Source organism: Citrobacter sp. Cy070 (assembly GCF_030332245.1).
GTDB lineage: Bacteria > Pseudomonadota > Gammaproteobacteria > Enterobacterales > Enterobacteriaceae > Citrobacter > Citrobacter youngae.
This window is the reverse complement of record NZ_JAOWIG010000069.1, coordinates 1-115,343: the sequence shown is the minus strand read 5'-3', so window position 1 is coordinate 115,343 and position 115,343 is coordinate 1. Positions and strand designations below refer to the sequence as shown.

Below are 115,343 nucleotides of genomic sequence, written 5' to 3'. Positions count from 1 at the left end.
CATTTTTATTATCCGCATGATGTACAAATGACAGCTGTAATTATAACGAATAGTCTACAGGAACATTTATCATGGATATTAATGCCATTGAGCGACAGAGTAGTACCCCCGGACTGATTAGCGGAACCATGTTGGTTATCGCAACCGTAGTGGGTGGCGGGATGTTCTCCCTGCCGATTGCGATGGCCGGCGTATGGTTTCCCGGTGCGTCTGTTATTCTTCTCTTTATCGCCATCATGATGTTATTAACCGGTCTGATGCTGGTTGAAGTCAATCTGCATTATGGCGCCGGTGCCAGTTTTAATACCTTTACTCAGGATTTATTAGGCCGGAAGTGGAATATCGTGGTGGGTATCGCTTTCGGCTTTGTGCTGTATATTCTGACCTATGCCTATATCTCCGGTTCGTCGGCGGTGATGGCACAAACTGTGTTCAAATACAGCGGCGTGCGCTTTCCGGCGAATATCTCGGTGGTGATCGTCAGTATGCTGGTAGGGGCGATTGCCTGGTATAGCTCCCTACTGGTTGGACGCATCACTACCGTGCTGATTATCGGTAAGTTTGTGGCGTTCTTTGCCACGTTCTCCGGGCTGATTGGCCATATCGAAGTGGCAAAACTCATCGACAGCGTGGCGGTTGCGCTGCCCAATTCGCAGTATCTGCCGTATATCCTGATGACGCTGCCGTTCTGCATCATCTCGTTTGGTTTTCACGGTAACGTGCCGAGCCTGGTCAAACTGTATGGCACAAGCGGAGTCTCGAATATTACGCGTTCGATTATCATCGGTACGCTGTTTGCTCTGCTGCTGTATATTTTCTGGCTGGGCGTGACGATGGGTAACATCAGCCGTTCCTCATTCCCGCCGATTATCGCCAAAGGCGGCAATATCGATGTGTTTGTCGAGGCCATCAGCGGGCTGTTCACCAGCCGTTATATGGATCTGATCCTCACCTTTTTCGGCAACTTCGCGGTAGCCAGTTCCCTGCTGGCGGCGACGCTTGGTCTGTTCGATTACATCGCCGACCTGTTTCACTTCCCGGACGACGGCATGGGCCGCCTGAAAACCGCGCTGGTGACCTACTTCCCGCCAGCCGCCGTGTGCTTCTTCTTCCCGAACGGTTTTGTGCACGCGATTGGTTACGCCGGTCTGGCCTTTACCATCTGGAGTGTGATCCTGCCGCCGTTCCTGGTGAAAGCCGCGCGCAAGCGTTTTCCAACCAGCAGCTATACCGCGCCCTGTAATAACACCGTGCTTAACCTGGTGATTATCTGCGGAGCGGTTGTCTATCTGACGGTTGTTCTGGATGTATTTGGTCTGCTGCCAACGTTTCGTTAGCGCGGGGGAGTTATGTTTCTCACATTGCTACGATTTCAGCATCCGCTGATCTACCGTTTTGCGTGGCTTCGTTTGTGGGTCAGGGTGTTAAGGGCGTGCAGGCTGCGTAAGTGAAAGGAGACGTGCTTTACTCTGCGGTCGCTGCCGGATGCGGCGCTTGCGCCTTATCCGGCCTACAAAAGAGCGTTAAACGTAGGCCTGATAAGCGAAGCGCCATCTGGCGTTACACGCGGAAGTAGCGTGGTGGGATCAACGCGGAAAAGGCGTCGAACTTCTTCACCATCTTTTTCCAGAACAACATAACAACAACCCTCGATTTGAAACATCGGCGCTATTGTAGTCAGCGCCGACAAATCGTAAAGCCAGTGACGTCGTTCCGATTCCGGGTCGGTGTAAACCTTTTAGTTCACCATTGCGTCAAATACGATTGCCGCGAATTTGACGGGGTTGACAATGGCTTACGCCATAAACCAGTAATAAAAGAGACCGACTTTCAGGCCGAGGATCACTATGTAGGCACAGCAGTATTTCATGGTGCCAGACATAATCTGGTTGGCCTGACCGTCCATTTTTGTGGCTGAAACCGCAATGGCGATACTCTGCGGCGAAATCATTTTCCCTCCCGTTGCGCCAGAGGTGTTGGCCGCCGCCAGCCAGTTGGGGTCGATATGCAGTTTGCTGGCGGCAATAGTTTGCAGTTTGCCGAACAGAATATTCGAGTTGGTATCGCTGCCGGTAACAAACGTGCCCAGTGCGCCAATCACCGGGGCGAGGAAGACGTATGAGCTGCCGGTCAGATCGACAATCGACTGGGCCAGTGTGGAGATAATCCCGCTGAGATCCATCACCGTGGCCAGTGCGACGATCGCCATAATCGCCACAATGGAATTTTTAAGCTGGAAAATGGTTTTGATAAACACTTCCAGCATCCCGCGCGCGGACGCCCCCTGAATAAAGCCGCCGATAATAGTCGCAAAGATGATCAGCATCCCCGGCGTGGTCACCCATTCAACCTTCAGCGCCAGCGTTTTGCCGTCGGCAAGCGTGAAATGCAGCACCGAGGCCAGTTGTGAGGCTGCGCCTTTTATCGTCGGGAACAGCGGCGAACACAGCAGGATAAAGACAAAAATAAACAGATAGATAGAACCCACGCGGAACAACACTTTTGCCGAACGCGGAGTGGTTTCGCGGTTATGGCTGACTTCAATTCGCCATTCAGGATCGGTTTGCCCTTTGCGCAGGCGGCTAACCATCGCCACGGCAAACAGGCTGACCAGGCTACCGGCAAAGGCGGGTAATTCAGCGCCGAGATGAATAGCGACAAAATACTGCGGAACCAGCGTGGTAATACCGCAAATCAGCGTGATTAAAAATACGCCGCGAATGGCTCTCAGACCGCCGCCAATAATGCAGATAATCACAAATGGCAGCAGGATATTAAACAGCGCAAGCTGCAGAATAATGGTTCCGCCCAGAGTATAAACCGGCAGGTTAACCTGTTCTGCCAGAATAGAAACCGGGATCCCGACCGCGCCGAATGCAGTGGGAACGGTATTTGCCACCAGAGAGGCGATTGCCGCCTTCAGCGGGTTGAAACCCAGTGCGATAAGAATACCGATCGGAATGGCGACTGCTGTACCATAACCCGCCGCGGCTTCAAGAAATCCACCAAAGCACCATGAAATCAGCAGCACCTGAATACGCTTATCTTCGCTAATGCTGGCGAGAATATCGCGCAGAATATCCAGCGCTTTGGTCGCCTGCATAACGTTATAACTGAAGATGGCGCCGAGGATCACAATCACAATCGGCCATAATCCCTTCAGTGCGCCATAGCCTATCGCGGCTTTTAGATTCTGTACGGGCATCTCCCAGAACACAGCCGACAGCGCCGCGGTGAATACTAAAGAGATCAGCACGGAATAATGGATAGGCATTTTCAATTTCAATATTAAAAATACCATAAGTAGTAACGGAGAGAGTGCCAGGGCAAACATAAAGTATTCGTTCATTGCTATTCCTGATTGGTTTATTAAACCTGATTTATATTTATGGCGGGAAGGCTATATTGCCGCGTAAATAAAAGATGCAAACTGAATCGCTTCAGTGAATAAAGTAATTATGATTAATGGTTTTGTAACTATTGTAATCTTTTAATTAAAATTCAATGCCAGGTAAATATACTTAAGAGCAGGCTAAGTACCTATAAATAGTTATTTAATAACCTTTTTATTAATGGTAGTGACAGGAATAGTCAGCACCTGAAACTATTTTTAAGCTGTTCATAACGCGGTGGTTTTCAATATAAAAATGTGAGCGAGGCCGAAAGAAATAAACCAGGGTATTGCATGTACGAGTTGATTGGAGGATTATTTGATTTTGTCATACAAATGAAAATACAGTCATTTAGGATGGTCCTGATATAAGAAGCGGAAATCGACCATCTCAGGAGCATGATCCAACAAACACCATGAACCCAGACATCGGCAAAACCAGCAAACAGAAGACTGGGCGTGATATAGCGATATCAAGCGCAATAAACAGAAATGAAGCAATGGAGCAATTATTGTGAATGTAAATTTCTTTGTTACCTGTATTGGTGACGCCCTGAAATCACGGATGGCACGAGACTCCGTATTGCTGCTGGAAAAACTGGGCTGTCACGTTAATTTCCCCGAGAAGCAAGGGTGTTGCGGTCAGCCAGCCATCAACAGCGGTTACATCAAAGAGGCGATCCCCGGGATGAAAAACCTGATCGCCGCCCTGGAAGACAACGACGATCCAATTATCTCCCCGGCAGGCTCCTGCACCTACGCGGTAAAAAGCTACCCGACGTATCTGGCGGATGAGCCTGAATGGGCGCTGCGCGCCGAGAAGGTTGCCGGACGTATGCAGGATCTCACCTCTTTTATCGTCAACAAACTGGGTGTGGTGGATGTCGGCGCCAGCCTGCAGGGCCGCGCGGTATATCATCCTTCCTGCAGCCTGACCCGCAAGCTGGGAGTGAAGGAAGAGCCGTTGACGCTGCTGAAAAATGTGCGCGGGCTGGAGCTGATGACGTTTGCCGATCAGGATACCTGCTGCGGCTTTGGCGGGACGTTCTCGGTCAAGATGGCCGAGATATCCGGTGAGATGGTGAAAGAAAAAGTCTTACATCTGATGGATGCGAAGCCGGAGTTTTTGATTGGCGCTGACGTCAGCTGCCTGCTGAATATTGGCGGCCGACTGCAACGTGAAGGCCAGCCGGTCAAAGTGATGCATATTGCTGAAGTGCTGATGAGCCGCTGAGGGGAAAGAGATGTCGATAAAAACCAGCGATGTAGAATTTAAACTGCGCATTCGTCAGCAGATCGAAGATCCGATCATGCGCAAAGCCGTGGCCAACGCGCAGGAGCGTATTGGTGCGAATCGGCAGAAAATGGTTGATGAGCTAGGCCACTGGGAAGACTGGCGCGATCGTGCCAGTCAGATCCGCGATCACGTTCTGAGCAACCTCGACGCTTACTTGTATCAACTCTCCGAGAAAGTGACACAAAACGGCGGCCACGTTTATTTCGCAAAGACTAAAGAAGACGCTACCCGCTACATTTTGCAGGTCGCACAAAGTAAAAATGCGAAGAAGGTGGTGAAGTCCAAGTCGATGGTGACCGAAGAGATCGGCGTCAACCATGTGCTGCAGGATGCCGGAATTCAGGTGATCGAAACCGATCTCGGCGAATATATCCTGCAGTTGGATCAGGATCCGCCTTCGCACGTTGTGGTCCCGGCTATTCATAAAGATCGCTATCAGATCCGCCGCGTGCTGCATGAGCGTCTGGGGTATGACGGCCCGGAAACGCCAGAGGCGATGACCTTATTCATTCGCCAGAATATCCGCGAGGATTTCCTCAGTGCCGAAATCGGTATTACCGGCTGTAACTTTGCCGTGGCGGAAACCGGCTCTGTATGCCTGGTGACCAACGAAGGCAACGCGCGGATGTGTACTACGCTGCCGAAAACGCACATTGCGGTGATGGGCATGGAGCGTATCGCACCGACCTTTGCCGATGTGGATGTGCTGATCACCATGCTGGCGCGCAGCGCCGTGGGCGCGCGTCTGACGGGCTACAACACCTGGCTGACCGGCCCACGTGAGGCGGATAACGTCGACGGCCCGGAAGAGTTCCACCTGGTGATTGTCGATAATGGGCGCTCGCAGGTGCTGGGTTCAGAGTTTCGCGATGTGCTGCGCTGCATCCGCTGCGGGGCTTGTATGAACACCTGCCCGGCGTACCGCCACATTGGCGGACACGGTTATGGTTCTATCTATCCCGGCCCTATCGGCGCGGTGATCTCTCCGCTGCTCGGTGGCTATAAAGATTTTAAAGATCTGCCATACGCCTGTTCATTATGCACGGCCTGTGACAGCGTTTGTCCGGTTAAAATTCCGCTGTCAAAACTGATCCTGCGTCATCGCCGGGTGATGGCCGAGGAGGGCATTACGCCGAAAGCCGAGCGACGGGCGATCAAAATGTTCGCCTACGCCAATAGTCATCCTGGGCTGTGGAAAGTCGGGATGATGGCGGGCGCACATGCGGCGAGCTGGTTTATCAATGGCGGCAAAACGCCGCTCAAGGTTGGCGCGATTGGTGACTGGATGGAGGCGCGCGATCTGCCTGATGCCGACGGCGAGAGCTTCCGTAGCTGGTTTAAGAAACATCAGGCGCAGGAGAAAAAGAATGGATAACCGTACCGCGTTTTTAAATACCATCGCCCAGGCGCTGGGTCGCCCGCTGCGTTTTGAGCCGCAAACGGATGCCGCGCCGGTGAACAACTATGCCAATGAACGCCTGACCGAACTTAGCCCGCAGCAGCGCTGCGATGCGTTTGTCCAGTTTGCCAGCGAGGTGATGCTGGCTCGCTGTGAGCTGACTCGCGAAGACCAGGCCGCAGAAGCCGCGCAACGCCTGTGCGAAGAGTTGGGTCAGCCGGTGGTCATCAGCGGCGACAGCCGGCTGGCGGCGCTGGGCATTACCGAACGCTTGCAACAGGAATGTAACGCTGTGGTCTGGGATCCGGCGCGTGGCAGCGAAAATATTACTCAGGCCGAGCAGGCGAAAGTGGGCGTGGTGTATGCCGAGTATGGCCTGACCGAGTCCGGCGGCGTGGTGCTGTTTTCCGCACCGGAGCGTGGGCGTTCAATTAGCCTGCTGCCGGAGTCCTCAATTTTCGTGCTACGCAAAAGCGCTATCCTGCCGCGCGTGGCGCAACTGGCAGAAAAACTGCATCAGAAGGCGCAGGCCGGCGAGCGTATGCCATCGTGCATTAACATCATCAGTGGACCCAGTTCGACGGCGGATATTGAGCTTATCAAGGTGGTTGGGGTGCATGGCCCGGTGAAGGCGGTGTATCTGATTATTGAGGATTGTTGAGGCAGGATGGAAAACCGCTCTGGCGCTGCGGGCCAGAGCGGTATCGACGTTATGCAATCATGCTGATGATCAATACGATAATCAGGCCAACCACGGAGTTCACCAGCTCCAGCAGACCCCAGGTTTTCAGCGTATCCTTCACCGACAGGTCAAAGTAGCCTTTGAACAGCCAGAACGAGGCATCGTTGATATGGGTCAGGGTGTTGGAGCCTGCTGCCGTTGCCAGCACCAGTAACGCCGGGTCAACGCCAACCAGTTGACCGGTTGCCGGGTCGAGGATGGCGGCGCTGATAATCCCTGCCGCCGTCATGGCGGAGACCACGCCTTGTCCGGTTGCCAGACGAATAAGCACGGTTATCAACCACGCCATGATGTACGGAGAGATATTGCCGTGCGACATCAGCATGCCGATGGTATCGCCAATGCCGGTATCAATAATGGTCTGCTTCAGTACACCGCCAGCGCCGATGATCAGGATCACCATGGCGATGCTTTTCACCGCATTTTCAAAGGCGTTCATCACCCACTGCATGTCGTGACCACGCGCGGTACCAAACAGCACGAAGGCGACAACCATGGCGATAAACATCGCAATCGGCGATGAGCCTAAGAAGTTGACCACTTCCCACGCCTGCGTCCCTTTCACCAGCCAGATGTTGGCGATGGTGGTGGAGATCATGATGATTGCCGGGATCAGCGGTACCAGAATAGAAACACCGAAGGATGGCAGATTGTTCTGGTCAACCGGTACGTCGGCCTTCATAAATGACGGCGTTGGGCGATCGAGGTTGCCGAGGAACTTCGGCAGGATAAGCCCGGCGCAGATCACGCTCGGAATGGTCACCAGAATACCGTAGATGTAGACCATGCCCATGTCCGCGCCGTAGGCGTTAACCAGCGCAACCGGGCCCGGCTGTGGTGGGAACAGCGAGTGAGCGGTGGTGGCGGCGGCAACGGCGGGGATCGCCAGCTTGAGGAACGGGATCTTCGCCTCTGCGGCAATGACGATCACCAGCGGCGCCAGCATAATAAATGCCACTTCATAGAACATCGCTAGGCCGAAGATCAGACCAATAATGATCACCGACAGCTGCACGTAGCGCAGGCCGAGGCGCGCCAGCAGCGTATGGGCAATCTGATGCGCCGCCCCGGAATCAACCATCAGCTTACCGATGACCGCCCCGAATACCACGATAATCGCCAGTTCACCCAGCGTGCTGCCAAAACCGGATTTCATGGTGTGCAGCAGCTCCATTAAATCCATACCCGCCAGCATACCGACCGAGAGCGCCGCCAGCAGCAGGGCGACCATCGAGTTTATTTTGAATCTTAGATTGAGCACCAGCATCAGACCGATGCCGAATACGACCCACAGAATATTGAGAACGTGCATATAACGTCTACCTTTATTGGTTGAACTATTATGATTTTGGTTGAGATGTTACATATATTGGTTAACCATTGATGCGATGAATGTCACATTGCGTTACATGTTTACATTCTTACTGGGCTGCATGGCCGTAAAATGGCGGTATCATCAGCATGAATTGTGATTTGGTTAACCAATTTTGAGCTTCAGGTTGACATGTCATACCAAAAGGAGGAATTTATGTGCCATATCGTCGAGTCCATAACGTAACGAGGAATAAAACATGGAACAGACATGGCGCTGGTATGGTCCTAACGATCCGGTCACCTTAGCGGATGTACGTCAGGCGGGTGCCACAGGTGTTGTCACCGCTTTGCACCATATCCCGAACGGGGAAGTGTGGACAGTTGATGAGATCCTAAAACGCAAAGCCATTATTGAGCAGGCGGGCCTGGTCTGGTCGGTCGTCGAAAGCGTACCGATCCACGAAGACATTAAAACCCGTTCCGGTAACTATCTGCAGTGGATCGCCAACTACCAGCAAAGCCTGCGTAACCTGGCTCAGTGCGGTATTCGTACCGTGTGCTACAACTTCATGCCGGTTCTCGACTGGACCCGTACCGACCTGGAATACGTCCTGCCGGATGGCTCCAAAGCGCTGCGTTTTGACCAGATTGAATTTGCCGCCTTTGAGCTGCATATCCTCCAGCGTCCGGGCGCGGAAGCGGATTACACCGCCGAAGAGATTGCTCAGGCAAATGAACGCTTCGCCACCATGAGCGATGAAGACAAAGCGCGTCTGACCCGCAACATCATCGCCGGTCTGCCGGGTGCGGAAGAAGGCTACACGCTCGACCAGTTCCGCCAACATCTGGCGCGCTATAAAGATATCGATAAAGCCGCGCTGCGTGAGAATTTCGCCGTCTTCCTGAAGGCGATTATTCCAGTGGCGGAAGAAGCTGGCGTACGCATGGCGGTACACCCGGACGATCCGCCGCGCCCGATCCTTGGCCTGCCGCGCATTGTTTCCACCGTGGAAGATATGCAGTGGATGGTCGATACGGTCAACAGCATGGCGAACGGTTTCACCATGTGCACCGGCTCCTACGGCGTTCGGGCAGACAACGATCTGGTCGACATGATCAAACAGTTTGGCCCACGCATTTACTTCACCCATCTGCGCTCCACGCTGCGTGAAGATAACCCGAAAAGCTTCCATGAGGCGGCGCATCTTAATGGCGATGTCGACATGTACGAAGTGGTGAAAGCGATCGTTGAAGAAGAACAACGCCGTAAAGCCGAGGGCAAAGAGGATCTGATCCCCATGCGTCCGGACCATGGCCACCAGATGCTGGACGATCTGAAAAAGAAAACCAACCCAGGCTACTCCGCGATTGGTCGCCTGAAAGGGCTGGCGGAAGTGCGCGGCGTTGAGATGGCTATCCAGCGCGCTTTCTTCAGCCGCTAAAGCGAGTTGCCGGCCACCAGTCTGGCCGGCGTTTTTCTTTTCTCATCCGTTGGCCTTTCAACGGGTTCTGGAGTTCACGATGACAACGACAATTGCCAATAGCGACCTGCCGGTTGCGCGCCCTGCATGGGACCGCTCGCGCCTGCAATCCCGCATTGTTCACCTGGGATGCGGCGCTTTTCACCGCGCGCATCAGGCGCTGTATACCCATCATTTGCTGGAAACCACCGACAGCGACTGGGGGATCTGTGAAGTTAACCTGATGCCGGGTAACGACCGCGTACTGATTGAAAATCTGCGCAAGCAGCAACTGCTGTATACCGTGGCGGAAAAAGGCGCGGACAACACCGTGCTGAAAGTGATCGGCTCAATGAAAGAAGCGCTGCACCCGGATCTTGACGGCTGTGACGGTATTTTACAGGCGATGGCGCGCCCGCAGACGGCAATTGTTTCGCTGACGGTCACCGAAAAAGGCTACTGCACCGATGCGGCCAGCGGTCAGTTAGATCTCAATAACCCGCTGATTAAACACGATCTGGCGAATCCGACCGCGCCGAAATCGGCGATTGGTTACATCGTACAAGCGCTGTACCTGCGCCGTGAGCAGGGGCTGGCGGCCTTTACCGTGATGTCCTGCGATAACGTGCGTGAAAATGGGCATGTGGCGAAAGTCGCGGTACTGGGGCTGGCGCAGGCGCGCGACCCGCAATTGGCGCAGTGGATTGAAGCTAATGCGACTTTCCCGTGCACTATGGTCGACCGCATTGTTCCGGCGGCGACGCCGGAAACGTTGCAGGAGATTGCCGACCAGTTGGGTGTTTACGATCCGTGTGCTATCGCCTGCGAGCCGTTCCGTCAGTGGGTAATTGAAGACAATTTTGTCAACGGTCGTCCTGACTGGGACAAGGTTGGCGCACAGTTCGTAGCCGACGTGGTGCCGTTTGAAATGATGAAACTGCGCATGCTCAACGGCAGCCACTCTTTCCTCGCATATCTGGGTTATCTTGGCGGCTATGAAACCATCGCCGATACTATGACCAATCCGGCGTACCGCAAAGCGGCGTTTGCGCTGATGATGCAGGAGCAAGCGCCGACGCTCTCGATGCCGGAAGGCACCGATCTCAACGCCTACGCCACGCTGCTGATCGAGCGTTTCAGCAACCCGTCTCTGCGCCACCGTACCTGGCAGATTGCGATGGACGGCAGCCAGAAATTACCGCAGCGCCTGCTGGATCCGGTGCGTCTGCACCTGCAAAACGCCAGCGGCTGGCGTCACCTGGCGCTGGGCGTAGCGGGTTGGATGCGCTACACCCACGGTGTGGATGAGCAAGGGCAGGCCATTGATGTTGTCGACCCTATGCTGGCTGAATTCCAGCACATTAACCAACAGTACCAGGGCGCCGAGCGCGTGACGGCGCTGCTGGGGCTGTCTGGCATTTTTGGTCATGACCTGGCGGAAAACGCTGGCTTTGTGGAGACCATTATCGCGACGTATCAACAGCTATGTGAACACGGCGCACGTGAGTGCGTTGCGGCATTAAGCGCTGACGCATAACCTCCGAACTATGACGGGTCAATCAAAATATTGGTTTGGTTGACCCGTTTTCTGTTTTTGGCTTCCCGCAAATGCTATAGTTCGATACCTATTCCCCGTATCTGACTACACGCATCTGACGGACGTAACACGATGAAATCGAACACTTCTCAGCAAAGACCCTACCAGGAAGTGGGTGCCATGATCCGCGATCTGATTGTTCAGACGCCGTACCAGCCCGGTGAGCGCTTGCCGCCAGAGCGTGAAATTGCCGAGATGCTCAATGTCACTCGTACGGTGGTTCGCGAAGCGTTAATCATGCTGGAAATTAAAGGCCTGGTGGACGTGCGCCGCGGGGCCGGGATCTACGTGCTCGACAACGCGGACGCGCAGACTATCGACAGTACGGATGCAAATCATTGCAATGATGCGGGCCCGTTTGAGCTGCTGCAGGCGCGACAACTGCTGGAAAGCAATATCGCCGAATTTGCCGCGCTGCAGGCTACCCGCGAAGATATCGTCAAAATGCGCCAGGCGTTGCAACTGGAAGAGCGGGAGCTGGCGTCCAGTGAGCCGAACGGTTCTGAAAGCGGCGACATGCAGTTCCATCTCGCCATCGCTGAAGCCACGCATAACAGCATGCTGGTGGAGCTGTTTCGCCAGTCATGGCAGTGGCGTGAGAACAACCCGATGTGGATCCAGCTCCATAGCCACCTCGACGATACTCATTACCGAAAAGAGTGGATGGGCGACCACAAGCAGATCCTGGCGGCACTCATTAAAAAAGATGCCCGCGCGGCCAAGCTGGCCATGTGGCAGCATCTGGAAAACGTCAAACAGCGTCTGCTGGAGTTTTCAAATGTTGATGACATTGATTTTGATGGTTATCTGTTTGATTCCTGGCCGCTGGATAAAGTTAACGCCTGATTTTCCTTCCCTTTTACAACGTGGGCCATTCCGGCCCGCGTATCACTTCCCGCTGATTTTCGCTGACTATTTTCCCCGTCTGGACGCGACGTAAAATAATGTTTCCATCAATGCTGATGGCATTTTTTGCAGCGTAATTGCGGAGCGAAAATTGATATATATCAATTAAAAATAACTTATTTTCGCGTGCAAAAAAATGCACCATTTACCTTATTTTTACCTTTTCGTGCTTATTTTTCGACAAAACAGGTCAATGCGAAGTGAGAATCACACTGATTTGCCCAACGGTTAGTGCCGTTAATGTGTACTTAAGGGCGTATAAAAACAGAGGGTTTAGATAAAAGTAGACATTAATCACGCTCTGTAACTTATTGGTCAGAATGATGTTTTGTTTACGCAGGTTGATTACTCGTCCAGCCTCTCCCATTTTAATCAAATGAGTAAGAACAAATATTCGTAAAGTAAAAATTACACATTATTCTACAATCAAGTTATCTTTCATTTGAAATATCGTTCCACTTTTTTTTGGTTTATTAACAGTTTCATTACTATTTTGATTTTTTTTTGCCGTTGACATGTTTTTACACTGACTGCATATTTCATCGCCATAAGCGTGTTATTGCGTTCAGGAGTTAAAAATGCCTTCTCGAGATTATCCCGATATCCGAAAAGCCAGAGGGACCCGATCTAAAGATATGGTTCTTTTAAGTGCCCGTGTTGATACTTCTCTTTGGGAATATGTCCGAACACTGGCATTTGAAACGCGTAAAAGTAAACAAGACATTATTGCGGAAGCATTAATGTTGCATCGCTCAGTTAATGAGAGTGAAAGTCTCGAGTAATTATCGCTGTCCGGTTTTGATTGAAAATCCAAAAATGAATTATGTCTTGCCACTTCATTATTACCTTCATTGGTATTTTTTTTGGTGTGTTATTGGTATTGCCCCTTAATCCATAGCTGCAATGGCATTAGGGGTAACCTCCGTTCATGCAGCGGAAATTTATAATAAAGATGGCAACAAATTGGATCTGTACGGCAAAGTAAAAGCGGTACATTCCTGGACTGATGGTAAAGATGCTGATGGTACTTACGCGCGTCTGGGTTTTCGCGGTGAGACGCAAATCAACGATCAACTGTCCGGTTACGGCCAGTTTGAAAGTCAGTTTGATGCCGCCAAAGCAGAAGGTTCTCAGGATGGCGTTAATACACGTCTGGCGTTTGCTGGCCTGGATTATGGTCATGACGTCAGTTTTGACTACGGTCGTAACTATGGCATCGCTTACGATGTGGGAGCTTATACTGATACTCTTTCAGAGTTCGGCGGTGACTCCTTTGAGGATACTGACCGTTTCCTTACTACACGCACTTCTGGCGTTGCAACACTCCGCACCAAAAATCTGTTTGGTGCCGTTGATGGTCTGAACATCGGCGCGCAATACCAGGGTCAGGATGACACCAATGGAAATCCGGCTAAGCAGCACGGTAACGGCTACGGCTTCTCCCTGGGCTATGACAATATTGCGGATTCCGGTGTTTCTGCCATTGCGACCTACACAAATAGCTCAATTACCGCAGACCAAAAGAAAGGCAATAAAGACGGTAAGTGGGAAGGCAATAACGCTGAGTTCTGGGGCGCTGGCCTGAAATATGACGCGAATGCTATCTACGTTGCGACCCTGTACGGCGAGTCCCATAATCTGACTCAGGGGGTTGATAAAGCACAACATTTTGAAGCGATGGCTGCCTGTGTGTTTGATTTTGGCCTGCGTCCGAACGTGGCATACGTGCATACGCGTGACACCAATAACAACACGGATAAGACCGAATACGTTGCGCTGGGTACTGATTACTACTTCAACAAAAACATGGTGGCTGATGTGGGTTACAAAATTAACCTGCTTGATGGCAAAAACGACGATAACCAGGTTGTTGCTGGTCTGACTTACCAGTTCTAAGTTTTTGTGATGATTGAACAAGGCGTCTTTAGTAAGACGCCTTTTTTACATATGCTTTTGAGACTCACATCGGTTGGTTTTGTTCCGTCTGTAGATCGCTAAATAGCCATTTCCAGATATCCACTTTTACCCATGCAACGGCACAGAGAATGAGGTAAAAAAGAGGATTATGCGTAATGGAAATACGCATGACTTCCATCGGAAACTTTCCAGAAGCCCACTGCCACAAGAAAACGGTTGTTAGCAGAAATATAATCAACAATCCTGCTGCACCAAATAGACCAAAGTTTTTATAATCGCCTACCGTGCTAATTAAACCAGCCAGAATAATCAACCCAAGTATGAGTTTTTTAACCTCGACATGTGCTCTTCCCGCAAGTGCTGTTGCAATTTAAGTAATATGTCCATTTTTACGCATGTGCTATCAGCAAATGTATATACGTAAAAGTAAATCATAAAGTTTTTAGAGCGGTGTTTGACTGTTATTTACAGGTCATTAAATGCTGACATTTAATTGCAGAACAATCTGATGAAAATATATCTATGGCGTTAGCGGAGTGATGGTCTTTACAGACTATAAGCGGTTGTTTATACCCTGGATAATTCGAGTATATATCAGCGTTTCGCGCTAATCAGGCGTGTTCAGGAGGCGGGGAACGCGGCTATACAGCGCCAGTTTCCGTTTTCCTGGCGGTAGATAGATTCGGTATGCCCAGGGATCACCCATTCTTCTTCCATGCCAGTAGCACAGTCGATGTAGATGCAGAGTCCGCAACCACCGCGTAGCTCGCGGGGAATATCCGCCACCCGAAAGCGGACCCCTGCGGCCTGTAGCGCCTTGCGCATTTTGATGACACCGACAGTGGAATGAAACAAGAACAGCGTTTCCTTCACTGACGTTTCCCCTGACGCTGGCCTATCAACGCCGCTCCGATTGCACCGGCAAACTGTGCGTCGGGATGCGTGTGTACGGGAATGCCTACATGACCTTCGAGCATACGGGCAAAGGCGTGACAGTGGCTGACTCCACCGGTAAATAACAGCGGTGCTTGTGCTGAAAGCCGCCCGATGAAGTTAGCGCTGCGTCTGGCCATTGCGTTGATCACGCCAGCCAGAATCGCCTCTGGCGCGATGCCCGCAGAGCGCAGGCTAATGACTTCTGACTCGGCAAATACTGTACACATGCTGGTGATAGCATGCGGTTCGACGCCAGCAGTAATCGTATCCAACTGCTCTACGCTGGCTCCGAGGGTGCGTGAGATAACATCCAGAAACCGTCCGGTTCCGGCAGCGCACTTGTCATTCATTAAGAAATCGCTGAGATTGCCATCGTCATCCAACTGGATGACTTTACTGTCCTGACCACCGATATCAATCACTGTGCGGGTGCCGGGAGCCAGCAATCGCGCACCAAGCCCGTGGCAGGAAATTTCAGTGACCTGTTTGTCGGCATAATCGACGAGCTGCCGTCCGTACCCGGTGAGGGTTAAAAATGGTCGGTTCTCCAGCCCAGCCTGCAACGTTTCCCATGCCTGCGCGATCGCGTCCGCGGGGCGAAAAGGCGTTGGGCAAAGGAAGCGGCGTCTGATGACGCTACCTTCCAGCAAAACGCCTTTCGTCGCCGTGGATCCAGAATCAATCCCAATTGAGTATGTCATCTGCGTTTCTCACAACATCTCAATGAATGCGGCGACGCGGGTACTGAGCTGGCCGATATCTGCGCTGGAATAGTCGGTTTCAATCGCGATATAAGGAATGTTGTGCTGTTGGCGTACGTGACGCTTAATAGCGAGTGATTCAACGGCGTAGGTGTGGCAAGCCTGCAAAATGACATCGACGACGCCGTCAGCCTGGTACTCTTCAACCATTTGACTGAGCATTTTCAGGCGTTGATCGTTAGGAGAAATACAGGAGCAGCCGATGGCGAGGTATTTATCAGTCAGCGCGTCGTAGACATCGCCGGTTTCCGCCACGCATTGTTCGGTGGCCTTTGCGCCGGTGCAGTTTTCATAACCCACGACCCAACCACCGTTTTCTTCAATGGCACGAACGACTTTCTCTGCCGCGCCGCCAATGGGGCAGCCGGTTATCAGGATGCGCGGACGTGACGCCAGACGTTTCCCTGCCTGCCATTCCAGATGTACGCGCTCGGCCATGCTATTAAGCTCGTCGATCAACGCTTCTTTATCAAAACGGAAGGTGGCGCCGTAGACGACTTTCAGAATGTCACTGCCGCTAAGTGCGGGTGGGTTAAGTTGGCCAACGCGGTAGAAATTCGCCAGCGCCCGGCGTTCCTGGTTTTTGAGAATAACGGCTTCACGCAGCGCAGCTTCGGTAATGGCTGTGCCAAAACGGGCTTCGACGACCTGCTGCAGACGCCGGATCTCGGCTTTCCATAGCGCACGGGAAGCCGCATCGCTGGCGCTGTTGGGCAGTTGCATTACATGTACCGCTTTAAATTCGGCCATGTACTCGTACATTTTCTTTTTACCATCGCAGGTGGTTTCGCCCACCACCAGGTCAGAGAAATAGAAGTAGGGGCATTTGTCGGTTTTGCCAAACCCGTAGCTGCTTTTGATTAGCGGACACAGGTTCCGCGGCAGATCTTTTTCGGCCTCTTCAATGGTTTCATCAGAGGTCGAGCACAGGGAAACGACGACCGCGCCCGCCGCCATCGCAATCTCCTGCGGCATAAAGGTGCAATAGGTCCCAACGAGCGGAATACCTTGCTCTTTAAGATCCATTACGGTGAGAAAACCTTTCTGACGGGCGTCGGAGAATTGATTGAAAATAGCGGGTAAATCGGTGATTAGCGACATGATTTTCCTTCCCCGTAACACGGGAGACAGTAAAAAGACGCCGCATTATAACCCTGTAATATGTCAGGTTTTATTGATGTGCAACAATTGCGCGTTTACAGATTACGACTGTAGACCCGTGAGACTTCTCCCCACGGATGATAGCCCGGCCCGTCAAAGTAAAATCCCGCTTTCTCGTATAAACCTTGCAGGTCGGTACACAAATGGAGCTGCATAAACCCCAGCAGTCTGGCCTGCTGTGCAATATGTTCGATCAGGCGAAACGCCAGGCCGTGACCACGATAGCGAGGATCGATATAGAGCGCGCATAGCCACGGCCACAGTTCGCCGCGACTAATAAAATCATTGGTGATCAATCCGGCGCAGCCAACAATGCTGCCACCATCCTGTAGCCAGTACCACTGCGGTAGCGGGTTCTTTGCGCCAATACAACGGCGCAATGCATCCTCGTATACCGCCATGGAGTCTTCTGAGGCCCATTGCTGCTGAAAGTAAGCGGTGATCTCGTGCAGCTTTTCTGGCGTCTCGCGCAGGGAAAAAATGCGGATGCTCATTGTCATTGAATCTTTCTCCTTAAAAATTCGCCAGCGTCAGCAGTGACGGAATTTGCGACAACAGATATAACACCAGCCCGATTGAACCGCCAACCAACGTGCCGTTGACGCGAATAAACTGCAAATCTTTGCCAATGTTTAACTCAATTTGCTGCGACATATCGCGTGCATCCCAACTTTTCACCGTGTCGCTGATATGGCGCGTCAGGAAGCTGGCGAACTCCGGGGCAACTTTGTGCGCGGCCTGCTCCAGATGCCCATTCAGTGAGGCACGCAGGGCGCTGTCGGCTACCAGCGTTTCGCCGAACCACTGCCCGGCGCTGGCGATGCGCTGCTTCACGCGGGAATCATCTGCGTTAATGTCGGTTTTCACCCACTGGCGCAGGTCTGCCCACAGTTCGCCAAGATAATGGTTGAAGGCTTCGTCTTCCTTCAGATAGCTTTTCATGCTTTCGGCCCGCGCGGCCATCTCAGGATCGTGTTTGAGCTTATCGATGAGCTTAAACGTAGCGCGATCGAACGCGTGGCGGATCTGATGCGCCCGATCGTGGCTGATGTCATCCAGCAAGGAGTTAACGGCATCCGACACCAGCTCGGCGCTGTGCTCGCCCAGCCATTCGGTCGGCAGGATCTTTGCTTTCAGCGGATGTTCGGTTTCCAGCCAGTGCACTACCTGTCTGGCGATAAACACCCGTGAACTGTCGCGCTGGAGCAGGGCGATAAGTTGGGCGATCAGCGTATCGAGCAGCACCTGATGGCGATTGTTTTTGGTCATGCTTTCTAGCATCAGCGCGCTGGTTCCGGAGAGATCGACCTTGTCGATGGCCTTGTGCACCGCCCGCTTGATCAGCCGCTGAATGCGGGCGTCGTCGGTCAGTTCGAGAAAACCGCTCATGATCTGCAGCAGATGCTGGCCGATGCGCTGGGCGTTTTCCGGCTGGCTGAACCAGTTGCCGATCAACAGCGCCGGTTCATGGCGGCGGATCAGGGCTATCAGCGACTGGGTATCGAGGAATTTTTCTTGTACAAACTGACCAAGATTTTCGCCGATTCGGTCTTTATTACGCGGGATAATCGCCGTATGGCGCGAGATAAACGGGATCGGCACCCGACGAAAAAGCGCTACCACGGCGAACCAGTCCGCCAGCGCGCCGACCATCGCCGCTTCAGCAATCGCTTTGATCCCGAGTACCCAGAAGTTGGGCGGCAAAAACAGCGTGATGACGAACGTCGCGGCAGCGATCAGCAGCAGAGAGAGCGCCAGGCGCTTGGCACGTTTGAGTTCAGCAATTTTATTCATAGGCTTAAGGATAGAGCCAGACGGGGGGATCGCGCAAAAATTGTGGCGCGTCTCCCATTTTCAGGTGGTAAGCGTTTATCCTGGGATCCAGTTATCCCACGCCGGTAAGGGACCAAGTTCTGCGACCAGAAAATCGATAAACGAACGCACCTTCGGATTGCTGTACTTACTGGGAAAATAGAGCGCATACAGGGCATGAGTTTCACAGGTGATGGTGCCGTCGAGCATCAGCGGTGTTATCTCTTCTTTTTGAATATGATCGCCAATCAGATAAGTGGGCAAATACGCCACCCCCTGATCTTCTAGCACCGACTTCAACAGCACCAGACTGCTGTTGGCCTGGATCGGCATATGCAGTTTCAACTGATGCAGTCGATCCTGTTCATCTGCCACCTTCAGTACCGGCGTGAGGCCCGGGTAAACCAGGCAATCATGATCCACCAGATCGCTGCGACGCTGGGGCATACCTTTTTTGGCAAGGTAGCCGGGTGAGGCACAGTACGCCCAGCGAACAGGCACCAGCTTGCGCATCGCATAGTTTTGCGGCGGCGCGGTGGAAATTCGCAGGGCAATGTCGAAATCCGTTTCGTTCAGATTGACGAAGTTATCGTTGAGATCGATATACAGATTCACATCCGGGAACTGGGAGCGATATTTATCCACCAGGTTCACCAGCCGGGAATAACCAAACGCAATGGAGCAGGTTATGCGTAATTCACCCTGCGGGCTGTGGTAATAACCGGAGGTGGTATTCAGCGTTTCATCGAATTCTTTCAACAGCTTATTAGCGCGGTTGAAGAGATATTGCCCGGCGTCGGTCAGGGTAATACTGCGGGTGGTGCGTTTAATTAATGTCGTGCCTAACGTATCTTCCATCGCTGCCAGGCTTTTGCTGACCGCAGACGGCGAGACGTTGAGCTGCGCCGCGGCTTCTGACAATCCTCCGCAGTCGACGATTTTAGTAAAAAACTCCAGATGCTTGAGTGAAATCGGCGTACTCATAATTTCCTTAAATTCACAAGTGATTTGCAAAAACGGTACGAATAGGCCGTTACATTCGCCTTTTAAACATGCAACTATTGAATCACAGGAAACAACTTGCTGGCAAAATGAAAAAATAACAACTTAGGTGAGTTACGTCACAAAATAAAAGGAGGCGAAACGGAAACTCATCACATTGTGAATTTAATCTCATTAATTATTATTCTAAAGGTACCGATTATGTGGTCACGACTCGAACCCTACAGATCGTCGATTATTTTATTAGTTGCTCTGGTGATTGGCGGCTTATTAGGTATTTATGCCCCATCGTTTGCAGGTAAACTCCAGCCGATAGGTCAGATATTCCTGAACCTGTTATTTATGATTATTGTGCCACTGGTGGGGATCAGCGTCATGTCTTCCATCGCCAGTATGACCGACCTGAAAAGGTTGGGACGTATTATGGCGATTATCTTCATTGTTTCGATCGCAATGGCCTTTATTCCTGCGGCGGGGATCGTCGCGCTGGCGCTATGGTATAACCCGGCACAGGGCGTCACTATCGATCTCTCGCAGTCGGTGCAGGCGGGCAGCGGCAAGATGGATTTTGTCAGCATGATCACCACCAGCGACTTTATCGGACTGTTTTCTAAGTCCAATATTCTGGCGCTGATCGTAATGGCGATCATCGCCGGTGTGGCGATTGGGCAATCGGATCAGGCGGGTAAACGCATTGCGTCGCTGCTGGAAGATGCCAATACCGTGATCATGAAGATCGTCTCGATCATTATGAAGGTGGCACCGGTTGGTCTGGGCTGCTATTTCGCGGCCACCATGGCCAGTCAGGACTCTGCACTACTGTTAACCTTTGCCCGCGCTATCGGCCTGTTTATGGTTGCTACGCTGGTCTACTTCGTTTTTGGCTCGATTCTCTATTCGTATATTGGCGGCGGTATTCCGGCGGTCAAAGCCTTCTGGCGAAACGCGATTGAACCTTCAGCCACCGCGCTGGGGACCTGCTCTTCACTGGGAACGCTACCTGTAACCCTGCGCGCCGGTAAGGCGATGGGGATTAACCCGGAAATCGTTGATGTGTCCATTCCGCTACTGGTTAACCTGAACAAGGGCGGTGTGGCGATGATTGCCGCGCTGAAAATCGTCTTTATCTATTCCGTGCTGGGCATGGAATTCACTACCGAAACCTTCTTCCTGACGATGCTGATTGCGGTGCTCTCCGCCATTATCGTTGGCGGCGTGCCGGGCGGGGCGTTCCTCGGTGAAATCTTTATCGTCACCACGCTGGGCCTGCCAATGGAAGCGATTCCGATGCTGGTGGTGCTGGGCACCATTACCGATGCGCCAGCCACGCTGATTAACGTTATCCATGATTTGAATGCGGCGCAGATTGTTGAACGGTTCGCAGGAAAAAAGCAGACCAACACTGAAATAAACTCTACTGCTGCGGTGGTATAGGTTTCACACGGATTAAGAACAGGAGATGTTATGAAAGACGCAATGAAGCTTGAGACGCAACTGGTTGTTGCTGGTCGTGACAAACGCTACACCCAGGGAGCGGTGAATCCGGTTATCCAACGTGCCTCTTCACTGGTGTTTGATACCGTGAAGGACAAGAAATTTGCCACCGCCAATCGTGCGAACGGCGAGCTGTTTTACGGTCGTCGCGGGACTTACACCCACTTTGCTTTCCAGAAGGCCATGAGCGAACTGGAAGGCGGCGTTGGCTGCGCGCTGTACCCGTGCGGCGCGGCGGCGGTGACTAATGCGATTCTGGCGTTTGTCCAAAGCGGCGATCATATCCTGATGACCGGCGCGGCCTATGAACCAACTCAGGATTTTTGCAATAAGATCCTGAGTAAATTCAATGTGGAAACAACGTATTACGATCCGCTGATTGGTGCAGGTATCGTCGATCTTCTGCGTCCGGAAACGAAGGTTGTATTCCTTGAGTCACCAAGTTCTATCACCATGGAAGTCCAGGACGTGCCGGGGATGGTGAAGGCTATCCGCGCGGTGAATCCGGAGATTGTCATTATGATCGACAACACCTGGGCGGCGGGCGTACTGTTCAAAGCGCTGGATTATGGCGTGGATATTTCTATTCAGGCGGGAACGAAGTACACCATCGGTCATTCGGACGGCATGCTGGGCACGGCGGTGTCTAACGCCCGTTGTTGGGATCGTCTGCGCGAGAACTCCTACCTGATGGGGCAAACGCTGGATGCCGATACCGCCTACAACGGCAGCCGCGGATTGCGCACCCTGGCGGTACGCCTTAAGCAGCATCAGGAGAGCAGTATCCATATTGCCCGCTGGTTGTCGGCAAGACCGGAAGTGGCGCGGGTGAATCATCCGGCATTACCGGAGTGTCCCGGCCATGAGTATTTTCAGCGTGATTTTACCGGAAGCTCAGGCCTGTTCTCATTTGTGCTGAAAAAGAGACTGGCCGACGAACAGATGGCGAATTTCCTCGATAATTTCTCGCTGTTCCATATGGCCTATTCGTGGGGTGGATTTGAGTCGCTCATTCTGGCGAACCAGCCGGAAGAGCTGAACAGCATCCGACCGGCTGGAGAGGTGGATTTCAGCGGCACGCTGGTCAGGGTGCATATTGGCCTGGAGGATATTGGCGACCTGATTGCCGATCTCGAAGCGGGATTTGCACGCATTGCGTAAGGTGATGTGATTAGTGCCGGATATGGCGCAAGCGCCTTCTCCGGCCTACATAGTTGTCGTAGGCCGGATAAGCGGGCAGGTTAGTTTTCAGTGGCTAACGTCGTTGCCTCATGCTGGCGCACCCGTTTGAGCAAGGCTGCCAGCGTGAACACGACAGCGATCCCCGCCACAACCGCCAGCAGATGAAACGAAATCCTGCCGCCGTTAAACCATAGCCAGCGTCCAATTTCTACAGAAACCGCCATCACCGTCAGGATCACCATATTCAGCGACGCGGAAACCGTGCCCTTCGGTAAGTTGTTGGAAAACAGCGTAAAGCGGAACAGCGTCGGGAAGATCATTCCAATGCCAAACGCATACAGGCTCGTTCCCAGCACTGACCACAGCCAGACGTGCGGCCACAGCAAATTACCCGCGATCAGCACCGCTAACCCGCTCAGTTGAACAGGCACGGCGCGCCAGATAAAACTGGGTTGGGTTGGATCCTTCACAAAACGAACCACCACCATATTGGCGACGATCACCGCGCCAAATACCGGCGCCTGCGCCCAGGCAAACTGCGATGTGGTCATGCCGCCCGCATCAATCAGGATCACTGGTGAGACCGCCACCCAGCTCATCATCGGGATATAGCTTAGCGATAGCGTGGCTGCGCCAAACAGGAATACCCGGTTGCGGAAAACGTCGCGGAAATCGCGCAGTACGCCACGCGCGCTAAACGGCACCGTGCCGCGCTGGACGGTTTCTGGCATGGCTAACGCTAACCCAATCAGGGCGATAAACCCCATGACGGCAATAATGGCAAACAGAAACTTCCAGTGGACAAAGTGCATCAGCGCTGCTCCGGAGAGCGGGCCAATAACCGGAGCAACCAGTACAATAGAGGTGATTACCGCCATCAGTTTGATGGCCTTCGTTTGCCCAAACGCCTCCTGCACCGTGACGTAGCCTACGGTTGCGATAAAGCAGATGCTGGTGCCCTGCACAAATCGGGCAACCAGAAATTGCGTCATTGAGGTGGTGAACAGCGTGGCCGCGCAGGCGAGCGTAAAGATGAACGCCCCCGCGATCAGCACCGGCCGGCGGCCAATCCGGTCGGAAAGCGGGCCTAACAACCATTGCAGCGCCATGCCGCCTGCCAGATAAAGGCTCACCGCAGCCGGTGCCAGGCTGACATCGGCGTTGAAATCGCGCACGACATTAATGATGCCGGGCTGGATCAGGTCCGTCGACAGATAGGCGGCGAAGTCATATAAAATCAACGCGATGGGGAAAAATAGCGTCGTGGCGCGTTGGGAGAAAAACGCGAGAATCCGTTGCATAAAACAGCTCCTTGTCGGGAGAAAACCCTCAACGGGAATAGCGAAATTCAATACCGTCTTTGAGACGTCAGGCCGATGACAGAAAAAAGCAGACTGCAAATGTACTGAATTTCATGTAATCAAAAACGCTGCCCGCGCGAGGCGCAAACAGGAGAAACGTTTTCAGACCCGGGTCAGAAAACGTAACGATTACAGGTAACAATCAGCACATCGCACCTCGGGAATAATTGGTTGAATGGATAATAGCCACCCAAAGTGTAATGCGAACTGGATATTAATTAAACGGGTTTATCCGCTTTATTTGCAGAAATTCGTCACGCTTATCAGAAAGTGACGCTCTGCAGAAAACGCAGCGCGATCGCACCGCCGAAGACGATCAGTACGCCCCCGGCGATGCGTTCGATCCACACGATCCCCAAGGTTAACCACCGCTGGATCTGCGGCAAGCCGATGAACATCACAATCAGCAGATCCCATAACAGCACCACGCTGGTCATCCAGATCCCGCTCACTGCTTGTTGCAGCAGCGTTACCGATGGGCCGAGCAGGGCGGTCATCAGCGCCAGATAAAACAGCGCATTTTTTGGGTTAAGCAGTGACGAACCTAGCCCCAGCAGCAGCTGTTTACCAAATCCCGGGCAGGCAGACAGGGCGTCTGCTCCGGTCAGAGCTTGCGGGCGGCTGCGTATCAGCAGGCTGCCTATCCACAATAAATAGAGCGCGCCCAGCAGCTCAATAACCGTAAACAGCAGGGGAAGCTGGCGCAGGATCCCCCAACCGATAATTGCCAGCAGGATATATAGCCCATTGCCGACGGCGATACCCACACACAGCCCGGCGCTGCCGCGCATCCGGTAACGGGCGGCGTAACCGACCAGTAAAAAAAAGTCCGGTCCTGGGCTGAGCAATGCGACAAAATGCGCCAGCACCAGCGCGGGGAAAGCAGAAGGAAAAAGTTCAGTAAGCAACGACATAGCGACCTCAGACAATGAATCTGAGAGAACTGTACGCCTGGCGCAGCGCTAATTATTGTCTGATATTGATCGTCCCAACGCGTACTGGCGCGGCGTGGCTGCGGTGTAGCGGACAAAGGTGCGATGGAAATGGCTCTGGTCGGCAAACCCGCTCTGATAGCCGACATCGGCAATCTCATCCCCGGCACGAAGCCGCTGGCGGGCATAGTCAACCCGCAAGATGTTCAGATAACTTGCCGGTGTGAGTCCGGTGTCCTGCTTAAAGGTACGGATCAGCGTTTCTTTACGCATGCTGCACTCTTGCGCCAAATCGCCCAGCGAGGGCGGAGCCTGCAGGTTGGTCTGCAACCGCTCGCGCAGATACTGGCTGGCGGCGCTTAGGTTTTCCGGTGCTACCGACTGCAATGGCAGCGAGCGCAGCAATGCTTGTGCGGCATCCGTTACCCGCGTCGTTTGCCGTTGCTGCATAAGTGCCACAAGATCCAAATAGCGCTGGAATAATTGCGGATCGCGGATAACGGGATCGCGCGAACAAAGCAGTTGGTTGTTGTTCTGCGCAGGAAGACTAGCAAGACACCACTGGGTATCAAGATAAAGCATGTGATAGCTGCGAAACTGCCCGTTAACGGGGTTGCAGCTGTGGGGTGCCAGTGGCGGGATCACAATCAGATCGCCCACTTTCAGACGGTATTCCTTGCCATTGCACTGGCAGCATGTTTCCCCCTCAAGAATTGCCCCGATTGAGAGCTGAGAGTGGTGATGTCGTTTATAGGCCTGCTGGCTTTGCCAGGTGCTGCGCAGCTCCAGCCACGGGAGCTGTTCATCACGCCAGAACGACTGTGGAATATCCCGGGTGTATGTCATATCGCGTCCTCCCTGAAAGTGATGATTTGTTATAGCACAGGCTGCGCGGTCAAAAAGCGGGAATGCGTATTGAGATAGCGATTCTGCGTGACGGGTTCCAGACAAATGCAGACGTTACATAGGGACGTATTTATCCCGGAAATCGCCTCGCAAAGAGAGATGGCTGGCTCTGCGCAATCGCCAGCCCGGTAGCACCGGGCGGTCTGATTTACTCCATTGCCGCCTTTACTGCTTCCCCGAGCTTTTGCATCACTTCCTGATGCTTCTCGTTGGGCGGCAACGCGCAGTTGATGCGCACACAGTTACGATACTTTCCGGATGCGGAGAACAGCGATCCCGGGGCGACCTTTATTTTCAACCGACAGAGCTGTTTAGCAACGCAGACCATATCGACCTGCTGCGGCAATTCTACCCACAGCATAAAGCCACCTTTTGGTCGGGTGACGCAGATCCCGCAGGGGAAGTACTCCCGTACCCAGCAGGTGTAGATCTCCATATTGCGCTGATAAATCTGGCGCATGCGTCGGATATGACGATGGTAATGCCCCTCGCGCACGAAGGTGGCGGCCGCCAGTTGCGTGGCAGGAACGTTGGTGCCAATGACGGCGTACTTCATGTGCAGCAGTTTGTTGTAATAGCGACCGGGAACCACCCAACCGACGCGCAGACCGGGGGCGACGGATTTTGTAAACGAACTGCAGAGTATTACACGGCCGTCGCTGTCCCAGGAGTGGATAGTGCGCGGGCGCGGATACTCTGTGGCCAGCTCGCCATACACATCGTCTTCAAAAATAACAATATCGTGACGCTGGGCGAGGGCGAGCACCGCCCGCTTACGCGTATCCGGCATAATGAATCCGAGAGGGTTGTTGCAGTTGGGAACCAGCAGCACGCCTTTGATCGGCCACTGATCCAGCGCCAGCTCCAGCGCTTCAATGCTGATCCCGGTGTCAGGATCGGTTGGGATCTCAATCACCTTGATCCCTAAGCCGCGCAGTAGCTGCATCGTGCCGTAGTAGGCCGGTGATTCAACGGCGACAATATCTCCGGGCTGGCAGACCGTCAGCAACGCCAGCGACATTCCGCTCTGACTGCCGCTGGTGATCACAATATCATCTGCATTAACCACCGAACCGCTGTCCAGCATCAGGCGCGCAATCTGACTGCGCAGTTCACGGCACCCGGAGATTTCATCGTAGCCCAAAATCGCTTTCAGATTATGCTGCGCCACGCGGCTTAACTCGCGCCAGAGCGGCTTCAGGCTGGGTTGATTGATATCGGGCACGCCACTGCTGAAAGGCGTGATGGATTTGTCCGCGTTGCCTTTCAGCATATCCAGCACCTGATCCCACTGGGTTATCTCCACTGGACGCTGGACCGGTCGCGACATCAGCGGCACCGGAGGCTGCGCTTTTTGCGGCGCGACAAAGTAGCCGGAACGTGGCTGGGGGGTGATCAACTGACGCTGTTCCAGCGTCTGATACGCCTGCTGAACGGTGCTGATGCTGACCCCGTGCTCCTGGCTCAGGCTGCGTACCGAAGGCAGTTTTTCGCCATGGCGATACAGCCCTTGCTCAATGCGTTCGGCCAGCAGATTGGCCAGATGTTGGTAACGGGTCATGCTGTATCCCTCATGGGTACCATACAGATTAAAAAACCAGTACAGATTGGCGTAGTTAATGCGATGCAGAATCCTTTTTAACCAATCTGTATGTTAAAGAAAAGTACTTTGTGAGTCTGTATTGTGCCTGGCCAAATCCGTGAAGATAAAGCCTCTGGCAAGACGGGGAGGCAAGGTATGGAATTTCACGAAAATAAAGCAAAGCAGCCGTTTATTGGATTTGTGCAGATCTGGCAGGTGATAAAACGCTGGCATTTGCGGGCGCAAACGCGGCGCTTATTGCAGCAGATGAGCGACGAGCGGTTGCGGGATGTCGGGCTGCGACGCGATCAGGTGGAGTGATTTTTCTTCACCAACAAAGGCCGGGGGCTACCACCCGGCCTCTTTTTCATTCATGGTATTTATCAATTCATGCTTCTGATTAGTCTGTTTCTTGATACTTACCCTGATAAGTATTATTTTCTTCTCAGCGATGAGGGGAAGAAAACATGACTGAAGATGAACGGTTTGCCCGCCGCCCGATGGGGATGCGCATGGCAATGGTGGTGCGCCAGTGGCGGGCCATTATTGATGCAGCCATTACCGACACTGGCCTGACGCAGTCAAGCTGGACGGTACTGATGCAGCTGTATCAACTGGGAGACAACGTCTCGGTCAGTGAACTGGCAGAGGTGCAGGGTATTGAACTGCCGCCGCTGATGCGCACCCTCTCACAGCTGGAAAAGCACGGCTATCTGCTGCGTTCCACATCGCCTTATGACAAACGCATTCGCCTGCTCACGCTGACCGCGCAAGGCCGCGCAAGGCTGGAAGAACTCAACCGGGTGATAGAGACATACCAACATCGCGTCACATGTACCATCCCCGAAGCGGAGCTTGCCGCCTTCAGCTCGACCTTAAATCAACTCGCCTGCAATTTGCGGACAATCCGCGAAGAAGACAATCAACACTAAAAAACTATGATGACCCCAGAACAAAAATTTGCCCGTTGGGTAAGGGTGAGTATTGCCGCTTTCCTGGTCATATTCGCCTGGTTTATCGTTGCCGATATCTGGATCCCGCTGACACCGGACTCCACGGTGATGCGTGTGGTAACGCCTGTTTCCTCACGTGTATCCGGCTACGTCTCGCAGGTGCATGTACATAACAATAGCCAGGTGAAAAAGGGCGATTTGCTGTACGAACTGGATCCGACGCCGTTTATCAATAAGGTCGAGGCTGCGCAAATCGCCCTTGAGCAGGCAAAGCTGAGCAACCAACAGCTGGATGCGCAGATCGCCTCTGCGCGTGCAAACCTGCGCACCGCGCAATTCAACGCCCGGAACGACAAGACCACCTTTGACCGCTACCAGCGCCTGAGCGCCATGCAGAACGTGTCGCAAGCCGATCTCGACAAGGTGCGCACCGCCTGGCAAACCAGCGAGCAGTCGGTGTCGGCGCTCAATGCCAGTATTCAGAACCTGCTGATCCAGCGCGGCGAGCGCGATGAAAACCGCAATGTGACGCTGCAAAAATACCGTAATGCGCTGGAAGAGGCGCAACTGAACCTCGGCTGGAGCAAAGTGTATGCACAGACCGACGGTACGGTGAGCAATCTCCAGCTTAGTCCCGGACTTTACGCCACTGCCGCCACGCCATTGCTGGCGTTGGTCAGCCACCAGACCGACATTGTGGCTGACTTTCGCGAGAAAAGCCTGCGCCACACCCGGGTGGATACCGATGCCGCCGTGGTGTTCGACGCCATGCCGGGCAAAGTTTTCTCTGCCCGCGTCACCAGCAGCGATGCCGGTATTCTGGCGGGCCAGGAGCAGGTTAACGGCCAGCTGTCGCAACCGGAACAGTCCACCCGCTGGGTGCGCGATGCCCAGCGTATGCGTATTCACGTCGCGCTGAACGAACCGCTCGACACGCCGTTGCCGACCGGGGCACGCGCCACGGTGCAGTTGTATAACAGCGAAGGGATGTTCGCCCGCACCTTTGCCGGAGCGCAGATCCATCTCGTTAGCTGGCTGCATTATGTCTATTAACACCCTGGCTCACGTCTTTACGCCGCACGGGAATATTGTCTACACCGCCAATGATTTTCGCCAGACTCTGCGTATCTCGGTTGCCGGGACAATCGCGCTGAGTATCTCGACCTTTTATAACGTGCAGTACGGCGTGTTTTTTGTGGTTTATCCGCTGATGCTGTTGTCGCTGGTGCCGGTGTTCAACCGCCATGTGGCCAAACAGTTTGTGTTCAGCGCGGCGGTGAACTGCGTCGAAATGGTACTGATTGTCGGCTATTTCTCACAATGGCCGCTGATTATGACGCTGGTGGTTTTTGGTCTGTACGTGATGCGTTTTCGGTTGATGAGCAAAGGACCGCTGTTTCTGTTCGGCTCAATGGGCGTGGTGTGCCAGAGCACGATGCTCAATTTTATGAGCTATCCCACCACCAACTGGCATACGCTGATGTTCTCCAATATGGAAGCCTGCGTCATGGCGGTGGCGCTGAGTGCGTTGCTGCATTATCTGATCCCGGACGTGGAGCCCCGGCAGCCGCCGCCGCGCATTGAGAAAGATGACGCCCGGGTTCGCCACGAATCGCTGCTTTCCGGTTCGGTGGCGACAATGATTTTTGTGGTCTTTCAGGTTTGTGACCTGAGCGATTCGCTGTCGGCGCTGATGGCGGGCATTTTGATCCTCTTTCCAATGCATTATCGCGGCGCGGTGTTGAGCTCTCTCTGGCGTGTGGTCGGCGTGGTGCTGGCTTGTCTGTACATTCTGCTGGTGCAACTGCTGGTGTATGATTTCAGCAACCATATGCTGCTGATGATGCCGCTGATTGGCCTCGGGCTGGCGTTCAGCGCCCGCCTGCATGTAATGGAAAAAGTCGGTGCGGGCGTGGGTTTTGCCAGTATCACCACCATCGGCATTATGTTCGGCCAGAACCTGCATCCGGACAGCGATCTGGTGTTCAGCGATCTCTACCGCATCACCTCCGTTACCGTTGCGCTGCTGGCCACGCTCACCCTGGTATTTCTGGTGCACCGGATATTGAACTGCTTTGCGGCGACACGATTTGTGGTGGAGTGAAACATTACGTTTTAGGAGAGGGAGCGTCTCTCTCCATATTTTAAATAATACCTAAGCGGAATTAGAGGTAAGTGAGAAAATCAATTATAAATTAAATTCTGTTGGATGGTAATAAATTATCAGGAAAATTGAATTTTTCCATCTGTATATGATTTTCTGGTTTATTTTCTGTAAGAATACATGATGTCGTATCCATTGAGCCAATCGGTGTATCGAAAAAAGGAATCATTCGAGAACGAGTGTATTTTTTAATTTCGCTCATTGTTTCTTGTGAGCAAATAAAAGCATAATCTTTGTTTTGAAATAGTGAATAGCCTTGCAACCATATTTGCCCATTGCTAGTGGTTTTTTTTATCCCTTTGTAATTATCTAACCAACTATCAGGGAAATCACCAGGGTTTATTTTAATCCAATGGTAATTATTATCACGCAAGCCTGCATAACTCATGCTGTAGTCATTGAGCTTTATAAATATACCACTAGCAAACATTGTTGTTGAATATACCAAGACTGAAACGCTAAATAATGCAATCATAACAATTTCTTTTATTTTTATTTTCTTTCCTTTAGTTATATACCAAACGACCGTTCCAATTGGTGTATATACTACTATTAGTCCAATTAGGAGTGTGAATATTCTTTCCGGGCGTTCATATTGCTGTAAAGACATATTATTGTATAATATGCTAAATATGAAAATCATAATGAAATTAATTAACAATGCAGTACAAAAGATAGTGAGGGAATTTTTTTCTGTTGGTATTGTTTTGAGATATATGATATAGCAACAGTAGAGCATTATGCAATAAATCGTCAATGGAATGGCAATGTCTCCAGGGACGCAACTTAACACTGCGAGAATAATGCTTAAAAATAATGAATGAAAAAATAGTCGCTTTACTAAATAATCAATTTTATTGGCTTTTGTAGACCATGTAAATATAATTGAAGGTATGGATAAAAGAATGCCCCATTTGGTTAATATTAAACATATTGAGGCGAATACAGCGAGTAAGGTTGAAGGTGTTGATAGCGCAGAAGTAAGTAAACCAAGTTGGTTTATTCTACTTAAATAAATCCAAATACTAAAGAATCCGATCACCGCAAATAACATGCTTAGTTGCACGAGGTCAGTTATGAAAAATTTAAACTGTGGTCGAATTATTGAATATTTTTTGGTTTTCCTAAATCTGAAATGTATTCTTTCCATTTTACACACCCACAATATAATAAAATGCGGTGTAGAATATTAACACCGCTCTTGAATTCTACTTCTTCAACCCCGCAAACGCCGCTCTGATCTCGTCTTCCGGCAGGTTAATACCGATAAACACCAGTTGGCTGTACGGTTGTTCGTCGCCCCACGGGCGGTCCCAGTCGGCGCTGTACAGGCGCTGGACGCCCTGGAACAGCAGGCGGTTTGGTTCGCCTTCAATCCACAGCATACCTTTGTAGCGCAGCAGTTTCTCGGCAGATTCCAGCAGCAGGTTTTCCATCACCCGGGATACGTCGCTGATGTTCACCGGGTAATCCAGTTCGACGACGATCGAGGAGATATCGTTCTGCTTGTCGGCGATAAAGTGGAAACGCGGTTTGGCGCTGACCACGTTCTCTTCCAGCATGAAACCGTTGGTGTCGAACAGCAGCGAGAGATCGATATCGCCATGCGTGACGGTATACACCGGGGCGCGGGCGTTGATGCGCGCCAGGCGCTCTCGCAGTTTTTCGCTTTCGCCTGCCACGTCGGTTTTGGTCAGCAGGATGCGGTCGGCGTAGCCCACCTGCGACTGAGCGATGGTGAACTGGTTCATCTGTTCGTCGGCATGTACCGCATCAACCAGAGCAATTACGCCGTCCAGCAGGTAGCGTTCGCAAATGACTTCGTGGGAGAAAAAGGTCTGAATAATCGGGCCAGGATCGGCCATGCCAGTGCACTCAATCACCAGACGGTCGAAATTGATCGCGCCTTTGTCGAGGTTGTCGAGCAGATCGAGCAACGCGTCTTCCAGTTCGCTCGAACGGGTGCAGCAGATGCAGCCGTTGGTCAGGGTTTTGATCTGTGTTGCGCGATCGCCAATCAGCTGATCGTCCACCGAGACTTCGCCGAATTCGTTTTCGATAACGGCAATCTTGTAACCGTGCTGCTCGTTAAGAATATGGCGCAGCAGGGTGGTTTTACCCGCGCCAAGAAAACCGGTGAGTAGGGTAACTGCAATCGGGGTCATTCACTTCTCCTTCTAACAGCAACTGCTTCCGCCGCTACCGTAGCGGGCTTCCTGGCGCTCGCGGAAGAATTCTTCGTAGGTCATGTACGGCTTATCGGGATGGTTGGTCTTCATGTGCTCGACGTAGTTGTCGTAGTCCGGAATGCCAATCAGCATCTTTGCCGCCTGACCGAGATACTTTTTTGCCTGACCTAAAGTACCAAACATAAAACGCCCCGGATATATGTTGAGCTCGTAGATGCAGGCTATTTCACTTGCCATTTTGACCGCGGGCAGTGCTCGCAATCCTCACGTACAGCGTGTACGCTCCGGTTGCTGCGCGCTGTCCGCGGCCAAACTGACTGCGCCAATTACGCCTGCGGTACTAAGTGATGTAGGCCGGGAGCGCAGCGCGCCACCCGGCTTCAGGTTAGTGATGTGAAGAGGTTTTCACGCCGCCTTCTGGCACCGGTACATACGGTGTTTCTTTATCAGAGCGACCGTTGATGGTGCGGGCTTTCTGCCAGGTACGGAACCCGTAGAAAATGATGCTGTACACTACCACCAGGAACAGAATACTCAGGCCTGCGTTGGTGTAGTTGTTGATGACAATATGGTTCATATTGGCAATCTGCTGTGCGGTCAGTTCGCCGCCGTTAGCAATCTTCTCTTTGTACTGATTCGCCATAAAGAAGAAGCCTTCCATCTGCGGGTTGGTACTGAACAGTTTCAGACCCAGCGCCCAGGTGGTGCAGATCAGCAGCCATACTGCCGGAACAACGGTAACCCAGATGTATTTGGTGCGCTGCATTTTAACCAGTACCACGGTGCCCAGAACCAGCGCCACGGCAGCCAGCATCTGGTTAGAGATACCGAACAGCGGCCACAGGCTCTTCACGCCGCCCAGCGGGTCAACCACGCCTTGATACAGCAGGTAACCCCACAGACCTACGCAGCCCGCAGTACCCACGACGCCAGCAACCAGGGAGTCGGTTTTCTTCAGGAATGGGACGAAGTTACCCAGTAAATCCTGCAGCATAAAGCGGCCAGAACGGGTACCTGCATCCAGTGCGGTCAGGATGAACAGTGCTTCGAACAGGATACCGAAGTGGTACCAGAAGCCCATGTCAGCCATCGGCAGCACTTTGTGGAACACGTGGGCGATACCTACGGCCAGCGTCGGTGCGCCACCTGCGCGGTTCAGAACGGACGGCTCACCGATGTCTTTCGCGGTTTGCAGGATCTGCTCAGGCGAAATCACGAAGCCCCAGGAACTGACGGTTGCCGCCGCGTGTGCGGTGACGTCTTTCAACTGCGCCATAATCAGCGGCGCGTTCTCGCCACCCATTTCATGCAGGTTCGGCATGGTGATGCCAAGGCCCGCAGGCGGGGTGTTCATTGCGAAGTACAGACCCGGTTCGATGATGGACGCAGCAACCAGCGCCATAATCGCCACGAAGGATTCCATCAGCATCGCGCCGTAACCAATGAAACGCGCGTCGGTTTCACAGGCCAGCAGCTTCGGTGTAGTACCTGAAGCGATCAGCGCGTGGAAGCCAGATACCGCACCACACGCGATGGTGATGAACAGGAACGGGAACAGTGCGCCTTTCCACAGCGGGCCAGTACCATCAACGTACTGGGTCATCGCCGGCATTTTCAGTTCCGGGTTGAGGATAACAATCCCCACCGCCAGACCGACGATAACGCCGATTTTCAGGAAGGTCGCCAGATAGTCGCGCGGGGCGAGGATCAGCCATACCGGCAGCAGCGCAGAGATAAACGCGTAACCGATCAGGGTAAAGGTAATGGTGGTGTCTTTAAAGGTCAGCGCCGGGCCCCAGTACGGGTCGTGCGCAATCACGCCGCCGAAGTAGATGGAGGCAACCAGCAACACAATACCAATCACCGACACTTCGCCCACGCGTCCTGGGCGCAGGAATCGCATGTAGATCCCCATGAACAGCGCGATAGGTACGGTTGAGCAGACGGTGAACACACCCCACGGGCTTTCAGCCAGTGCTTTCACCACGATCAACGCCAGTACTGCGAGGATGATGATCATGATTAAGAAGCAGCCAAACAGCGCAATGGTTCCCGGCACCGGGCCCATCTCTTCTTTGATCATCTCACCCAGAGAGGCGCCGTTACGGCGAGAAGAGATAAACAGCACCATGAAGTCCTGCACCGCACCGGCCAACACTACGCCAGCCAGCAGCCACAGCGTACCGGGCAGGTAGCCCATCTGCGCGGCCAGTACCGGCCCAACCAGCGGACCCGCACCGGCGATAGCGGCAAAGTGGTGACCAAACAATACGTTACGGTTGGTTGGAACGTAGTTCAGACCATCATTGTTGATGACCGCCGGCGTGGCGCGCGTCGGGTCAAGTTTCATCACCTTTTGGGCGATGTAGAGACTGTAGTAACGATAGGCCACCAGATAAACGGAGACAGAGGCGACCACGATCCACAGGGCGCTGATGTGTTCACCCCGACGTAATGCCACTACCGAGAGGCAGAATGCACCGATGATTCCGAGAATGACCCAGGGTATGTGCTTGAATATCTTTTTCGTATCCATAGTAAAACCTAATAATTGGCCGAGGCCGCTGGGGGGTTGATTGTGTGTTTGAGGAGATAAGTTGACTGCTATGTTGGGAGGATCTTGCCAGAGAGTTACGCGCGTAAAGTAAGGTAAATAAGTGAGTGGTTGTATGTCAGCTTAAGCGGTCCCAAGTGTCAGTGAGCGGTTCCTGGTGCCGGTGAGTGGGGATAATTATGTGATTGAGATCACTGATAAACGCCTTTAGATCCTGGGCTGACTGCGGGGATCGACGAATCGTCGATGCTGAGATCGATTCAGTTAGCACGAATTCCATAAAGTTTTCCCTTTCCAGGCCGAAAATTCTGACATCTGTCTAGCGGAAAGAGAAAACATGTTAAAACGAATGAAGATTGTTACCAGCTTACTGCTGGTATTGGCGCTATTTGGCGTTTTACAACTGGCCTCGGGCGGGTTGTTCTTTAACTCACTGAAGAATGACAAAGAGAACTTTACCGTTCTGCAAACCATTCGCCAGCAGCAGTCTGCGCTGAATGCCACCTGGGTTGAACTGCTGCAAACGCGAAACACCCTTAACCGGGCGGGTATTCGCTACATGATGGATCAGAACAATATCGGCAGCGGTGCGACCGTTGCTGAGCTGATGCAGGTAGCGAGCACGGCGCTGAAACTGACGGAAAAAAACTGGGCGGTCTATGAATCTCTCCCGCGTGACCCGCGTCAAAGTGAAGCCGCTTTCCAGGAGATCAACCGCACCTATGACATCTATCATGGTGCGCTGGCGGAGCTGATCCAACTGTTGGGTGAAGGGAAGATCAACGCATTCTTTGATCAACCGACGCAAAGCTATCAGGATGGTTTTGAGAAGCAGTATGTCAATTACATGCAGCAGAATGACCGCCTGTATGACATTGCGGTTGAAGATAACAACAGCTCTTACAGCCAGGCGATGTGGGTACTGGCGTGCGTGCTGATTACCGTGCTGGCGGCGATTGTTGCGGTCTGGTTCGGCATCAAACTTTCTCTTATCTCTCCGATGAACCGTCTGATTGACAGCATTCGCCATATCGCCAGCGGCGATCTGGTAAAGCGCATTGATGTAGAAGGGTCCAACGAGATTGGGCAACTGGCAGAAAGCCTGCGTCATATGCAGGGTGAACTGATGAACACCGTGGGTGATGTGCGTAATGGTGCTAACGCTATCTATAGCGGTGCCAGCGAGATTGCCATGGGTAACAACGATCTCTCTTCACGCACTGAGCAACAGGCGGCTTCTCTGGAAGAAACTGCGGCCAGCATGGAACAGCTGACGGCGACCGTGAAGCAGAACGCCGAAAACGCCCGTCAGGCCAGCCATCTGGCGCTGAGTGCCTCAGAAACGGCGCAGAAAGGCGGCAAAGTGGTGGATAACGTAGTGCAAACTATGCGTGATATCGCTTCCAGTTCGCAGAAAATCGCCGACATTATTAGTGTCATCGACGGCATTGCCTTCCAGACCAACATTCTGGCGCTCAACGCCGCGGTAGAAGCCGCACGTGCGGGCGAGCAGGGCCGTGGATTTGCGGTGGTTGCGGGTGAAGTACGTAACCTGGCCCAGCGTAGTGCGCAGGCCGCGCGCGAGATTAAGAGCCTGATTGAAGACTCGGTCAGCCGCGTGGATGTCGGTTCAACGCTGGTTGAAAGCGCCGGTGAAACCATGGATGAGATCGTCAATGCGGTGACCCGCGTGACCGATATCATGGGTGAAATCGCCTCCGCTTCTGACGAGCAGAGCCGCGGGATCGACCAGGTCGGTCTGGCCGTCGCCGAGATGGATCGCGTGACGCAGCAGAACGCCTCGCTGGTGGAAGAATCCGCAGCAGCAGCAGCAGCGCTGGAAGAACAGGCCAGCCGTTTGACTCAGGCCGTTGCGGTGTTCCGTATTCAGCATGACCAACAGCGCGCGCGTGACGTTGCGGCCGCTAAACCGGTTTCAACGGTCCAGCCGCGTAAAGCCGCGGTAGCGGATGCCGGGGATAACTGGGAAACGTTCTAAGACTGTGATGCCGGATGGCGCTGTCGCTTATCCGGCCTACGGGAAAGTTATGTCGACCCGATAAGGCGTAGCCGCCATCGGGCAATTAGCGCAACATCAGGCGCATGGCGCAGCGTGATTCATACGCCAGCCCATGCGCTGCTTCCTCTTCTCTTTTCTGGCGCAACTTTGCAGGAAGTGTCTCGTCAGCCAGCAGTTCAAAACCCAGTCGCGCGTACAATGGCGCATTCCACGGCACATCGCGGAAGGTGGTCAGCGTAAGCGACGTATAACCTTTTGCACGCGCCTGTTCGGCAACATAGTTAAGCAATCTGCGGCCAATGCCTTTTCCCTGCCACGCCTGATGCAGCGACAGTTCTGCAATAAACAGCGATGAATCCAGCGTTTCGGCGACTAAAAAGCCGACTGGATGCTCATCGGCCTGCGCCAGCCAGCTCAAGCCAGTGGCGGCAAATGCCTGATGCTGAGCAGCCGATATAATCTGGTCATCAGCAATCCACGCCAGTTCCGGGATCTGTAAAAAACGTTGCCCCGCAGATCGTTCGATGGCGGGAAGCGCGGCTGCGTCTGCCAGAGTAGTAGCGCGTAAGGTGATGTTCATACGAGGAGCATAACATGCCCGATAAGCACGGTGTTATCGGGCATCTGGAGGATTAATCTTTACGTGGATCGCTAATGGGCTGGCGCACCAGGAAGATGTAGGCGAGAGCGCCCACCATGGTGACGCAGCCGCAGATGATCAGCGCCAGACGGAAAGAGTTGGTGGTATCAACAATAAATCCGGTGACGATCGGGGCGAATGACGCGCAGATGAAGCTGGCGAAGTTCTGGATGCTTCCCACGGAGGCGGTCATGCGTGAAGCCACCGCAACATGGATCAGACCCCAACAGGACGTTCCGGCGAAGTGGATGCAGAACAGCGCCATGCCGATCAGTAACACCGCGGCCATCGACGTTGTGGCCTGCGGGACCACGAAGGTGAAGGCCGCAGAACAGAACATTCCGGCAATAATACAAATCTTACGGCTCTTAATCGGCGCCATACCGCCTTTCACCAGCCAGTCGGTGACAAAACCGTTGATCAACATGCCGGCTGCGCCAAACAGGAACGGGATCGCTGCCATTAATCCGGTGCTTTTTAAATCCAGGTTATAGGAGGTTTGCAGGTAGCCTGGCAGCCAGGCCAGATATAACCATGCGGTGTAGTTGATGCCGCTAAAGCCCAGCATCATGCCCCACATCGTGCGATTGCGAAACAGGCTGCGCCATTCGGCAAAGCTCAGGGGATCGCGACGGGCATTGACGCTACCGGCGTTCAGGTACGCCTGTTCGGTGGCGCTCAACTCAATTTGCTCGCGGTTGCGATACAGCATGTACCAGCCGATGGCGAGGAAAATGCCCAGCACGCCGATGGTAATAAACATCCAGCGCCAGCCCATTACCAGCATCATGGCAGCCAGAATCGGCGGGCTAATGGCTACACCGATGGTGGAAGCGGCGTTGAATAACCCCATCGGGCGACCGCGCTCTTTGATGTTAAACCAGTCGTTGATGACCTTTACGCCGCACGGGTTCATCGGCGCTTCGCCGATCCCCATCCCGATACGCACCAGCACAAACTGAGTGAAGCTGTGTACCATGCCGGACATCGCCTGAAACAGCGACCAGAAGAACATCCCCAGCCCAAGCATAATGCGCGGACCTTTGCGATCCAGCAGCGGGCCGCAGGGGAGCTGGGCAATACCGTAAGCGAGAGAAAAAACCGACAGCAGCACGCCGATTTGCGTGGCGCTCAGCCCCAGTTCTTCACGAATCGTTAAGTTAGCGACCGACAGAGAACTGCGGTCGAGATAATTAATTACCGCAGCAAGAAATAATAAAATCATTGCCGTGGTCTGAATACGTTTTATTCGGCTACTGCGTTGCACCATGCCTTCAGGCGGAACATTAATATCCGCAGATGACGACGTGCCAAACGAAGAACTCGGGTCGAGGGTAATATTATTTTTTTCCACGCCGGACTCCTGAACCTCAATAATTTATTATTCACACAGCCGGGCTGTGCAGTATTGAAAAAATACCAGTGATGAAACAATTTACTCATCACCGCTCACAAAATTTTTTAATGCAGTCGACTTAGCGTGAGCATAGGCAAGAGGTATTTTTCCGGCGTTTTTATTTTTATAAAATCGTGCTCCCGGTAATAGTTTGCTGTTTTTTATCGGTACTTAATGTGCTGCGCTATGACTTTGGTTGATGGAGCGAATCATCGATTGTTTGGCTGAATTCAAATGGTTACACAGCGCCAGGGTGGCATCCAGGTCGCTGCGGCAAATCAGTGCGCTGAGGATGGTCATATGCTCATCGATGGCAATGATATTGCGCTGCTTAAGGTCGCTTTCGTCCCATTGATAGTGGAAGTGGAAAATCACGGAGATGATTTCAAGTGATTGATTGAAAAATATATTATCGGCAGCAGAGAGCAGTAAAGCATGAAACTCGCGGTCTAACTGCGAGAACATACGAAAGCTGCTGCCGATGCTGTCGCGCAGGATCCGGTGGCGCTCGAGTAGCGTTTTCGCCTGCAGCCAGCGTGGGTCATCGTCGGGCAGATTGAGAAAATGCTGCAGGGAATGGGTTTCCAGCATTTCTCGCAGTTCAAACAGCTGCTCGGCGTAGGCCTGATCGAACTGCTTCATGCTCCACTGACCGCGTTTTTCGTTTTTTATCAGGTTGTAACGTTCGAATTTTAAAAGATATTCCCGTACCACTACCGGGCTTACCCCCGCGGCTCTGGCAAGCTGCAGTTCGGAGAAACTCTCGCCCGCGCGCAGCTGGCGCTGGTTGATCATGGTGAAAAACGCCTGCTCAAAAATCCGGTTTTGCTCGGTCATGGAGGCGGTGGTGCAGGCAAAACCGTCATCATGGTCAGGTTTACGCACGATGACATAGTGGCTACCGACCTGGGTCAGCACCCCGCACTCGCCTAAGTGGCTCAGCATATGGCGCACGGTGGTGCGGCTGATGTTGTACATCTCCGCCAGCGCACTTTGCGAAGGAAGTGGGGAAGGGATATGACCCTGCGCCATATCATCGATTATCTGGTTAATCACATTGTGGCGTAAGTTTTGTGAACGGCTCATGGCTTCTCCTTTTTGGCTATTAAAACCCGATTTAAAACATTTTTATGCGCTGGAATTCACAGATTGTGTTTCTGCTTTCTCCGGCTTTTTTATTTTCGTTGATATCTGAGGCAACAGAAAAAAAGGAGAGCAGAATCATGTCTACGATGAATACGTTGATTTGCCAGGAACCTAAAAAATTAGTCTGGAAAGAGCGCGAAATACCTATTCCGGGTGAGGGTGAAGCACTCATTAAAATTAAGTCGGTAGGAATTTGTGGTACCGATATTCATGCCTGGGGCGGCAATCAACCTTTTTTCAGTTACCCACGAGTGTTAGGTCATGAAATATGTGGGGAAATTGTTGGGCTGGGCAAAAATATACAGAATATGAAAAATGGACAGCAGGTGGCGGTTATTCCTTACGTGGCCTGCCAGCAGTGTCCGGCATGCCTGAGCGGGCGTACCAACTGCTGCGAGAAGATTTCGGTGATTGGCGTCCATCAGGATGGCGGTTTCAGTGAATATCTTTCTGTTCCGGTGACCAATCTGCTGGATGCGCAGGGGATTGACCCGCAGGCGGCGGCGCTGATTGAGCCTTATGCCATCAGCGCGCATGCGGTACGCCGGGCGGCGGTGGCACCAGGTGAGCAGGTGCTGGTGGTTGGTGCTGGCCCGATTGGTCTGGGCGCGGCAGCCATTGCCAAAGCCGATGGCGCACAGGTGGTGGTTGCCGATACCAGTCCCGCGCGCCGGGAGCATGTGGTTTCCCGCCTGGGACTTCCGGTTATCGACCCATCCGCTGACGATTTTGATACGCAGCTGCGAAACCAGTTTGGCGGTTCGCTGGCGCAAAAGGTGATTGATGCCACGGGGAATCAGCATGCGATGAATAACACGGTGAATTTGATTCGCCATGGCGGCAGCATCGTTTTTGTTGGGTTGTTTAAAGGCGATTTGCAGTTCTCTGACCCTGAGTTCCACAAGAAAGAGACCACCATGATGGGCAGTCGCAACGCCACACCGGAAGATTTCGCCAAAGTGGGCCGCCTGATGTCGGAAGGCAAATTGACCGCCGACATGATGCTTACGCACCGTTACGCATTTGCCACACTGGCAGAAATTTACGAGCGGGATGTGATCAACAACCGTGAACTGATTAAAGGCGTGATCACGTTCTGAGAGGGAAAACAGGATGAAGACATTGAATCGATGTGATTTTCCGGGAGCCAGCTACCCAACGCGCGTGATCCAGTTTGGAGAAGGTAACTTTCTGCGGGCGTTTGTCGACTGGCAACTGGATATCCTCAACGAGCATACCAGTCTGAACGCGGGCGTGACCATCGTTCGGCCAATTAATACCGATTTTCCGCCGTCGCTGAATACCCAGGACGGGCTGTATACCACGCTGATTCGCGGGTTAAACGAGCAGGGTGAGGCGGTAAGCGAGGCGCGGCTGATCCGCTCGGTAAATAACGAAATTAATCCATATCAGGACTTCGCGGCGTATCTGGCGCTGGCGCACAATGCGGATATCCGCTTTGTGTTTTCAAATACTACCGAAGCTGGAATTAGCTATCATGCGGCAGACAGTGTGGATGATGCGCCGCCGGTGAGCTTTCCGGCCAAACTGACGCGCCTGCTGCTGGAGCGCTTTAACCACTTTGAGGGCGCGGTGGATAAGGGCTGGGTGATTATCCCGTGCGAGCTTATCGACTATAACGGTGAGGCGCTTAAAACGCTGGTGCTGCAGTATGCGCAGGAATGGCAGCTTCCCCCGGCGTTTGCCGACTGGGTGGAGACGGCAAACACGTTCTGTTCCACGCTGGTCGACCGTATTGTCACCGGCTACCCGCGTGAAGAAGCTGCCGCGCTGGAAGCTACGCTTGGTTATCACGATGCGTTTCTCGATACCGCGGAGCATTTTTATCTGTTTGTTATTCAGGGGCCGCAGTGGCTGGCAGAGGAGCTGAAGCTGGCGCAATGTCCGCTGAATATCCGTGTGGTGAGCGATATCAAACCGTACAAAGAGCGTAAGGTCGCTATTCTCAATGGGGCGCATACGGCGCTGGTGCCGGTGGCGTGGCTGTGCGGACTGGAGACCGTCGGTGAGGCGATGCAGGATGCCGATGTCCGCCGCTTTGTCGAACAGGCGATTAGCGAGGAAATCATACCGGCATTGGATCTCCCGGCGGATGAACTGCATGAATTTGCCGACGCGGTAAGCGGGCGTTTTCAGAACCCTTACATCCGTCACCAGTTGCTTTCCATTGCGCTTAACGGGATGACTAAATTCCGTACCCGAATTTTGCCGCAACTGCTGGTGGGTGAGCAAAATGGGCGCTGGCCCGTGCGGTTAACGTTTGCCCTCGCTGCGCTGCTGGCATTTTATCGTGCAGAGCGCGACGGGGAACGCTATCCAATCCAGGATGATGAACAGTGGGTAAGCCTGTATGCCAGCCTGTGGCCGCGAGTTGGTAATGATTTAACGCTGCGTGAACTGGTGGATACCGTACTCGGCGATACGGCGCACTGGGGTGAAGATTTAACGTTGCGGCCAGGGCTTGCCGGACAGGTGACGGCTAACCTGGAGATGATTCTGGTGCAGGGTATGCGCCAGGCGGTGAACGGTCTGGAATAAGGTTGCCATGCAGCGCCCGGTGTGGTGTTGGGCGCTGTTTTTTTTATCCCTGAGCAGCCACTACTTTGATTTCAACCATCCCGATCCCCAGCTTACGCGGCGAGTGGCCGAGAATGTTGCCCTCGTTAGTGGCAACCGGATCGGGCGGGACAATCACCAGCGTATTGGCGTCCGTCGGATTATCAAAATGCAAGGTGGTCGTGCTGACCTCCTGGCTTAATACCAGCGTTTGTTCCTGGCCACCGACGCGTACGGGAATAGGGCGATTCGCGTTGTCACCAAAAGCTTTCGCGGTGATAACCAGATCGAATTTCTTCGGTAGCGGAGTTTTGTATTCGATTTTGACTTCTTCACTCAACTGGGCGTTAGACCAGCGTCCCCAGGACTCAGGGCGTGAAATTCCGCTAAACTGTTTCACCTCTTCCGGCGCGCCCGCTACGTTGAAAATGAAGCTGTCAGCTTTGTAGCGAATATCGTTATCGACAATTTTTAGCGTATCGACGTTACCTTTATAGCGTTCGATGTCGATCACCGTGTCTTTAAATGTCGTCTTCCCTTTCCAGTTGGCTTTATCGACATGCTGCACGATCTGCTGCCCGCCCAGTTGCCCCTGTGATACGCACCAGTCGGTAGAGAGTGCCAGTTCTGGTGCCCACAGTTGCGCCATTTTGTAACAGCGGTCTATCCAGACGAAGTTATCGCGTGGGGCGAAATCCGCCAGTTGGAAGCGCAGCGGGGCTGAGTACTCACTTTCCGGCAGCGGTTCGACGCGTTGATCCGAGACCCGGAGCAGCAGCGGCAGACGGAAATGGCTCCCTGAGAAAGAGATCATCTCTTTGTCCCGATCGATGGTGAATGCTTTCATCTCTTTCGGGAAATTCCACAAACGGATGATATTGGGCTTCCACGCCAGCATTTTATCTTTGATGTTCAGGAACACTTCCGATACGGATTCGCTAGACAGGCTGCTGCGCCCAAGGCCGATAAAGTTATCGCCGCCGAGAATATCCAGTACGGTAGCACCGTTATCCATGGTGTTACGCTTCACCGCCAGCGTATCCTGCTGTGGCTGGTCGCCGCGCAGCACGAAGAACAGGTTGTTGCGATCCTGCTTGTTCAGGTACTTCCATGCGGTGTTGTTCATCGCCAGATGATCGGAAGATACCACGATCACGGTGTCTTTGAACCACGGTGATGCTTTGATTTTATTGATAAATTCGGCGATATTTTCCTGGCTGCAGCTGACCGCGCTGAACGACTGGTTGGCCTTCCCGTCGATGTCATAACGTTTACGGTTGCAGCTACGTGAGATAAATCCATCCGGATGATGGGTATCCACGGTCAGGGTAAACAGTGAAAAACGCTGGCCCGAGCGCGAAAGCTCTTCGAATTTTTTCCATGCTTCGTCCAGCACGGTATCGTCGTAGAAGCCCCAGTCGTTACGATAGGCCGGGTCCGACACCACGCTTTTTAACTCTTGTGCACCGTACAGATGGTCAAAGCCGTGAGATTTCAGGAACACGTCTTTGCCGGCAAAGCGCAGGTTGGCACCCTGCACAAAGTAGTTCTGATAGCCGGAGTTTTTCAGGATATCGCCCAGACAGATATTGTTAGGGAAGAAACTTGAGACCGACGCCGAGGCGTTGCCTTCAAATGGTGCAAACAGCGGAATACCGCACTGGGAGGCGACCATCCCGGCGATGGTGTAATCGGTACCCGGAAGCTGCATGGTATTGCTGAAATCCAGACCTTCATTTTTTAACGCGCCGAGTTCCGGGGTCAGATCCGGGAATGCGTCGTTGTTAAAATAGGTGCGCTCCAGACTTTCGCCGTAGATATAAACCAGGTTCAGCTTCGGATTGGGGATCGTTTTTGATGGCTCTTTGTAATAGGCCGCAAAATCGGGATCGCCATCGCGTGACTGGGATTTAACCAGTTCAGTTATCTGGTGGAACGCCGGGCTGGCATCAACAGAAGCCAGCGCCAGCAGCAGGGCCAGCAGACTGTAACCCACATGATGCGGATGATGGCGACGGCGACGCAGTATCCAACCCAGCGTGACAAAAACGGTGGTCAGCGCCAGGGCTATCCCAACGCCCGGCAGGATATATTTTCCAATCCCCGCGCCGGTCAGGCTGTTGGTCAGGGTGTACAGGACCGCATCGTTGATGCCGTCACCCGTGAAATAGTCACTGGCATACAGCGTGATGTTTAAGACAATAAAGATCCCCAGCACCGTTAACGTGGCGGCAAACCACCAGGTGTTGCGACCCGCTTTCCAGGCGTAAATCAGCACTGAAGCGAGAAACAAAGTGATGGAGATGAATTCTGACAACGGTCGATCCTCAGTAAACCCGGCACACGCCTGGCAGGCTAATCATTTCTGGACAGTACAATGTAATAGCGTTGTTATATTGCTGCAATTGTAGTGACATTTAATTACGTTGTTATTCAGAATTGGTTTAGATATGCGGGTTTTTGCGGGCAATCACTCCGCATTTGGTAGGTAAATATCTTCGTGGGATTGATTGCTGCCGCGCCGGTGGTGAAATGGCCGGGCGCGGCATTTGTTGCATCAGGAAATGAAGTTCATCCCCTGTTTTAACACCAGATCGCAGGCCTTGGTTTTAACTTTCTGCGCCAGGGAGCTGTTACCGATGGTGTTCAGGTCCAACTGTTGACCATCTTTGGCGTTGAGCAGACCCTGAATACCGTCCATATAGTTGGTATCTTGTTTCTGTTCAGGCGCGCTGAGGCCCAGTTTATCCAGCACCTGGTTTTTGACGTTTTGCGTGTCGGTGACCGAGGCCAGCTTCTGTTTCGCGCAATATTCCAGGATCCCGGCGGCGTTATTCATGCTGCTGGAGGTCAACGACTGATTGCTGCCATTCAGCAGGCTGGTCAGGGAAGAGAGCGATGAGCTGCTTTGTGAGCCGGAGCTTTGTTTGCTCAGCTCACTGGCCGCGCTGGAGAGCGAATCCTGCCAGGAGGCGGCAAAAACGCTGGTGGAGATGAGCGTGCCGGCGGCAAGCGCACAGCACAGCAGACGTTTGGTAGTTTTCATCATTATATGCAACTCGTGTTATGCCTTTTCAGCGCAGTATAGCGCTGGCAGTCTTAGGAGTGGTGCTAATACGTTAATACTCTTTACCGGTGACCCGACTACGGTAGCTTTCCCAGTTAAAAATGACCCACAGGCTGTTGCCAAGGCGCATACGGTCCATCACGCGCTCGCCCAGCAGCTTGTTCATTTCATCCATATTGCTGTTAGTTAACATGCCGGTTGGACGTTTAGACGACGAACGGCGATCGACGATCTGGTTGATGATCACTTTCTCGTAGCGGGATTCTGTCTGCATGCCGATCTCGTCGATCACCAGCAGATCCACATTACTCAGATCGTTGAGCAACTGTTCTTCGCTGGTTTCACGATTGCTGAACGTTTCTTTCATCGCCGACATGATATCGGCGACGGTAATAATCAGTACCGACTTGCCGCGCAGCAGCAGTTCGTTGCAGATGGCGGCGGCCAGATGGTTTTTACCCGTGCCGGGCTTGCCAGAGAAGATAAAACTGGCGATGTTGCCGTCAAACTCTTCAACGTACTGGCGAGCTTTGCTCAGGGCATTCATCTGACCTTCGCACTCCACTCGATAGTTATCGAACGAACAGTTCTGATGCAGCGGACGGATACCGGAACGGTTGAATGTACGCTGCATTTTCATGGCCCGGTTTTCGCGGGCCAGCGCGGCGGCGCGAATTTCACCTTGCTCTTTTTGCCATGCCAGCAGTTCTTCGCCCGTTTTAAAGGCGGGCTCAACATTGGGTGGCATCATTTTTTGCAAACGTTTCATCAGGTCGCCAACGTTTTTCATCGTTATCCTCTAAAACCCGGTGGAATGTGGCAGTCAGGTTCACTGACGCTGTTCACATCGCGCTTTGGCATTCCGCCATTGCTGGCCCGTCCAATCTGGATGCTGCGCGCCAGTTTTTGCTGCCACTGAATATGGTGAAAGACTTTGCCTTCGGCTTGCCAGTAGGCAACAAATGAAGCCAGTTCCTCGGCGGTGACGGGCTCTCTTAACGCCACGCCCCACAAGGCGGCCTGACGCTGGAAGTCAGCATCTGGCTGCCAGTCAGCGTACATCGCAAATTTACCCATTGGTACGGCAACCGGTGCCGCTTGCGGCTCTTCATAAAATTGGGCATCTAATGTTACATCGCTTCCCGGGCGTGACAGCTTCTCTTCAAGTGCCAGCAACTCTGCCAGCCGTGCAGGCGTCACCGCGTAAAACGCTGGCGCGTTGTTGGCGAATACGGCTACGGCACCGCCCGCAGACCTGGCCAGCACAGTTTGGTGATCGTGTAGTAAGGCGTCAATGCTCGTGACGTCCGGCGTCAAAATTTTGCAGGGCATAATGTTTCTCAATACTGAACAACAACCGAGAAGGAACTGCTTTTATAGTAACACAGAGAGAGAGGAGAGCAGCAGATGAGGGAAGGTTCCCCCATCTGCAAAGGGGTAAACAGGTTCATTCGTTATACGCGCGGACGTTTGCGATACAGCCATAATCCTGGCACGGAAAGTCCAATTGAGAGTGCGCCCACAATCGATGAGGCTTTCAGAAAATTGGTCAGCAGGGTGATCATCAGCGCTTCGCTATAACCGAAATGACCGATCTTTACGGCGGATATCATGGCGGTGTAGGCGGAGATCCCCGGAAACATAGGGATCACTGCCGCAACGGTGAAGACTTTCGGATGCGCCAGATACCAGCGCGACCACTGGATCCCAATGCAGCCGACCAGCAGCGAGGCCATAAAGGTGGACCATTCGATATTAAACCCTGCAGTCATCATGACCATTCGTGAGCCGTGACCGAGTGCGCCGAGTAATGCACACCATGGGAGCGCCCGATGGGGGACATTGAATACCATGGCAAAGCCAAGCGCCGGGATCGCCGACAGGATCATGTCCTGCATCAGCGCCAAAATGAAATCGATCACGCCCATCCGCGCAGCCCCCATAAGGTCATCGACACGATCACGCCAATACAGGTCGCCAGCGTAAGCAGACTGGCAATCGCCCAGCGAGCGAGCCCGGTATTAATGTGCCCTTTAAACATATCCGCAACCGAATTGATTAACGGAAAACCGGGGACCAATAACAGTACGCTGGCGGCCATGGCTACGGTAGGCGTGTGATTAAACGTCGGTAGCGTAAGCAGCAGGCCGGATATGGTGGTCGCGACAAAAGCGGTAATACAAAAGTTGATTTGTGGATGCAAATGCCGGGAAGCCAGGATCTGGCGAATGTACATGGCGATCATGCTGGCGAAAAAGGTGATCATCGCGCCATCCCAGCCGCCGTTATTGAGTTTACAAAAGCAGGCGCAGGACAATCCTACCATGAAAGCAACCAGCCATCTGGGATAGCGTAGCGGTTTGATTTGGTTAAACCGTTTCTCTACCCCTTTTTCATCCAACAGATTATGCTCTGCCAAAATAACGATGTGTTGCACTTCCGTCACGACGTGCATGTTGATGCCACGATCCTGATTTTTTCGGGTCGATGTCAGGCATTGTCCGTCTTTGATCGTCGTCAGGACGATGGCATTCGATGATATGGCACTTTCTACACTGTCCATCCCAAGCGCCAGACCCAGGCGGGTGGAGAGTTCATCGACCAACGAGCTTTCTGCGCCATGTTGCAGTAAAAAAAGCCCGCATTGTATACATAACCGTGTAACCGTTCTTTGTGACGACTGCTCTGTTTGCATAGCTCGCTCTGACTAAAAGATGCTCTCTTAATGAAGAATATCTTCTTTTTATCATGAAGCGTGAGTCGGTTGGCTCTGGATAAGATCAATTTTTGTGTTGAAAAAAGAAACAGGTCACTTGGTGGTTGTAGGAAATCGTATCGTGGGACACACTCCTGAACCAGGGCTAAAATTTTCGAGATGAACAGTAATTACGTAAGGAATGCTAATAATTTAATGTAGTTATTTTAATTGTACAATGAATGTACATGTGCGTGATTATGGCATGATAAATTTATAGTGTGATGTTATTGGGAACGTAGCATCGCCATTTTCTATTTAGAATAAGGATAAATAATTCATCCTGTCTATTGTTTAACGCATGTCTATTTATTAATTATTTTATTTGATTGTAGGTGATACTTGCGCGCGCAAGATTGAAGACATGTGAATATGGAGGAGTTATGTTGCCAGGACGCTGCAAGAACGCAATTATTATTAGTAAATTACCTATCATACAAATTGGGCTTAAAGGGGTAATGCAAGCGCATTTCTCTGATTACAAACTGACCTACTGCCGCGCCGTAGAAGAACTAACATTGATGCAACTGCGACGTTCAGATCTGGTTATCGCTGATTTAACCGGAGACTGCAGTCATCCGCGTGCGGTCTGCGAACAATATTATTCTTTGTTACCTCAATATCGTGATATTCACTGGGTCTTTCTCGTTTCTCGAAATTATTATCCTGTGGCCGTTGAGATGCTGATGTGTCCAATCAGTACGCTGTTATCTGATGCCGAACCGATTGATAGTTTAGTAAATGCTATTGATGCAGGGAATGTTTATGCCGACAGAATTAGCCCGGTATTGCTCTCTCCGGTAATAGCACCAGAAAAACAGGATCATAGCGTACACTCAATTATTTTGACGCTATCTGAACGGAAAGTGTTACGGCTTCTGGGAAAGGGCTGGGGGATTAATCAGATTGCCACATTACTTAAAAAAAGTAATAAGACAATCAGCGCCCAGAAAAATAGTGCGATGCGTCGTCTGTCAATACACAGCAATGCGGAGATGTATGCCTGGATAAATAGTTCTCAAGGAGCACGAGAGTTGAATCTACCTTCAGTTTATGGAGAGACCACGGAATGGAAGAAAGAAGTATCAAAAGAAATGTCGCACTGGTAGAAAAGTGTGTAATGAGCAGCGTGGGTATTTATAATTTATTTAATGCCAGACCGAACAATCAATACCAACTTCATCCCTTTTCAGGACAGCCAGCCTTAAGCCAGGCGATGTCACAGACGTCATTTTCCGCGGTTATTTTTTCACTTTCCGCGAAAAGAACCGATCGCCGCACCGGACTGGCTTATCTGACAGAGCTGGCGGTGAAACACCCTCGCATCAAGCGGGTGGTCATTGCCGATGATGATGACGAGGCGCGGCTAATTGGCTCGCTGTCACCGCTACCACTGGATGCCGTGATTAGCAAAGCATCCACGCTGAGTATGTTGCAGGAAGAATTATTTGCAGCGCTGGATTGCGCCAGAGGGGAAACAGAAGACACGAAGAAGCTCTGGTATATCAATCAATGCCGTATGCTTAGCCCAACCGAGCGCGAAATTCTGCGCTATATGTCGAATGGTTATTCGATGCTGCAGATCGCGATTGAGCTTGAGCGAAACATTAAAACGATTCGCGCGCATAAATTTAATGTGATGTCCAAACTGGGCGTTAGTTCGGATGCCGGATTACTGAATGCTGCCGATATCTTGCTGCATGTGCGCTCTGCAGAACCGTCATCTTTTCGTCGTACTGCCCCGTTATGGCGTGCTTGAGAAGATGCGTACCGGCGTAGTCATTGGCATGGAAAGGTAAATCGATCACTGGCACACATCAACCCAGGTTGCCGCAGTCAGTTCTGCTATTCTTTCTGGTGCAATGCGAACCGCGCTGTGAGTGGCTCCTGCTGCAGGGAGCACTTCTGTATAGTGTTTCAACGAGACATCACAGTACACCGATATGGGTGTCTCCAACCCGAAAGGACATACGCCTCCTACGGGATGACCTGTTGCGTTGACTACTTCATCGCTACTCAGCATGCGCGCTTTGGCGCCAAACGTATTTTTCAGTTTTTTATTATCGAGGCGAGCATCTCCTCTGGCGACGACCAGGATAATGTCGTTTTTCACCTTTAGTGACAGCGTTTTTGCTATCTGCCCTGGTTCGACATTATGGGCCTTGGCTGCCAGATCGACGGTGGCGGTGCTTTGATCTAATTCGATGATTTCAATATCTGGCGCATGTTGCGCTAAAAACTGCCGTACTGATTGTAAACTCATTCTTCTCTCCCTCTCGCTTATCCGCAGTCCTGCATAGCAGAAAACCGCCTGGCGTAATTTGTCATAGGGGCAGCGTTACTGTAAATATTTTATTGTAACAATACAGCAACATTGGCAGTTTCTCGATCACCTTCACAATCAAAGAAACCGGTTACAGTAACCGGTTGCGGAATACTGAAATGGCGATTAATACTGAAGCTGTCACTCCCTCTGTATCACATAATAAGAGCCATCTATGAAACTTAACTCAAAAAGCGGTAAGGCTGGTTTTTCTCCCGGCACGGTTGCGAAAAGTAGGAATGGGTTTTACGTGATGGTGTTGATACCAGCACGGTTGCAGGGTTTAGCGCAATGGGAGAACGGCTATGTCTACTAACCATGCTGTATTTAATGTGATTTTCCGCTTTGTTGAAAGCTACGTTAGCCCTGTCGCCGGGCGCATTTCTTCACAACGCCATGTGATGGCAATACGTGATGGTTTCATTTCGGCGATGCCGTTTATGATTGTAGGGTCTTTTCTGCTGGTTTTTGCCTATCCGCCTTTTTCGCCGGATACCACCTGGGGGTTTGCCCGCGCATGGCTGGATCTGGCAAAACAATTTGAAGGCCAGATACTCACGCCGTTTGATATGACGATGGGGATCATGTCGGTCTACATATGTGCGGCTATTGCCTATAACCTGGGCAAGCACTATGTGAAGTCGCATCAGTTAGATCCGTTTATGTGCGCGATGCTGTCGATCATGGCGTTTTTGTTGATTGCCGCACCGAAAACCAAAGGTACGATGCCGGTTGATAGCCTCGGCGGTACGGGAATTTTCACTGCCATCCTGGTGGCAATTTATTGCGTTGAAATGATGCGCTTCCTGAAGGCGCACAACATCGGGATCCGCTTACCCGATCAAGTGCCGCCGATGATCAAAAACTCATTTGATCTCCTGATCCCGGTACTGGTGGTGGTGCTGACGCTGTACCCGCTGAGCCTGGTGATACAGTCGCAGTTTGATATGCTGATCCCGCAGGCCATTATGGCCATCTTTAAACCACTGGTGTCCGCAGCGGATTCTCTGCCGGCGATACTGCTGGCAGTACTGATCGGCCATCTGCTGTGGTTTGCCGGTATTCACGGTGCGGCGATTGTGTCGGGTATGCTGCAAATGTTCTGGTTGACCAACCTCGGCATGAACCAGTCGGCGCTGGCGCAGGGCGTGCCTTTACCGCATATCTTTATGGAAGCGTTCTGGACGTTCTTTATCGTCGTGGGGGGATCGGGGGCGACGATGGGGCTGGTGATTTGCTATCTGCGCAGCCGCTCGGCCCATCTACGATCGATTGGGCGTTTGAGCGTGGTCCCCAGTATTTTCAACATTAACGAGCCGGTGATTTTCGGTACGCCGATTGTCATGAATCCAGTGTTTTTTATTCCCTTCCTGCTGGCCCCAATGGTGAACGCGGTACTGGCCTGGGCGGCGATGAAACTGGATCTAATTGGGCGGGTGATTTCAGTGGTTCCCTGGACCGCACCGGCGCCCGTTGGCGCGGCATGGGCATTAGGCTGGGATTATCGTGCGGCGATCCTGGTGGTCGTGTTGGCGCTGGTTTCTGCCATCATCTACTTCCCATTCTTTAAGGTTTATGAGAGGCAACTGTTGGCGCAGGAAAAAGAAGAAGCACAGCGGATAGAAGAGGAAAATCAGCAGGTTGCATAAAGTGTTGGCGGGGGGCTACGGCTCCTCGCTTATTTTAGCGTGCAGTCGCCGCATTGCTGAACATCGGGCAGGCGATAGCGCTGGCAGCAGGTTCTGCGTACTAACAGCCCCTCGCGTGGAACGACGGTACGCCATAGAGGATTATCCTGACCGCAGGAAAGTTGTTTCTCAAAAAAGCAGGTCTGGCGCAGCGTGTTCAACAGTTCTTCACCTAACAACGGCTTCATTTCCGTTAAGTACCAGTGAATTAAGTATCCCGTATTGCTCCAGACAAGTTTCGCGTTGATCTCACCCGTTGATTCCAGTGCCTGAACGACCGGTGTCAGGGCTGACAAAACCAGCGTTTCCATACGTTGTTGCGGTGAGAGTGCCGTGGTCTGGTGATCCTGATGTACATCTATCCAGAAACATGCGGCACGCCCGGTTTCGTGAAACCCCACGTGCATATGTTCAGGAGAGACGTCGATAGCCTCTTTTTGCGTCAGCAGAGCCACCATAAGCGGGGGCATCATCAGGCCGATATACCATTGCGCCCAAAGGGAGATCAGCGGTTTATTTTCGCGTACTAACGTGGGCTGGTTGCGGTAGATGTGGTCTGAATAAACGGCCAGAAGCGAACTTAACGTTGTCGGTTGCGTCCATTCATGTAATGTCATTGCACCTTGCGGCGGGGTCTCGTCAAGGCGAATGAAATCCAGCAAGTGTTCGCGGGTTTGGGCTATGGTCGCACGCACGGAAGCCGCCAGCGAGGGCATCTCTGAAGGGAGATGGCTGTGCCAGATGACATCTTCAACGATGGGTGCGGAACGGTAAGCCATGGCGATATAAGGATGTTAATCTAAATGATAATGATTTCTAATCCTATAGGTGGGGGTAAACGATGGCAAGATCTTTGTCGCAAGATCGGGCAGTTCCGCACGGAAAACTCAGGAAGAGGTGCAGTTTATCCGCAGCTCATCGCTGACCAGAGTGTTGTTTCGACCCATATTCTTGGCCTCATAAAGCGCTTTGTCTGCTCTGGTAATCGCGGAGTCAATATCCTGTTCCACCAAAGGCGCAATACCGATGCTGACCGTCACATTGGTTGCTACGCTCTCATTAAACATATGTGGAATTTTAAGATCGTACACTTTCTGGCGAATACGTTCGGCGGCAGCCTGGGCCTGTTGGGGATCGACCGCGGTCAGCAAAACCATAAACTCTTCGCCACCAAAACGTGCCACCACGTCCCGGGAGCGTACGGAATCACGAATCGCGGCAGAAACGCGAATCAGCGCCTGATCGCCCATCATGTGTCCGTAATGATCGTTATAGGCCTTGAAATGGTCGATATCCATCAGCAGGACGTAGTGCTTCGAGTTGCTAAGGGCCAACAGCGTATCGAGTCTGTGTTGCAGCCCCCGGCGATTGTACAAACCGGTTAGCGGGTCGAGCATGCTGAGTCCGTTCAGGGTTTCCCGTTCTTCCAGTAGTTTGTACATCAGCTGCTGGGCGAAGCCGTCGTAGCGCTTTTGTATCACATGCTGGATGGCGATCCCGGCCATGGGTAGCGCCATAAAATAGAAAATTCGCAGACCATGCTCGCTGCCGTTAAGCCATAAACAGACGACGACTGAGGGTAACGAATGTAGCGTAAAGGCGATGATATTGTTGGCAAAAGCGATAGAACCAATAAACAGCACGCTGAGAAGTGCGATTAACAGAAAATAATAATCATTATGACCTAGCGCGTTATATTTCAGAAAAATATGTAATGCCCATAGCAAGCCAAAAACGATTGAAATAAAAGGAAGATTAATTTTTTTATTCGCATATTTGCCATGCCATGCCAACAGCAATGTACTGGCGGCCAGGATGAGCAACGCCGGGACAGATACGGCTTTGACGGCAAAAAGTGGGAAAACAAGCGTAAACAGCGCGGAGACTGCATTGAGAAGCAGAAACAGACGTAAAGAAAGTTGATATTTCTTAGTGCGCAGAGTTCGCCAGGATTGTACTGTCATAGGTAAATATTGTTATTTATCTGCAATATACGAAGGTGTGTTTGTAAGGAAAAAATGATGAGCGAAAAATCATTCGTTCAGGTCGTTATTGTTTTTTGATGAAAAGCTAACCGGCGAGCAATTTATCACCTTAAACTATTTATGTCATCAATCGTTAAGTAAAACTCATAGAATTGATAGCCTTTCCTTGCTGACAAATGAGAAAATTTATCATATGATATTGGTTATCATTATCAATGTCATAGGTGAAACCATGTTGCAACGTGCGCTGGGCAGTGGATGGGGGGTTTTGCTGCCGGGGATAGTGATTGCCGGGCTGGCATTTACTGATCTGTCACTCGACGCATGGAAGGCGATGATTGTATTAGGATTACTACTGACTTCACTCATGTTATACCACAAGCGTTTACGGCACTTTGTCTTATTACCTTCATGCGCGGCACTGATCGGCGGCATTGTTTTGGTAATGATGAACTGGAATCAGGGATGAGCAAAACAGGGAAGAAAATCGAAGGAAAGATAAGATAATTGGTGCGAGGGGGGGGACTCGAACCCCCACATCCTAAGGACACTAACACCTGAAGCTAGCGCGTCTACCAATTCCGCCACCTTCGCACAGTCATCTTATTTTTTTGATATCGCCTCGTTGGTGCGAGGGGGGGGACTCGAACCCCCACATCCTAAGGACACTAACACCTGAAGCTAGCGCGTCTACCAATTCCGCCACCTTCGCCCAGTGCGAGCAATATCAACGTGGATTATGGTGCGAGGGGGGGGACTTGAACCCCCACGTCCGAAAGGACACTAACACCTGAAGCTAGCGCGTCTACCAATTCCGCCACCTTCGCATACCATCGACACTCAAAAAGTATCGTTACCACGGAGGCGCATTCTAGTTGTTTTCAACTTTTCGTCAATAGTTAATTGTCCAGGCTGGGCCGATTGATGCAAAAACGGCCACGTGAATGGCCGTTCGCTGCGAGACAATTACGCTTTTTTCGCCTGGCGCGTCATGATGGTGCGATAGACCTTGAAGCGCCCGGTCTGCGCGATAACTTCGTGGAAGCCAAACACTTCATCCAGTACTTTCGGATAAGGCAGGAAGGCGTTGGCAACAATGCGCAGTTCACCGCCGCTGTTCAGGTGACGAACCGCCCCGCGAATCAGCGTTTGCGCGGCATCCAGGCTGGTCTGCATGCCGTCATGGAACGGCGGGTTGGAGATGATCATATCAAAGCGACCCGTCACGTCAGAAAAGACGTTACTGGCGATGACGTCACCTTCAATACCGTTGGCGGCAAGCGTTGCGCGGCTGGCTTCAACAGCGGCTGCACTAACATCGCACAGGGTTAAGCGCACTTTTGGCGAGTGGCTGGCAAGCGCGACGGAGAGGATACCCGCGCCACAGCCGACATCCAGAACTTTGCCTTTGGTGTGCGGCGTCAGCGTGGAGAGCAGCAGTTGGCTGCCAACATCCAGGCCGTCACGGCTGAATACGCCCGGCAGCGTTTTGATGGTCAGATTGTCAGTCTGGTATTCGTCCCAGTATTTTTCAGCATCAAAGACCGGCTGCTTTTCCAGACGACCGTGGTACAGGCCACAGCGACGTGCGCTGTCGACTTTGTTCAGCGGCGCGTATTCGGCCAGCATCTGCTCTGCGCTACGTACGCCGCTGCGGTTTTCGCCAACAACAAAAATATCGGTACCCACCGGTAACAGCGAAAGAAGGTTCATCAACTGGAACTGGGCTTCAGGTTTATTCTTCGGCCAGTAGTAGATCAGCGTATCGCTATCGCCGACGTCATCGGCTTGAGCGATGAGGCTGAAGCGGACGTTGTCGCCCATCTGGCGGTTAAGCACCTGCCAGTGGTGAAGCTGCTGAGTATGCGCACGGCTGGCGGCGCTTTCAAAATGGGCAGGCAGGTCATCCTGCAAATCACCGGCAAACATAATACGGCTTTGTTCGAAATCATCACTGTGGCGCAGCAAGACTTCACTTGCCGGGGTAAAAGCAGACATGGAGTGCTCCTTAAATTGTACAGCGGGGGATTATAGTTGTTTGATGGCACGGATTCGACAAATTTGCTATATTTGCGCCCCTGATTACAGGAGCGTTTCGCTATGACATCCCGACGAGACTGGCAGTTACAGCAACTGGGCATTACGCAGTGGTCGTTGCATCGTCCTGGCGCACTGCAGGGCGAAATCGCGATTTCCATTCCTGCGCATGTCCGTTTGGTGATGGTTGCGGAACAGTTACCCGCGCTAACCGAACCATTGATGAGCGATATTTTACGCTCATTAACCGTCAGCCCGGATCAGGTTTTACAACTGACGCCTGACCGTGTCGCCATGCTGCCGCAAGGTAGTCGCTGTAATAGCTGGCGGCTGGGAACCGAAGAGCCGCTGCTGCTGGAGGGCGCTCAGGTCGCGAGTCCTGCGTTTAATGAATTACGGGAAAACCCCGCGGCACGCGCCGCGTTATGGCAACAAATCTGCGCATATGAACACGATTTCTTCCCTCGAACCGACTGATTTACCCGCAGCATTTCAGATTGAAAAACGCGCCCACGCTTTTCCCTGGAGTGAAAAAACATTTGCCAGCAACCAGGGCGATCGTTACCTCAATTTTCAGTTGAGGGTTGATGACGTGATGGCGGCCTTTGCGATTACGCAGGTCGTGCTGGATGAAGCTACGCTGTTCAATATTGCCGTCGACCCTGACTTTCAGCGCCGTGGGCTGGGGCGTGAGCTGCTGGAGCATCTGATCGATGAGCTGGAAAAGCGTGGCATTTTGACGCTGTGGCTTGAAGTGCGCGCCTCAAACGCCGCCGCTATCGCGCTGTACGAAAGCTTAGGCTTTAACGAGGCGACGATCCGTCGCAATTACTATCCAACGGCCGATGGTCACGAAGACGCCATCATCATGGCGTTGCCAATCAGCATGTAAGACAAGGTGTAATGATGAAGAAGTGGGACTGGATTTTCTTTGATGCCGACGAAACGCTGTTTACATTTGACTCGTTTACCGGCTTACAGCGGATGTTTCTCGACTATAGCATTACCTTTACCGCTGAAGATTTTCAGGACTACCAGGCCGTGAATAAACCGCTGTGGGTGGATTACCAAAACGGCGCGATTACCTCATTACAACTGCAGCATGCCCGTTTTCAGAGCTGGGCCGAACGCCTGAAGGTTGAACCGGGCCAGCTTAATGATGCATTCATCAATGCGATGGCGGAGATCTGCTCGCCGTTGCCGGGGGCGGTTTCTCTGCTCAATGCGATTCGTGATAAAGCGAAAATCGGCATCATTACTAACGGCTTTACCGCGTTGCAGCAAATCCGCCTTGAGCGGACGGGGCTGCGCGACTATTTCGACCTGTTGGTGATTTCTGAACAGGTTGGGGTGGCAAAACCCGATCCCCGTATTTTTGACCATGCGCTGGCGCAGGCGGGCAATCCTGACCGTTCCCGCGTGCTGATGGTGGGCGACACCGCAGAGTCCGATATTCTTGGCGGCATTAACGCCGGGCTCTCCACCTGCTGGCTCAATACGCATCATCGCGAGCAGCCAGAGGGCATTCAGCCGACCTGGACGGTCACGTCATTAAGCGAACTGGAGCAGCTCCTGTGTAAACACTGATTGCCTCCCCCCCGTTGATGGGTAAAATAGCCGCAATTTTTCGTATTCAACTTGCACGGCCCGTTGCCGTGCTTACCTAAGAAGATTTGACTATGACGTTGTCTCCTTATTTGCAAGAGGTGGCCAAACGCCGCACTTTTGCCATTATTTCTCACCCGGATGCCGGTAAAACGACAATTACTGAAAAGGTACTGTTATTCGGACAGGCCATTCAGACCGCCGGTACGGTAAAAGGCCGTGGCTCCAGCCAGCATGCAAAATCTGACTGGATGGAAATGGAAAAGCAACGTGGTATCTCCATTACCACCTCTGTGATGCAGTTTCCGTATCATGACTGTCTGGTGAACCTGCTGGACACCCCAGGGCACGAAGACTTCTCCGAAGATACCTACCGTACTCTGACGGCGGTGGACTGCTGCCTGATGGTTATCGATGCTGCGAAAGGTGTTGAAGATCGCACCCGTAAGCTGATGGAAGTTACCCGTCTGCGCGATACGCCGATCCTGACCTTTATGAACAAACTCGACCGTGACATCCGCGATCCGATGGAGCTGCTGGATGAAGTTGAGAACGAACTGAAAATCGGCTGTGCGCCGATCACCTGGCCGATTGGCTGCGGGAAGTTGTTCAAGGGCGTCTATCACCTTTATAAAGATGAAACGTATCTGTACCAGACCGGTAAAGGCCATACGATTCAGGAAGTGCGTGTTGTTAAAGGTCTCAACAACCCGGAACTTGATGCTGCCGTGGGTGAAGACCTGGCGCAGCAGCTGCGCGACGAGCTGGAGCTGGTGCAGGGCGCGTCCAACGAGTTCGACCATGAGTTGTTCCTTGCGGGCGAAATCACCCCGGTCTTCTTCGGTACCGCGTTGGGTAACTTCGGCGTTGACCATATGCTGGACGGCTTAGTGGAGTGGGCGCCTGCGCCGATGCCGCGTAAAACCGACACCCGCATCGTCGAAGCCTCAGAAGAGAAGTTCACCGGTTTCGTGTTTAAAATTCAGGCCAACATGGACCCGAAACACCGTGACCGTGTGGCGTTCATGCGTGTGGTATCCGGCAAGTATGAGAAAGGCATGAAAATGCGCCAGGTGCGCATTGGTAAAGACGTGGTGATCTCCGATGCTCTCACCTTTATGGCCGGTGACCGTTCTCATGTGGAAGAAGCGTATCCGGGCGATATTCTTGGTCTGCATAACCACGGCACTATCCAGATCGGCGATACCTTTACTCAGGGTGAAATGATGAAGTTCACCGGTATTCCGAACTTCGCGCCGGAGCTGTTCCGTCGTATTCGCCTGAAGGATCCATTGAAGCAGAAACAGCTGCTGAAAGGGCTGGTTCAGCTGTCAGAAGAGGGTGCAGTGCAGGTATTCCGTCCGATCGCCAACAACGATCTGATTGTCGGCGCGGTGGGTGTGCTGCAGTTTGACGTGGTGGTTTCACGTCTGAAGAGCGAGTACAACGTTGAAGCCATTTATGAATCCGTCAACGTGGCGACTGCGCGCTGGGTAGAGTGTTCTGACGTGAAAAAATTCGAAGAATTTAAGCGTAAAAACGAAGTTCAGCTGGCGCTGGATGGCGGTGATAACCTCACCTATATCGCGCCGACCATGGTTAACCTGAATCTCACCCAGGAACGTTACCCGGACGTTCAGTTCCGTAAAACACGCGAACACTAATCTGTCCCCCAGGGCGCGGTACTCACCGCGCCCTGCAACTTTTCCTGTCTTTTAAATCCCTTGCGGAATGTTCTTAAATCCCCTGACTTTTGTTTGTTTTTTAATCAATCCAGGCAGCAACCGCGAAATCGTGAACTATATTTAACAATGTGATGACATAAATATCGGCTTTTAATGCTCTTCATTAAGCATTTCGCAGCCCCTTTAGCTGATATTTATTTCAGTCACGAGATTAGTTGCTGGTTCTGACCGCTAAGCGGCAGAACATCGCTATAAGTACAACAAACAGGAATACATCGATGACAATGACAGGACTTAAGATTTCTAAAACGCTACTGGCCGTGATGCTGACTTCCGCTGTGGCAACGGGTTCTGCTTATGCAGAAAACGCCACAATGGATAAAGCGCAATCCGGGCTCGAAAGTGCGGGGCAGAAAGTCGATAGCTCTATGAACAAAGTCGGTAATTTCATGGATGACAGCACCCTCACCGCCAAAGTAAAAGCCGCGCTGGTGGACCACGAAAGCATTAAGAGCACCGATATCTCCGTCAAAACGGACCAGAAAGTAGTGACGTTAAGCGGGTTTGTTGAAAGCCAGGCGCAGGCCGAAGAGGCCGTTAAAGTCGCGAAAGGCGTTGAGGGCGTGACCTCCGTTAGCGACAAACTGCACGTGCGTGACAGCAAAAACACCTCTGTAAAAGGCTATGCCGGCGATACGGCCATCACCAGCGAAGTGAAAGCTAAGCTGCTGGCCGATGACATTGTCCCTTCTCGTAAAGTGAAAGTAGAGACGACCGATGGTGTGGTCCAGCTTTCAGGAACTGTCGATTCACAAGCTCAAAGCGATCGTGCTGAGAGTATCGCTAAAGCAATTGATGGCGTGAAAAGCGTCAAAAACGACCTCAAAACTCAGTAATTCGACTTAATTCGTCCTCCTGACGTTTGTCGGGAGGCGTATTGTGCATCACACTAAAAATATCGCCGATGAGCTGCCTGAGCGCTCATATCAAGCGGTCGACATTAACTATGGTAAAGGAGAAGCATATGTTTCGATGGGGCATCATATTTCTGGTTATCGCGTTAATTGCCGCCGCTCTGGGATTTGGTGGACTGGCGGGTACCGCAGCAGGTGCTGCAAAAATTGTTTTTGTGGTGGGGATCATCCTGTTTCTGGTCAGCTTGTTTACCGGGCGTAAACGACCCTAGTACGTAAACCGTAAAGATAACTTGCTACTGAGCCAGTCCAGCGGACTGGCTTTTACGGTTTTAGCGCCAGGCAATTTGCGTTACTTTGTTGTCCTATTACAAAAACAACAGGAAGGTAGAGGTGGGGCAGAGAATACCCGTTACGCTCGGTAATATAGCGCCGTTATCGTTACGTCCATTTCAACCAGACAGCATGGCGCTGGTGTGCGAAGGTGGAGGGCAACGGGGGATCTTTACTGCCGGCGTACTGGATGAGTTCATGCGCGCCCAGTTCAATCCTTTTGATCTCTTCTACGGGACATCTGCTGGCGCGCAAAATCTGTCGGCCTATCTCTGTAACCAGCCCGGTTACGGGCGCAAAGTCATTATGCGTTACACTACCCGACGTGAGTTTTTTGACCCGGTGCGCTTTGTGCGCGGGGGAAACTTAATCGACCTCGACTGGCTGGTGGATTCGACCTCGTCCCAAATGCCGCTGGCAATGGATAACGCCGAGCGCCTGTTTGAGGCAGGTAAAGCGTTTTATATGTGCGCCTGCCGGGGAGATGACTACACACCGGGCTATTTTTCGCCGAACCGGCACAATTGGCTGGATCTCATTCGTGCATCCAGCGCGATTCCCGGATTCTACCGCACAGGGGTTGCGCTGGATGGCGTGAACTATCTGGATGGTGGCGTCAGTGACGCCATTCCCGTGCAGGAAGCGGCGAAGCAGGGTGCAAAAACGCTGGTGGTTATCCGCACGGTGCCTTCGCAAATGTACTACACCCCACAATGGTTCAAACGTATGGAGCGCTGGCTGGGGGAGAGCAGTCTGCAGCCGCTGGTGAATCTGGTTCAACATCATGAAGCCAGCTACCGCGCTATTCAGCGCTTTATCGAAAAACCGCCGGGCAAGCTGCGTATCTTTGAGATCTACCCACCAAAGCCACTCCATAGTATGGCACTGGGGAGCCGTATTCCGGCATTGCGTGAAGACTACAAAACCGGACGCCTGTGCGGGCGCTATTTTTTGGCAACGATTGGTAAACTGCTGGCGAAAAACGCGCCGCTGCCTCGTCAGACGCCGAAGATTGTGGTGCCGGGACCGGTGGTGGTTCCACCTGCACCCGTTGCCAACGATGCCCATGCGTCCGTTGCGAGCAGCGCGCCCCAGGCCAACGATACAACGTTTAATAATGAGGATTTGGCGTGAGTTATCGTTTTATCGATACGCACTGTCACTTTGATTTCCCGCCGTTTACCGGCGATGAACCTGCCAGCATTCAGCGCGCGGCGGAGGTTGGTGTACAGAGCATTATCGTTCCGGCCACCCAGGCGGCGAATTTTTCCCGCGTACTGGCGTTAGCGGAAAATTATCCTCCATTATTTGCCGCGCTTGGTCTACATCCCATTGTTATTGAACAACATAGTGATGACTGCCTGGACCAGTTGCAACAGGTGCTGGATAAGCGCCCACAAAAGCTGGTGGCGGTAGGTGAGATTGGATTGGATCTGTATCGCGACGATCCGCAATTCGACAAGCAAGAGCGGGTGCTGGAAGCGCAGCTGAAGCTGGCGAAGCGTTACGAACTGCCAGTGATCCTGCATTCGCGACGCACGCATGACAAGCTGGCGATGCACCTTAAACGCCATGCTTTGCCACGAACAGGCGTGGTGCATGGGTTTTCCGGGAGTTTTCAGCAGGCCGAACGCTTTGTGCAACTGGGCTACAAAATTGGCGTGGGCGGCACCATTACCTATCCGCGCGCCAGCAAAACCCGCGAGGTAATGGCGCGATTGCCGCTGGAGTCACTGCTGCTGGAAACCGATGCGCCGGATATGCCGCTCAACGGATTTCAGGGCCAGCCCAACCGCCCGGAGCAGGTAGTCAGAGTGTTTGACGTCTTATGCGAGCTGCGCCCGGAACCTGCGGACGTGATTGCTGACGCGCTGTATCGGAATACGACGGCGTTGTTTGATTTTTGATTTCCGGATGCGGCGCTTTCGCATCTCATCCGGCATTTCACAGATACAAAGCCGGGAAGATCAAATTATCCACCCCGCGCTCGCGCAATCTTTGCGCCAGGTGCTCCACATCCTCCGGCGTGGCGCTCGGCCAGTCTTTTGCTTCGCCGTATACCCCGTGCGCATGAAAGGCATTCAGCCGCACCGGTACATCACCTGAACGCTTGATAAACGCCGCCAGCGCATCGATATGCTGGAGATAATCCACCTGACCAGGGATAACCAGTAGGCGCAGTTCCGCAAGTTTCCCTTGCCCGGACAGAAAGGTAATACTTTGTTTAATCAGCGTGTTATCGCGCCCTGTCAACTGACGATGACATGCGCTATCCCAGGCTTTTAAATCCAGCATTACGCCGTCGCACACCGGCAACAGCTTTTGCCAGCCGGTTTCGCTCAGCATGCCGTTGCTGTCTACCATGCAGGTCAGGTGTTGCAACTGCGGATCGGTTTTGATCGCGCTAAACAGCGCCACAATAAACGGTAGCTGGGTCGTTGCTTCGCCGCCGCTGACCGTTATTCCTTCAATAAACGGCGAGGCTTTGCGAACATGCTGCAGTACCTCATCAATGCTCATGGTCTGCGCCATCGGCGTAGCCTGCTGGGGGCACATGTGCAGGCAGGTGTCGCATTGCTGGCAAATATCAGATTGCCACCATACTTTTCCCGCGCTCAGACTTAACGCTTCATGTGGGCAATGCAGTACACACTCCCCGCAGTCATTGCAGCGTCCCATCGTCCACGGGTTGTGGCAATTCTTACAGCGCAAATTGCATCCCTGCAGGAACAGGGCCAGGCGACTCCCCGGCCCGTCGACGCAGGAGAAGGGAATCAGCTTACTTACCGAAGCGCATCTGCTGTTCATGGCTAATCACGCGAGGTTGTCGTTCCAGAATGCGCGTATTGCGCGCGGCTTCTTCGCCAAGCCAGGTGGTGTTGGTGCGAGAACCCGCGGCACGATATTTTTCCAGATCCGACAGACGCACCATATAACCGGTGACGCGAACCAGATCGTTGCCGCTCACGTTGGCGGTAAATTCACGCATCCCGGCTTTAAATGCGCCGAGGCACAATTGCACCAGCGCCTGAGGATTACGCTTGATGGTTTCATCCAGCGTGAGAATGTCGCTGATACCGGCGTGATAATACGCGTGATGCGGCGCAACGGTTTGCAGATGGGTGATCGGGTCCGGTTCATCACCGTAGGGCAGGCGAGCGCCCGGCGTGGTGCCGATGTCAGAACTGATCCCTGACTGTGCATGCAGCATCGCACGCTGATTCCAGCCATATTTCACCGGTGTACTTTCTACAAATTCCGCCAGTTGGGCGCTAATGCGATAGCCGAGCTGATTGGCAAACGCATCTTTCCCGTAACGCGCGCATTGCCCTGCTTTTTCACACAGCAGATTTACCGCCTCCGCCAGACCATACATCCCGAACATAGGCACAAAACGTTTGGGATCAATCAACCCTTCCTGCACCAGGAAGCTATTCTCAAAGAAATGTGATTTTTCATAGAGGAATTCACATCGTGCATCAATGATGGCGATTTGCTGCTGGCAGTAGTGCGGTAGGGTGCGCGTAAAGAAGTCATCGACAGAGGTGCTGCGCTCTGCGATGGCTTTCAGATTGAGCCTGACCAGCGTGCTACCACCCCCGGCGAGCGGCAAAGAGTTGTAACAGCTGACGACGCCGTAGTGGCCTTTTGTGAAAATTTTATCATTTTCAGGGCCGTTAGAAATGTGTGGTTTACTGCATTCGCAAATATTTTGCGCCACGTTGAGCAGCAGATCGTCAGGGGTAATTTGCGGATCATAAATAAAGGTAAGATTAGGTGAAACCTGCTTTAACTCTGCATCTGCGCGTAAAATTGCGCGTGTAATCGGCGTGTCGGCGGGGCCAATGTTGGCATGCATAAAGGCATCTGGCAGGGTACGGTCGAGATAACGCCAGAAACGTTTTATTCGAATATTGATCTCATCTTGTGTTAGAATTCTAACATACGGTTGCAACAGGGCATCGAGTTGACCGAGATAGACCGGCATCGACGTCACTGACGGAACGTGATGGTAAAGAATAGTGAGTAAGGATAATGCGTCATCGAGATCCTTTGCCCCCTCCAGCTCCAGCCATGATGAGCCGTTGGCCAGAAAACGCGCGTAGTCGGGTAAAACATAACGCGGTTTGAACGGAGCATGGCCTTTGTACATGTCGCAGATCACCCCGTCATCCAGTGCCTGGCGTGCCTCAGCAGGCAGTTGCGGGTAGGGCAGCGCGTTTTCAGCCTCCAGCGCCAGAAAGTGGCGTTTCTGCTCAGGGCTGAGCACCGGACTGGTCACGATTTGTTGGCAACGCTGTTGCAGCGCGAGTTCGCTTGACGTGGGCATCGTTGATTCCTTTTTATCCCGAAGGTGTAACGCCATTGTAGAAAGCAACGCCGCCACAACCTTTGATCCGGATGCGCCTGATGCCACCGCATCCCTTTAGAAAAGGTAATTTATTTGAAGTAGATCTCATTAGAGTAATGCAAATCTGTATGTGGTTTTCATTAACTGTGATGTATATCGAAGTGTAATAGCGAGCGGATGTTAGAATACTAACAAACTCGCAAGGTGAAATTTTATACGGCGACGCCGTTGGAGAATGTTATGACCGATTTAACAGCAAGCAGCCTGCGTGCACTGAAACTGATGGACCTGACCACCCTGAATGACGACGACACCAATGAAAAAGTGATCGCGCTGTGTCATCAGGCGAAGACCCCGGTTGGCAACACTGCCGCAATCTGTATCTATCCGCGTTTCATCCCTATTGCGCGTAAGACTCTGAAAGAGCAGGGTACGCCGGACATCCGCATTGCAACCGTCACCAACTTCCCGCACGGCAACGACGACATCGAGATTGCGTTGGCGGAAACCCGCGCGGCGATCGCCTACGGTGCCGATGAAGTTGACGTGGTGTTCCCGTACCGTGCGCTGATCGCCGGTAACGAGCAGATTGGTTTTGATCTGGTTAAAGCTTGCAAAGACGCGTGTGCGGCGGCAAACGTTCTGCTGAAAGTGATCATCGAAACCGGTGAGCTGAAAGAAGAAGCACTGATTCGCAAAGCATCTGAAATCTCCATCAAAGCCGGTGCTGATTTCATCAAAACGTCTACCGGTAAAGTGCCGGTCAATGCGACGCCGGAAAGCGCACGCATCATGATGGAAGTGATCCGCGACATGGGTGTTTCTAAAACTGTAGGTTTCAAACCGGCTGGCGGCGTGCGTACTGCAGAAGATGCACAGCAGTTCCTGGCGATTGCCGATGAACTGTTTGGCGCTGACTGGGCTGATTCTCGTCACTACCGTTTTGGCGCATCCAGCCTGCTGGCTAGCTTGCTGAAAGCGCTGGGTCACGGCGACGGCAAGAGCGCAAGCAGCTACTAAGCCCGTAGGCCGGATAAGGCGTAGCCGCCATCCGGCATCATACGACTGCCGGGTGGCGCGTTGCTTACCCGGCTTACAACGGCCTTCTACTCTTTTCCCCTGGGGGTTACCGTGTTTCTCGCACAAGAAATTATTCGTAAAAAACGTGATGGTCATGCGCTGAGCGATGAAGAAATTCGTTTCTTTATCAATGGCATTCGCGACAATACCATCTCTGAAGGGCAAATCGCCGCCCTGGCGATGACCATTTTTTTCCACGATATGACAATGCCTGAGCGTGTTTCGCTGACCATGGCAATGCGTGATTCAGGAACCGTGCTGGACTGGAAAAGCCTGCAGCTGAACGGCCCGATTGTGGATAAACACTCTACCGGCGGCGTAGGTGACGTAACGTCACTGATGTTAGGCCCGATGGTTGCTGCGTGCGGCGGCTATATTCCGATGATCTCCGGACGTGGCCTGGGGCATACCGGCGGTACGCTCGATAAACTTGAAGCGATTCCAGGATTTGACATCTTCCCGGACGACGCCCGTTTCCGTGAAATTATTAAAGACGTGGGTGTGGCGATTATTGGGCAAACCAGCTCGCTCGCACCGGCGGATAAACGTTTTTATGCCACCCGCGATATTACTGCGACGGTGGATTCCATCCCGCTGATTACCGGTTCCATCCTGGCGAAAAAGCTGGCGGAAGGGCTGGATGCGCTGGTGATGGATGTGAAAGTAGGCAGCGGCGCCTTTATGCCGACTTACGAGCTTTCTGAAGCCCTTGCCGAAGCGATTGTCGGCGTGGCGAACGGTGCGGGTGTACGTACCACCGCGCTGTTAACTGATATGAACCAGGTGTTGGCCTCCAGCGCAGGTAACGCGGTAGAAGTTCGCGAGGCTGTGCAGTTCCTGACCGGTGAATACCGCAATCCACGTCTGTTAGACGTCACTATGGCGCTGTGCGTGGAAATGCTGATCTCCGGCAAGCTGGCGAAAGATGACGCCGAAGCCCGTGCGAAATTGCAGGCGGTGCTGGATAACGGCAAAGCAGCAGAGATTTTTGGTCGCATGGTGGCGGCGCAAAAAGGCCCGACCGATTTCGTCGAAAATTATGCGAAGTACCTGCCGACGGCAATGCTCAGCAAAGCGGTATATGCTGATACCGAAGGCTTTGTCAGCGCGATGGATACCCGTGCGCTGGGAATGGCGGTTGTTTCCATGGGCGGCGGTCGTCGTCAGGCATCGGACACCATTGATTACAGCGTTGGCTTTAGCGATATGGCGCGTCTGGGCGATAGCGTAGACGGACAGCGCCCGCTGGCGGTGATCCACGCCAAAGACGAAGCCAGCTGGCAGGAAGCGGCGAAAGCGGTCAAAGCGGCAATTAGCCTTGACGATAAAGCGCCAGAAATTACACCGACAGTCTATCGTCGTATAACCGAATAACTGTATACTGATCTGATCGCTTTTTTGCGGCGCAAGATAGATGCCCTAAATAATTCGAGTTGTAGAAAGGCGACAAACGAGTGAATCCCCGGGAGCGTACATCAGTACGTGACTGGGGTGAATGAGTGAAGTCAACGCATCGACAACTTGAAGTATGACGGGTAATGGAGAACAAGATGAAACGTGCATTTATTATGGTGCTGGACTCCTTTGGTATTGGTGCGACTGAAGATGCGGATCGCTTTGGCGACGTAGGCTCAGACACTATGGGACACATTGCAGAAGCCTGTGCGAAAGGTGAAGCTGACAATGGTCGCAAAGGCCCACTGAATCTGCCTAACCTGACCCGTCTGGGCCTGGTGAAAGCTCACGAAGGTTCTACTGGTAAAATTGCTGCCGGCATGGACGGTAATGCGGAAGTGATTGGTGCTTACGCCTGGGCGCATGAACTCTCTTCCGGGAAAGACACACCGTCTGGCCACTGGGAAATCGCCGGTGTACCGGTTCTGTTTGACTGGGGTTACTTCTCCGATCATGAAAACAGCTTCCCGCAGGAACTGCTGGATAAACTGGTAAAACGTGCCAACCTGCCGGGCTACCTCGGTAACTGCCACTCTTCCGGTACCGTGATTCTGGATCAGTTGGGTGAAGAGCATATGAAAACCGGCAAGCCGATTTTCTATACCTCCGCTGACTCCGTGTTCCAGATTGCCTGTCACGAAGAGACTTTTGGCCTGGATAAACTCTACGAACTGTGCGAAATCGCTCGTGAGGAACTGACCGAAGGTGGTTACAACATCGGTCGTGTTATCGCGCGTCCGTTTATCGGTGATAAAGCCGGTAACTTCCAGCGTACCGGTAACCGTCACGATCTGGCCGTTGAGCCGCCAGCACCGACCGTGCTGCAGAAACTGGTCGACGAGAAAGACGGCCACGTGGTTTCCGTGGGTAAAATCGCGGATATCTATGCGAACTGCGGCATCACCAAAAAAGTGAAAGCCACCGGTCTGGACGCGCTGTTTGACGCCACCATCAAAGAGATGAAAGAAGCCGGTGATAAGACCATCGTCTTCACCAACTTCGTTGATTTCGACTCTTCCTGGGGTCACCGTCGCGATATCGCCGGTTATGCCGCAGGTCTGGAACTGTTCGACCGCCGTCTGCCTGAGCTGATGGAACTGGTGGGGGAAGATGACATTCTGATCCTGACCGCTGACCACGGCTGCGACCCGAGCTGGACCGGGACTGACCACACCCGTGAACACATTCCGGTACTGGTTTACGGCCCGAAAGTGAAACCAGGTTCTTTAGGTCACCGTGAAACCTTCGCGGATATCGGTCAGACGCTGGCGAGCTACTTTGGTACGTCGCCGATGGACTACGGTAAAAACATGCTGTAATACCCGTTGTCTTTCGCGCTGTAGATGCGTTGACTTCATTCGCTCACCCCGGTCACATAGTTAATCTATGCTCCCGGGGATTCACGAATTCGTCGCCTTCCTACAACGCGAAATCCTTAGGGTATTTCACTGTTTTGCATACGTTTTGTAGGCCTGATAGGTGTAGCCGCCATCAGGCAATAACAACGAAATAAGGATAAAAAATGGCAACTCCACATATTAATGCAGAAATGGGTGATTTCGCTGACGTCGTATTGATGCCGGGCGACCCGCTGCGTGCGAAACATATTGCTGAAACTTTCCTCGAAGATGTTCGTGAAGTGAACAACGTTCGCGGCATGTTAGGCTTCACCGGTACCTACAAAGGCCGTAAGATTTCCGTAATGGGCCACGGTATGGGTATCCCGTCCTGCTCCATCTATACCAAAGAGCTGATCACCGATTTCGGCGTGAAGAAAATCATTCGCGTAGGCTCCTGTGGCGCCGTGCGTATGGACGTCAAACTGCGTGACGTGGTTATCGGTATGGGGGCCTGCACCGACTCCAAAGTTAACCGTATCCGCTTTAAAGATCATGATTTCGCTGCTATCGCTGACTTCGACATGGTGCGTAACGCCGTTGATGCAGCAAAAGCCCTGGGCGTAGACGCGCGCGTGGGTAACCTGTTCTCCGCTGATCTGTTCTACTCTCCGGACGGCGAAATGTTCGACGTGATGGAAAAATACGGCGTGCTGGGCGTGGAAATGGAAGCGGCGGGCATCTACGGCGTTGCGGCTGAATTTGGTGCGAAAGCGCTGACCATCTGCACTGTATCCGACCATATTCGTACTCACGAGCAGACCACTGCCGCTGAACGTCAGACGACCTTCAACGACATGATCAAAATCGCACTGGAATCCGTTCTGCTGGGCGATAAAGAGTAAGTTGTTTGTGCCCGGTGGCGCTATGCTTACCGGGCCTACAGCAGTATGTAGGCCGGATAAGGCGCAGCCGCCATCCGGCAATTTCAGGCCAGTGCTTAACGCACCGCTCCGGCAATCCATGCCGACAGCTCGCGTAACTCTTTTTCTTGCTCCGGGAAATCAACCAGAAGCGCCTCGCACTCTTGTTGCAGCATATCCGCACGATACAAGCATCCTTGCAGACGACCCGCCAGCGCTTCCAGCGGCGCGGGATTGAGGCTATCGGTGTAGACCTGGGTGCGGGTAATCACGCCTTTTTCAACGTCGAAATGCAGCTCAACGCCGCCCCAGGTGAAACGCTCATCCAACAGGTGCGAGAAGGCCGGCGCCTGACCAAAGTTCCACTCCCAACTGCTCTGGCGGGCAAAGGTTTCGGCAAAGTTCGGCAGATCCGGCGCTTTGTCCGGGGAGATTACCTCGGCTTCTACGCGTTCGCCGTAGTGGGCGAAAAAGGCTTCCGTGATGGCCTGACAGACCTGTTGATGGGTGATGCCCGGTAACAGCTCGGTCAAATTCGCCACGCGCGAGCGAACCGAAGTGATGCCTTTAGCGGCAAGTTTCTTTTTATCGGGATTGAGATAGTTTGCCAGGCGGCTGAGATCGGCATTCAGCAATAGCGTGCCGTGGTGGAATCCGCGGTCTTTCGTTTCACGATAAGCAGAACCAGAGACTTTACGATCGCCATCCGGCGTTTTCACCACCAGATCGTTACGCCCGGAGGCATCAGCTTCTACGCCCAGCGTATTCAGCGCATTGAGGACTATTGCCGTGGAGATGGTTTTGTCGTATTCCGGTTTACCAGCCATAAAGGTAAAGCAGGTATTACCTAAGTCATGGAACACCGCGCCGCCGCCGCTGCTGCGACGGGCGAGCCGCACGTTGTCTTCCTCCATCCGGCGGGTATTACACTCTTTCCACGGGTTTTGCGCCCGGCCAATCACCACCGTATCGGCGTTACGCCACAAGAACAGGACGCGCTGCGTGGCGGGCATCTGGCGAAAAATGCACTCTTCAACCGCCAGGTTAAACCACGGATCGTAAGAGTCTGAGATAAGCAGGCGTAGTGTGGTCATGGTCGATTTCCTTTCTTTGAATTACTCTTTTTTCTCGTTGTCTTCTTCCTGCACCGGTTTGTTGGCGGTCAGCAGGAAAGGGGATTGCTGCCAGCGGGTACGCTTGCCTTGCAATAATGTACGTGTGAGGACTACACCAATAGCCAGTGACAGAAGCAGCATCAGGCGTAAGATGTTGGTGGTGTTGTCTACCTGCTTCGCTTCGGTGGCAAGCGTGTGGGTGTCGAGTGTCAGGCGCAGATAACCCAGCGGGCCGTTTCTCCCCTGAATGGGCTCAACGATTTGCTGATTAAAATAGCCCCCGGCTTTTTTGCCATCGAGCGCCAGCCGGTCACGGACATCGACACTCTCACCAGTGCGGGTAATCAGATCGCCCTGTTCATCGTACACGCCCGCATCCAGAATACGGCTACTTTCCGTTAACTGCGTGAGTACGGCTTTGATGCGCTTTTCATCCGGTGTTTCGGTGCGCATCAGCGGCGCGATGTTTAAGGTGACCTGGCGGGCCAGTGTACGCGCCAGTTCTTCCAACTGCGGATTACGTTGCTGCTGGTGGCTTTGACTAAACCAGGATGCACCCTGCATCAGGGCGACAAGCAACGCGAGACAGAACAATACAATCACTGCACGATGAAGTCGGAATTTCAGTTTTGCGCGAGCCATATTCCACCTGCTGAAAATTTGAGGCTTAATGTTGCCAGAAGCGCTGGTTACAGGGTAGCCTCATGCGTTATTTTCCGCTGGATGATTCCGACCCGAACGATTTTACAGGAGCTTTAATGCCTAACATTACCTGGTGCGATCTACCTGAAGATGTCTCTCTGTGGCCAGGTCTGCCCCTTTCTTTAAGCGGTGATGAAGTCATGCCGCTGGATTACCACGCGGGCCGCAGTGGCTGGCTGCTGTATGGTCGTGGGCTGGATAAACAACGTTTAACGCAATACCAGAGCAAACTGGGTGCGGCGATGGTGATCGTAGCCGCCTGGTGCGTTGAGGATTATCAGGTGATTCGCCTCGCGGGCTCGTTAACGCCGAGAGCGACAAAACTGGCGCATGACGCCAAACTGGATGTTGCCCCATTAGGTAAAATTCCGCATTTGCGCACGCCGGGTTTGCTGGTGATGGACATGGATTCAACGGCTATCCAGATCGAATGCATTGATGAAATTGCCAAACTGGCCGGGACCGGCGAAATGGTTGCCGAAGTCACCGAACGCGCGATGCGCGGCGAGCTGGATTTTACCGCCAGCCTGCGCAGCCGCGTGGCGACGCTCAAGGGGGCTGATGCCAATATTCTGCACCAGGTGCGCGAAACATTGCCGCTGATGCCTGGCTTGACGCAACTGGTGCTAAAACTGGAAACGCTTGGCTGGAAAGTGGCTATCGCTTCTGGCGGGTTTACTTTCTTTGCCGATTATCTGCGTAACAAGCTGCGTCTGACTGCGGCTGTGGCGAATGAGCTGGAGATCATGGACGGTAAATTCACTGGCAACGTGATCGGCGATATCGTCGATGCGCAGTACAAAGCCAGTACTCTGAGCCGCCTGGCGCAAGAATATGAGATCCCGATGGCGCAGACGGTGGCGATCGGCGACGGCGCCAACGATCTACCGATGATCAAAACAGCCGGGCTGGGCATTGCGTATCATGCGAAACCCAAAGTGAATGAAAAGACGGAGATTACTATCCGTCACGCTGACCTGATGGGCGTGTTCTGCATTCTCTCTGGCAGCATGAACCAGAAATAATGAGGTAAAATGTGGCAAAAGCTCCTAAACGCGCCTTTGTTTGTAATGAATGCGGGGCCGATTACCCGCGCTGGCAGGGGCAATGCAGCGCCTGTCAGGCCTGGAACACCATAACCGAGGTGCGCCTTGCCGCATCGCCAACGGTGGCGCGCAACGAGCGACTCAGCGGCTACGCCGGAAATGCGGGCGTCGCAAAAGTGCAGAAGCTTTCTGACATCAGCCTTGAGGAACTGCCGCGTTTTTCTACCGGATTTAAAGAGTTTGACCGCGTGCTCGGCGGCGGTGTGGTGCCTGGCAGCGCTATTCTGATTGGCGGTAACCCCGGCGCGGGGAAATCAACGCTGCTGCTACAAACGCTGTGCAGGCTCGCCGAGCAGATGAAAACCCTGTACGTCACTGGTGAAGAGTCGCTGCAACAGGTGGCGATGCGCGCGCATCGACTTGGCTTGCCGACGGCGAACCTGAACATGCTGTCGGAAACCAGTATCGAACAAATTTGCCTGATTGCTGAAGAAGAACAGCCGAAACTGATGGTGATCGACTCCATTCAGGTGATGCATATGGCGGACATTCAGTCTTCGCCGGGCAGCGTGGCGCAGGTGCGTGAAACTGCGGCTTACCTGACGCGCTTTGCCAAAACGCGCGGCGTGGCGATTGTGATGGTTGGCCACGTCACCAAAGATGGCTCGCTGGCCGGGCCGAAGGTGCTGGAGCACTGTATTGACTGCTCGGTGTTGCTCGACGGTGACGCTGATTCCCGTTTCCGCACTCTGCGTAGCCACAAAAACCGCTTTGGCGCGGTGAATGAGCTGGGCGTCTTTGCCATGACCGAGCAGGGGCTGCGCGAAGTCAGCAACCCGTCTGCAATCTTCTTAAGCCGTGGCGATGAAGTCACTTCCGGTAGTTCGGTGATGGTGGTTTGGGAAGGCACGCGCCCACTGTTGGTAGAGATTCAGGCGCTGGTCGATCACTCAATGATGGCGAACCCGCGTCGCGTGGCGGTCGGTCTGGAACAAAACCGTTTGGCGATTCTGCTGGCGGTGTTACATCGTCATGGCGGCTTACAGATGGCGGATCAGGACGTGTTCGTCAACGTGGTCGGCGGCGTAAAGGTTACCGAAACCAGCGCCGACCTGGCACTGCTGTTGGCAATGGTTTCCAGCCTGCGCGACAGGCCGTTGCCGCAGGATCTGGTGGTCTTTGGTGAAGTGGGGCTGGCGGGAGAAATCCGCCCTGTGCCGAGCGGTCAGGAGCGTATTTCCGAAGCGGCGAAGCACGGTTTTCGCCGGGCGATTGTTCCTGCCGCTAACGTACCGAAAAAAGTGCCGGAAGGGATGCAGGTCTTTGGCGTTAAGAAGCTTGCAGATGCGTTAAGCGTGTTTGACGACTTATAATCAAATACCCGCCGTCTTTCCGACGGCATTGGGTATTACGTTTATTTTTACAGCAGGAGGCTCTTGTGTCATTTGATTATCTGAAAACCGCCATTAAGCAAAAGGGCTGTACCCTGCAACAGGTGGCGGATGCCAGTGGCATGACCAAGGGATATTTAAGCCAGCTTCTGAATGCCAAAATTAAAAGCCCCAGCGCGCAAAAGCTGGAGGCGTTGCACCGTTTTCTCGGACTGGAGTTTCCGCGTCAGCAGAAAAATATCGGTGTGGTATTCGGTAAGTTTTATCCGCTGCATACTGGCCATATCTATCTTATTCAGCGCGCCTGTAGTCAGGTCGATGAACTGCATATCATTATGGGCTATGACGACACGCGCGATCGTAGTCTGTTTGAAGACAGCGCCATGTCGCAACAGCCCACGGTGCCCGATCGTCTGCGTTGGCTGCTGCAAACCTTTAAGTATCAGAAAAATATTCGTATTCATGCCTTCAATGAAGAGGGCATGGAGCCGTATCCACATGGTTGGGATGTGTGGAGCAACGGAATAAAAACGTTCATGCAGGAGAAAGGGATCCAGCCAAACTGGATCTACACCTCTGAAGAATCAGATGCCCCGCAATACCTCGAACATCTGGGGATCGAAACCGTGCTGGTGGATCCCAAGCGGACGTTTATGAGCATCAGCGGCGGGCAAATCCGTGAGAACCCGTTTCGCTACTGGGAGTATATTCCCACCGAAGTGAAGCCGTTTTTCGTGCGCACCGTGGCGATCCTCGGCGGGGAGTCGAGCGGTAAATCGACGCTGGTGAACAAGCTCGCCAACATCTTTAACACCACCAGTGCGTGGGAATATGGGCGTGATTACGTCTTCTCCCATTTGGGCGGCGACGAGATGGCATTACAGTATTCTGACTACGATAAAATCGCCCTGGGACAAGCGCAATACATTGATTTTGCTGTTAAGTATGCCAATAAAGTGGCGTTCATCGACACTGACTTTGTGACCACTCAGGCGTTCTGCAAAAAGTACGAAGGGCGTGAACACCCGTTTGTGCAGGCGCTGATTGACGAGTATCGCTTTGACCTGGTGATCCTGCTGGAAAACAACACCCCGTGGGTGGCAGATGGTTTGCGCAGCCTTGGCAGCTCGGTTGACAGAAAAGCGTTTCAGACGCTGCTGGTGGAGATGTTACAGGAAAACAACATCGATTTTGTGCACGTTCAGGAGCCGGACTACGATGGTCGCTTCCTGCGCTGCGTGGAGCTGGTAAAAGAGTTGATGGGCGAGCAGAGATAGTTTACATGCCGGATGGCGCTGCGCTTATCCGGCCTACAAGTCGCACTAACCTCGTAGGCCAGATAAGGCGTCACGCCGCCATCCGGCGCTTAACGCTAATTACTTAGCAATACGCTTGTACTTAATACGCTTCGGCTCCAGCGCATCCGCGCCCAGCGTGCGTTTCTTGTACTCTTCGTATTCGGTGAAGTTACCTTCGAAGAATTCCACTTTACCTTCATCCTGGTAGTCCAGAATGTGGGTGGCGATACGGTCAAGGAACCAACGGTCGTGCGAGATAACCATCGCGCAACCCGGGAACTCCAGCAGGGCGTTTTCCAGCGCGCGCAGGGTTTCGATATCCAGGTCGTTGGTTGGTTCATCGAGCAGCAGCATGTTACCGCCAACCTGCAGCAGCTTCGCCAGGTGCAGACGGCCACGCTCACCACCGGACAGCTCGCCGACGCGTTTGCCCTGATCCACCCCTTTGAAGTTAAAGCGGCCTACGTAGGCGCGGCTTGGCATCTCGGTGTTGCCGATCTTCATGATATCCAGCCCGCCGGACACTTCTTCCCACACGGTTTTGCTGTTGTCCATGGCATCACGGAACTGGTCAACAGACGCCAGCTTCACGGTTTCACCCAGCTCAATGGTGCCGCTATCAGGCTGTTCCTGACCGGACATCATGCGGAACAGGGTCGATTTACCCGCGCCGTTCGGACCGATGATGCCGACGATAGCGCCTTTCGGTACTGAGAAGCTCAAATCGTCAATCAGTACGCGATCGCCGTAGGATTTACGCAGATTGGTGACTTCAACGACTTTATCGCCCAGACGAGGTCCTGGTGGAATAAACAGTTCGTTGGTTTCGTTACGTTTCTGGTATTCGGTATTGTTGAGTTCTTCAAAGCGCGCCAGACGGGCTTTGCCCTTAGACTGGCGGCCTTTCGCGCCCTGGCGTACCCACTCCAGCTCTTTCTCAATGGATTTACGGCGAGCCGCTTCCTGAGAGGCCTCCTGGGCCAGACGCTGATCTTTCTGCTCCAGCCAGGAGGAGTAGTTGCCTTCCCACGGAATACCTTCACCGCGGTCAAGCTCCAGAATCCAACCCGCTACGTTGTCGAGGAAGTAACGGTCGTGGGTAATGGCCACCACGGTGCCTTCGAAGTCATGCAGGAAGCGTTCCAGCCACGCCACGGATTCGGCGTCCAGGTGGTTAGTCGGTTCGTCGAGCAGCAGCATGTCTGGTTTTTCCAGCAGCAGGCGGCACAGCGCGACGCGGCGGCGTTCACCACCGGAAAGCTTCTCAATTTTGGCATCCCAGTCCGGCAGACGCAGGGCATCGGCGGCACGTTCGAGCTGTACATTCAGATTATGACCGTCGTGCGCCTGAATAATCTCTTCAAACTTGCCCTGTTGCGCAGCAAGTTTATCGAAGTCGGCGTCTGGCTCTGCGTACTTGGCGTACACTTCATCCAGGCCTTTCAGTGCGTTAACCACTTCGGCAACCGCTTCTTCAACGGATTCGCGAACGGTATGTTCCGGGTTTAGTTTCGGTTCCTGCGGCAGGTAACCGATTTTAATGCCAGGCTGTGGGCGAGCTTCGCCTTCGATATCGGTATCAATGCCGGCCATGATGCGCAGCAGGGTAGATTTACCCGCGCCGTTCAGACCGAGTACACCGATTTTGGCGCCAGGGAAGAAGCTCAGTGAGATGTTTTTAAGAATATGACGTTTCGGCGGAACGACCTTGCCGACACGATGCATGGTATAAACGAATTGGGCCACGTTGGACTCGCCTCTATGTTTATCCCGTCATACTTCAAGCCGCAGATGCGTTGGCTGTGTACATTCACCCCAGTCACGTACTTTTGTACGCTCAGGGGATTCACTCCCTCGCCGCCTTGCTGCAACTTGAATTATTTAGGGCTAATTATTGGTAAATAGTTATCAAAGGCGAAGTGTAGCCTTTTTCATTGCCCAATCCCAGCCAGCAGATCCCACTCGCAACAAAAGTAAAAAAGTGTCCGTGACGTGGCGCATTCTGCAATGTCTGGTTAGCATGAATGAATTAAGCGGCATGATGCTGCACAGACGTAACATGAGAAGAGGAAGAGCTTGTGGACAAAGCCAAACAATTTACCTGGTGCCTGCTGGCTGCCAGCGTATGTCTGCTGACGGTCAGTCAAGTAGCGCGAGCGGATTCCCTGGATGAGCAGCGCAATCGCTATGCGCAAATTAAGCAAGCCTGGGACAACCGACAGATGGATGTCGTAGAGCAGATGATGCCCGGCCTGAAGAACTATCCTCTGTATCCTTATCTGGAATATCGTCAGATCACTGACGATCTGATGAATCAGCCCACCATTACCGTTACCAATTTTGTGCGCGCCAACCCGACGCTGCCCCCGGCGCGTACGCTGCAATCGCGTTTCGTGAACGAACTGGCGCGCCGCGAAGACTGGCGTGGGCTGCTGGCGTTTAGCCCGGAAAAACCGGGCACCACCGAAGCGCAATGTAACTATTACTTCGCGAAATGGAGTACCGGGCAAACCGAAGAGGCCTGGCAGGGGGCGAAAGAACTGTGGTTGACCGGGAAAAGTCAGCCGAACGCTTGTGACAAATTATTTGGCGTATGGCGCGCCTCAGGCACTCAGGATCCGCTGGCGTATCTGGAGCGTATTCGTCTGGCGATGAAAGCCGGGAATACCGGTCTGGTCACGGCGCTGGCCGGACAGATGCCCGCGCAATACCAAACCATTGCCTCTGCGATCATCTCGCTGGCCAACGATCCGAATTCGGTAATGACCTTTGCTCGCACCACCGGCGCCACGGATTTCACCCGACAGATGGCGGCGGTCGCCTTTGCCAGCGTGGCGCGTCAGGATGTGGAAAACGCCCGCCTGATGATCCCTTCCCTGGTGCAGGCGCAACAGCTTAATGATGAGCAAACCCAGGAGCTGCGCGACATTGTCGCCTGGCGTCTGATGGGCAATGACGTTACCGACGAGCAGGCCAAATGGCGTGATGATGCGATTATGCGCTCCAACTCCACCTCGCTTGTGGAGCGCCGGGTGCGCATGGCGCTGGGAACCGGCGATCGTCGTGGCCTGAATACCTGGCTGGCGCGTCTGCCAATGGAAGCCAAAGAAAAAGATGAGTGGCGCTACTGGCAAGCGGATCTGCTGCTGGAGCGCGGACGCGATGCGGAAGCCAAAGAGATCCTGCACCAACTCATGCAGCAGCGCGGTTTCTATCCGATGGTGGCGGCACAGCGCCTGGGTGAAGAGTACGAGCTGAAAGTGGATAAAGCACCAGCGAACGTTGATTCTGCGCTGACTCAGGGCCCGGAAATGGCACGCGTACGCGAGCTAATGTACTGGAACATGGATAATACCGCGCGCAGTGAATGGGCGAATCTGGTCACCAGCCGTACCAAGTCCGAGCAGGCTCAGTTGGCGCGTTACGCGTTCAACAATCACTGGTGGGATCTAAGCGTTCAGGCGACGATCGCCGGAAAGCTGTGGGATCATCTGGAAGAGCGCTTCCCGTTGGCCTATAAAGATCTTTTTACCCGTTACACCAGCGGCAAGGATATTCAGCCAAGCTATGCGATGGCGATAGCGCGTCAGGAAAGCGCCTGGAACCCGAAAGTTAAATCACCGGTAGGCGCCAGTGGGCTGATGCAGATTATGCCGGGTACGGCGACGCATACGGTGAAAATGTTCTCGATTCCGGGTTACAGCAGTCCGAGCCAGCTATTGGATCCTGATACCAACATCAACATCGGAACCAGCTATTTGCAGTACGTGTATCAGCAATTTGGCAATAACCGCATCTTTGCGTCAGCAGCCTATAACGCCGGTCCGGGTCGCGTTCGCACCTGGCTTGGCAATAGCGCTGGCCGCATTGATGCCGTCGCGTTTGTCGAGAGCATTCCATTCTCAGAGACGCGTGGTTATGTGAAGAACGTGCTGGCTTACGATGCGTACTATCGCTATTTCCTCGGCGATAAACCGGAGTTGATGAGCGACGCAGAATGGCAACGTCGTTACTGATCGCGTCGGTTGTGTTATGCTATCGTACTCGTTAAAGAGTACAAAGGGGGAAGCAAGCACGCTTCCCCCCGCAACGATGGCGATAACTTATGACTCAGCAATCACCCTATTCAGCAGAGATGGCAGAACAGCGTCACCAGGAGTGGTTACGTTTTGTCGATCTGCTTAAACACGCCTACGAACAAGATTTACACCTGCCACTGCTCAATTTGATGTTAACGCCGGATGAGCGTGAAGCGTTGGGCACGCGTGTGCGTATCATTGAAGAGCTGCTGCGCGGTGAGATGAGCCAGCGTGAGCTTAAAAACGAGCTTGGGGCGGGGATTGCTACTATTACGCGAGGGTCGAACAGCCTCAAATCCGCGCCGGTGGATCTGCGTCAGTGGCTGGAACAGGTGTTGCTCGGGAAAAATTGATCCGCCGGATGCGGCTTTGCCTTATCCGGCCTACGATTGAACATCCGGCACAATGCTATAAATACACCGCGTTATGAAACGGGCTGAGAGCCAGAATCACCGCCTGGTGGTAAACGCTCGAGCGCGTCAGCTTACCCGCGGTAAAGACGCCGATTGCACCCTCTTTACGGCCAATTTCATCAATACCTGTATAGTCCGACATCACCGGGCCGAGTGCTTCACCTTTGCGGACTCTGTCGAGAATGACAGCAGGCAATGGCAGCGTGGCTGAACGGGCTTCGCCGCGCTGGACGCCGTTATCAATTACCACCCAACAGAAGGTGGCGTCATCGTCAATTCCCGCTTCAATAGCGACCCAGAAATCAGCCTGCGGGTGCTGGCGGCGAGCGTTATCAACGCGATTTCGTGCGCCAGTGCGCGTTTCCTGGTTTCCGAAAGGTTGTTCCGGCACGCCACTCTCGACGGCGACGGGTTCAATATGGCAGGATCCTTCCCCGAAAATCTCTTCAAATGCCCGCAGAATTGCCTGAATTTTGGCAGGATTGGTGGTCGCAGAGATAACCTTGTGCATAATTAAGCTCAGTTTGAAAATTCATCGCATCGCAGTATAACGGAAAAAAAGCATGTTACAGGTATACCTTGTTCGCCATGGCGAAACGCAGTGGAACGCCGAGCGACGTATTCAAGGCCAGTCAGACAGCCCACTGACCGCTAAAGGTGAGCAGCAAGCCATGCAGGTGGGTGAACGCGCCCGCTCGTTTGGTATTACGCATGTCATCAGTAGCGATTTAGGTCGTACACGACGCACCGCAGAAATCATCGCCCAGGCCTGCGGCTGTGATATCACCTATGACTCACGTCTGCGTGAACTGAATATGGGCGTGCTGGAGCAACGTCATATTGATACGCTGACGCCGGAGGAAGAGGGCTGGCGTCGTCAGTTGGTGAACGGTACGGTGGATGGCCGTATTCCTGAAGGGGAATCGATGCAGGAACTGAGCGATCGCGTTAACGCGGCGCTGGCATCCTGTCTGGAACTGCCGCCGGGGAGTCGACCGCTGCTGGTCAGTCATGGTATCGCGCTGGGTTGCCTGGTGAGTACGATTCTGGGATTACCGGCATGGGCTGAACGTCGCCTGCGTCTGCGCAACTGCTCTATTTCTCGTGTCGATTACCAGGAAAGTTTATGGCTGGCACCGGGATGGGTAGTTGAAACGGCAGGGGACATCTCTCATCTGGACGCCCCTGCGTTGGATGAACTGCAGCGCTAGCGGCGAATCGGAATCAGGAATTCGCAGCGCAGGTTAATAGGGCGATCTCCCGCTTTGGCATCTTCTGCCGGGTAGTATCGCTCGATATCCTGCCCTTTACGGCGCGTCAGGTTCAGCATCGGCATGCAGGTGCCGTAAACCGTCAGGATAAACTCCTGCACGCCCGTCCCCAGACCCTCATAGGTAAACATCACATATTCGCCGCCCTGTAACAGGATGGGTTGCGCCGACTGCACGTATCCGTTGGCCTGCTCTGGTGTGAGCGCGGTGGTATAAAACACTTCCTGTTCGTCATCTTTCTCAATGCTGGGGCGCGTTTCATTGAGTCCGTACAGAACCTGCGGGATCGCAGGAGCCTGAGCAAGGAAGTCGCGCCAGAACTGGATCCGCATTTCATGACGGAAATCTGAAATCTGTTCCAGCGAGCAGGAATAGCTTTGCGTAGTGCCAAGCAGTTGCGTATCTTCAAGCGTGACAAACTCATGCGCAGGCATAGCAAATTCACCCAGTCGCATCGGCGGGCGAATACCGAAAGCGCTCCATTCCGGCGAACGACGATACAGCGCAGGCGTCTGAGAAAACTGTTTCTTGAACGCGCGGGTAAAGGTTTGTTGAGAGTCAAAGCGATACTGCAGGGCGATGTCCAGAATCGGACGCGCAGTCAGGCGTAGCGCCACTGCGGACTTCGATAAACGGCGGGCGCGGATATAGGCGCCAATAGCATGGCCCGTCACGTCCTTGAACATTCTCTGCAGATGCCACTTGGAATAGCCTGCTTTTGCCGCCACATTGTCAAGCGACAAAGGCTGATCCAGATGGCCTTCCAGCCAGATTAAGAGGTCGCGAATAATGCCAGCCTGATCCATAAAATATCCTCATCCTTTCAACAACGAGTACCTGACGTCAGGTATGAGGATAATAGCATTTTTTGCTGTTTTAGCATTCAGTGTTTTTTTTGCTCATAAATGCTTTTTTCGGACATACGAAAGCGTGATTATTGTAATCCTGTGATCTATATACGTTTTATCTTAGAATGTCGAATAATTGCACAGAGTAACTTTTAAAAATGGTAACAATATGAAATATAAGAGCTTAGTCATTTCCTCAATTCTGCTGATGATGGCGCAGGTTGCCCATGCGGAGCAGATTGGATCTGTCGATACCGTGTTCAAAATGTTTGGACCGGATCATAAAATTGTGGTCGAGGCATTTGATGATCCTGATGTCACCAATGTGACCTGCTACGTTAGCCGCGCCAAAACTGGTGGAATTAAAGGTGGACTGGGTTTGGCTGAAGATACTTCCGACGCGGCTATCTCCTGTCAGCAGGTGGGGCCGGTGGAGCTGAGCGACAGAATTAAAAACGGCAAAGCCCAGGGCGAGGTGGTCTTTAAGAAACGTACATCGCTGGTGTTTAAATCTTTACAGGTCGTGCGTTTTTATGATGCAAAACGTAATGCGCTGGCCTATCTGGCCTATTCAGATAAGGTGGTTGATGGATCGCCCAAAAATGCTATCAGCGCGGTACCTATCATGCCGTGGCAGCGATAACAGGCAGGCAAAATGCAACAGGCGCTGATCTGGTTGGTTGAGGACGAGCAGGGGATTGCGGATACGCTTATCTATATGCTGCAGCAGGAAGGTTTTAGCGTTGAAGCTTTTGAGCGTGGATTGCCCGTGCTGGAAAAATCACGCCAGAGATGTCCGGATGCGATCATTCTGGATGTCGGACTCCCGGATATCAGTGGTTTTGAACTGTGCCGACGCTTGCTGGAACGCCATCCGGCATTACCGATCCTCTTTCTGACTGCGCGTAGCGATGAAGTCGATCGCCTGCTGGGGCTGGAAATTGGTGCGGATGATTATGTGGCGAAACCCTTCTCTCCGCGTGAAGTGTGCGCCCGCGTGCGTACATTGCTGCGGCGGGTGAGAAAATTCTCCACGCCTTCACCGGCGACGCGCTGTGGGGATTTTGAGCTCAATGAGCTTGCCGCACAGATTACCTGGTTTGGGATGCCGTTAAATCTGACGCGCTATGAATTCTTGTTGCTGAAGACATTACTGTTGTCGCCGGGACGCGTCTACTCACGCCAACAGTTAATGGATTTAGTCTGGGCCGATGCCCAGGATACCTTTGACAGAACGGTCGATACCCACATCAAAACGTTGCGCGCCAAGCTGCGGGCCATCAACCCCGAGCTTTCCCCCATCAATACGCATCGCGGTATGGGATACAGCCTGAGGAGCGTCTGATGCGCATTGGCATGCGTTTGCTGCTCGGCTATTTTCTGATTGTTGCCGTCGCCGCCTGGTTCGTTCTGTCGATCTTTGTGCAGGAAATTAAGCCAGGCGTGCGCCGGGCGACCGAAGGTACTTTAATTGATACCGCCACGCTGCTGGCCGCGCTGGCACGTGATGACTTGCTGTCTGGCTCTCCTTCCCATGGCAGGCTGGCACAGGCCTTTTCGCAACTGCACGATCGTCCTTTTCGCGCCAATATCAGTGGCATTAACAAAGTGCGCAATGAGTATCACGTCTACATGACGGACGCGCAGGGCAAGGTGGTATTTGATTCCGCCAACCAGGCCGTCGGCGAAGATTATTCTCGCTGGAACGACGTATGGTTAACGCTGCGTGGGCAGTATGGCGCACGAAGTACGCCACAGAACACGGCCGATCCGGAAAGTTCGGTGATGTATGTTGCCGCACCGATTGTTGACGGCGGACGTATTATCGGGGTGCTGAGCGTTGGTAAACCGAATGCGGCAATGACGCCAGTGATTAAACGCAGTGAACGGCGGATGCTGTGGGCCAGCGCCGTATTACTGGGGATCGCCTTAGTGATTGGCTTTGGGATGGTATGGTGGATAAACCGGTCTATCGCGCGGCTGGCACGCTATGCTGATTCTGTCACTGAGGATCGCCCCGTTGCGCTTCCTGATCTTGGTAGCAGTGAGCTACGCAAGTTGGCGCAGGCGCTGGAAAGTATGCGTCTGAAGCTGGAGGGCAAGAATTATATTGAGCAGTACGTCTATGCGTTGACGCATGAGTTAAAAAGCCCGTTGGCGGCGATCCGCGGCGCGGCTGAGATTTTGCTCGAAGGGCCGCCGCCGAACGTGGTTGCGCGTTTCACCGATAATATTCTGACGCAGAATGCGCGCATGCAGGCGCTGGTCGAAACTTTGCTACGCCAGGCACGACTGGAGAATCGACAGGACATTACGTTGACGCCGGTGGCGGTAGATGCGCTTTTTACCCAGCTTAAAGAGGCGCGTAGTGTGCAGCTGGCGGCAAAAAATATCACGCTTACCGTTGTACCTTCATCGCTGACGGTTGCCGCCGATGCCGCACTGTTGGAGCAAGCGTTGGGTAATCTGCTGGATAACGCCATCGATTTTACGCTGGAGAACGGGACAATTGTATTGAGCGCGCATTCGCAGGAGGACCGCGTCACAATACAGGTCAGTGATAACGGTAGTGGCATACCTGACTTTGCGTTGCCGCGTATTTTTGAACGCTTCTACTCGCTGCCCCGTGAGAATGGGCATAAGAGTAGTGGGCTGGGGCTGGCGTTTGTCAGTGAGGTTGCGCGATTGCATCGAGGTGACGTGACGTTATGCAACCGACCAGAAGGCGGGGCGCAGGCCTCGTTTACACTTCACCGTCACTTCACATAACTTCAAATTCCCCGCACATAGCTGTTCTACCTTGCTGATATCGCAAAGGAGAACGCTATGTTTAAATCCCCCCTGTTTTGGAAAATAGTCACCTTAGGTGGCGCTATGCTGCTGCTGTTAATTCCACTGACGATGATCAGGCAGATTATTGTTGAGCGGTCGGACTACCGTAGTGAGGTAGAAGATGCTATTCGACAGAGCACCAGTGGGCCGCAAAAGGTGGTAGGCCCGCTGATTGCCGTCCCGGTGACGGAACTGTATACCGAGCTGGAAGGTGACAAACAGATCCAGCGAAAGCGCAGCTACATCCACTTCTGGTTGCCGGAATCGCTGGTTGTTGAGGGTAACCAGAACGTTGAAGCGCGGAAGATAGGTATTTATGAAGGACAGGTCTGGCACAACGATTTATCGGTGAAGGCTGAGTTTAACGCCGAACGGCTGAGCGATTTAAACCATCCCAATGTCAGCGTCGGTAAACCGTTTATTGTGGTTGGCGTGGGCGACGCGCGCGGGATTGGCGTCGTGAAGGCTTCGCAGATTAATGGAACATCGCTGGCGGTCGAACCCGGTACTGGGCTGGATGGCCGTGCTCAGGGGATCCACATTCCGCTACCGGATGCCGGCTGGGCGGAAAAAAATCTCAGTGTCGTGTTGTCGCTTAATCTGAGTGGAACCGGTGATTTTTCTGTCGTCCCGGTTGGTCGTAATAGCGAAATGACTGTGACCAGCAACTGGCCACACCCTAACTTTCTCGGCGATTTTCTTCCGGCTAAGCGTGAAATCAGTGAGTCAGGGTTTAAGGCGCAATGGCAAAGTAGCTGGTTCGCGAATAATCTGGGAGAACGCTTCGGCGATGAGAAGATTGGCTGGCAGGGCATGCCTGCGTTTAGCGTTGCTGTGGCTACGCCTGCGGATCAGTATCAACTGACAGATCGGGCGACAAAGTATGCCATTTTATTGATTACACTGACTTTCATGTCTTTCTTTGTGCTCGAGAGTATGACCAGTCTGCGTCTGCACCCGATGCAATATCTGTTGGTGGGATTATCACTGGTGATGTTCTATTTGCTGTTGTTGGCGCTGTCGGAGCATGTGGGTTTTACTGCGGCGTGGATTACGGCAAGCCTGGTAGGCGCGCTGATGAACGGCATGTATTTACAGGCGATACTACAGGGATGGCGTAACAGTCTGTTTTTTACCGCAGCATTGCTGGGACTGGATGGCGTGATGTGGGTACTGTTGCGTTCGCAGGACAGCGCGTTACTGCTGGGAACGGGCGTGCTGTTACTGGCGCTTTGTGGGGTGATGTTCCTGACGCGTCATCTTGATTGGCACCGGCTTGCACAGCCAAAGCCCAAAAAGGAGAACGCAACTGAGGACGATGAATTACGGTTGTGGAAATAGGGGCGTAGTAGAATGAAAAACGGCGCATAAAGCGCCGTTTTTATACCAGTCAGGATGACATTAATCCTGCAGATCGCCGCAGAAACGGTAGCCTTCACCGTGAATGGTAGCGATGATTTCTGGTGTATCCGGCGTGGATTCGAAATGCTTACGAATACGGCGGATTGTTACGTCAACGGTACGGTCATGCGGCTTCAGTTCGCGGCCGGTCATTTTTTTCAGCAGTTCTGCGCGAGACTGGATCTTGCCCGGATTCTCGCAGAAGTGAAGCATGGCACGGAATTCGCTACGTGGCAGTTTATACTGCTCGCCGTCAGGGCCAATCAGAGAGCGGCTATTGATGTCCAGCTCCCAACCATTGAACTTGTAGCTTTCGACGCTACGACGCTCTTCGCTCACTGTGCCCAGATTCATGGTGCGGGACAGCAGGTTACGAGCACGGATAGTCAGTTCGCGTGGGTTAAACGGCTTGGTGATGTAATCGTCAGCGCCGATTTCGAGGCCGAGAATTTTATCGACTTCGTTATCACGGCCCGTCAGGAACATCAGTGCAACGTTAGCTTGTTCGCGAAGTTCACGCGCTAACAGAAGACCATTTTTACCTGGCAGATTGATATCCATAATCACAAGGTTGATGTCATATTCAGAGAGGATCTGATGCATTTCCGCGCCATCTGTCGCCTCGAATACATCATAGCCTTCCGCTTCGAAAATGCTTTTCAACGTGTTACGTGTTACTAACTCGTCTTCAACGATAAGAATGTGCGGGGTCTGCATGTTTGCTACCTAAATTGCCAACTAAATCGAAACAGGAAGTACAAAAGTCCCTGACCTGCCTGATGCATGTCGTAAATTAACATGATCGGCGTAACATGACTAAAGTACGTAATTGCGTTCTTGATGCACTTTCCATCAACGTCAACAACATCATTAGCTTGGTCGTGGGCACTTTCCCTCTGGACCCGACAGTGTCAAAAACGGCTGTCATCCTAACCATTTTAACAGCAACATAACAGGCTAAGACGTACCGGACACCCAATAAAACTACGCTTCGTTGACATATATCAAGTTCAATTGTAGCACGTTAACAGTTTGATGAAATCAACGTATCTAAATGATAGCTTTCATCACAAAATTGCAATATTACAACTAGTTGCACGCGCTAATTAATAAATGTAATGAATCCAATCTATGAGAACCATTCTAAATCAAATTATCATGGATAAACAGAAGGATATGCAACTTCTGTTAACATAAAAAGCAATAGTACATGCAGGAAATAGTTTAGCATTTTTTACTGAATGTAAAATGCTTTTTCAGTGATTTCTGTTAAAAATATGTAAATTCGCGCTGCGTAATATGTTGATGCACATCACATAATTATCTGCAGGCCGGTCAAAAAGAGTATCAAAATGCGTTTAACAATTATTCTGGTTGCTCCCGCCAGAGCCGAAAATATTGGCGCGGCAGCTCGTGCTATGAAAACCATGGGATTCACACAAATGCGGATCGTTGATAGCGAGGCTCATCTGGCGCCTGCGACGCGATGGGTTGCGCATGGCTCGGGTGATATTATTGATAATATTAACGTTTTTCCAACATTAGCGGAGGCGCTTCACGACGTGGATTTTACCGTCGCCACCACGGCGCGCAGCCGGGCGAAGTTTCATTATTACGCCACGCCGGTCGAATTGGTTCCCCTGTTGCAGGAAAAATCAACGTGGATGGATCACGCCGCGCTGGTTTTTGGTCGTGAAGATTCGGGGTTAACCAACGAAGAATTGGCTCTGGCGGATGTACTCACCGGTGTACCTATGGTGGCTGACTATCCATCACTCAATTTGGGGCAGGCGGTGATGGTGTATTGCTATCAATTAGCAGGTTTAATACAACAACCGGCCAGAAACATTGAGGTGACGGATGAGCATCAGCTACAGGCATTGCGCGAACGTGTTTTGCGTTTATTAGCCACGCTGAACGTTTCTGACGACATTAAGCTGACGGACTGGCTGCAACAGCGAATGGGTCTGTTAGAGCAGCGAGACACGGCAATGTTGCACCGTTTTTTACATGATATCGAAAAAAATATTACAAAATAAAATGTCTTCTTTGTTTTGTTTTTTAGTGTTTGATTCTGACTTCAAGTGGGGTGCTCACGCTGTATTGGTTGAAAATAAAAGGGCAAGCAGTCGCTCGTGAACAAGTTTCGGAATGTGATCAATTTAAAAATTTATTGACTTAGGTCAGCAGATACTTTAACCCTAAAAGAATACAAGACAGGCCATAAATAATTACAGAGCACACAACATCATGAAACGCATCAGCATCACCATTACAACAACCATCACCATTACCACAGGTAACGGTGCGGGCTGACGCGTACAGGAAACACAAGAAAAAGCCCGCACCTAAACAGTGCGGGCTTTTTTTTCGACCAAAGGCAACGAGGTAAACCATGCGAGTGTTGAAGTTCGGCGGTACATCAGTGGCAAATGCAGAGCGCTTTCTGCGAGTTGCCGATATTCTGGAAAGCAATGCCAGGCAGGGGCAGGTCGCGACCGTGCTCTCTGCCCCCGCAAAAATTACCAACCATCTGGTGGCGATGATTGAGAAGACCATCGGTGGTCAGGACGCTTTAGCCAATATCAGTGACGCCGAACGTATTTTCTCAGAGCTTTTGGTTGGTCTCGCCGCCGCGCAGCCGGGTTTTCCGCTGGCTCCGCTCAAAGCCTTCGTTGAACAAGAATTTGCCCAAATTAAACATGTCCTGCACGGTATCAGCCTGCTGGGACAGTGCCCGGACAGCATCAATGCCGCGCTTATTTGCCGTGGCGAAAAAATGTCGATCGCTATCATGGCTGGCCTGCTGGAGGCGCGCGGGCACCACGTTACCGTTATCGATCCGGTCGAGAAATTGCTGGCGGTAGGCCATTACCTCGAATCTACCGTTGATATCGCCGAATCTACGCGCCGCATTGCCGCCAGTCGTATTCCTGCGGACCACATGATTTTGATGGCAGGCTTTACTGCCGGGAATGAAAAAGGTGAGTTGGTGGTGTTGGGGCGCAATGGCTCCGACTACTCTGCCGCCGTACTGGCCGCCTGTTTACGCGCGGACTGTTGTGAGATCTGGACCGATGTTGACGGCGTATATACTTGCGATCCGCGCCAGGTACCCGACGCCCGATTGCTGAAGTCGATGTCTTATCAGGAAGCGATGGAGCTTTCTTACTTCGGCGCCAAAGTTCTGCATCCGCGCACCATTACCCCAATTGCTCAGTTCCAGATCCCGTGCCTGATTAAAAATACCGGCAATCCACAAGCGCCGGGCACGTTGATCGGCGCCAGCAGTGATGAAGACGATTTGCCGGTGAAAGGTATTTCTAACCTTAATAACATGGCGATGTTTAGCGTCTCCGGCCCGGGAATGAAAGGCATGGTGGGCATGGCGGCGCGCGTTTTTGCCGCGATGTCGCGTGCGGGTATCTCGGTGGTGCTGATCACGCAATCCTCTTCTGAATACAGCATCAGCTTCTGCGTTCCGCAGGGCGACTGCGCGCGTGCGCAACGCGCGATGCAGGATGAATTCTACCTCGAACTGAAAGAAGGCCTGCTGGAGCCGCTGGCGGTGACTGAACGTCTGGCTATCATCTCTGTTGTTGGCGATGGTATGCGCACGCTGCGTGGCATCTCGGCGAAATTCTTTGCTGCGCTGGCCCGCGCCAACATCAATATCGTGGCGATTGCCCAGGGTTCATCTGAGCGTTCTATTTCGGTGGTGGTGAACAACGACGACGCGACCACTGGCGTTCGCGTGACCCATCAAATGCTATTCAACACCGACCAGGTGATTGAAGTGTTTGTGATTGGCGTAGGCGGGGTGGGCGGTGCGTTGCTGGAGCAGCTTAAACGTCAGCAAACCTGGCTTAAAAAGAAGCATATCGATCTGCGCGTGTGCGGCGTGGCGAACTCGAAGGCTCTGCTGACCAACGTCCATGGTTTGAATCTGGAAAACTGGCAGGCGGAGCTGGAAAGCGCGAAAGAGCCATTCAACCTTGGGCGCTTAATTCGTCTGGTAAAAGAATATCATCTGCTTAATCCGGTGATCGTCGACTGTACGTCAAGCCAGGCGGTGGCGGATCAATATGCTGATTTCCTGCGCGAAGGCTTCCATGTGGTTACGCCGAACAAAAAGGCCAACACCTCGTCGATGGATTACTACCATCAGCTGCGTTTTGCAGCGGCGAAGTCCCGGCGTAAATTCCTCTACGATACCAACGTGGGAGCGGGCTTGCCGGTTATTGAAAACCTGCAAAATCTACTCAGCGCAGGTGATGAATTGCAGCGTTTCTCCGGTATTCTTTCCGGCTCACTGTCGTTTATTTTCGGCAAGCTGGATGAAGGAATGAGCTTCTCGCAAGCCACCACCATGGCGCGTGAGATGGGTTACACCGAACCTGACCCGCGTGACGATCTTTCCGGTATGGACGTGGCGCGTAAGCTGCTGATCCTCGCCCGTGAAACCGGTCGTGAGCTGGAGCTTTCTGACATTGTTATTGAGCCGGTCCTGCCAAAAGAGTTTGATGATTCCGGTGATGTTTCCGCGTTTATGACGAAATTGCCGCAGCTGGATGACGAGTTTGCCGCGTGCGTGGCGAAAGCCCGTGATGAGGGTAAAGTATTGCGCTATGTTGGCAATATTGAAGAAGATGGCGTCTGTCGCGTGAAAATAGAGGCAGTAGACGGCAACGATCCGCTGTTCAAAGTGAAAAACGGTGAAAACGCGCTGGCGTTTTACAGCCACTACTATCAGCCGCTACCGTTGGTTCTGCGCGGATACGGCGCGGGTAACGACGTGACGGCGGCGGGCGTATTCGCCGACCTGCTACGCACCCTTTCATGGAAGTTAGGAGTCTGACATGGTGAGAGTTTATGCCCCGGCTTCCAGTGCCAATATGAGCGTCGGGTTTGATGTGCTCGGGGCGGCGGTAACCCCGGTAGACGGTTCGCTGTTGGGCGATGTGGTCTCGGTTGAGACGGCTGACCAGTTCAGCCTGAACAACCTCGGGCGCTTTGCTAATAAGTTGCCGTCTGAGCCGCGAGAAAATATCGTCTATCAGTGCTGGGAACGTTTCTGCCAGGAACTGGGTAAAAGCGTTCCAGTGGCGATGACGCTGGAAAAAAATATGCCGATTGGCTCCGGGTTAGGCTCCAGCGCCTGTTCCGTTGTGGCGGCGCTGGTCGCGATGAATGAGTACTGTGGTAAACCGCTCAACGATACGCGACTGTTGGCGATTATGGGCGAACTGGAAGGGCGTATCTCCGGCAGTATTCACTACGATAATGTCGCCCCGTGCTTTTTGGGCGGCATGCAGCTAATGATCGAAGAAAACGGCATTATCAGCCAGCAGGTGCCAGGCTTTGATGAGTGGCTGTGGGTGCTGGCATATCCAGGTATTAAAGTTTCCACAGCGGAAGCGCGGGCGATTTTACCTGCGCAATATCGTCGTCAGGACTGTATTGCCCACGGGCGACATCTGGCTGGATTTATCCATGCCTGCTATTCCCGTCAGCCTGGGCTTGCCGCGAAGCTGATGAAGGACGTCATTGCTGAGCCGTACCGTACCCGCTTGCTGCCTGGCTTTAGCCAGGCGCGTCAGGCGGTAGCGGAAATCGGCGCGCTGGCCAGCGGCATCTCCGGCTCGGGGCCGACGCTGTTCGCCTTATGCGATAAGCCGGATACGGCACAGCGCGTAGCAGACTGGCTGGGTAAAAATTACCTGCAAAATCAGGAAGGCTTTGTTCATATTTGCCGGCTGGACACGGCGGGCGCACGGGTACTGGGATAATCAATGAAACTCTATAATCTGAAAGATCACAACGAACAGGTCAACTTTGCGCAGGCCGTCACGCAAGGGCTTGGCAAGAATCAGGGATTGTTTTTTCCACACGAGCTGCCGGAATTTAATCTGACAGAAGTGGATGAGATGCTGAACCAGGACTTCGTCAGCCGCAGCGCTAAGATCCTTTCCGCATTTATTGGCACGGAGATCCCACAAGAGATCCTGGAGGAGCGCGTGCGTGCGGCGTTTGCCTTCCCGGCACCGGTCGCTCAGGTCGAAGGTGATATCGGCTGTCTGGAGCTGTTCCATGGTCCGACACTGGCGTTTAAAGACTTTGGCGGGCGCTTTATGGCGCAAATGCTAACGCACATCAGCGGCGACAAACCGGTGACAATCCTGACTGCGACATCCGGAGACACCGGGGCCGCAGTTGCACATGCTTTTTATGGCCTGAAAAATGTGCGTGTGGTGATCCTCTACCCAAATGGCAAGATCAGCCCATTACAGGAAAAACTGTTCTGTACGCTGGGCGGCAATATTGAAACCGTTGCGATTGATGGTGACTTTGATGCCTGCCAGGCGCTGGTGAAACAGGCGTTTGATGATGAAGAGCTGAAGGCAGCCCTGGGGCTGAATTCCGCAAACTCCATCAACATCAGTCGCCTGCTGGCGCAAATCTGCTACTACTTTGAAGCCGTGGCTCAACTGCCGCAAGAGGCGCGGAATCAGCTGGTGATTTCTGTTCCCAGCGGTAACTTTGGCGATTTGACCGCCGGGCTGCTGGCGAAATCACTGGGCTTGCCGGTGAAGCGTTTTATCGCCGCGACCAACGTCAACGATACGGTTCCGCGTTTCCTTGCTGAAGGTGAGTGGGCGCCGAAAGCGACTCAGGCGACGTTATCGAATGCCATGGATGTCAGCCAGCCGAACAACTGGCCGCGCGTGGAAGAACTGTTCCGCCGTAAAATTTGGCGTCTGAATGAGCTGGGTTATGCCGCCGTTGATGATGCAACGACGCAGGACACCATGCGCGAACTGCAGAAGATTGGTTACACCTCAGAGCCGCATGCGGCGGTGGCGTATCGTGCACTGCGTGATCAGTTGAATCCGGGCGAATATGGCCTGTTCCTTGGCACCGCACATCCGGCGAAATTTAAAGAAAGCGTTGAACAGATTCTGAATGTCACGCTGGATCTACCAAAAGAGCTGGCTGAACGTGCAGACTTGCCGCTGCTTTCGCATCATCTGCCCGCTGATTTTGCGCAACTGCGTAAGCTGATGATGGCTCGCGGTTAATGGTGGTGCCCGCTGGCGCTTTGCTTAGCGGGCCTACAAAACCTGCAGGCCGGATAAGGCGTTAGCCGCCATCCGGCATGTACACTACTGCTCGTGACGCTTAAACACCAGTTCACCTTTCCCTGACGCTTCTTCATCAAAGAAATAGCCTTCGCTGTTAAAAGCGGTCAACTGTTCTGGCTGCGTTAAGCGGTTTTCAATGATGTAGCGGCTCATCAGGCCGCGGGCTTTTTTGGCATAGAAGCTGATGACTTTGAATTTGCCGTTCTTCTCATCAAGGAATACCGGTTTAATCAGTTCTGCGTTCAGCTTTTTCGGCTTCACGGATTTAAAATACTCGTCTGAGGCGAGGTTAATCACCACGCTGTCGCCTTGTGCTCCCAGCGCTTCGTTAAGCTTATCGGTGATGGTATCTCCCCAGAACTGATAGAGATCTTTACCCTTCGCATTGGCCAGACGAATGCCCATCTCCAGACGGTAGGGTTGCATCAAATCCAGCGGGCGCAGAACACCATACAGCCCGGACAGCATGCGTAAATGCTGCTGAGCGAAGTCGAAATCCGCCTCGCTGAAGGTTTCAGCCTGCAGTCCGGTATACACGTCGCCCTTAAACGCCAGAATGGCCTGGCGCGCATTGTCCGGCGTGAAGTCAGGCTGCCAGTCGTGGAAACGCGTGGCGTTCAGATCCGCCAGCTTGTCGCTAATTCCCATCAGCTTGCCGATCTGCGGCGCAGAGAGTTGACGCGCCACGTGGATTAACTGCTGGGAGTGGTCCAGCAGTTCAGGCAGCGTATGGCGTGTGGTAGCCAGCGGGCTTTGGTAGTCGAGCGTTTTTGCAGGTGAAATCAGAATCAGCATATCCAGTCCTTGCAGGAGATTTACTGCGACTTTAGCAAAAAAAACGACAGAATTGATCGATGGTTGTGATTGCCGCGCTAGCTGCGCGGCGTTTCATCCCATGTATCCGGTGCAAGCTGTTGTCTGATATCAGGATAACGGTGCGGATCAAATTCCGGGCGCACACCGAGTTTGCGCTGACGCAGATAGTCGCTGGCGATGGTATGGACAACCGGAGAAAGCAGCAGAATCGCCGTCAGGTTAGTGATGGCCATACAAGCCATAATGATATCGGCCAACTGCCAGACCAACGGGAAGCTGACTAACGTTCCGCCAATGACGGTGCTAACGGTGGCGATGCGCAATAGCCAGATGACGCGCATATTGTCCAGTTTCAGAAAGACGAGATTGTTTTCCGCATAGATGTAGTTGGCGACGATCGAGCTAAAGGCAAACAGAATCACAATAAATGCGACAAACCCAGCCCCCCATTCGCCGGTCAGTGAGATCATGGCCTTCTGCATCAATTGGATGCCTTCCATGGGCACATAGCCGGCGCCATTGCCTGCCAACAGAATAATCATGGCGCTGGCCGTACAGACAACGAGAGTGTCGCCTAACACACCGATCATTTGCACAATGCCTTGTGCCGCAGGATGCGGTGGCCAGGAGGCTGCCGACGCGGCTGCATTCGGCGTAGATCCCATTCCTGCCTCATTAGAAAACATGCCGCGCTGAAAACCATTGGCAATAGCCTGGCTTAGCGTATATCCGGCCGCACCCGCTGCGGCTTCCTGCCAGCCAAAGGCGCTTTTTATAATGGTGACGATAATGTCGGGAAGCTGCCCGATATGCCACAGGCAGATGATGATGCTACATCCAACCCACAGCAGCGCCATGATCGGCACAAACCATTGCATCAGACGGGCAACACCATTAATACCGCCAATGATCACCAGGAATGACAGTATCGCCAAAGCGATGCCGGAAGCGAGGGGAGGGATGTCGAACGCAAATGCCAATGCGCGGGAGACAGAGTTTGCCTGAACGCTGTTAAAAATCAGTCCATAGGCAATAAGTAAAAAGATGGCAAAGAGTACGCCCATCCAGCGCATGCCCAGCCCACGAGCCATATACCACGCAGGGCCACCGCGGAACTGTCCTTTGCTATCGCGTTCTTTATACAGTTGCGCGAGTGAGCACTCGGCGAATGACGTTGCCATGCCAATGATCGCTGAGACCCACATCCAGAAGACGGCCCCTGCGCCGCCAGCGGCGATCGCCAACGCTACGCCGGCCAGGTTCCCGCTACCAATACGTGCGGCAAGACTGGTGCACAATGCCTGAAACGAGGTTAAGCCACCCGGCTGCGGGCTAATGCTGTTTTTAAGACTTGTGCCAAACTGGCGAATGTAGCGGAACTGCACGAACCCGGTACGCCAGGTGAACCAACATCCTGCACCAAGCAGGAGGTAGATCATCACCGAACCCCAGAGTATTTCATTAATAAACAAGAAAAAATCAGGCATTAACATCCCTCTTGTTGATGCCGGTACGCGCGAATATTCCCATGTAAGCGCTACCAATTATCGAACAGTATATACCTTGTCAGGAGAGTGATTGCGGGAGTTTACCATAACAATGGGGATAACCCTTAATTGCGCATCAGGAGCTTTAAGATGCGTAATCGGGAATGAGCAGTGAGTTGGACAATCCCGGCGGTTGCGCTGAGAGTGCGTCGTGCTATCATCAGGGAAGATCGGTTACATCCCCCTAACAAGCTGTTTAAAGAGAATCGCTATCATGACGGACAAATTGACCTCCCTTCGTCAGTTCACCACAGTAGTGGCCGACACCGGAGACATCGCGGCAATGAAGCTGTATCAGCCTCAGGATGCCACAACTAACCCTTCTCTCATTCTTAACGCAGCGCAGATCCCAGAATACCGCAAGCTGATTGATGACGCTGTAGCCTGGGCTAAGCAGCAGAGCAACGACCGCGCTCAACAGGTCGTCGACGCGACCGACAAACTGGCCGTCAATATCGGTCTGGAGATCCTGAAACTGGTCCCGGGTCGTATCTCTACTGAAGTTGATGCTCGCCTGTCCTACGACACCGACGCGTCTATCGCGAAAGCAAAACGTCTGATCAAACTGTACAACGATGCTGGCATCAGCAACGATCGTATTCTGATCAAACTGGCTTCTACCTGGCAGGGTATCCGTGCCGCTGAGCAGCTGGAAAAAGAAGGCATCAACTGTAACCTGACTCTGCTGTTCTCCTTCGCGCAGGCGCGTGCATGTGCTGAAGCTGGCGTATACCTGATTTCTCCGTTCGTTGGTCGTATTCTTGACTGGTACAAAGCCAACACCGACAAGAAAGAGTATGCACCGGCAGAAGATCCGGGTGTGGTTTCCGTAACGGAAATCTACGAGTACTACAAACAGCATGGTTACGAAACCGTGGTGATGGGCGCGAGCTTCCGTAACATCGGCGAAATCATTGAACTGGCAGGCTGCGATCGTCTGACGATTGCTCCGGCACTGTTGAAAGAGCTGGCGGAAAGCGAAGGCGCTATCGAACGTAAACTGTCCTTCTCTGGCGAAGTGAAAGCGCGTCCTGCACGCATCACCGAAGCTGAGTTCCTGTGGCAGCACAACCAGGATCCGATGGCTGTAGACAAACTGGCGGACGGTATCCGTAAGTTTGCTGTAGACCAGGGTAAACTGGAAAAAATGATCGGCGATCTGCTGTAATCATTTCGGCGTGGCCCTGATATGGGTCACGCTACCTCTTCTGAAACCTGTCTGTCCTTCCTTTCGCAGTGTATCATTCTGTTTAACGAGACTGTTTAAACGGAATAATTATGAATACTTTACGCATTGGCCTGGTGTCCATTTCTGACCGTGCTTCCAGCGGCGTTTACCAGGATAAAGGTATCCCGGCCCTGGAAGAGTGGCTGGCGTCTGCCCTTACCACCCCCTTTGAACTGCAAACGCGGTTGATCCCGGATGAGCAGGCAATCATCGAACAAACGTTATGCGAACTGGTGGATGAAATGAGCTGCCATCTGGTGCTGACTACCGGTGGTACCGGTCCGGCTCGTCGCGATGTGACGCCTGATGCCACGCTTGCCGTCGCTGACCGTCAGATGCCGGGCTTTGGCGAACAGATGCGCCAGATAAGTCTGCACTTTGTGCCAACGGCGATCCTCTCTCGTCAGGTCGGCGTGATTCGTAAACAGACGCTGATCCTGAATCTGCCGGGGCAACCGAAATCAATCAAAGAAACGCTGGAAGGCGTAAAAGATGCCGACGGTAAGGTTATCGTGCCGGGTATCTTTGCAAGTGTACCGTATTGTATACAGCTATTGGATGGGCCGTATGTCGAAACCGCACCGGCTGTTGTAGCATCTTTTCGTCCGAAAAGCGCAATTCGCGATACAAACGCCTGAAAGTAGCCCGATCGTGGCATAAGTGCCAATGACAGTGGAGTATTGAATTGTTTACGATATAGTAATTTTTGCTTTACATATATCGACAAACAGATTCAATAACTCCACTGACTGATGGTTTGCTATGTCACAACACTCTCGACCGCTGAATCGCCAGGATTATAAAACTCTTACGCTTGCCGCCCTCGGCGGTGCGCTTGAGTTTTATGATTTCATTATCTTCGTCTTCTTTGCCGCTGTTGTTGGTGAACTCTTCTTTCCGGCAGACATTCCTGAGTGGCTACGTCAGGTGCAAACCTTCGGCATTTTTGCCGCCGGATATCTGGCGCGTCCGCTGGGTGGCATCATCATGGCGCACTTTGGCGATCTGGTCGGGCGTAAGAAAATGTTCACCCTGAGCATTTTGCTGATGGCGATACCGACGCTGGCGATTGGTCTTTTGCCTACCTACGCCTCAATGGGGATCCTCGCACCGCTGCTGTTACTGCTGATGCGCATTTTGCAAGGCGCTGCCATCGGCGGAGAAGTGCCGGGCGCGTGGGTGTTCGTGGCGGAGCACGTACCGGAGCGCCGCATCGGCATTGCCTGTGGCACGCTGACCGCCGGGCTGACGGTGGGGATTCTGTTGGGATCGGTGGTTGCGACGCTGGTGAATACCAACCTGACGCAACAGGCGGTGCATGACTACGGCTGGCGTATCCCGTTCCTGTTGGGGGGCGTTTTTGGGCTGGTGGCGATGTACCTGCGCCGCTGGCTGCAGGAAACGCCCATCTTTCTCGAGATGCAGCAACGTAAGGCGCTGGCGCAGGAACTGCCGGTAAAGTCGGTGGTGAGCAAACATAAAAAAGCGGTGGTGGTGTCAATGCTACTGACCTGGCTGCTCTCGGCCGGGATTGTAGTGGTGATCCTGATGTCGCCCGTCTGGTTGCAAAAGCAATATGGCTTTGCACCCGCGCTAACGTTACAGGCCAACAGTGTCGCTACCATTATGCTGTGCGTCGGCTGTCTGCTGGCCGGATTTATTGTCGACAGGGTTGGTGCCAGCAAAACCTTTACTGTCGGCAGCCTGTTGCTGGCCTGCTCGAGCTGGTTTTTCTATCACCTGACCGGCAGCCATCCTCAGCACTTGTTCCTGTTATACGGGCTGGTGGGATTATGCGTTGGCGTAGTCGGCGCTGTGCCTTACGTGATGGTGCGGGCATTTCCGGCGGAAGTCCGCTTTACCGGCATCTCTTTTTCCTACAACGTTTCCTATGCCATTTTCGGTGGTTTGACGCCAATCGCGGTAACAATGTTAATGAGCGTGTCGCCAATGGCTCCAGCCTGGTATGTGCTGGCGTTATCGCTGGTGGGGTTAGGTCTGGGGATTTGGCTGCGACAGGATATTTATCATCGCGATACGAGCGTACAGGGAGAGTTACAGCGTTTGTAAGGAATATCCCCCCGTCAGGGGGGATAAAGGCAGATTAGTGTGCTTCACCAATTGGCAGGATGGTGCGGCCAAACTGTTCGTTCAGCACTTCACCCATCGCCAGGTAAATGGCGCTTGCGCCACACACTAAGCCAACCCAACCCGCTACGTGAATGATTGCTTCGTTACCTGCAATGTTGCCAACGGCCAGCAGGGCGAACAGCACGGTCAGGCTCAGGAACACGAACTGCAGCATGCGCGCGGCTTTCAGCGTACCGAAGAACATGAACAGAGTGAACACGCCCCACAGACCCAGGTAAGCGCCCAGGAACTGACCATTGGTTGCATCCGCGAGGCCCATTTTCGGCATCAGCAGAATCGCAACCAGCGTCAGCCAGAACGAACCGTAGGAGGTAAAGGCGGTTAAACCGAAGGTATTGCCTTTTTTATATTCCAGAAGACCGGCAAAAATTTGCGCGATACCGCCGTAGAAAATGCCCATCGCCAGAATAATAACGTCTAAAGCGAAGAAACCCGCGTTATGCAGGTTAAGCAGAATGGTGGTCATGCCAAAGCCCATCAGGCCCAGCGGTGCCGGATTAGCCAACTTAGTGTTGCCCATAATTCCTCAAAATCATCATTGATTGAATGGTGAAATAGTTTCCCCAAATAACGATCACTGTCTTCGGGGCGCGGCATAATAATCAGGGGAGAGGGCACTGTCTATGATCTCACGAAGGGAAAATGAATTATTTTCCCTGTGATGGGCATCACGCTTGTGTGTGGTTGAGCATTCTGCGCAGGCAGGCGATGTGGAGTACCGCTGGGATCGTCACGCGATAAGCGCTGCCGCTCACCGCTTTAACCCCGTTTAAAGCCGCGCCGACCGGGCCGCCAAGTCCAGCACCGCGTAGCAATCCATGCCCAATGACACTAACTGCGGCGTGCGTACGCAGAATTCGGGTTAACTGGCCGGAGAGCAGGTGAGACACCCCTTTTGCCAGATTGCGGTCTTTCATTAATAGCGGCAACAGTTCTTCCAGCTCAGAGACTTTTGCATCGACCGCCTGCAGAAATTCTTGCTTGTGCTCAGCATCCATTTTTTGCCAGGCGTTGCGTAAAAAATGTTCCAGCAGAGACTGTTCAATTTCGAACGTAGACATCTCTTTATCTGCTTTGAGCTTTAGCCGCTTTGAGACATCCAGCAAAATCGCCCGATACAGTTTTCCATGTCCACGGAGTTTATTGGCAATGCTGTCACCGCCGTAATGTTGAAGCTCGCCTGCGATTAATTGCCAGTTGCGGCGGTGCTGTTCCGGATGTCCTTCCATCGATTTAAATAAATCGTTGTGGTTGAGAACGCTCGACAGACGGGCTTTCCCCTTTTCATTATGCGTAAGCAGGCGGGTAATATTGGCGAGCTGCTCCTCACTGCAATGCTGAAGAAAGTCGAGATCGTCGTCATTCAAATAGGTGACATTCATACTGAATTCTACTTGTGCAGAAGGGATTAGTCGTCGCCGATGATTTTCAACGTTGCCATATCAGAAGAGTTCACCGTATGGCCGGAGAAGGTAATTTTTTTCACGCAGCGCTTATTGTCGTTGTCGCTATTGATGTTGATCCAATTGGTCGTTTGCCCTTCTTTGATGGAGGAAGGCACGTTCAGAGTCTGGCTGGACATGCGGGCAGCCTTGAAATAAACCGATGCACCACTGAGCTGTAAATCACCATGATCGGCCGTAAGTTGAATGCGTTTCACCACGCGGCAAACGGGAAGTTTCAGCGTCAGATCGTTGGTTTCATTACGGGGCATGGCGATCACGCCGAGGACTTTATGATCATTAGCGTGTGCGGCGCTGCTCAGTAGCAGGCCCATAAGCAGGCTGGCGGAAAGGGGTAATACGGATTTCATGGAATTTCTCTTTGACGGCTGTAAAAGTGTGTCGTTTCAGACCATCTTACCGCTGTCAGAATCACGATTCATGCTTGTAATCTTTTCTTTTTATTACAATTTTTTCGTGAATAACTTTGCTATTTTCATTGGTTTTATGAATTAATTTTAATTGGCGACTATTCATTTTTTCAGCTTTCTGCCTTTTCTCTACGATTTTATCGCCACTGCGCTAAAAAAAAATTTTCATGCCCCCCTTGATGACGTGGGTTACGACCCCATCTTGTAAGCAACCGCAGTGGTGAGTCTGAAAAAAAACGATTCAGGGTAGTTGAAACCGCACGTTTCGCCCTTATTACAGATTCACAACCACATGATGACCGAATTTTTAGTGGAGACGTTTAGATGGGTAAAATTATTGGTATCGACCTGGGTACTACCAACTCTTGTGTAGCGATTATGGATGGCACTACTGCACGTGTGCTGGAGAACGCCGAGGGCGATCGCACCACGCCTTCTATCATTGCTTATACCCAGGATGGTGAAACTCTGGTTGGTCAGCCGGCTAAACGTCAGGCAGTGACAAACCCGCAAAACACCCTGTTTGCGATTAAACGCCTGATTGGCCGCCGCTTCCAGGACGAAGAAGTACAGCGTGATGAAGCTATCATGCCGTACAAAATCATCGGTGCTGACAACGGTGATGCATGGATTGACGTAAAAGGTCAGAAACTGGCACCGCCGCAGATTTCTGCTGAAGTGCTGAAAAAAATGAAGAAAACGGCTGAAGATTACCTGGGTGAGCCGGTAACTGAAGCAGTTATCACCGTACCTGCATACTTTAACGATGCTCAGCGTCAGGCAACTAAAGACGCCGGTCGTATCGCAGGTCTGGAAGTAAAACGTATCATCAACGAACCAACCGCAGCTGCGCTGGCTTACGGTCTGGATAAAGAAGTCGGCAACCGTACTATCGCGGTATATGACCTCGGTGGTGGTACTTTCGATATCTCTATTATCGAAATCGACGAAGTTGACGGCGAAAAAACCTTCGAAGTTCTGGCAACCAACGGTGATACCCACCTGGGTGGTGAAGACTTCGACAGCCGTATGATCAACTACCTGGTTGACGAGTTTAAGAAAGATCAGGGTATCGACCTGCGTAATGACCCGCTGGCGATGCAGCGTCTGAAAGAAGCCGCTGAGAAAGCGAAGATTGAGCTGTCTTCCGCTCAGCAGACCGACGTGAACCTGCCGTACATCACTGCAGACGCGACCGGTCCGAAACACATGAACATCAAAGTGACCCGTGCGAAACTGGAAAGCCTGGTTGAAGACCTGGTTAACCGTTCTATCGAGCCGCTGAAAGTTGCTCTGCAGGATGCTGGCCTGTCCGTATCTGATATCAACGACGTTATCCTCGTTGGTGGTCAGACGCGTATGCCGATGGTGCAGAAGAAAGTCGCTGAGTTCTTCGGTAAAGAACCGCGTAAAGACGTTAACCCGGACGAAGCCGTAGCAATCGGTGCTGCTGTTCAAGGTGGTGTATTGACCGGTGATGTTAAAGACGTGCTGCTGCTGGACGTTACCCCGCTGTCTCTGGGTATCGAAACCATGGGTGGCGTAATGACTCCGCTGATCGCGAAGAACACCACCATCCCGACCAAGCACAGCCAGGTGTTCTCTACCGCTGAAGACAACCAGTCTGCGGTAACCATCCATGTGCTGCAGGGTGAACGTAAACGTGCTGCTGATAACAAAGATCTGGGTCAGTTTAACCTGGATGGCATCAGCCCGGCTCCGCGCGGTATGCCGCAGATCGAAGTGACTTTTGACATCGATGCCGACGGTATCCTGCACGTTTCCGCGAAAGACAAAAACAGCGGTAAAGAGCAGAAGATCACCATCAAAGCTTCTTCTGGTCTGAACGAAGAAGAAATTCAGAAAATGGTTCGCGAAGCAGAAGCGAACGCAGAATCTGACCGTAAGTTTGAAGAGCTGGTTCAGACCCGTAACCAGGGTGACCATCTGCTGCACAGCACTCGCAAGCAGGTTGAAGAAGCAGGCGACAAGCTGCCGGCTGACGACAAAACTGCCATCGAGTCTGCACTGACCGCGCTGGAAACTTCTCTGAAAGGCGAAGACAAAGCAGATATCGAAGCGAAAATGCAGGCGCTGGCACAGGTTTCCCAGAAACTGATGGAAATCGCTCAGCAGCAGCACGCACAGCAACAGGCTGGTGCTGCAGGCGCTGATGCTTCTGCAAATAACGCGAAAGATGACGACGTTGTCGACGCCGAGTTTGAAGAAGTGAAAGACAAAAAATAATCGCCCTTTGAACGGGTAATTACTGGCACGGGCGAAGAGGTTTCCTCTCCGCCCGTGCACGCATGTTAGGGGCAGATAAAAAGAGATGGCTAAGCAAGACTATTACGAGATTTTAGGCGTTTCCAAATCAGCGGAAGAGCGTGAAATCAAAAAGGCCTACAAGCGCCTGGCCATGAAATATCACCCGGATCGCAACCAGGGTGATAAAGAGGCCGAAGCCAAGTTTAAAGAGATCAAAGAAGCGTACGAGATCCTGACCGATGCGCAAAAACGTGCGGCCTACGATCAGTACGGTCATGCTGCGTTTGAGCAAGGCGGCATGGGCGGCGGCGGTTTTGGCGGCGGGGCTGACTTCAGCGATATCTTTGGTGACGTGTTTGGCGATATCTTTGGCGGCGGTCGTGGTCGTCAGCGCGCCTCACGTGGTGCTGATTTACGTTACAACATGGATCTCACTCTGGAAGAAGCCGTGCGTGGCGTCACCAAAGAGATCCGTATTCCGACGCTGGAAGAGTGTGACGTTTGCCACGGCAGCGGCGCGAAGGCAGGCACTCAGCCGCAAACCTGTCCAACCTGTCACGGTTCTGGTCAGGTACAGATGCGTCAGGGCTTTTTTGCCGTACAGCAGACCTGTCCGCACTGTCAGGGCCGCGGTACGTTGATCAAAGATCCGTGCAACAAATGCCACGGGCATGGTCGCGTTGAGAAGAGCAAAACGCTGTCCGTTAAAATCCCGGCAGGGGTTGATACCGGCGACCGTATCCGTTTGTCTGGTGAAGGCGAAGCCGGTGAGCATGGCGCGCCAGCAGGTGATCTGTACGTGCAGGTGCAGGTTAAACAGCACCCAATCTTCGAGCGTGAAGGCAATAACCTGTACTGCGAAGTACCGATTAACTTTGCAATGGCAGCCCTGGGTGGCGAGATTGAAGTCCCGACTCTGGATGGTCGCGTGAAGTTAAAAATTCCGGGTGAAACGCAGACCGGTAAACTGTTCCGCATGCGTGGTAAAGGCGTTAAGTCTGTACGCGGCGGCGCACAGGGCGATCTGCTGTGCCGTGTGGTGGTTGAAACCCCGGTGGGCCTCAACGACAAACAGAAACAGCTGTTGAAAGATCTGCAGGATAGCTTTGGTGGCCCGACGGGTGAACAAAACAGCCCGCGTTCCAAAAGCTTCTTCGACGGCGTGAAGAAATTCTTTGACGATTTAACGCGCTAAAATAAAAGTAGAGAAAAGGCCATTTCAGCGATGAGATGGCCTTTTTTTTACCTGGCAGATGGATATCCAGACCCTTACCGGCATCGGATATATTATTTTACCTTGTTGGAATAGTATGATGTGTGGAGCAGTGCTACGGTTTTAGAACTAACATCTTTTTTGACTATTCACAGCCGCATACCAGGTTGATGTGATTGTTTTAACATCAATAAATAATCACGGCCAACCTAATTTAAAAGGCAACTACAGTCATATTTCTGGCGAAATAATTACTTATCTCCTCTCAAACAACATATTCTGACACACTACCAGTAATAACGATTCACCTTCCTTGATGTGAGATTTACATCACTATCCTGTCATTCTATTTCATTATTATTTGTCACCGCGGTAACACAATATTTATTGATGGATTAATTATAATTATGGGGAATACATTCAATGCCTCGGATAAAAAATGGACTATTAGCTTGTCTTATACTTATAGTGCCTTCTCTTTTTAGCCATGCAGCACAAGCTCTGGAGTATAAAAATTCTTTTGGGTCTATTAATGCCGGTTATGCCGACTGGAATAGCGGATTTGTCAATGTACATCGTGGCGAGGTTTGGAAAGCAACAGCGGATTTTGGTGTCAATTTTCGAGAAGCCGAATTTTACTCATTTATTGAAAGTAATGTGTTAAATCATGCTGTAGCCGGTCGAAATCATACGGTGTCGGCGATGACCCATGTGCGTCTCTTTGATTCTGATTATACCTTCTTTGGCAAGATTTATGGCCAGTGGGATAACTCCTGGGGCGACGATCTGGATATGTTTTATGGTCTGGGTTATCTCGGCTGGAGCGGAGATTGGGACTTTTTTAAACCCTATATAGGTTTGCATAACCAATCTGGTGATTATGTATCACAACGATATGGACAAACCAGCGGCTGGAATGGCTACGTTATTGGCTGGACTGCGGCTTACAATTTTACTTTATTTGGTGAGAAATTTGTTTTATCTGACTGGAATGAAATTGAGCTTGATAGAAATGATGCTTATGCGGAACAGCAATTTGGCCGGAATGGATTAAATGGCGGATTAACACTGGCGTGGAAATTTTATCCACGATGGAAAGCTACGGTGACGTATCGTTATTTTGAAAACAAACTGGGTTATGACGGTTACGGGGATCAGATGATTTATATGATTGGGTATTCATTTTAAATAAAACCAAAGGATCGGAAATGAAAAAAACAGTCGTGGCGAGTTTGGTTGGACTGGCATTATGTGCCGGGAGCGCATTACAAACAACATATGCAGCTTCAGCGAAACAGCCTAATTTAGTGATTATTATGGCTGATGATTTGGGCTATGGCGATCTCGCGACTTATGGCCATCAAATCGTCAAAACGCCTAATATCGACAAGCTGGCACAGGAAGGGGTGAAATTTACCGACTACTATGCGCCCGCGCCGCTGTGCTCTCCTTCTCGTGCGGGTTTATTAACGGGACGTATGCCATTCCGTACAGGGATCCGTTCCTGGATCCCTGAAGGCAAAGATGTCGCGTTGGGACGGAATGAACTGACGATTGCCAACCTGTTAAAGCAACAGGGGTATGACACGGCGATGATGGGGAAATTGCACCTGAATGCCGGGGGCGATCGCACCGATCAACCGCAGGCGAAGGACATGGGGTTTGACTACACCCTGGTAAACCCGGCGGGATTCGTCACGGATGCTACGCTTGATAACGCAAAAGAACGTCCCCGCTATGGCATGGTGCATCCCACTGGCTGGATCCGTAATGGACAGCATATTGGTCGTGCTGACACCATGAGCGGCGAGCTTGTCAGTTCTGAAGTCGTCAACTGGCTGGATAACAAGAAAGACGACAAACCGTTCTTCTTATATGTCGCGTTCACGGAAGTTCACAGCCCGCTGGCCTCGCCGAAAAAGTACCTCGACATGTATTCGCAATATATGAGCGCTTACCAGAAACAGCATCCGGATCTGTTTTACGGCGACTGGGCGGATAAGCCATGGCGCGGAACAGGCGAATACTACGCGAACATCAGCTATATGGATGCTCAGGTCGGTAAAGTAATGGATAAGATCAAGGCTATGGGTGAAGAAGATAACACCATTGTCATTTTCACCAGTGATAACGGCCCTGTGACCCGCGAGGCTCGCAAAGTATATGAACTGAACCTGGCGGGTGAAACGGATGGGCTTCGCGGCCGTAAAGATAACCTTTGGGAAGGCGGTATCCGTGTTCCGGCAATCATCAAGTACGGTAAACATATTCCGCAGGGGATGGTAACGGATACGCCAGTTTATGGTCTTGACTGGGTGCCGACGTTAGCAAACATGATGAACTTTAAACTGCCAACAGATCGTACCTACGATGGGCAGTCTCTGGTTCCATTACTGGAACAGAAAACGTTAGCGCGTCAGAAGCCACTTATTTTTGGTATTGATATGCCGTTCCAGGATGATCCTACTGACGAATGGGCGATCCGTGATGGCGACTGGAAGATGATTATCGATCGTGAAAATAAACCCAAATACCTCTACAACCTGAAAAAAGATCGCTTTGAAACGCTTAATCAGATTGGGAAACAACCTGAAATCGAGAAACAACTGTATGGCAAGTTCCTGAAATACAAACAGGACATTGACAACGATTCGCTGATGAAAGCTCGCGGTGACAAGCCAACGCCAGTCACCTGGGGCTAACTGAATAATTATAAGAAACATAAGGTATGCCACTTAGGGCTATGCCCGCCTGGTTCAACGCTTTTGTGCTGAGCCAGGTTCTTTTATTTATGGAGCTATCACAATGCAGACAAAAAGTTGTCAGGTCATGATTAAACCGACAGGCTCGGTATGTAATCTGGACTGTAAATACTGTTTTTATCTGGGAAAAGAGATGCTTTATCCGGATAGAAAAGCGAATTACAGAATGTCAGATGACATGCTCGAGTTATTCATCAAACAGCATATTGCCGCGCAGGATGTGAATGACGTGATTTTTGCGTGGCAGGGGGGAGAACCTACGCTGATGGGGTTGGCATTTTATCGGCGAGCGCTGGCATTGCAGCAGCGTTATTCTGGCGGTAAAACGATTATAAATACCTTCCAGACTAACGGTATATTGATTGACGACGAATGGGCTATTTTTTTTAAGCAACACGCCTTCCTGGTGGGCGTTTCTATTGATGGTGATGCCGCGTTACATGATGAATGGCGGGTTACTCGTTCAGGTAAACCGACGCATGGGAAAGTTGAACAGGCCGTTAAATGTCTGGTACGCCACGGTGTAGAATTTAATACGCTGACGGTGGTGAATCACACGAATATGCATCACCCGGTGCGAGTCTATAACTATCTGAAAAGCATTGGCAGTCGCTATATGCAGTTTATTCCGCTCATCGAAAGAAGCGCTGAAGAGGGCGGTATTGGTCTGGCACATCCTGAAGGCGGACAAACAAGAATGATGCCGTGGTCGGTTGATTCACTGCAATTTGGCCATTTTCTCAACGCTATTTTTGATGTCTGGGTCCGTAACGATATTGGTGATATCGGCATACAGATGTTTGAGCAGACGCTCGCGGCGTGGTGCGGGTTACCACCGCAGGTATGCGTGTTTGCACCAACCTGCGGTAGCGCATTCGCCATGGAAATGAACGGCGATGTGTATAACTGCGATCATTTTGTGTATCCGCAGTACAAGTTGGGGAATATTCAGGATTCGACGCTGCGCGCGATGAACAATAGCGAAAAAAACCGGCAGTTTGGCGAGGATAAGCGACGCACAATGGCACAAGAATGTGACTCCTGCTCATGGCAGTTCGCCTGTTATGGCGGTTGTCCTAAGCATCGTTTTTTGCCGTCAATATCAGGTAAAAGAAATCACAACTATTTGTGCGCGGGATATAAGTCGTTTTTCTCTCATACCGCAATGACGATGAGTGCCATGAAAACACTCTATGAAAATGGTTTTTCACCTGTAGAGATAAAATCAGTATTTGCTTGAACGTATCGTATTCGCAGGGAGTGAATATGTTTTCCTGGATTAATGTCGATAGTTGTAAAACGCCCGGCTGCAAAAATATGGGTATGTTGAACAGCCCGGATTACCAAAACCAAGGGAAAAATATACTATGCCGGGCCTGCGGTTTTCTCTTCCCCATTATTTCGGAACGATCACTCAACCGCTTTCGTCAGTCGGTTAATCAGGCATGGAAAGGACTGATAAAATCCTGCCCCCACTGCGGGGGAATTTCACTCAAAAAGTACGGTTTTTCTGCGCAAGGAGAACCGCGTATTTACTGTCAGCGTTGTCATAAAACATTTATTTCTCCTGTCAGGCAAAAAACAGATGTGCGTCAGGATTATCTCGCCACGCTGATTCAGGAAGGTGCGACACTGGCGGATATTCGCACCGCACTCGTGCTGGATAGCACCGGGTTGAATCGGGAGTTACAGAAACTCTCTCGCAATGCAAATCTGGCGGAACGCGAATTTACTTTTCCTACGTTTGATATCGTCATGAGCACGCGCGCTTTTCGGATCAAATTTAACGGTAGTGATAGTTTTCTGTATGTGTTGGTCACTGCAGAAGAGAATACCGGTCGAATTGTTGCCGTTACGACAAATTACTCAGCTCATCCCGTAGAGGCTGAGTATCAGTATCATTCTGACTATGAAGAACGCCTGCCTCCCGGTACGTTGGCGCATATTGTGCAACGTAAAGAAGTGATAACGATGCGGCGGGAGACGCTTTTTGATGTGGATTACGGTCCTGCAATATTGCACAAAAATGATCCGGGGATGTTAGTTAAACCCGTTTTGCCAGCTTATCGCCATTTCGAGTTGGTTAAAATGCTCACGGATGAACGTTCTCTCAATATTCAGCATTACCTCGATCAGGAATGCTTTATCCTGGGAGGATGTATGATGGCGAATATACAGCATGTTCAGCAAGGGCGTTGCCACATTGCTTTTGTGAGAGAACGTGGAGAATCAGCGCCGCAAAAAGATATTCCGCCAAGGTTGTTTATGGGGGGCGGCATCCGTAATAACGTTTGGCGAACATTCACCACGCGTGACTACGCGCTGGCAGTATGCAACTTAACAGAGAACCGAAAAACGAGTATGCAACGCAGCGCCACGCTTGTGAGTGCGACCCGTTTTATCCATTTTATCGATACACATCCTTTTCTGGCACACCTCAACCGTATGTCTCCGGCAAATGTGACGGCAACGCTGGACCATCTCAGATACGCGTTTAATGCGAGGCATCACTCAGATGCAGACTAACTAATCCTGTGTTTTCTCATTAGATAATGCTCGGAAAAACCGATTTATTCATCATGAATAATCTAATTTTAACGAGCTTTTTGCGGGTGTAAGATAGTAATTACGAAGTATTCACCCAATAGAGAGAATAAAAGTGAAACATCTGCATCGTTTTTTTAGTAGCGACGCCTCGGGAGGCATCATCCTGATCATCGCAGCCGCAGTCGCTATGCTGATGGCAAATATCGGGGTTACCAGTGGATGGTACCACGCCTTTCTGGAAACACCTGTCCAACTGCGGGTTGGCGCGCTTGAAATCAACAAAAATATGCTGCTGTGGATCAACGACGCGTTGATGGCGGTATTCTTCCTGTTGATTGGTCTGGAAGTGAAGCGTGAGTTAATGCAGGGGTCGCTTGCCAGCCTGCGTCAGGCGGCGTTTCCAATTATTGCCGCGATTGGCGGCATGATTGTCCCGGCGTTGCTGTATCTGGCATTCAACTATGCCGACCCTATCACTCGTGAAGGATGGGCAATTCCGGCAGCAACGGATATCGCTTTTGCATTAGGCGTGTTGGCGCTATTGGGCAGTCGCGTTCCGCTGGCACTGAAAATCTTCCTGATGGCGCTGGCGATTATCGATGACCTCGGCGCGATTGTGATCATCGCGTTGTTCTACACCAGCGATCTCTCGTTGTTGTCTCTGGGCGTCGCCGCGTGCGCAATTCTCGTCCTGGCGGCATTGAATCTGTGCGGTGTCAGACGCACCGGTATTTATATTCTGGTTGGCGTCGTGCTATGGACGGCAGTGCTGAAGTCCGGCGTGCATGCAACTCTGGCAGGCGTGATCGTTGGTTTCTTCATTCCGTTAAAGGAAAAACATGGGCGCTCACCGGCAAAGCGTCTGGAGCATGTCCTGCATCCGTGGGTGGCTTATCTGATCCTGCCGCTGTTTGCCTTCGCTAACGCAGGTGTTTCGCTGCAGGGCGTGACGCTGGATGGATTGACCTCTATCCTGCCGCTGGGAATTATCGCCGGCCTGCTTATCGGTAAGCCGCTGGGGATCAGCCTGTTCTGCTGGCTGGCATTACGTCTCAAGGTGGCGCAACTGCCTGAAGGCACGAGTTTCCAGCAAATTATGGCGGTCGGTATTCTGTGCGGCATCGGCTTTACAATGTCGATTTTCATCGCCAGTCTGGCGTTTGGTAACGTTGATCCGGAGCTGATTAACTGGGCAAAACTGGGGATCCTGATTGGTTCACTGTTGTCGGCAGTTATTGGTTATAGCTGGCTGCGTACCCGGTTGAATACGTCAGCCTGAGCAGATAACTCTTTGGTGACAATTTCAGGGAGAGAGTATGTCTCATATAAATTACAACCACCTGTATTACTTCTGGCATGTGTATAAAGAAGGATCGGTGGTGGGTGCCGCAGAAGCGCTTTATCTGACACCGCAAACTATTACCGGGCAGATCAAAGCGCTTGAGGAACGCTTACAAGGGAAGTTGTTTAAGCGTAAGGGGCGAGGGCTGGAACCCAGCGAATTAGGCGAATTAGTTTTCCGTTATGCGGATAAAATGTTCACCTTAAGCCAGGAAATGCTGGATATCGTGAACTATCGCAAAGAGTCGAATTTGCTGTTTGATGTCGGCGTGGCGGATGCATTATCGAAGCAACTGGTTAGCAGCGTGCTGGATGCTGCTGTGGTTGAGAACGAGCAAATCCATCTGCGTTGTTTTGAATCAACACACGAGATGCTGCTGGAGCAGCTCAGCCAGCATAAGCTGGATATGATTATCTCCGATTGCCCGATCGACTCAACGCAGCAGGAAGGGCTGTTCTCGGTGCGGATTGGCGAATGCAGCGTGAGCTTTTGGTGCACCAGGCCGCTGCCTGAGAAACCGTTTCCGGCCTGTCTGGAAGAGCGTCGATTGCTGATCCCTGGTCGTCGTTCGATGCTTGGACGTAAGCTGTTGAACTGGATTAACTCACAAGGACTGAACGTTGAAATCCTTGGCGAGTTTGATGACGCCGCGCTGATGAAAGCGTTTGGCGCAACGCATAACGCGATATTCGTTGCCCCTACGCTGTATTCACACAATTTCTATGCTGATGATTCTATTGTTGAAATTGGACGCGTTGAGAATGTGATGGAGGAGTATCACGCCATATTCGCGGAGAGGATGATCCAGCATCCGGCGGTGCAGCGTATTTGCAATGCCAACTATTCAGCACTGTTCAAGCCGCCACAGGTCTAAACGCCTTCATGTTGCCGGCTGCGGTGTACTAACCGCAGCCGGACTATGACTACAGTTTCAACATATTACGATACTGCCCGCCTTCGCGGATAAATACCGGAATTCTGTTCAGGGGAGCGTCATAGCGCAGCGTTTGTCCTCCCTGATAGCTCTCGCCGGTCGCAAAATCCGTCCATGTTTCCCCTTCTGGCAACCAAACGTCGCGTTCGCGCATACCTTCATGCATAACGGGCGCAACCAACAGATCGGGGCCGAAACAGTACTGGTCGGTGATTTCCCAGCTTTTTAGCTGATCGGGGAACTCAAAAAATAGGGTACGCATCACCGGTGTATTGTAGTTATGCGTTTCTGCCATTAACGCTTTGATGTAGGGCTTGAGCTTCTCACGCAGTGTCAGGCAACCCGTTAGCACATCACACACATCCTCACCGTAGCTCCAGATCTCGTTGGGCGCGCCGGTAGGGCACTGGGCAATCCCGTCCCGATAAGGCTGCTGCGGTAAAATCTGCGGATCGCGGTTGCCGTGCAGGCGCATCACCGGGCTAAACACGCCCCACTGGAACCAGCGAATCAGTAGCTCATGAAAGCGTGGGTCGTGAATATTGCCGCCATGAAAGCCGCCAATATCTGTTGTCCACCATGGGATACCTGCAATCCCCATATTCATCCCGGCGGCAAACTGATTGCGCAGAGAACGAAACGATGAGTGGATATCACCTGACCACACCAGCGCGCCGTATTTCTGACTTCCAGCCCAGGCGCAGCGCAGCAGGTTGATAACCTGGTCTTCGCCATTGGCTTTCATGCCGTCAAAAAAGGTTTTGGCGTACATTCGCGGGTAGATATTGCCCACTTCCAGCACCGGTCCGGCGTGGTAGCGATAGTTATCGTAGTCGTAAACGCTGAACTCCGGCTCGGCTTCATCTAGCCAGAAGAGCTTCACGCCTTTATCGTAATAGTTGCGTTTTGCTTTACTCCAGACGTAGTCGCGAGCGCCGGGATGGGTGGCATCAAAGAAAGTGGTATTGCCGAGAAAATCCATATTAATTGGCAATCCGCGCTCCGTTTGTACCAGCCAGCCGTTTTCGCGCATCTCCCGATAGCTCCCGGTGCGATTGTCCACCGTCGGCCAGACGGAGACCATCAGCTCAATACCCAGCGATTTTAACTCGGCGATCATGGCATCGGGATCGGGCCAGTCGCGCGAGTCGAACATCCAGTCCCCCTGATTTGGCCAGTGGAAGAAATCGATAACGATTACCGAGATGGGGAGATTGCGCCGTTTGTACTCGCGGGCGACTGCGAGCAGCTCCTCCTGGGTGCGATAGCGTAACTTGCACTGCCAGAAGCCCATGGCGTAATCCGGCATCATCGGCGGCGTGCCCGTGGCGAGCGCATACGCCTGGCTAATTTCTGCCGGGGTATCGCCAGCGGTGATCCAGTAGTCCAACTGTTCGCTGACCTGAGCTTCCCACTCGGTCACGTTATGGGCGAACGTCACGCGGCCGACCGCCGGGTTGTTCCATAAAAATCCGTAGCCAAGGCTTGAGAGCATAAAGGGCACCGAGGCCTGAGAGTTACGCTGGGCCAGTTCGAGCACGCATCCTTTGAGATCCAGATTGGCCTGCTGATATTGGCCCATGCCGTAAATTTTTTCCCCTTCGGCAGCTTCGAAGCGGGCTTTAATCGAATATTTTCCTCCTTGAATAGGGCGGAACTCGCGCCCTTCAAGGTTTAGGGCACTGACATACTGGCCGTGGGAAGATTCGTCCTCGCCGATTTCGCCCCGCAGACGCCAGAACTCCTGCAACAGGGGTTTGTGTGGATGGCGGTAAAAGGTAACTTGTCCTTTTTGATTGACGATAGCGAAAATTTTGCCGTTGGTCAGCGTCGCCTGGTGGTGCTCATAAACGATGTGGCAGGCGCTTTCTGTGACTGGCTCCGTGAGCGCCCAGTCCTCATTTCGCATAACCGGAAGATGACGGCCACTGCGTACGCGCAGGCTGTTCTCGCCCCAGGGTTCAATCCACAAATAGCGATCGTTTTGCTGCCAGACCAGACGACGCGGGTCATGTTGCACAAATGGCATGGTGGTGCCTCCCATATTTTGAGGGTAAAGATTAAGAAAGTTATTGGGTGATGGTTTCCAGATCGTGGCGAATCCTCTCTTCCATTGCTTCGTACTTACGGAAGAAAAGTAGCGGGATCGCCGCGAGTGCGAAGAGCAGGGCGGGCGCCCAGATAAAGGCCCAGGTAATGCCTTCCAGACCCGCAGCGCTTTGGGTATGGTTCGGGATATAGCCAAAACTGTTCATGATCCAGGCGGCGAAAGCGGTACCCAGACCACTGCCCATCTTGATGCAGAAAGTACTGCCGAAGGCGATAAGAATGCCGGTGGCCTTGATGCCCGTTTTCCAGGCACCGAAGTCGACGGCAAAGCCCAACATGGCAAACGGCATTGAGCAGGCGATTCCGCTACCGATATTGCCGAGCACCCAGGCCGCGATGAGGAAAGGTATGTTGTCCGCCGCCAGCCACATCAAGACGCCGCCGAACGTGGCGACCAGCAAGCCACCTACCCATATCCAGGTTTTAGCCAGGAATTTGCTAAAGAAAGGGATGGCGATGATAAACAGGATCTGAATCGTCGCCAGACTGTTAATCAGCGGAACCAGGTCTTTGCGATCGAGGTTGTAGGTCAGATAATAAACAATGGTGGTGGACCGCTGTTGCAGGGCAATCCAGAAGATCAGATTGGCCAGCACCATCAGGATCCAGGTGATGCTGCCAACTTACTGATTTAGTGTATGATGGTGTTTTTGAGGTGCTCCAGTGGCTTCTGTTTCTATCAGCTG

At 52.4% G+C, this 115,343-nt stretch carries 105 protein-coding genes, 3 tRNA genes, 1 pseudogene and 1 other annotated feature; of the genes and pseudogenes, 61 read left to right on the top strand and 48 right to left on the bottom strand.

The annotated features are described in order from the left end of the window. The first annotated feature begins 71 nt into the window (after nucleotides 1-71). The gene (locus OGY19_RS12970; protein WP_061067148.1) at nucleotides 72-1,337 is read left to right on the top strand and encodes an aromatic amino acid transporter; all 1,266 of its coding nucleotides are present in this window, start codon (nucleotides 72-74) and stop codon (nucleotides 1,335-1,337) included. Between the two features lie 458 nt (nucleotides 1,338-1,795). Here OGY19_RS12970 and OGY19_RS12965 read toward each other — a convergent pair whose 3' ends face one another. After that, a complete protein-coding gene (locus OGY19_RS12965; RefSeq protein WP_086523567.1) occupies nucleotides 1,796-3,349 on the bottom strand; it encodes an L-lactate permease in 1,554 nt (517 codons plus the stop codon). 556 nt (nucleotides 3,350-3,905) lie between these two features. Here OGY19_RS12965 and OGY19_RS12960 point away from each other — a divergent pair. Genes OGY19_RS12960 through OGY19_RS12950 form a run of 3 tightly spaced genes read left to right on the top strand, consistent with a single transcriptional unit; the run spans nucleotide 3,906 to nucleotide 6,748 of the window. Further along, nucleotides 3,906-4,625, top strand: a complete 720-nt coding sequence (locus OGY19_RS12960) for a (Fe-S)-binding protein (RefSeq protein ID WP_005134137.1) — start codon at nucleotides 3,906-3,908, stop codon at nucleotides 4,623-4,625. Between the two features lie 10 nt (nucleotides 4,626-4,635). Next, entirely contained in the window at nucleotides 4,636-6,063 is a 1,428-nt protein-coding gene (locus tag OGY19_RS12955) for a LutB/LldF family L-lactate oxidation iron-sulfur protein (RefSeq protein WP_115601054.1), read from the top strand. Beyond that, entirely contained in the window at nucleotides 6,056-6,748 is a 693-nt protein-coding gene (locus OGY19_RS12950; RefSeq protein WP_115601053.1) for a LutC/YkgG family protein, read from the top strand. Before OGY19_RS12955 ends, OGY19_RS12950 begins: the two co-directional genes overlap by 8 nt. 49 nt (nucleotides 6,749-6,797) lie before the next feature. Here OGY19_RS12950 and gntP read toward each other — a convergent pair whose 3' ends face one another. Then, complete coding sequence (gene gntP / locus OGY19_RS12945) at nucleotides 6,798-8,141, bottom strand: gluconate permease GntP (protein ID WP_003033260.1); 1,344 nt, start codon at nucleotides 8,139-8,141, stop codon at nucleotides 6,798-6,800. A 259-nt stretch (nucleotides 8,142-8,400) separates the two neighbouring features. Here gntP and uxuA point away from each other — a divergent pair, with 259 nt between their 5' ends. From uxuA to OGY19_RS12920, 5 genes are all read left to right on the top strand, one after another. Continuing rightward, complete coding sequence (gene uxuA, locus OGY19_RS12940) at nucleotides 8,401-9,585, top strand: mannonate dehydratase (RefSeq protein ID WP_286596576.1); 1,185 nt, start codon at nucleotides 8,401-8,403, stop codon at nucleotides 9,583-9,585. A gap of 79 nt (nucleotides 9,586-9,664) precedes the next feature. After that, nucleotides 9,665-11,140, top strand: coding sequence for a fructuronate reductase (locus OGY19_RS12935; RefSeq protein ID WP_115601052.1), 1,476 nt, complete (start codon nucleotides 9,665-9,667; stop codon nucleotides 11,138-11,140). A 132-nt stretch (nucleotides 11,141-11,272) separates the two neighbouring features. Further along, a complete protein-coding gene (gene uxuR, locus OGY19_RS12930; RefSeq protein WP_003033268.1) occupies nucleotides 11,273-12,046 on the top strand; it encodes a Uxu operon transcriptional regulator in 774 nt (257 codons plus the stop codon). Between the two features lie 638 nt (nucleotides 12,047-12,684). Beyond that, nucleotides 12,685-12,888: a hypothetical protein gene (locus OGY19_RS12925; protein ID WP_071887314.1), complete on the top strand. Its 204-nt coding sequence runs from the start codon at nucleotides 12,685-12,687 to the stop codon at nucleotides 12,886-12,888. Nucleotides 12,889-13,009: 121 nt separating this feature from the next. After that, a complete protein-coding gene (locus OGY19_RS12920; protein ID WP_115601051.1) occupies nucleotides 13,010-14,002 on the top strand; it encodes a porin in 993 nt (330 codons plus the stop codon). Nucleotides 14,003-14,066: 64 nt separating this feature from the next. Here OGY19_RS12920 and OGY19_RS12915 read toward each other — a convergent pair whose 3' ends face one another. The 7 genes from OGY19_RS12915 to OGY19_RS12885 form a co-directional block, all read right to left on the bottom strand. Then, entirely contained in the window at nucleotides 14,067-14,201 is a 135-nt protein-coding gene (locus OGY19_RS12915) for a hypothetical protein (protein WP_255524758.1), read from the bottom strand. A gap of 443 nt (nucleotides 14,202-14,644) precedes the next feature. Further along, on the bottom strand, nucleotides 14,645-14,896 hold the full coding sequence (locus OGY19_RS12910) for a putative Se/S carrier protein (RefSeq protein ID WP_086523573.1): 252 nt from the start codon (nucleotides 14,894-14,896) through the stop codon (nucleotides 14,645-14,647). Further along, nucleotides 14,893-15,660, bottom strand: coding sequence for a putative 2-hydroxyacyl-CoA dehydratase activator YjiL (gene yjiL / locus OGY19_RS12905; protein ID WP_115601050.1), 768 nt, complete (start codon nucleotides 15,658-15,660; stop codon nucleotides 14,893-14,895). Before yjiL ends, OGY19_RS12910 begins: the two co-directional genes overlap by 4 nt. A gap of 9 nt (nucleotides 15,661-15,669) precedes the next feature. Beyond that, nucleotides 15,670-16,821: a double-cubane-cluster-containing anaerobic reductase gene (locus OGY19_RS12900; protein WP_048212810.1), complete on the bottom strand. Its 1,152-nt coding sequence runs from the start codon at nucleotides 16,819-16,821 to the stop codon at nucleotides 15,670-15,672. A gap of 95 nt (nucleotides 16,822-16,916) precedes the next feature. Then, complete coding sequence (locus OGY19_RS12895) at nucleotides 16,917-17,381, bottom strand: GNAT family N-acetyltransferase (protein ID WP_115601049.1); 465 nt, start codon at nucleotides 17,379-17,381, stop codon at nucleotides 16,917-16,919. 13 nt (nucleotides 17,382-17,394) lie between these two features. Beyond that, the gene (locus OGY19_RS12890; RefSeq protein WP_115601048.1) at nucleotides 17,395-18,675 is read right to left on the bottom strand and encodes a DUF445 domain-containing protein; all 1,281 of its coding nucleotides are present in this window, start codon (nucleotides 18,673-18,675) and stop codon (nucleotides 17,395-17,397) included. 75 nt (nucleotides 18,676-18,750) lie between these two features. Then, nucleotides 18,751-19,677 carry a LysR family transcriptional regulator gene (locus tag OGY19_RS12885; protein WP_032948460.1) on the bottom strand — a complete coding sequence of 309 codons (927 nt, stop codon included), beginning with the start codon at nucleotides 19,675-19,677 and terminating at the stop codon, nucleotides 18,751-18,753. Between the two features lie 219 nt (nucleotides 19,678-19,896). Between OGY19_RS12885 and OGY19_RS12880 the strand changes: the two genes are divergently transcribed. Then, a complete protein-coding gene (locus tag OGY19_RS12880) occupies nucleotides 19,897-21,129 on the top strand; it encodes a dicarboxylate/amino acid:cation symporter (protein WP_048212807.1) in 1,233 nt (410 codons plus the stop codon). 30 nt (nucleotides 21,130-21,159) lie between these two features. Then, a complete protein-coding gene (gene metC / locus OGY19_RS12875; protein WP_115601047.1) occupies nucleotides 21,160-22,350 on the top strand; it encodes a cystathionine beta-lyase in 1,191 nt (396 codons plus the stop codon). A gap of 80 nt (nucleotides 22,351-22,430) precedes the next feature. Here the strand turns inward: metC and mdtM are convergent, their stop codons facing one another. The 4 genes from mdtM to OGY19_RS12855 form a co-directional block, all read right to left on the bottom strand. Next, on the bottom strand, nucleotides 22,431-23,672 hold the full coding sequence (gene mdtM / locus OGY19_RS12870; protein ID WP_115601046.1) for a multidrug efflux MFS transporter MdtM: 1,242 nt from the start codon (nucleotides 23,670-23,672) through the stop codon (nucleotides 22,431-22,433). Nucleotides 23,673-23,995: 323 nt separating this feature from the next. Next, nucleotides 23,996-24,646, bottom strand: coding sequence for a LysE family translocator (locus OGY19_RS12865; RefSeq protein ID WP_115601045.1), 651 nt, complete (start codon nucleotides 24,644-24,646; stop codon nucleotides 23,996-23,998). A 48-nt stretch (nucleotides 24,647-24,694) separates the two neighbouring features. Next, the gene (locus OGY19_RS12860) at nucleotides 24,695-25,510 is read right to left on the bottom strand and encodes an AraC family transcriptional regulator (protein WP_101743006.1); all 816 of its coding nucleotides are present in this window, start codon (nucleotides 25,508-25,510) and stop codon (nucleotides 24,695-24,697) included. 208 nt (nucleotides 25,511-25,718) lie between these two features. Continuing rightward, nucleotides 25,719-27,131, bottom strand: coding sequence for an aminotransferase-like domain-containing protein (locus OGY19_RS12855; RefSeq protein ID WP_286596573.1), 1,413 nt, complete (start codon nucleotides 27,129-27,131; stop codon nucleotides 25,719-25,721). Between the two features lie 177 nt (nucleotides 27,132-27,308). Between OGY19_RS12855 and OGY19_RS12850 the strand changes: the two genes are divergently transcribed. The 4 genes from OGY19_RS12850 (at nucleotide 27,309) to OGY19_RS12835 (ending at nucleotide 30,209) form a co-directional block, all read left to right on the top strand. Next, nucleotides 27,309-27,473 carry a DUF1127 domain-containing protein gene (locus OGY19_RS12850; RefSeq protein WP_071887315.1) on the top strand — a complete coding sequence of 55 codons (165 nt, stop codon included), beginning with the start codon at nucleotides 27,309-27,311 and terminating at the stop codon, nucleotides 27,471-27,473. 146 nt (nucleotides 27,474-27,619) lie between these two features. Beyond that, entirely contained in the window at nucleotides 27,620-28,084 is a 465-nt protein-coding gene (locus OGY19_RS12845) for a MarR family winged helix-turn-helix transcriptional regulator (protein WP_115601043.1), read from the top strand. 6 nt (nucleotides 28,085-28,090) lie between these two features. After that, nucleotides 28,091-29,158 (top strand): HlyD family secretion protein, encoded by a 1,068-nt coding sequence (locus tag OGY19_RS12840; RefSeq protein ID WP_115601042.1) that lies wholly within the window; start codon nucleotides 28,091-28,093, stop codon nucleotides 29,156-29,158. Further along, the gene (locus OGY19_RS12835) at nucleotides 29,148-30,209 is read left to right on the top strand and encodes a DUF2955 domain-containing protein (protein WP_115601041.1); all 1,062 of its coding nucleotides are present in this window, start codon (nucleotides 29,148-29,150) and stop codon (nucleotides 30,207-30,209) included. Before OGY19_RS12840 ends, OGY19_RS12835 begins: the two co-directional genes overlap by 11 nt. Before the next feature lie 91 nt (nucleotides 30,210-30,300). Here OGY19_RS12835 and OGY19_RS12830 read toward each other — a convergent pair whose 3' ends face one another. The 4 genes from OGY19_RS12830 to btsT all read right to left on the bottom strand — a co-directional run bounded on the left by OGY19_RS12830 (nucleotide 30,301) and on the right by btsT (nucleotide 34,994). Beyond that, complete coding sequence (locus tag OGY19_RS12830) at nucleotides 30,301-30,879, bottom strand: hypothetical protein (RefSeq protein ID WP_124020752.1); 579 nt, start codon at nucleotides 30,877-30,879, stop codon at nucleotides 30,301-30,303. Nucleotides 30,880-31,477: 598 nt separating this feature from the next. Beyond that, complete coding sequence (gene yjiA / locus OGY19_RS12825; protein ID WP_101743000.1) at nucleotides 31,478-32,434, bottom strand: GTPase; 957 nt, start codon at nucleotides 32,432-32,434, stop codon at nucleotides 31,478-31,480. A 12-nt stretch (nucleotides 32,435-32,446) separates the two neighbouring features. Then, nucleotides 32,447-32,641, bottom strand: coding sequence for a YbdD/YjiX family protein (locus OGY19_RS12820; RefSeq protein WP_003830038.1), 195 nt, complete (start codon nucleotides 32,639-32,641; stop codon nucleotides 32,447-32,449). 202 nt (nucleotides 32,642-32,843) lie between these two features. Beyond that, a complete protein-coding gene (btsT, locus tag OGY19_RS12815; protein ID WP_115601038.1) occupies nucleotides 32,844-34,994 on the bottom strand; it encodes a pyruvate/proton symporter BtsT in 2,151 nt (716 codons plus the stop codon). A gap of 355 nt (nucleotides 34,995-35,349) precedes the next feature. Between btsT and tsr the strand changes: the two genes are divergently transcribed. Then, nucleotides 35,350-37,011 (top strand): methyl-accepting chemotaxis protein, encoded by a 1,662-nt coding sequence (gene tsr / locus OGY19_RS12810; protein WP_048212794.1) that lies wholly within the window; start codon nucleotides 35,350-35,352, stop codon nucleotides 37,009-37,011. Nucleotides 37,012-37,096: 85 nt separating this feature from the next. Here tsr and OGY19_RS12805 read toward each other — a convergent pair whose 3' ends face one another. From OGY19_RS12805 to OGY19_RS12795, 3 genes are all read right to left on the bottom strand, one after another. Next, nucleotides 37,097-37,612, bottom strand: a complete 516-nt coding sequence (locus OGY19_RS12805) for a GNAT family N-acetyltransferase (RefSeq protein WP_115601037.1) — start codon at nucleotides 37,610-37,612, stop codon at nucleotides 37,097-37,099. Nucleotides 37,613-37,664: 52 nt separating this feature from the next. Continuing rightward, nucleotides 37,665-39,026 carry an MFS transporter gene (locus tag OGY19_RS12800; RefSeq protein WP_061067180.1) on the bottom strand — a complete coding sequence of 454 codons (1,362 nt, stop codon included), beginning with the start codon at nucleotides 39,024-39,026 and terminating at the stop codon, nucleotides 37,665-37,667. A gap of 213 nt (nucleotides 39,027-39,239) precedes the next feature. Then, nucleotides 39,240-40,154, bottom strand: coding sequence for a GntR family transcriptional regulator (locus OGY19_RS12795; protein ID WP_115601036.1), 915 nt, complete (start codon nucleotides 40,152-40,154; stop codon nucleotides 39,240-39,242). A 137-nt stretch (nucleotides 40,155-40,291) separates the two neighbouring features. Here OGY19_RS12795 and OGY19_RS12790 point away from each other — a divergent pair, with 137 nt between their 5' ends. Both OGY19_RS12790 and OGY19_RS12785 read left to right on the top strand, forming a co-directional pair. Continuing rightward, nucleotides 40,292-41,314 (top strand): zinc-binding alcohol dehydrogenase family protein, encoded by a 1,023-nt coding sequence (locus OGY19_RS12790; protein WP_048212792.1) that lies wholly within the window; start codon nucleotides 40,292-40,294, stop codon nucleotides 41,312-41,314. Between the two features lie 13 nt (nucleotides 41,315-41,327). Then, nucleotides 41,328-42,773 carry a tagaturonate reductase gene (locus OGY19_RS12785; protein ID WP_115601035.1) on the top strand — a complete coding sequence of 482 codons (1,446 nt, stop codon included), beginning with the start codon at nucleotides 41,328-41,330 and terminating at the stop codon, nucleotides 42,771-42,773. Between the two features lie 43 nt (nucleotides 42,774-42,816). Here the strand turns inward: OGY19_RS12785 and opgB are convergent, their stop codons facing one another. From opgB to OGY19_RS12755, 6 genes are all read right to left on the bottom strand, one after another. Continuing rightward, entirely contained in the window at nucleotides 42,817-45,108 is a 2,292-nt protein-coding gene (gene opgB / locus OGY19_RS12780; protein WP_115601034.1) for a phosphatidylglycerol--membrane-oligosaccharide glycerophosphotransferase, read from the bottom strand. A 240-nt stretch (nucleotides 45,109-45,348) separates the two neighbouring features. Continuing rightward, nucleotides 45,349-45,840, bottom strand: coding sequence for a YjjA family protein (locus tag OGY19_RS12775; RefSeq protein ID WP_048212789.1), 492 nt, complete (start codon nucleotides 45,838-45,840; stop codon nucleotides 45,349-45,351). A 70-nt stretch (nucleotides 45,841-45,910) separates the two neighbouring features. Continuing rightward, on the bottom strand, nucleotides 45,911-46,648 hold the full coding sequence (gene dnaC / locus OGY19_RS12770; protein WP_061067183.1) for a replicative helicase loader DnaC: 738 nt from the start codon (nucleotides 46,646-46,648) through the stop codon (nucleotides 45,911-45,913). 2 nt (nucleotides 46,649-46,650) lie between these two features. Further along, nucleotides 46,651-47,190 (bottom strand): primosomal protein DnaT, encoded by a 540-nt coding sequence (dnaT, locus tag OGY19_RS12765; protein WP_115601033.1) that lies wholly within the window; start codon nucleotides 47,188-47,190, stop codon nucleotides 46,651-46,653. 122 nt (nucleotides 47,191-47,312) lie between these two features. Continuing rightward, nucleotides 47,313-47,786: a threonine/serine exporter gene (locus OGY19_RS12760; protein WP_048212787.1), complete on the bottom strand. Its 474-nt coding sequence runs from the start codon at nucleotides 47,784-47,786 to the stop codon at nucleotides 47,313-47,315. Then, complete coding sequence (locus OGY19_RS12755; protein ID WP_115601032.1) at nucleotides 47,777-48,553, bottom strand: threonine/serine exporter family protein; 777 nt, start codon at nucleotides 48,551-48,553, stop codon at nucleotides 47,777-47,779. The genes OGY19_RS12760 and OGY19_RS12755 overlap by 10 nt, the downstream gene beginning before the upstream one ends. Before the next feature lie 443 nt (nucleotides 48,554-48,996). Between OGY19_RS12755 and OGY19_RS12750 the strand changes: the two genes are divergently transcribed. Together OGY19_RS12750 and bglJ are read left to right on the top strand one after the other, a co-directional pair. Beyond that, complete coding sequence (locus tag OGY19_RS12750) at nucleotides 48,997-49,722, top strand: helix-turn-helix domain-containing protein (RefSeq protein WP_115601031.1); 726 nt, start codon at nucleotides 48,997-48,999, stop codon at nucleotides 49,720-49,722. Further along, nucleotides 49,683-50,372, top strand: a complete 690-nt coding sequence (bglJ, locus tag OGY19_RS12745) for a DNA-binding transcriptional activator BglJ (protein ID WP_115601030.1) — start codon at nucleotides 49,683-49,685, stop codon at nucleotides 50,370-50,372. The genes OGY19_RS12750 and bglJ overlap by 40 nt, the downstream gene beginning before the upstream one ends. Before the next feature lie 45 nt (nucleotides 50,373-50,417). Here bglJ and OGY19_RS12740 read toward each other — a convergent pair whose 3' ends face one another. Then, entirely contained in the window at nucleotides 50,418-50,876 is a 459-nt protein-coding gene (locus tag OGY19_RS12740; protein WP_048212783.1) for a YbaK/EbsC family protein, read from the bottom strand. 365 nt (nucleotides 50,877-51,241) lie between these two features. On the opposite strand from OGY19_RS12740, the gene OGY19_RS12735 reads away from it, so the two are divergent. Continuing rightward, a complete protein-coding gene (locus OGY19_RS12735; RefSeq protein WP_115601029.1) occupies nucleotides 51,242-52,585 on the top strand; it encodes a PTS sugar transporter subunit IIC in 1,344 nt (447 codons plus the stop codon). Nucleotides 52,586-52,614: 29 nt separating this feature from the next. Here OGY19_RS12735 and fhuF read toward each other — a convergent pair whose 3' ends face one another. Then, nucleotides 52,615-53,403, bottom strand: a complete 789-nt coding sequence (gene fhuF, locus OGY19_RS12730; protein ID WP_115601028.1) for a siderophore-iron reductase FhuF — start codon at nucleotides 53,401-53,403, stop codon at nucleotides 52,615-52,617. Between the two features lie 108 nt (nucleotides 53,404-53,511). Continuing rightward, nucleotides 53,512-54,588 carry a GGDEF domain-containing protein gene (locus OGY19_RS12725; RefSeq protein ID WP_048212780.1) on the bottom strand — a complete coding sequence of 359 codons (1,077 nt, stop codon included), beginning with the start codon at nucleotides 54,586-54,588 and terminating at the stop codon, nucleotides 53,512-53,514. Nucleotides 54,589-54,841: 253 nt separating this feature from the next. Here OGY19_RS12725 and OGY19_RS12720 point away from each other — a divergent pair, with 253 nt between their 5' ends. Continuing rightward, entirely contained in the window at nucleotides 54,842-55,078 is a 237-nt protein-coding gene (locus tag OGY19_RS12720; protein ID WP_086523828.1) for a DUF1435 domain-containing protein, read from the top strand. Between the two features lie 39 nt (nucleotides 55,079-55,117). Here OGY19_RS12720 and OGY19_RS12715 read toward each other — a convergent pair. The 4 genes from OGY19_RS12715 to rsmC all read right to left on the bottom strand — a co-directional run bounded on the left by OGY19_RS12715 (nucleotide 55,118) and on the right by rsmC (nucleotide 56,607). Further along, nucleotides 55,118-55,203 (bottom strand) — tRNA-Leu (locus OGY19_RS12715). A 32-nt stretch (nucleotides 55,204-55,235) separates the two neighbouring features. After that, nucleotides 55,236-55,321, bottom strand: a tRNA-Leu gene (locus tag OGY19_RS12710). A 28-nt stretch (nucleotides 55,322-55,349) separates the two neighbouring features. Then, nucleotides 55,350-55,436, bottom strand: a tRNA-Leu gene (locus OGY19_RS12705). Nucleotides 55,437-55,575: 139 nt separating this feature from the next. After that, nucleotides 55,576-56,607, bottom strand: coding sequence for a 16S rRNA (guanine(1207)-N(2))-methyltransferase RsmC (gene rsmC / locus OGY19_RS12700; RefSeq protein ID WP_115601027.1), 1,032 nt, complete (start codon nucleotides 56,605-56,607; stop codon nucleotides 55,576-55,578). A 102-nt stretch (nucleotides 56,608-56,709) separates the two neighbouring features. Between rsmC and OGY19_RS12695 the strand changes: the two genes are divergently transcribed. From OGY19_RS12695 to OGY19_RS12660, 8 genes are all read left to right on the top strand, one after another. Then, a complete protein-coding gene (locus OGY19_RS12695) occupies nucleotides 56,710-57,123 on the top strand; it encodes a DNA polymerase III subunit psi (RefSeq protein WP_115601026.1) in 414 nt (137 codons plus the stop codon). Beyond that, complete coding sequence (rimI, locus tag OGY19_RS12690; RefSeq protein ID WP_003829985.1) at nucleotides 57,092-57,538, top strand: ribosomal protein S18-alanine N-acetyltransferase; 447 nt, start codon at nucleotides 57,092-57,094, stop codon at nucleotides 57,536-57,538. Before OGY19_RS12695 ends, rimI begins: the two co-directional genes overlap by 32 nt. Nucleotides 57,539-57,552: 14 nt before the next feature. Next, complete coding sequence (gene yjjG, locus OGY19_RS12685) at nucleotides 57,553-58,233, top strand: pyrimidine 5'-nucleotidase (RefSeq protein ID WP_115601025.1); 681 nt, start codon at nucleotides 57,553-57,555, stop codon at nucleotides 58,231-58,233. Nucleotides 58,234-58,325: 92 nt separating this feature from the next. Continuing rightward, nucleotides 58,326-59,915 carry a peptide chain release factor 3 gene (gene prfC / locus OGY19_RS12680; protein WP_115601024.1) on the top strand — a complete coding sequence of 530 codons (1,590 nt, stop codon included), beginning with the start codon at nucleotides 58,326-58,328 and terminating at the stop codon, nucleotides 59,913-59,915. Nucleotides 59,916-60,214: 299 nt separating this feature from the next. Then, on the top strand, nucleotides 60,215-60,832 hold the full coding sequence (gene osmY, locus OGY19_RS12675; RefSeq protein ID WP_048212775.1) for a molecular chaperone OsmY: 618 nt from the start codon (nucleotides 60,215-60,217) through the stop codon (nucleotides 60,830-60,832). Between the two features lie 128 nt (nucleotides 60,833-60,960). Continuing rightward, on the top strand, nucleotides 60,961-61,122 hold the full coding sequence (locus tag OGY19_RS12670) for a DUF1328 domain-containing protein (RefSeq protein ID WP_003019081.1): 162 nt from the start codon (nucleotides 60,961-60,963) through the stop codon (nucleotides 61,120-61,122). A gap of 121 nt (nucleotides 61,123-61,243) precedes the next feature. Then, nucleotides 61,244-62,317, top strand: coding sequence for a patatin-like phospholipase family protein (locus OGY19_RS12665; RefSeq protein WP_115601023.1), 1,074 nt, complete (start codon nucleotides 61,244-61,246; stop codon nucleotides 62,315-62,317). Further along, nucleotides 62,314-63,090: a metal-dependent hydrolase gene (locus tag OGY19_RS12660; RefSeq protein ID WP_115601022.1), complete on the top strand. Its 777-nt coding sequence runs from the start codon at nucleotides 62,314-62,316 to the stop codon at nucleotides 63,088-63,090. Before OGY19_RS12665 ends, OGY19_RS12660 begins: the two co-directional genes overlap by 4 nt. 37 nt (nucleotides 63,091-63,127) lie before the next feature. Here OGY19_RS12660 and OGY19_RS12655 read toward each other — a convergent pair whose 3' ends face one another. Both OGY19_RS12655 and OGY19_RS12650 read right to left on the bottom strand, forming a co-directional pair. Then, nucleotides 63,128-63,991 carry a YjjW family glycine radical enzyme activase gene (locus tag OGY19_RS12655; RefSeq protein WP_115601021.1) on the bottom strand — a complete coding sequence of 288 codons (864 nt, stop codon included), beginning with the start codon at nucleotides 63,989-63,991 and terminating at the stop codon, nucleotides 63,128-63,130. Beyond that, complete coding sequence (locus tag OGY19_RS12650; RefSeq protein WP_286596560.1) at nucleotides 63,963-65,513, bottom strand: YjjI family glycine radical enzyme; 1,551 nt, start codon at nucleotides 65,511-65,513, stop codon at nucleotides 63,963-63,965. The genes OGY19_RS12655 and OGY19_RS12650 overlap by 29 nt, the downstream gene beginning before the upstream one ends. Before the next feature lie 261 nt (nucleotides 65,514-65,774). On the opposite strand from OGY19_RS12650, the gene deoC reads away from it, so the two are divergent. The 4 genes from deoC (at nucleotide 65,775) to deoD (ending at nucleotide 70,311) form a co-directional block, all read left to right on the top strand. Next, nucleotides 65,775-66,554, top strand: coding sequence for a deoxyribose-phosphate aldolase (deoC, locus tag OGY19_RS12645; protein ID WP_003019042.1), 780 nt, complete (start codon nucleotides 65,775-65,777; stop codon nucleotides 66,552-66,554). A 111-nt stretch (nucleotides 66,555-66,665) separates the two neighbouring features. Then, on the top strand, nucleotides 66,666-67,988 hold the full coding sequence (gene deoA / locus OGY19_RS12640) for a thymidine phosphorylase (protein ID WP_043018339.1): 1,323 nt from the start codon (nucleotides 66,666-66,668) through the stop codon (nucleotides 67,986-67,988). A gap of 176 nt (nucleotides 67,989-68,164) precedes the next feature. Further along, nucleotides 68,165-69,388, top strand: a complete 1,224-nt coding sequence (gene deoB / locus OGY19_RS12635) for a phosphopentomutase (protein ID WP_003019037.1) — start codon at nucleotides 68,165-68,167, stop codon at nucleotides 69,386-69,388. A 203-nt stretch (nucleotides 69,389-69,591) separates the two neighbouring features. Next, nucleotides 69,592-70,311 carry a purine-nucleoside phosphorylase gene (gene deoD / locus OGY19_RS12630; RefSeq protein ID WP_000224864.1) on the top strand — a complete coding sequence of 240 codons (720 nt, stop codon included), beginning with the start codon at nucleotides 69,592-69,594 and terminating at the stop codon, nucleotides 70,309-70,311. A gap of 95 nt (nucleotides 70,312-70,406) precedes the next feature. Here the strand turns inward: deoD and lplA are convergent, their stop codons facing one another. Together lplA and OGY19_RS12620 are read right to left on the bottom strand one after the other, a co-directional pair. After that, complete coding sequence (gene lplA, locus OGY19_RS12625; protein ID WP_048212769.1) at nucleotides 70,407-71,423, bottom strand: lipoate--protein ligase; 1,017 nt, start codon at nucleotides 71,421-71,423, stop codon at nucleotides 70,407-70,409. A 21-nt stretch (nucleotides 71,424-71,444) separates the two neighbouring features. Next, entirely contained in the window at nucleotides 71,445-72,086 is a 642-nt protein-coding gene (locus OGY19_RS12620; RefSeq protein ID WP_048212768.1) for a YtjB family periplasmic protein, read from the bottom strand. Nucleotides 72,087-72,202: 116 nt separating this feature from the next. On the opposite strand from OGY19_RS12620, the gene serB reads away from it, so the two are divergent. The 3 genes from serB (at nucleotide 72,203) to nadR (ending at nucleotide 75,860) form a co-directional block, all read left to right on the top strand. Beyond that, nucleotides 72,203-73,171 carry a phosphoserine phosphatase gene (serB, locus tag OGY19_RS12615; protein WP_061068793.1) on the top strand — a complete coding sequence of 323 codons (969 nt, stop codon included), beginning with the start codon at nucleotides 72,203-72,205 and terminating at the stop codon, nucleotides 73,169-73,171. Nucleotides 73,172-73,182: 11 nt separating this feature from the next. Further along, nucleotides 73,183-74,565: a DNA repair protein RadA gene (gene radA / locus OGY19_RS12610; protein ID WP_001728171.1), complete on the top strand. Its 1,383-nt coding sequence runs from the start codon at nucleotides 73,183-73,185 to the stop codon at nucleotides 74,563-74,565. 65 nt (nucleotides 74,566-74,630) lie between these two features. Next, a complete protein-coding gene (gene nadR, locus OGY19_RS12605) occupies nucleotides 74,631-75,860 on the top strand; it encodes a multifunctional transcriptional regulator/nicotinamide-nucleotide adenylyltransferase/ribosylnicotinamide kinase NadR (RefSeq protein ID WP_048212766.1) in 1,230 nt (409 codons plus the stop codon). Nucleotides 75,861-75,959: 99 nt separating this feature from the next. Here nadR and ettA read toward each other — a convergent pair whose 3' ends face one another. Beyond that, nucleotides 75,960-77,627, bottom strand: a complete 1,668-nt coding sequence (gene ettA, locus OGY19_RS12600) for an energy-dependent translational throttle protein EttA (protein ID WP_061067197.1) — start codon at nucleotides 77,625-77,627, stop codon at nucleotides 75,960-75,962. A gap of 332 nt (nucleotides 77,628-77,959) precedes the next feature. Here ettA and sltY point away from each other — a divergent pair, with 332 nt between their 5' ends. Together sltY and trpR are read left to right on the top strand one after the other, a co-directional pair. Further along, nucleotides 77,960-79,897 (top strand): murein transglycosylase, encoded by a 1,938-nt coding sequence (gene sltY, locus OGY19_RS12595; protein WP_115601018.1) that lies wholly within the window; start codon nucleotides 77,960-77,962, stop codon nucleotides 79,895-79,897. Between the two features lie 89 nt (nucleotides 79,898-79,986). Then, nucleotides 79,987-80,313 carry a trp operon repressor gene (gene trpR, locus OGY19_RS12590; RefSeq protein ID WP_003837292.1) on the top strand — a complete coding sequence of 109 codons (327 nt, stop codon included), beginning with the start codon at nucleotides 79,987-79,989 and terminating at the stop codon, nucleotides 80,311-80,313. A gap of 55 nt (nucleotides 80,314-80,368) precedes the next feature. On the opposite strand, the gene yjjX is transcribed toward trpR, so the two are convergent. Next, complete coding sequence (gene yjjX, locus OGY19_RS12585) at nucleotides 80,369-80,884, bottom strand: inosine/xanthosine triphosphatase (RefSeq protein WP_137345766.1); 516 nt, start codon at nucleotides 80,882-80,884, stop codon at nucleotides 80,369-80,371. A gap of 52 nt (nucleotides 80,885-80,936) precedes the next feature. Here yjjX and gpmB point away from each other — a divergent pair, with 52 nt between their 5' ends. Next, the gene (gpmB, locus tag OGY19_RS12580; RefSeq protein ID WP_005123948.1) at nucleotides 80,937-81,584 is read left to right on the top strand and encodes a 2,3-diphosphoglycerate-dependent phosphoglycerate mutase GpmB; all 648 of its coding nucleotides are present in this window, start codon (nucleotides 80,937-80,939) and stop codon (nucleotides 81,582-81,584) included. Here the strand turns inward: gpmB and robA are convergent. Continuing rightward, a complete protein-coding gene (gene robA / locus OGY19_RS12575) occupies nucleotides 81,581-82,450 on the bottom strand; it encodes an MDR efflux pump AcrAB transcriptional activator RobA (protein WP_115601016.1) in 870 nt (289 codons plus the stop codon). The two genes, gpmB and robA, sit on opposite strands and share 4 nt — an antisense overlap. A gap of 211 nt (nucleotides 82,451-82,661) precedes the next feature. Here robA and creA point away from each other — a divergent pair, with 211 nt between their 5' ends. Genes creA through creD form a run of 4 tightly spaced genes read left to right on the top strand, consistent with a single transcriptional unit; the run spans nucleotide 82,662 to nucleotide 86,665 of the window. Next, the gene (creA, locus tag OGY19_RS12570; RefSeq protein ID WP_048212762.1) at nucleotides 82,662-83,135 is read left to right on the top strand and encodes a protein CreA; all 474 of its coding nucleotides are present in this window, start codon (nucleotides 82,662-82,664) and stop codon (nucleotides 83,133-83,135) included. 12 nt (nucleotides 83,136-83,147) lie between these two features. Then, nucleotides 83,148-83,837, top strand: a complete 690-nt coding sequence (gene creB, locus OGY19_RS12565) for a two-component system response regulator CreB (protein ID WP_048212761.1) — start codon at nucleotides 83,148-83,150, stop codon at nucleotides 83,835-83,837. Then, nucleotides 83,837-85,261 (top strand): two-component system sensor histidine kinase CreC, encoded by a 1,425-nt coding sequence (gene creC, locus OGY19_RS12560; protein WP_286596557.1) that lies wholly within the window; start codon nucleotides 83,837-83,839, stop codon nucleotides 85,259-85,261. Before creB ends, creC begins: the two co-directional genes overlap by 1 nt. 57 nt (nucleotides 85,262-85,318) lie before the next feature. Then, complete coding sequence (gene creD / locus OGY19_RS12555; protein WP_115601014.1) at nucleotides 85,319-86,665, top strand: cell envelope integrity protein CreD; 1,347 nt, start codon at nucleotides 85,319-85,321, stop codon at nucleotides 86,663-86,665. Nucleotides 86,666-86,725: 60 nt separating this feature from the next. On the opposite strand, the gene arcA is transcribed toward creD, so the two are convergent. Beyond that, complete coding sequence (arcA, locus tag OGY19_RS12550) at nucleotides 86,726-87,442, bottom strand: two-component system response regulator ArcA (RefSeq protein WP_001194359.1); 717 nt, start codon at nucleotides 87,440-87,442, stop codon at nucleotides 86,726-86,728. Nucleotides 87,443-87,537: 95 nt separating this feature from the next. Between arcA and yjjY the strand changes: the two genes are divergently transcribed. The 6 genes from yjjY to thrC all read left to right on the top strand — a co-directional run bounded on the left by yjjY (nucleotide 87,538) and on the right by thrC (nucleotide 93,804). Further along, nucleotides 87,538-87,678 carry a YjjY family protein gene (gene yjjY / locus OGY19_RS12545; protein ID WP_001541509.1) on the top strand — a complete coding sequence of 47 codons (141 nt, stop codon included), beginning with the start codon at nucleotides 87,538-87,540 and terminating at the stop codon, nucleotides 87,676-87,678. Nucleotides 87,679-88,077: 399 nt separating this feature from the next. After that, nucleotides 88,078-88,764 carry a tRNA/rRNA methyltransferase gene (locus OGY19_RS12540; protein WP_048212758.1) on the top strand — a complete coding sequence of 229 codons (687 nt, stop codon included), beginning with the start codon at nucleotides 88,078-88,080 and terminating at the stop codon, nucleotides 88,762-88,764. 206 nt (nucleotides 88,765-88,970) lie between these two features. Further along, nucleotides 88,971-89,097: a sequence feature (Thr leader region), on the top strand. Further along, nucleotides 88,976-89,041: a thr operon leader peptide gene (gene thrL / locus OGY19_RS12535; RefSeq protein ID WP_032337689.1), complete on the top strand. Its 66-nt coding sequence runs from the start codon at nucleotides 88,976-88,978 to the stop codon at nucleotides 89,039-89,041. (Overlaps the previous feature by 66 nt.) Before the next feature lie 23 nt (nucleotides 89,098-89,120). Then, entirely contained in the window at nucleotides 89,121-91,583 is a 2,463-nt protein-coding gene (gene thrA / locus OGY19_RS12530) for a bifunctional aspartate kinase/homoserine dehydrogenase I (protein ID WP_115601013.1), read from the top strand. Nucleotide 91,584: 1 nt separating this feature from the next. Next, complete coding sequence (gene thrB, locus OGY19_RS12525) at nucleotides 91,585-92,514, top strand: homoserine kinase (RefSeq protein WP_115601012.1); 930 nt, start codon at nucleotides 91,585-91,587, stop codon at nucleotides 92,512-92,514. 3 nt (nucleotides 92,515-92,517) lie between these two features. Next, entirely contained in the window at nucleotides 92,518-93,804 is a 1,287-nt protein-coding gene (thrC, locus tag OGY19_RS12520) for a threonine synthase (RefSeq protein WP_115601011.1), read from the top strand. Nucleotides 93,805-93,888: 84 nt separating this feature from the next. Here the strand turns inward: thrC and yaaA are convergent, their stop codons facing one another. Both yaaA and OGY19_RS12510 read right to left on the bottom strand, forming a co-directional pair. Beyond that, nucleotides 93,889-94,662, bottom strand: coding sequence for a peroxide stress protein YaaA (gene yaaA / locus OGY19_RS12515; RefSeq protein ID WP_061067203.1), 774 nt, complete (start codon nucleotides 94,660-94,662; stop codon nucleotides 93,889-93,891). Nucleotides 94,663-94,739: 77 nt separating this feature from the next. Next, nucleotides 94,740-96,170 carry an alanine/glycine:cation symporter family protein gene (locus tag OGY19_RS12510; protein ID WP_115601010.1) on the bottom strand — a complete coding sequence of 477 codons (1,431 nt, stop codon included), beginning with the start codon at nucleotides 96,168-96,170 and terminating at the stop codon, nucleotides 94,740-94,742. A 274-nt stretch (nucleotides 96,171-96,444) separates the two neighbouring features. Between OGY19_RS12510 and tal the strand changes: the two genes are divergently transcribed. From tal to OGY19_RS12495, 3 genes are all read left to right on the top strand, one after another. After that, on the top strand, nucleotides 96,445-97,398 hold the full coding sequence (tal, locus tag OGY19_RS12505; protein ID WP_005124064.1) for a transaldolase: 954 nt from the start codon (nucleotides 96,445-96,447) through the stop codon (nucleotides 97,396-97,398). A 110-nt stretch (nucleotides 97,399-97,508) separates the two neighbouring features. Next, entirely contained in the window at nucleotides 97,509-98,096 is a 588-nt protein-coding gene (gene mog, locus OGY19_RS12500; RefSeq protein ID WP_115601009.1) for a molybdopterin adenylyltransferase, read from the top strand. 124 nt (nucleotides 98,097-98,220) lie between these two features. Further along, entirely contained in the window at nucleotides 98,221-99,528 is a 1,308-nt protein-coding gene (locus OGY19_RS12495) for an MFS transporter (protein ID WP_115601008.1), read from the top strand. Nucleotides 99,529-99,562: 34 nt separating this feature from the next. Here OGY19_RS12495 and satP read toward each other — a convergent pair whose 3' ends face one another. The 3 genes from satP to OGY19_RS12480 form a co-directional block, all read right to left on the bottom strand. Continuing rightward, complete coding sequence (gene satP / locus OGY19_RS12490; protein ID WP_003018969.1) at nucleotides 99,563-100,129, bottom strand: acetate uptake transporter; 567 nt, start codon at nucleotides 100,127-100,129, stop codon at nucleotides 99,563-99,565. Between the two features lie 148 nt (nucleotides 100,130-100,277). Next, nucleotides 100,278-100,991, bottom strand: coding sequence for an acidic protein MsyB (gene msyB / locus OGY19_RS12485; protein WP_124020730.1), 714 nt, complete (start codon nucleotides 100,989-100,991; stop codon nucleotides 100,278-100,280). Nucleotides 100,992-101,017: 26 nt separating this feature from the next. Beyond that, nucleotides 101,018-101,422, bottom strand: a complete 405-nt coding sequence (locus tag OGY19_RS12480) for a DUF2541 family protein (protein ID WP_286596552.1) — start codon at nucleotides 101,420-101,422, stop codon at nucleotides 101,018-101,020. A gap of 384 nt (nucleotides 101,423-101,806) precedes the next feature. Here OGY19_RS12480 and dnaK point away from each other — a divergent pair, with 384 nt between their 5' ends. From dnaK to nhaR, 8 genes are all read left to right on the top strand, one after another. Further along, a complete protein-coding gene (gene dnaK, locus OGY19_RS12475) occupies nucleotides 101,807-103,729 on the top strand; it encodes a molecular chaperone DnaK (protein ID WP_003018959.1) in 1,923 nt (640 codons plus the stop codon). 85 nt (nucleotides 103,730-103,814) lie between these two features. Beyond that, the gene (gene dnaJ, locus OGY19_RS12470; RefSeq protein WP_048233936.1) at nucleotides 103,815-104,945 is read left to right on the top strand and encodes a molecular chaperone DnaJ; all 1,131 of its coding nucleotides are present in this window, start codon (nucleotides 103,815-103,817) and stop codon (nucleotides 104,943-104,945) included. A gap of 441 nt (nucleotides 104,946-105,386) precedes the next feature. After that, the gene (locus tag OGY19_RS12465; protein WP_115601004.1) at nucleotides 105,387-106,151 is read left to right on the top strand and encodes an outer membrane protein OmpK; all 765 of its coding nucleotides are present in this window, start codon (nucleotides 105,387-105,389) and stop codon (nucleotides 106,149-106,151) included. Nucleotides 106,152-106,171: 20 nt separating this feature from the next. Further along, nucleotides 106,172-107,665, top strand: a complete 1,494-nt coding sequence (locus OGY19_RS12460) for a sulfatase family protein (RefSeq protein ID WP_060855449.1) — start codon at nucleotides 106,172-106,174, stop codon at nucleotides 107,663-107,665. Nucleotides 107,666-107,768: 103 nt separating this feature from the next. Continuing rightward, the gene (locus OGY19_RS12455; RefSeq protein WP_286596549.1) at nucleotides 107,769-108,965 is read left to right on the top strand and encodes an anaerobic sulfatase maturase; all 1,197 of its coding nucleotides are present in this window, start codon (nucleotides 107,769-107,771) and stop codon (nucleotides 108,963-108,965) included. Nucleotides 108,966-108,991: 26 nt separating this feature from the next. After that, nucleotides 108,992-110,251 (top strand): IS1/IS1595 family N-terminal zinc-binding domain-containing protein, encoded by a 1,260-nt coding sequence (locus tag OGY19_RS12450; protein WP_115601002.1) that lies wholly within the window; start codon nucleotides 108,992-108,994, stop codon nucleotides 110,249-110,251. A gap of 133 nt (nucleotides 110,252-110,384) precedes the next feature. Further along, nucleotides 110,385-111,551 (top strand): Na+/H+ antiporter NhaA, encoded by a 1,167-nt coding sequence (gene nhaA / locus OGY19_RS12445; RefSeq protein WP_048212745.1) that lies wholly within the window; start codon nucleotides 110,385-110,387, stop codon nucleotides 111,549-111,551. A 37-nt stretch (nucleotides 111,552-111,588) separates the two neighbouring features. Then, nucleotides 111,589-112,488, top strand: a complete 900-nt coding sequence (gene nhaR, locus OGY19_RS12440; RefSeq protein WP_048212744.1) for a transcriptional activator NhaR — start codon at nucleotides 111,589-111,591, stop codon at nucleotides 112,486-112,488. Nucleotides 112,489-112,537: 49 nt separating this feature from the next. On the opposite strand, the gene OGY19_RS12435 is transcribed toward nhaR, so the two are convergent. Beyond that, nucleotides 112,538-114,577 carry a glycoside hydrolase family 31 protein gene (locus tag OGY19_RS12435; protein WP_286596547.1) on the bottom strand — a complete coding sequence of 680 codons (2,040 nt, stop codon included), beginning with the start codon at nucleotides 114,575-114,577 and terminating at the stop codon, nucleotides 112,538-112,540. Between the two features lie 40 nt (nucleotides 114,578-114,617). Continuing rightward, nucleotides 114,618-115,277, bottom strand: a pseudogene (locus OGY19_RS12430) (MFS transporter); the annotation flags it as partial. Nucleotides 115,278-115,343 lie beyond the last annotated feature (66 nt).

What these genes read in the sequence shown, in the direction of transcription:
- OGY19_RS12755 (WP_115601032.1), bottom strand. Translation starts at nt 48,553, where the DNA reads ATGCAAACAGAGCAGTCGTCACAAAGAACGGTTACACGGTTATGTATA.
- OGY19_RS12805 (WP_115601037.1), bottom strand. Translation starts at nt 37,612, where the DNA reads ATGAACATCACCTTACGCGCTACTACTCTGGCAGACGCAGCCGCGCTT.
- OGY19_RS12785 (WP_115601035.1), top strand. Translation starts at nt 41,328, where the DNA reads ATGAAGACATTGAATCGATGTGATTTTCCGGGAGCCAGCTACCCAACG.
- nhaR (WP_048212744.1), top strand. Translation starts at nt 111,589, where the DNA reads ATGTCTCATATAAATTACAACCACCTGTATTACTTCTGGCATGTGTAT.
- serB (WP_061068793.1), top strand. Translation starts at nt 72,203, where the DNA reads ATGCCTAACATTACCTGGTGCGATCTACCTGAAGATGTCTCTCTGTGG.
- OGY19_RS12495 (WP_115601008.1), top strand. Translation starts at nt 98,221, where the DNA reads ATGTCACAACACTCTCGACCGCTGAATCGCCAGGATTATAAAACTCTT.
- trpR (WP_003837292.1), top strand. Translation starts at nt 79,987, where the DNA reads ATGACTCAGCAATCACCCTATTCAGCAGAGATGGCAGAACAGCGTCAC.
- gpmB (WP_005123948.1), top strand. Translation starts at nt 80,937, where the DNA reads ATGTTACAGGTATACCTTGTTCGCCATGGCGAAACGCAGTGGAACGCC.
- OGY19_RS12790 (WP_048212792.1), top strand. Translation starts at nt 40,292, where the DNA reads ATGTCTACGATGAATACGTTGATTTGCCAGGAACCTAAAAAATTAGTC.
- dnaT (WP_115601033.1), bottom strand. Translation starts at nt 47,190, where the DNA reads ATGCCCTGCAAAATTTTGACGCCGGACGTCACGAGCATTGACGCCTTA.
- thrB (WP_115601012.1), top strand. Translation starts at nt 91,585, where the DNA reads ATGGTGAGAGTTTATGCCCCGGCTTCCAGTGCCAATATGAGCGTCGGG.
- OGY19_RS12720 (WP_086523828.1), top strand. Translation starts at nt 54,842, where the DNA reads ATGTTGCAACGTGCGCTGGGCAGTGGATGGGGGGTTTTGCTGCCGGGG.
- OGY19_RS12880 (WP_048212807.1), top strand. Translation starts at nt 19,897, where the DNA reads ATGTGGTCACGACTCGAACCCTACAGATCGTCGATTATTTTATTAGTT.
- OGY19_RS12865 (WP_115601045.1), bottom strand. Translation starts at nt 24,646, where the DNA reads ATGTCGTTGCTTACTGAACTTTTTCCTTCTGCTTTCCCCGCGCTGGTG.
- metC (WP_115601047.1), top strand. Translation starts at nt 21,160, where the DNA reads ATGAAAGACGCAATGAAGCTTGAGACGCAACTGGTTGTTGCTGGTCGT.
- OGY19_RS12620 (WP_048212768.1), bottom strand. Translation starts at nt 72,086, where the DNA reads ATGGCTCGCGCAAAACTGAAATTCCGACTTCATCGTGCAGTGATTGTA.
- OGY19_RS12830 (WP_124020752.1), bottom strand. Translation starts at nt 30,879, where the DNA reads ATGTCTTTACAGCAATATGAACGCCCGGAAAGAATATTCACACTCCTA.
- bglJ (WP_115601030.1), top strand. Translation starts at nt 49,683, where the DNA reads ATGGAAGAAAGAAGTATCAAAAGAAATGTCGCACTGGTAGAAAAGTGT.
- yjjX (WP_137345766.1), bottom strand. Translation starts at nt 80,884, where the DNA reads ATGCACAAGGTTATCTCTGCGACCACCAATCCTGCCAAAATTCAGGCA.
- yjjY (WP_001541509.1), top strand. Translation starts at nt 87,538, where the DNA reads ATGACTAAAGTACGTAATTGCGTTCTTGATGCACTTTCCATCAACGTC.
- OGY19_RS12455 (WP_286596549.1), top strand. Translation starts at nt 107,769, where the DNA reads ATGCAGACAAAAAGTTGTCAGGTCATGATTAAACCGACAGGCTCGGTA.
- yjiA (WP_101743000.1), bottom strand. Translation starts at nt 32,434, where the DNA reads ATGACCCCGATTGCAGTTACCCTACTCACCGGTTTTCTTGGCGCGGGT.
- OGY19_RS12795 (WP_115601036.1), bottom strand. Translation starts at nt 40,154, where the DNA reads ATGAGCCGTTCACAAAACTTACGCCACAATGTGATTAACCAGATAATC.
- OGY19_RS12915 (WP_255524758.1), bottom strand. Translation starts at nt 14,201, where the DNA reads ATGGAAGTCATGCGTATTTCCATTACGCATAATCCTCTTTTTTACCTC.
- thrA (WP_115601013.1), top strand. Translation starts at nt 89,121, where the DNA reads ATGCGAGTGTTGAAGTTCGGCGGTACATCAGTGGCAAATGCAGAGCGC.
- OGY19_RS12845 (WP_115601043.1), top strand. Translation starts at nt 27,620, where the DNA reads ATGACTGAAGATGAACGGTTTGCCCGCCGCCCGATGGGGATGCGCATG.
- osmY (WP_048212775.1), top strand. Translation starts at nt 60,215, where the DNA reads ATGACAATGACAGGACTTAAGATTTCTAAAACGCTACTGGCCGTGATG.
- OGY19_RS12465 (WP_115601004.1), top strand. Translation starts at nt 105,387, where the DNA reads ATGCCTCGGATAAAAAATGGACTATTAGCTTGTCTTATACTTATAGTG.
- OGY19_RS12850 (WP_071887315.1), top strand. Translation starts at nt 27,309, where the DNA reads ATGGAATTTCACGAAAATAAAGCAAAGCAGCCGTTTATTGGATTTGTG.
- OGY19_RS12725 (WP_048212780.1), bottom strand. Translation starts at nt 54,588, where the DNA reads ATGACAGTACAATCCTGGCGAACTCTGCGCACTAAGAAATATCAACTT.
- OGY19_RS12540 (WP_048212758.1), top strand. Translation starts at nt 88,078, where the DNA reads ATGCGTTTAACAATTATTCTGGTTGCTCCCGCCAGAGCCGAAAATATT.
- yaaA (WP_061067203.1), bottom strand. Translation starts at nt 94,662, where the DNA reads ATGCTGATTCTGATTTCACCTGCAAAAACGCTCGACTACCAAAGCCCG.
- OGY19_RS12925 (WP_071887314.1), top strand. Translation starts at nt 12,685, where the DNA reads ATGCCTTCTCGAGATTATCCCGATATCCGAAAAGCCAGAGGGACCCGA.
- lplA (WP_048212769.1), bottom strand. Translation starts at nt 71,423, where the DNA reads ATGACCACACTACGCCTGCTTATCTCAGACTCTTACGATCCGTGGTTT.
- OGY19_RS12750 (WP_115601031.1), top strand. Translation starts at nt 48,997, where the DNA reads ATGTTGCCAGGACGCTGCAAGAACGCAATTATTATTAGTAAATTACCT.
- creC (WP_286596557.1), top strand. Translation starts at nt 83,837, where the DNA reads ATGCGCATTGGCATGCGTTTGCTGCTCGGCTATTTTCTGATTGTTGCC.
- OGY19_RS12760 (WP_048212787.1), bottom strand. Translation starts at nt 47,786, where the DNA reads ATGGGCGTGATCGATTTCATTTTGGCGCTGATGCAGGACATGATCCTG.
- uxuA (WP_286596576.1), top strand. Translation starts at nt 8,401, where the DNA reads ATGGAACAGACATGGCGCTGGTATGGTCCTAACGATCCGGTCACCTTA.
- tal (WP_005124064.1), top strand. Translation starts at nt 96,445, where the DNA reads ATGACGGACAAATTGACCTCCCTTCGTCAGTTCACCACAGTAGTGGCC.
- OGY19_RS12670 (WP_003019081.1), top strand. Translation starts at nt 60,961, where the DNA reads ATGTTTCGATGGGGCATCATATTTCTGGTTATCGCGTTAATTGCCGCC.
- OGY19_RS12435 (WP_286596547.1), bottom strand. Translation starts at nt 114,577, where the DNA reads ATGCCATTTGTGCAACATGACCCGCGTCGTCTGGTCTGGCAGCAAAAC.
- mdtM (WP_115601046.1), bottom strand. Translation starts at nt 23,672, where the DNA reads ATGCAACGGATTCTCGCGTTTTTCTCCCAACGCGCCACGACGCTATTT.
- uxuR (WP_003033268.1), top strand. Translation starts at nt 11,273, where the DNA reads ATGAAATCGAACACTTCTCAGCAAAGACCCTACCAGGAAGTGGGTGCC.
- mog (WP_115601009.1), top strand. Translation starts at nt 97,509, where the DNA reads ATGAATACTTTACGCATTGGCCTGGTGTCCATTTCTGACCGTGCTTCC.
- dnaK (WP_003018959.1), top strand. Translation starts at nt 101,807, where the DNA reads ATGGGTAAAATTATTGGTATCGACCTGGGTACTACCAACTCTTGTGTA.
- OGY19_RS12480 (WP_286596552.1), bottom strand. Translation starts at nt 101,422, where the DNA reads ATGAAATCCGTATTACCCCTTTCCGCCAGCCTGCTTATGGGCCTGCTA.
- OGY19_RS12970 (WP_061067148.1), top strand. Translation starts at nt 72, where the DNA reads ATGGATATTAATGCCATTGAGCGACAGAGTAGTACCCCCGGACTGATT.
- OGY19_RS12920 (WP_115601051.1), top strand. Translation starts at nt 13,010, where the DNA reads ATGGCATTAGGGGTAACCTCCGTTCATGCAGCGGAAATTTATAATAAA.
- robA (WP_115601016.1), bottom strand. Translation starts at nt 82,450, where the DNA reads ATGGATCAGGCTGGCATTATTCGCGACCTCTTAATCTGGCTGGAAGGC.
- yjjG (WP_115601025.1), top strand. Translation starts at nt 57,553, where the DNA reads ATGAAGAAGTGGGACTGGATTTTCTTTGATGCCGACGAAACGCTGTTT.
- OGY19_RS12885 (WP_032948460.1), bottom strand. Translation starts at nt 19,677, where the DNA reads ATGAGTACGCCGATTTCACTCAAGCATCTGGAGTTTTTTACTAAAATC.
- OGY19_RS12835 (WP_115601041.1), top strand. Translation starts at nt 29,148, where the DNA reads ATGTCTATTAACACCCTGGCTCACGTCTTTACGCCGCACGGGAATATT.
- OGY19_RS12890 (WP_115601048.1), bottom strand. Translation starts at nt 18,675, where the DNA reads ATGAATAAAATTGCTGAACTCAAACGTGCCAAGCGCCTGGCGCTCTCT.
- OGY19_RS12775 (WP_048212789.1), bottom strand. Translation starts at nt 45,840, where the DNA reads ATGATGAAAACTACCAAACGTCTGCTGTGCTGTGCGCTTGCCGCCGGC.
- fhuF (WP_115601028.1), bottom strand. Translation starts at nt 53,403, where the DNA reads ATGGCTTACCGTTCCGCACCCATCGTTGAAGATGTCATCTGGCACAGC.
- dnaC (WP_061067183.1), bottom strand. Translation starts at nt 46,648, where the DNA reads ATGAAAAACGTTGGCGACCTGATGAAACGTTTGCAAAAAATGATGCCA.
- OGY19_RS12735 (WP_115601029.1), top strand. Translation starts at nt 51,242, where the DNA reads ATGTCTACTAACCATGCTGTATTTAATGTGATTTTCCGCTTTGTTGAA.
- gntP (WP_003033260.1), bottom strand. Translation starts at nt 8,141, where the DNA reads ATGCACGTTCTCAATATTCTGTGGGTCGTATTCGGCATCGGTCTGATG.
- OGY19_RS12740 (WP_048212783.1), bottom strand. Translation starts at nt 50,876, where the DNA reads ATGAGTTTACAATCAGTACGGCAGTTTTTAGCGCAACATGCGCCAGAT.
- rimI (WP_003829985.1), top strand. Translation starts at nt 57,092, where the DNA reads ATGAACACGATTTCTTCCCTCGAACCGACTGATTTACCCGCAGCATTT.
- OGY19_RS12935 (WP_115601052.1), top strand. Translation starts at nt 9,665, where the DNA reads ATGACAACGACAATTGCCAATAGCGACCTGCCGGTTGCGCGCCCTGCA.
- creB (WP_048212761.1), top strand. Translation starts at nt 83,148, where the DNA reads ATGCAACAGGCGCTGATCTGGTTGGTTGAGGACGAGCAGGGGATTGCG.
- OGY19_RS12655 (WP_115601021.1), bottom strand. Translation starts at nt 63,991, where the DNA reads ATGAACAGCAGATGCGCTTCGGTAAGTAAGCTGATTCCCTTCTCCTGC.
- OGY19_RS12820 (WP_003830038.1), bottom strand. Translation starts at nt 32,641, where the DNA reads ATGTTTGGTACTTTAGGTCAGGCAAAAAAGTATCTCGGTCAGGCGGCA.
- OGY19_RS12965 (WP_086523567.1), bottom strand. Translation starts at nt 3,349, where the DNA reads ATGAACGAATACTTTATGTTTGCCCTGGCACTCTCTCCGTTACTACTT.
- deoC (WP_003019042.1), top strand. Translation starts at nt 65,775, where the DNA reads ATGACCGATTTAACAGCAAGCAGCCTGCGTGCACTGAAACTGATGGAC.
- OGY19_RS12450 (WP_115601002.1), top strand. Translation starts at nt 108,992, where the DNA reads ATGTTTTCCTGGATTAATGTCGATAGTTGTAAAACGCCCGGCTGCAAA.
- OGY19_RS12855 (WP_286596573.1), bottom strand. Translation starts at nt 27,131, where the DNA reads ATGACCCGTTACCAACATCTGGCCAATCTGCTGGCCGAACGCATTGAG.
- OGY19_RS12510 (WP_115601010.1), bottom strand. Translation starts at nt 96,170, where the DNA reads ATGCCTGATTTTTTCTTGTTTATTAATGAAATACTCTGGGGTTCGGTG.
- tsr (WP_048212794.1), top strand. Translation starts at nt 35,350, where the DNA reads ATGTTAAAACGAATGAAGATTGTTACCAGCTTACTGCTGGTATTGGCG.
- prfC (WP_115601024.1), top strand. Translation starts at nt 58,326, where the DNA reads ATGACGTTGTCTCCTTATTTGCAAGAGGTGGCCAAACGCCGCACTTTT.
- OGY19_RS12900 (WP_048212810.1), bottom strand. Translation starts at nt 16,821, where the DNA reads ATGTCGCTAATCACCGATTTACCCGCTATTTTCAATCAATTCTCCGAC.
- yjiL (WP_115601050.1), bottom strand. Translation starts at nt 15,660, where the DNA reads ATGACATACTCAATTGGGATTGATTCTGGATCCACGGCGACGAAAGGC.
- btsT (WP_115601038.1), bottom strand. Translation starts at nt 34,994, where the DNA reads ATGGATACGAAAAAGATATTCAAGCACATACCCTGGGTCATTCTCGGA.
- rsmC (WP_115601027.1), bottom strand. Translation starts at nt 56,607, where the DNA reads ATGTCTGCTTTTACCCCGGCAAGTGAAGTCTTGCTGCGCCACAGTGAT.
- deoB (WP_003019037.1), top strand. Translation starts at nt 68,165, where the DNA reads ATGAAACGTGCATTTATTATGGTGCTGGACTCCTTTGGTATTGGTGCG.
- OGY19_RS12650 (WP_286596560.1), bottom strand. Translation starts at nt 65,513, where the DNA reads ATGCCCACGTCAAGCGAACTCGCGCTGCAACAGCGTTGCCAACAAATC.
- deoD (WP_000224864.1), top strand. Translation starts at nt 69,592, where the DNA reads ATGGCAACTCCACATATTAATGCAGAAATGGGTGATTTCGCTGACGTC.
- creA (WP_048212762.1), top strand. Translation starts at nt 82,662, where the DNA reads ATGAAATATAAGAGCTTAGTCATTTCCTCAATTCTGCTGATGATGGCG.
- OGY19_RS12695 (WP_115601026.1), top strand. Translation starts at nt 56,710, where the DNA reads ATGACATCCCGACGAGACTGGCAGTTACAGCAACTGGGCATTACGCAG.
- satP (WP_003018969.1), bottom strand. Translation starts at nt 100,129, where the DNA reads ATGGGCAACACTAAGTTGGCTAATCCGGCACCGCTGGGCCTGATGGGC.
- OGY19_RS12895 (WP_115601049.1), bottom strand. Translation starts at nt 17,381, where the DNA reads ATGACAATGAGCATCCGCATTTTTTCCCTGCGCGAGACGCCAGAAAAG.
- OGY19_RS12860 (WP_101743006.1), bottom strand. Translation starts at nt 25,510, where the DNA reads ATGACATACACCCGGGATATTCCACAGTCGTTCTGGCGTGATGAACAG.
- msyB (WP_124020730.1), bottom strand. Translation starts at nt 100,991, where the DNA reads ATGAATGTCACCTATTTGAATGACGACGATCTCGACTTTCTTCAGCAT.
- OGY19_RS12460 (WP_060855449.1), top strand. Translation starts at nt 106,172, where the DNA reads ATGAAAAAAACAGTCGTGGCGAGTTTGGTTGGACTGGCATTATGTGCC.
- arcA (WP_001194359.1), bottom strand. Translation starts at nt 87,442, where the DNA reads ATGCAGACCCCGCACATTCTTATCGTTGAAGACGAGTTAGTAACACGT.
- OGY19_RS12955 (WP_115601054.1), top strand. Translation starts at nt 4,636, where the DNA reads ATGTCGATAAAAACCAGCGATGTAGAATTTAAACTGCGCATTCGTCAG.
- OGY19_RS12840 (WP_115601042.1), top strand. Translation starts at nt 28,091, where the DNA reads ATGATGACCCCAGAACAAAAATTTGCCCGTTGGGTAAGGGTGAGTATT.
- creD (WP_115601014.1), top strand. Translation starts at nt 85,319, where the DNA reads ATGTTTAAATCCCCCCTGTTTTGGAAAATAGTCACCTTAGGTGGCGCT.
- thrC (WP_115601011.1), top strand. Translation starts at nt 92,518, where the DNA reads ATGAAACTCTATAATCTGAAAGATCACAACGAACAGGTCAACTTTGCG.
- dnaJ (WP_048233936.1), top strand. Translation starts at nt 103,815, where the DNA reads ATGGCTAAGCAAGACTATTACGAGATTTTAGGCGTTTCCAAATCAGCG.
- OGY19_RS12950 (WP_115601053.1), top strand. Translation starts at nt 6,056, where the DNA reads ATGGATAACCGTACCGCGTTTTTAAATACCATCGCCCAGGCGCTGGGT.